At 69.0% G+C, this 113514-nt stretch carries 104 protein-coding genes (2 of these 104 cut by a window edge); 49 read left to right on the top strand and 55 right to left on the bottom strand.

The genetic code is table 11. The annotated features are described in order from the left end of the window. Nucleotides 1-926 carry the start of a hypothetical protein gene (locus QHF84_RS10180; protein WP_281313028.1) on the bottom strand. It extends 1258 nt beyond the left edge of the window, so 926 of the gene's 2184 nt are visible here — the first part of the coding sequence; its start codon is at nt 924-926; its stop codon lies beyond the left edge, outside the window. Between the two features lie 212 nt (nt 927-1138). Here QHF84_RS10180 and QHF84_RS10175 point away from each other — a divergent pair, with 212 nt between their 5' ends. Beyond that, complete coding sequence (locus tag QHF84_RS10175) at nt 1139-1696, top strand: protease complex subunit PrcB family protein (RefSeq protein WP_281313027.1); 558 nt, start codon at nt 1139-1141, stop codon at nt 1694-1696. 93 nt (nt 1697-1789) lie between these two features. On the opposite strand, the gene QHF84_RS10170 is transcribed toward QHF84_RS10175, so the two are convergent. The 3 genes from QHF84_RS10170 to QHF84_RS10160 all read right to left on the bottom strand — a co-directional run bounded on the left by QHF84_RS10170 (nt 1790) and on the right by QHF84_RS10160 (nt 5631). Further along, nucleotides 1790-4021 carry a MopE-related protein gene (locus tag QHF84_RS10170; protein ID WP_281313026.1) on the bottom strand — a complete coding sequence of 744 codons (2232 nt, stop codon included), beginning with the start codon at nt 4019-4021 and terminating at the stop codon, nt 1790-1792. 131 nt (nt 4022-4152) lie between these two features. Then, nucleotides 4153-5115 (bottom strand): hypothetical protein, encoded by a 963-nt coding sequence (locus QHF84_RS10165; RefSeq protein WP_281313025.1) that lies wholly within the window; start codon nt 5113-5115, stop codon nt 4153-4155. 60 nt (nt 5116-5175) lie between these two features. Next, nucleotides 5176-5631, bottom strand: coding sequence for a hypothetical protein (locus QHF84_RS10160; protein WP_281313024.1), 456 nt, complete (start codon nt 5629-5631; stop codon nt 5176-5178). 230 nt (nt 5632-5861) lie between these two features. Between QHF84_RS10160 and QHF84_RS10155 the strand changes: the two genes are divergently transcribed. From QHF84_RS10155 to QHF84_RS10145, 3 genes are read left to right on the top strand one after another with little or no spacing between them, the layout of a single operon-like run. Then, nucleotides 5862-6947 (top strand): MaoC family dehydratase, encoded by a 1086-nt coding sequence (locus tag QHF84_RS10155; RefSeq protein WP_281313023.1) that lies wholly within the window; start codon nt 5862-5864, stop codon nt 6945-6947. Between the two features lie 32 nt (nt 6948-6979). After that, nucleotides 6980-7393: a methylmalonyl-CoA epimerase gene (mce, locus tag QHF84_RS10150; protein WP_281313022.1), complete on the top strand. Its 414-nt coding sequence runs from the start codon at nt 6980-6982 to the stop codon at nt 7391-7393. Nucleotides 7394-7403: 10 nt separating this feature from the next. Then, nucleotides 7404-7718, top strand: a complete 315-nt coding sequence (locus QHF84_RS10145; protein WP_281313021.1) for a hypothetical protein — start codon at nt 7404-7406, stop codon at nt 7716-7718. Nucleotides 7719-7785: 67 nt separating this feature from the next. Here the strand turns inward: QHF84_RS10145 and QHF84_RS10140 are convergent, their stop codons facing one another. Further along, nucleotides 7786-8211: a hypothetical protein gene (locus QHF84_RS10140; protein ID WP_281313020.1), complete on the bottom strand. Its 426-nt coding sequence runs from the start codon at nt 8209-8211 to the stop codon at nt 7786-7788. Between the two features lie 106 nt (nt 8212-8317). Between QHF84_RS10140 and QHF84_RS10135 the strand changes: the two genes are divergently transcribed. The 8 genes from QHF84_RS10135 (at nt 8318) to QHF84_RS10100 (ending at nt 21528) form a co-directional block, all read left to right on the top strand. Further along, the gene (locus tag QHF84_RS10135) at nt 8318-9286 is read left to right on the top strand and encodes a quinone oxidoreductase (RefSeq protein ID WP_281313019.1); all 969 of its coding nucleotides are present in this window, start codon (nt 8318-8320) and stop codon (nt 9284-9286) included. A 26-nt stretch (nt 9287-9312) separates the two neighbouring features. Next, nucleotides 9313-10992, top strand: a complete 1680-nt coding sequence (gene hutU / locus QHF84_RS10130) for a urocanate hydratase (RefSeq protein WP_281313018.1) — start codon at nt 9313-9315, stop codon at nt 10990-10992. Nucleotides 10993-10999: 7 nt separating this feature from the next. Next, the gene (locus QHF84_RS10125) at nt 11000-11425 is read left to right on the top strand and encodes a hypothetical protein (protein WP_281313017.1); all 426 of its coding nucleotides are present in this window, start codon (nt 11000-11002) and stop codon (nt 11423-11425) included. A gap of 14 nt (nt 11426-11439) precedes the next feature. After that, nucleotides 11440-13650, top strand: coding sequence for a prolyl oligopeptidase family serine peptidase (locus QHF84_RS10120; protein ID WP_281313016.1), 2211 nt, complete (start codon nt 11440-11442; stop codon nt 13648-13650). Between the two features lie 99 nt (nt 13651-13749). After that, nucleotides 13750-18540 carry an AMP-binding protein gene (locus QHF84_RS10115; protein ID WP_281313015.1) on the top strand — a complete coding sequence of 1597 codons (4791 nt, stop codon included), beginning with the start codon at nt 13750-13752 and terminating at the stop codon, nt 18538-18540. Beyond that, nucleotides 18537-19538, top strand: a complete 1002-nt coding sequence (locus QHF84_RS10110) for an NAD-dependent epimerase/dehydratase family protein (RefSeq protein ID WP_281313014.1) — start codon at nt 18537-18539, stop codon at nt 19536-19538. Before QHF84_RS10115 ends, QHF84_RS10110 begins: the two co-directional genes overlap by 4 nt. A 55-nt stretch (nt 19539-19593) precedes the next feature. After that, nucleotides 19594-20649 carry a hypothetical protein gene (locus QHF84_RS10105; RefSeq protein ID WP_281313013.1) on the top strand — a complete coding sequence of 352 codons (1056 nt, stop codon included), beginning with the start codon at nt 19594-19596 and terminating at the stop codon, nt 20647-20649. Between the two features lie 21 nt (nt 20650-20670). Beyond that, complete coding sequence (locus tag QHF84_RS10100; protein ID WP_281313012.1) at nt 20671-21528, top strand: S1-like domain-containing RNA-binding protein; 858 nt, start codon at nt 20671-20673, stop codon at nt 21526-21528. Nucleotides 21529-21535: 7 nt separating this feature from the next. Here QHF84_RS10100 and QHF84_RS10095 read toward each other — a convergent pair whose 3' ends face one another. From QHF84_RS10095 to QHF84_RS10075, 5 genes are all read right to left on the bottom strand, one after another. Further along, nucleotides 21536-22414, bottom strand: coding sequence for a hypothetical protein (locus tag QHF84_RS10095; protein WP_281313011.1), 879 nt, complete (start codon nt 22412-22414; stop codon nt 21536-21538). Between the two features lie 40 nt (nt 22415-22454). Beyond that, on the bottom strand, nt 22455-23468 hold the full coding sequence (locus QHF84_RS10090; protein WP_281313010.1) for an energy transducer TonB: 1014 nt from the start codon (nt 23466-23468) through the stop codon (nt 22455-22457). Further along, nucleotides 23465-24091, bottom strand: a complete 627-nt coding sequence (locus tag QHF84_RS10085) for an RNA polymerase sigma factor (protein WP_281313009.1) — start codon at nt 24089-24091, stop codon at nt 23465-23467. The genes QHF84_RS10090 and QHF84_RS10085 overlap by 4 nt, the downstream gene beginning before the upstream one ends. Nucleotides 24092-24201: 110 nt before the next feature. Then, nucleotides 24202-26247: a DNA mismatch repair endonuclease MutL gene (mutL, locus tag QHF84_RS10080; protein ID WP_281313008.1), complete on the bottom strand. Its 2046-nt coding sequence runs from the start codon at nt 26245-26247 to the stop codon at nt 24202-24204. Then, entirely contained in the window at nt 26244-26936 is a 693-nt protein-coding gene (locus tag QHF84_RS10075; RefSeq protein WP_281313007.1) for a hypothetical protein, read from the bottom strand. The genes mutL and QHF84_RS10075 overlap by 4 nt, the downstream gene beginning before the upstream one ends. A 96-nt stretch (nt 26937-27032) precedes the next feature. Here QHF84_RS10075 and QHF84_RS10070 point away from each other — a divergent pair, with 96 nt between their 5' ends. From QHF84_RS10070 to QHF84_RS10060, 3 genes are read left to right on the top strand one after another with little or no spacing between them, the layout of a single operon-like run. Next, the gene (locus QHF84_RS10070; RefSeq protein ID WP_281313006.1) at nt 27033-28205 is read left to right on the top strand and encodes an RNA polymerase factor sigma-32; all 1173 of its coding nucleotides are present in this window, start codon (nt 27033-27035) and stop codon (nt 28203-28205) included. A 3-nt stretch (nt 28206-28208) separates the two neighbouring features. Continuing rightward, on the top strand, nt 28209-29069 hold the full coding sequence (gene rsmI / locus QHF84_RS10065) for a 16S rRNA (cytidine(1402)-2'-O)-methyltransferase (protein ID WP_281313005.1): 861 nt from the start codon (nt 28209-28211) through the stop codon (nt 29067-29069). Further along, nucleotides 29066-29950 (top strand): alpha/beta fold hydrolase, encoded by an 885-nt coding sequence (locus tag QHF84_RS10060; RefSeq protein WP_281313004.1) that lies wholly within the window; start codon nt 29066-29068, stop codon nt 29948-29950. The genes rsmI and QHF84_RS10060 overlap by 4 nt, the downstream gene beginning before the upstream one ends. 6 nt (nt 29951-29956) lie before the next feature. Here QHF84_RS10060 and QHF84_RS10055 read toward each other — a convergent pair whose 3' ends face one another. From QHF84_RS10055 to QHF84_RS10040, 4 genes are read right to left on the bottom strand one after another with little or no spacing between them, the layout of a single operon-like run. Then, nucleotides 29957-30226 (bottom strand): hypothetical protein, encoded by a 270-nt coding sequence (locus QHF84_RS10055; protein WP_281313003.1) that lies wholly within the window; start codon nt 30224-30226, stop codon nt 29957-29959. A 54-nt stretch (nt 30227-30280) separates the two neighbouring features. Further along, entirely contained in the window at nt 30281-31366 is a 1086-nt protein-coding gene (rsgA, locus tag QHF84_RS10050) for a ribosome small subunit-dependent GTPase A (RefSeq protein ID WP_281313002.1), read from the bottom strand. Nucleotides 31367-31418: 52 nt separating this feature from the next. Beyond that, the gene (gene glyS / locus QHF84_RS10045) at nt 31419-33503 is read right to left on the bottom strand and encodes a glycine--tRNA ligase subunit beta (protein WP_281313001.1); all 2085 of its coding nucleotides are present in this window, start codon (nt 33501-33503) and stop codon (nt 31419-31421) included. A 52-nt stretch (nt 33504-33555) separates the two neighbouring features. Beyond that, nucleotides 33556-33996, bottom strand: a complete 441-nt coding sequence (locus tag QHF84_RS10040) for a hypothetical protein (RefSeq protein WP_281313000.1) — start codon at nt 33994-33996, stop codon at nt 33556-33558. Nucleotides 33997-34442: 446 nt separating this feature from the next. On the opposite strand from QHF84_RS10040, the gene QHF84_RS10035 reads away from it, so the two are divergent. Further along, nucleotides 34443-35276, top strand: a complete 834-nt coding sequence (locus QHF84_RS10035; protein ID WP_281312999.1) for a hypothetical protein — start codon at nt 34443-34445, stop codon at nt 35274-35276. Between the two features lie 8 nt (nt 35277-35284). Here QHF84_RS10035 and QHF84_RS10030 read toward each other — a convergent pair whose 3' ends face one another. The 4 genes from QHF84_RS10030 to QHF84_RS10015 all read right to left on the bottom strand — a co-directional run bounded on the left by QHF84_RS10030 (nt 35285) and on the right by QHF84_RS10015 (nt 39586). Next, complete coding sequence (locus QHF84_RS10030; protein WP_281312998.1) at nt 35285-35962, bottom strand: ankyrin repeat domain-containing protein; 678 nt, start codon at nt 35960-35962, stop codon at nt 35285-35287. Between the two features lie 89 nt (nt 35963-36051). Continuing rightward, entirely contained in the window at nt 36052-36786 is a 735-nt protein-coding gene (locus QHF84_RS10025) for a hypothetical protein (protein WP_281312997.1), read from the bottom strand. A 197-nt stretch (nt 36787-36983) separates the two neighbouring features. Then, nucleotides 36984-38114: a hypothetical protein gene (locus QHF84_RS10020; RefSeq protein ID WP_281312996.1), complete on the bottom strand. Its 1131-nt coding sequence runs from the start codon at nt 38112-38114 to the stop codon at nt 36984-36986. A 206-nt stretch (nt 38115-38320) separates the two neighbouring features. After that, nucleotides 38321-39586, bottom strand: coding sequence for an oxygenase MpaB family protein (locus QHF84_RS10015; protein WP_281312995.1), 1266 nt, complete (start codon nt 39584-39586; stop codon nt 38321-38323). A 45-nt stretch (nt 39587-39631) separates the two neighbouring features. Between QHF84_RS10015 and QHF84_RS10010 the strand changes: the two genes are divergently transcribed. After that, nucleotides 39632-40276 (top strand): TetR/AcrR family transcriptional regulator, encoded by a 645-nt coding sequence (locus QHF84_RS10010; protein ID WP_281312994.1) that lies wholly within the window; start codon nt 39632-39634, stop codon nt 40274-40276. Here the strand turns inward: QHF84_RS10010 and dapB are convergent, their stop codons facing one another. Together dapB and dapA are read right to left on the bottom strand one after the other, a co-directional pair. After that, complete coding sequence (gene dapB, locus QHF84_RS10005) at nt 40277-41059, bottom strand: 4-hydroxy-tetrahydrodipicolinate reductase (protein WP_281312993.1); 783 nt, start codon at nt 41057-41059, stop codon at nt 40277-40279. It lies immediately after the preceding gene. After that, the gene (gene dapA / locus QHF84_RS10000) at nt 41056-41967 is read right to left on the bottom strand and encodes a 4-hydroxy-tetrahydrodipicolinate synthase (RefSeq protein ID WP_281312992.1); all 912 of its coding nucleotides are present in this window, start codon (nt 41965-41967) and stop codon (nt 41056-41058) included. Before dapA ends, dapB begins: the two co-directional genes overlap by 4 nt. A 257-nt stretch (nt 41968-42224) precedes the next feature. Here dapA and QHF84_RS09995 point away from each other — a divergent pair, with 257 nt between their 5' ends. The 3 genes from QHF84_RS09995 (at nt 42225) to QHF84_RS09985 (ending at nt 44203) form a co-directional block, all read left to right on the top strand. Further along, entirely contained in the window at nt 42225-42473 is a 249-nt protein-coding gene (locus QHF84_RS09995) for a hypothetical protein (protein WP_281312991.1), read from the top strand. Between the two features lie 227 nt (nt 42474-42700). After that, nucleotides 42701-43312, top strand: a complete 612-nt coding sequence (locus QHF84_RS09990; RefSeq protein ID WP_281312990.1) for a hypothetical protein — start codon at nt 42701-42703, stop codon at nt 43310-43312. Nucleotides 43313-43417: 105 nt separating this feature from the next. Continuing rightward, the gene (locus QHF84_RS09985) at nt 43418-44203 is read left to right on the top strand and encodes an RMD1 family protein (RefSeq protein WP_281312989.1); all 786 of its coding nucleotides are present in this window, start codon (nt 43418-43420) and stop codon (nt 44201-44203) included. Here QHF84_RS09985 and QHF84_RS09980 read toward each other — a convergent pair whose 3' ends face one another. The 8 genes from QHF84_RS09980 to efp form a co-directional block, all read right to left on the bottom strand. Continuing rightward, nucleotides 44204-44671 carry a hypothetical protein gene (locus QHF84_RS09980; RefSeq protein WP_281312988.1) on the bottom strand — a complete coding sequence of 156 codons (468 nt, stop codon included), beginning with the start codon at nt 44669-44671 and terminating at the stop codon, nt 44204-44206. It abuts the gene before it with no gap. Next, nucleotides 44668-44976, bottom strand: coding sequence for a hypothetical protein (locus QHF84_RS09975; RefSeq protein WP_281312987.1), 309 nt, complete (start codon nt 44974-44976; stop codon nt 44668-44670). The genes QHF84_RS09980 and QHF84_RS09975 overlap by 4 nt, the downstream gene beginning before the upstream one ends. Next, on the bottom strand, nt 44960-46147 hold the full coding sequence (locus QHF84_RS09970) for a radical SAM protein (RefSeq protein WP_281312986.1): 1188 nt from the start codon (nt 46145-46147) through the stop codon (nt 44960-44962). The genes QHF84_RS09975 and QHF84_RS09970 overlap by 17 nt, the downstream gene beginning before the upstream one ends. Further along, the gene (locus QHF84_RS09965; protein WP_281312985.1) at nt 46131-46427 is read right to left on the bottom strand and encodes a hypothetical protein; all 297 of its coding nucleotides are present in this window, start codon (nt 46425-46427) and stop codon (nt 46131-46133) included. The genes QHF84_RS09970 and QHF84_RS09965 overlap by 17 nt, the downstream gene beginning before the upstream one ends. Next, on the bottom strand, nt 46424-47437 hold the full coding sequence (locus QHF84_RS09960) for a hypothetical protein (protein WP_281312984.1): 1014 nt from the start codon (nt 47435-47437) through the stop codon (nt 46424-46426). The genes QHF84_RS09965 and QHF84_RS09960 overlap by 4 nt, the downstream gene beginning before the upstream one ends. Nucleotides 47438-47543: 106 nt before the next feature. Next, nucleotides 47544-48527, bottom strand: coding sequence for a hypothetical protein (locus tag QHF84_RS09955; RefSeq protein WP_281312983.1), 984 nt, complete (start codon nt 48525-48527; stop codon nt 47544-47546). A 262-nt stretch (nt 48528-48789) separates the two neighbouring features. Beyond that, nucleotides 48790-49032, bottom strand: coding sequence for a DUF5522 domain-containing protein (locus QHF84_RS09950; protein ID WP_281312982.1), 243 nt, complete (start codon nt 49030-49032; stop codon nt 48790-48792). A gap of 105 nt (nt 49033-49137) precedes the next feature. Then, complete coding sequence (gene efp, locus QHF84_RS09945) at nt 49138-49704, bottom strand: elongation factor P (protein ID WP_281312981.1); 567 nt, start codon at nt 49702-49704, stop codon at nt 49138-49140. 103 nt (nt 49705-49807) lie between these two features. On the opposite strand from efp, the gene QHF84_RS09940 reads away from it, so the two are divergent. Continuing rightward, nucleotides 49808-50668, top strand: coding sequence for a tetratricopeptide repeat protein (locus QHF84_RS09940; protein WP_281312980.1), 861 nt, complete (start codon nt 49808-49810; stop codon nt 50666-50668). A 52-nt stretch (nt 50669-50720) separates the two neighbouring features. On the opposite strand, the gene QHF84_RS09935 is transcribed toward QHF84_RS09940, so the two are convergent. After that, nucleotides 50721-52085 (bottom strand): alpha/beta hydrolase-fold protein, encoded by a 1365-nt coding sequence (locus tag QHF84_RS09935; RefSeq protein WP_281312979.1) that lies wholly within the window; start codon nt 52083-52085, stop codon nt 50721-50723. Nucleotides 52086-52164: 79 nt separating this feature from the next. Continuing rightward, nucleotides 52165-53547, bottom strand: a complete 1383-nt coding sequence (locus QHF84_RS09930) for a serine/threonine-protein kinase (RefSeq protein ID WP_281312978.1) — start codon at nt 53545-53547, stop codon at nt 52165-52167. Between the two features lie 405 nt (nt 53548-53952). Between QHF84_RS09930 and QHF84_RS09925 the strand changes: the two genes are divergently transcribed. Together QHF84_RS09925 and QHF84_RS09920 are read left to right on the top strand one after the other, a co-directional pair. Then, a complete protein-coding gene (locus QHF84_RS09925; RefSeq protein ID WP_281312977.1) occupies nt 53953-54303 on the top strand; it encodes a hypothetical protein in 351 nt (116 codons plus the stop codon). A gap of 90 nt (nt 54304-54393) precedes the next feature. Further along, nucleotides 54394-55629: a vWA domain-containing protein gene (locus QHF84_RS09920; RefSeq protein ID WP_281312976.1), complete on the top strand. Its 1236-nt coding sequence runs from the start codon at nt 54394-54396 to the stop codon at nt 55627-55629. Between the two features lie 6 nt (nt 55630-55635). On the opposite strand, the gene QHF84_RS09915 is transcribed toward QHF84_RS09920, so the two are convergent. Genes QHF84_RS09915 through QHF84_RS09900 form a run of 4 tightly spaced genes read right to left on the bottom strand, consistent with a single transcriptional unit; the run spans nt 55636 to nt 59820 of the window. Further along, nucleotides 55636-56481, bottom strand: a complete 846-nt coding sequence (locus QHF84_RS09915) for a hypothetical protein (RefSeq protein ID WP_281312975.1) — start codon at nt 56479-56481, stop codon at nt 55636-55638. A 50-nt stretch (nt 56482-56531) separates the two neighbouring features. Continuing rightward, the gene (pxpB, locus tag QHF84_RS09910) at nt 56532-58034 is read right to left on the bottom strand and encodes a 5-oxoprolinase subunit PxpB (protein WP_281312974.1); all 1503 of its coding nucleotides are present in this window, start codon (nt 58032-58034) and stop codon (nt 56532-56534) included. After that, on the bottom strand, nt 58031-58741 hold the full coding sequence (locus QHF84_RS09905) for a LamB/YcsF family protein (RefSeq protein ID WP_281312973.1): 711 nt from the start codon (nt 58739-58741) through the stop codon (nt 58031-58033). The genes pxpB and QHF84_RS09905 overlap by 4 nt, the downstream gene beginning before the upstream one ends. A gap of 20 nt (nt 58742-58761) precedes the next feature. Beyond that, complete coding sequence (locus QHF84_RS09900) at nt 58762-59820, bottom strand: hypothetical protein (RefSeq protein ID WP_281312972.1); 1059 nt, start codon at nt 59818-59820, stop codon at nt 58762-58764. 173 nt (nt 59821-59993) lie between these two features. Between QHF84_RS09900 and QHF84_RS09895 the strand changes: the two genes are divergently transcribed. Beyond that, on the top strand, nt 59994-60341 hold the full coding sequence (locus tag QHF84_RS09895; RefSeq protein WP_281312971.1) for a hypothetical protein: 348 nt from the start codon (nt 59994-59996) through the stop codon (nt 60339-60341). Nucleotides 60342-60353: 12 nt separating this feature from the next. Here QHF84_RS09895 and QHF84_RS09890 read toward each other — a convergent pair whose 3' ends face one another. Further along, on the bottom strand, nt 60354-62390 hold the full coding sequence (locus QHF84_RS09890; protein WP_281312970.1) for a hypothetical protein: 2037 nt from the start codon (nt 62388-62390) through the stop codon (nt 60354-60356). A gap of 47 nt (nt 62391-62437) precedes the next feature. On the opposite strand from QHF84_RS09890, the gene QHF84_RS09885 reads away from it, so the two are divergent. Beyond that, nucleotides 62438-63619, top strand: a complete 1182-nt coding sequence (locus tag QHF84_RS09885) for a class I SAM-dependent rRNA methyltransferase (protein WP_281312969.1) — start codon at nt 62438-62440, stop codon at nt 63617-63619. A 49-nt stretch (nt 63620-63668) separates the two neighbouring features. Here QHF84_RS09885 and QHF84_RS09880 read toward each other — a convergent pair whose 3' ends face one another. The 7 genes from QHF84_RS09880 to QHF84_RS09850 all read right to left on the bottom strand — a co-directional run bounded on the left by QHF84_RS09880 (nt 63669) and on the right by QHF84_RS09850 (nt 72369). Continuing rightward, on the bottom strand, nt 63669-65318 hold the full coding sequence (locus QHF84_RS09880) for a serine/threonine-protein kinase (RefSeq protein WP_281312968.1): 1650 nt from the start codon (nt 65316-65318) through the stop codon (nt 63669-63671). Nucleotides 65319-65449: 131 nt separating this feature from the next. After that, a complete protein-coding gene (locus QHF84_RS09875) occupies nt 65450-66640 on the bottom strand; it encodes a M20 family metallopeptidase (protein WP_281312967.1) in 1191 nt (396 codons plus the stop codon). A 544-nt stretch (nt 66641-67184) separates the two neighbouring features. Beyond that, nucleotides 67185-68072, bottom strand: coding sequence for an acyl-ACP--UDP-N-acetylglucosamine O-acyltransferase (lpxA, locus tag QHF84_RS09870; protein WP_281312966.1), 888 nt, complete (start codon nt 68070-68072; stop codon nt 67185-67187). After that, nucleotides 68069-68896, bottom strand: a complete 828-nt coding sequence (locus QHF84_RS09865) for an SIMPL domain-containing protein (RefSeq protein WP_281312965.1) — start codon at nt 68894-68896, stop codon at nt 68069-68071. Before QHF84_RS09865 ends, lpxA begins: the two co-directional genes overlap by 4 nt. A gap of 207 nt (nt 68897-69103) precedes the next feature. Further along, entirely contained in the window at nt 69104-70855 is a 1752-nt protein-coding gene (locus tag QHF84_RS09860) for a protein kinase (protein WP_281312964.1), read from the bottom strand. Nucleotides 70856-70858: 3 nt separating this feature from the next. After that, nucleotides 70859-71548 (bottom strand): hypothetical protein, encoded by a 690-nt coding sequence (locus tag QHF84_RS09855; RefSeq protein ID WP_281312963.1) that lies wholly within the window; start codon nt 71546-71548, stop codon nt 70859-70861. Nucleotides 71549-71661: 113 nt separating this feature from the next. Next, nucleotides 71662-72369 (bottom strand): hypothetical protein, encoded by a 708-nt coding sequence (locus tag QHF84_RS09850; RefSeq protein WP_281312962.1) that lies wholly within the window; start codon nt 72367-72369, stop codon nt 71662-71664. A 244-nt stretch (nt 72370-72613) separates the two neighbouring features. Between QHF84_RS09850 and glgC the strand changes: the two genes are divergently transcribed. The 7 genes from glgC to QHF84_RS09815 all read left to right on the top strand — a co-directional run bounded on the left by glgC (nt 72614) and on the right by QHF84_RS09815 (nt 79768). Then, complete coding sequence (glgC, locus tag QHF84_RS09845; protein ID WP_281312961.1) at nt 72614-73879, top strand: glucose-1-phosphate adenylyltransferase; 1266 nt, start codon at nt 72614-72616, stop codon at nt 73877-73879. 9 nt (nt 73880-73888) lie between these two features. Then, the gene (locus QHF84_RS09840) at nt 73889-74578 is read left to right on the top strand and encodes a metallophosphoesterase (RefSeq protein ID WP_281312960.1); all 690 of its coding nucleotides are present in this window, start codon (nt 73889-73891) and stop codon (nt 74576-74578) included. A gap of 56 nt (nt 74579-74634) precedes the next feature. Further along, nucleotides 74635-75537, top strand: coding sequence for a hypothetical protein (locus QHF84_RS09835; protein ID WP_281312959.1), 903 nt, complete (start codon nt 74635-74637; stop codon nt 75535-75537). A 51-nt stretch (nt 75538-75588) separates the two neighbouring features. Continuing rightward, complete coding sequence (locus tag QHF84_RS09830) at nt 75589-76485, top strand: 50S ribosomal protein L11 methyltransferase (RefSeq protein WP_281312958.1); 897 nt, start codon at nt 75589-75591, stop codon at nt 76483-76485. After that, nucleotides 76482-77210, top strand: a complete 729-nt coding sequence (locus tag QHF84_RS09825) for a 16S rRNA (uracil(1498)-N(3))-methyltransferase (protein WP_281312957.1) — start codon at nt 76482-76484, stop codon at nt 77208-77210. The genes QHF84_RS09830 and QHF84_RS09825 overlap by 4 nt, the downstream gene beginning before the upstream one ends. 96 nt (nt 77211-77306) lie before the next feature. Further along, nucleotides 77307-78839 (top strand): sensor histidine kinase, encoded by a 1533-nt coding sequence (locus QHF84_RS09820; RefSeq protein WP_281312956.1) that lies wholly within the window; start codon nt 77307-77309, stop codon nt 78837-78839. Between the two features lie 5 nt (nt 78840-78844). After that, nucleotides 78845-79768 (top strand): response regulator, encoded by a 924-nt coding sequence (locus QHF84_RS09815; protein WP_281313281.1) that lies wholly within the window; start codon nt 78845-78847, stop codon nt 79766-79768. Nucleotides 79769-79771: 3 nt separating this feature from the next. Here QHF84_RS09815 and QHF84_RS09810 read toward each other — a convergent pair whose 3' ends face one another. From QHF84_RS09810 to QHF84_RS09795, 4 genes are all read right to left on the bottom strand, one after another. After that, nucleotides 79772-80464, bottom strand: coding sequence for a hypothetical protein (locus QHF84_RS09810; RefSeq protein ID WP_281312955.1), 693 nt, complete (start codon nt 80462-80464; stop codon nt 79772-79774). Beyond that, nucleotides 80464-83193, bottom strand: a complete 2730-nt coding sequence (locus QHF84_RS09805; protein WP_281312954.1) for a serine/threonine-protein kinase — start codon at nt 83191-83193, stop codon at nt 80464-80466. The genes QHF84_RS09810 and QHF84_RS09805 overlap by 1 nt, the downstream gene beginning before the upstream one ends. A 134-nt stretch (nt 83194-83327) precedes the next feature. Then, nucleotides 83328-84125 carry a hypothetical protein gene (locus QHF84_RS09800; protein ID WP_281312953.1) on the bottom strand — a complete coding sequence of 266 codons (798 nt, stop codon included), beginning with the start codon at nt 84123-84125 and terminating at the stop codon, nt 83328-83330. Nucleotides 84126-84182: 57 nt separating this feature from the next. After that, complete coding sequence (locus QHF84_RS09795) at nt 84183-85667, bottom strand: STAS domain-containing protein (RefSeq protein WP_281312952.1); 1485 nt, start codon at nt 85665-85667, stop codon at nt 84183-84185. 238 nt (nt 85668-85905) lie between these two features. Between QHF84_RS09795 and QHF84_RS09790 the strand changes: the two genes are divergently transcribed. From QHF84_RS09790 to QHF84_RS09780, 3 genes are all read left to right on the top strand, one after another. Next, entirely contained in the window at nt 85906-87234 is a 1329-nt protein-coding gene (locus tag QHF84_RS09790) for an amidohydrolase family protein (RefSeq protein WP_281312951.1), read from the top strand. A 63-nt stretch (nt 87235-87297) separates the two neighbouring features. Beyond that, entirely contained in the window at nt 87298-88419 is a 1122-nt protein-coding gene (locus QHF84_RS09785; RefSeq protein ID WP_281312950.1) for a Type 1 glutamine amidotransferase-like domain-containing protein, read from the top strand. 5 nt (nt 88420-88424) lie between these two features. Further along, a complete protein-coding gene (locus QHF84_RS09780; protein ID WP_281313280.1) occupies nt 88425-89396 on the top strand; it encodes an alpha/beta fold hydrolase in 972 nt (323 codons plus the stop codon). A 19-nt stretch (nt 89397-89415) separates the two neighbouring features. Here QHF84_RS09780 and QHF84_RS09775 read toward each other — a convergent pair whose 3' ends face one another. The 6 genes from QHF84_RS09775 to QHF84_RS09750 form a co-directional block, all read right to left on the bottom strand. Continuing rightward, nucleotides 89416-90045, bottom strand: coding sequence for a hypothetical protein (locus QHF84_RS09775; protein WP_281312949.1), 630 nt, complete (start codon nt 90043-90045; stop codon nt 89416-89418). Nucleotides 90046-90124: 79 nt separating this feature from the next. Beyond that, nucleotides 90125-90733, bottom strand: a complete 609-nt coding sequence (locus tag QHF84_RS09770; protein WP_281312948.1) for a hypothetical protein — start codon at nt 90731-90733, stop codon at nt 90125-90127. Between the two features lie 13 nt (nt 90734-90746). Further along, a complete protein-coding gene (locus QHF84_RS09765; protein ID WP_281312947.1) occupies nt 90747-93824 on the bottom strand; it encodes a serine/threonine-protein kinase in 3078 nt (1025 codons plus the stop codon). A gap of 63 nt (nt 93825-93887) precedes the next feature. Further along, on the bottom strand, nt 93888-94238 hold the full coding sequence (locus QHF84_RS09760; protein WP_281312946.1) for a hypothetical protein: 351 nt from the start codon (nt 94236-94238) through the stop codon (nt 93888-93890). A gap of 22 nt (nt 94239-94260) precedes the next feature. Further along, nucleotides 94261-95412, bottom strand: a complete 1152-nt coding sequence (locus QHF84_RS09755; RefSeq protein ID WP_281312945.1) for a zinc-dependent alcohol dehydrogenase — start codon at nt 95410-95412, stop codon at nt 94261-94263. Between the two features lie 106 nt (nt 95413-95518). Further along, nucleotides 95519-96988: a hypothetical protein gene (locus tag QHF84_RS09750; protein ID WP_281312944.1), complete on the bottom strand. Its 1470-nt coding sequence runs from the start codon at nt 96986-96988 to the stop codon at nt 95519-95521. Nucleotides 96989-97183: 195 nt separating this feature from the next. Between QHF84_RS09750 and QHF84_RS09745 the strand changes: the two genes are divergently transcribed. The 5 genes from QHF84_RS09745 (at nt 97184) to QHF84_RS09725 (ending at nt 102343) form a co-directional block, all read left to right on the top strand. Beyond that, the gene (locus QHF84_RS09745; RefSeq protein WP_281312943.1) at nt 97184-98578 is read left to right on the top strand and encodes a serine/threonine-protein kinase; all 1395 of its coding nucleotides are present in this window, start codon (nt 97184-97186) and stop codon (nt 98576-98578) included. Continuing rightward, nucleotides 98565-99620 carry a hypothetical protein gene (locus QHF84_RS09740; RefSeq protein WP_281312942.1) on the top strand — a complete coding sequence of 352 codons (1056 nt, stop codon included), beginning with the start codon at nt 98565-98567 and terminating at the stop codon, nt 99618-99620. Before QHF84_RS09745 ends, QHF84_RS09740 begins: the two co-directional genes overlap by 14 nt. Before the next feature lie 5 nt (nt 99621-99625). Beyond that, nucleotides 99626-100084 carry a hypothetical protein gene (locus QHF84_RS09735; RefSeq protein ID WP_281312941.1) on the top strand — a complete coding sequence of 153 codons (459 nt, stop codon included), beginning with the start codon at nt 99626-99628 and terminating at the stop codon, nt 100082-100084. 49 nt (nt 100085-100133) lie between these two features. After that, nucleotides 100134-101807, top strand: a complete 1674-nt coding sequence (locus tag QHF84_RS09730; RefSeq protein ID WP_281312940.1) for a sigma 54-interacting transcriptional regulator — start codon at nt 100134-100136, stop codon at nt 101805-101807. Nucleotides 101808-101977: 170 nt separating this feature from the next. Beyond that, nucleotides 101978-102343, top strand: a complete 366-nt coding sequence (locus QHF84_RS09725; RefSeq protein WP_281312939.1) for a hypothetical protein — start codon at nt 101978-101980, stop codon at nt 102341-102343. A gap of 11 nt (nt 102344-102354) precedes the next feature. Here QHF84_RS09725 and QHF84_RS09720 read toward each other — a convergent pair whose 3' ends face one another. After that, nucleotides 102355-103029 carry a DUF2490 domain-containing protein gene (locus tag QHF84_RS09720; protein WP_281312938.1) on the bottom strand — a complete coding sequence of 225 codons (675 nt, stop codon included), beginning with the start codon at nt 103027-103029 and terminating at the stop codon, nt 102355-102357. Between the two features lie 53 nt (nt 103030-103082). Then, nucleotides 103083-105209, bottom strand: coding sequence for a protein kinase (locus QHF84_RS09715; RefSeq protein ID WP_281312937.1), 2127 nt, complete (start codon nt 105207-105209; stop codon nt 103083-103085). A 214-nt stretch (nt 105210-105423) separates the two neighbouring features. Between QHF84_RS09715 and QHF84_RS09710 the strand changes: the two genes are divergently transcribed. The 4 genes from QHF84_RS09710 to QHF84_RS09695 all read left to right on the top strand — a co-directional run bounded on the left by QHF84_RS09710 (nt 105424) and on the right by QHF84_RS09695 (nt 108886). Then, nucleotides 105424-106077, top strand: coding sequence for a hypothetical protein (locus QHF84_RS09710; protein ID WP_281312936.1), 654 nt, complete (start codon nt 105424-105426; stop codon nt 106075-106077). A 3-nt stretch (nt 106078-106080) separates the two neighbouring features. Next, the gene (locus QHF84_RS09705; protein WP_281312935.1) at nt 106081-106692 is read left to right on the top strand and encodes a hypothetical protein; all 612 of its coding nucleotides are present in this window, start codon (nt 106081-106083) and stop codon (nt 106690-106692) included. 115 nt (nt 106693-106807) lie between these two features. Beyond that, nucleotides 106808-107833 (top strand): hypothetical protein, encoded by a 1026-nt coding sequence (locus QHF84_RS09700; RefSeq protein WP_281312934.1) that lies wholly within the window; start codon nt 106808-106810, stop codon nt 107831-107833. 174 nt (nt 107834-108007) lie between these two features. After that, on the top strand, nt 108008-108886 hold the full coding sequence (locus QHF84_RS09695; RefSeq protein ID WP_281312933.1) for a hypothetical protein: 879 nt from the start codon (nt 108008-108010) through the stop codon (nt 108884-108886). Nucleotides 108887-108936: 50 nt separating this feature from the next. On the opposite strand, the gene QHF84_RS09690 is transcribed toward QHF84_RS09695, so the two are convergent. Beyond that, nucleotides 108937-109377: a hypothetical protein gene (locus QHF84_RS09690; protein WP_281312932.1), complete on the bottom strand. Its 441-nt coding sequence runs from the start codon at nt 109375-109377 to the stop codon at nt 108937-108939. 425 nt (nt 109378-109802) lie between these two features. Here QHF84_RS09690 and QHF84_RS09685 point away from each other — a divergent pair, with 425 nt between their 5' ends. The 5 genes from QHF84_RS09685 to QHF84_RS09665 all read left to right on the top strand — a co-directional run. After that, a complete protein-coding gene (locus QHF84_RS09685; protein ID WP_281312931.1) occupies nt 109803-110930 on the top strand; it encodes an extracellular solute-binding protein in 1128 nt (375 codons plus the stop codon). A 162-nt stretch (nt 110931-111092) separates the two neighbouring features. After that, nucleotides 111093-111503, top strand: a complete 411-nt coding sequence (locus QHF84_RS09680; protein ID WP_281312930.1) for an alpha/beta hydrolase — start codon at nt 111093-111095, stop codon at nt 111501-111503. A 210-nt stretch (nt 111504-111713) separates the two neighbouring features. Continuing rightward, entirely contained in the window at nt 111714-112829 is a 1116-nt protein-coding gene (locus QHF84_RS09675; RefSeq protein ID WP_281312929.1) for a hypothetical protein, read from the top strand. Nucleotides 112830-112957: 128 nt separating this feature from the next. Further along, nucleotides 112958-113257: a hypothetical protein gene (locus QHF84_RS09670; RefSeq protein ID WP_281312928.1), complete on the top strand. Its 300-nt coding sequence runs from the start codon at nt 112958-112960 to the stop codon at nt 113255-113257. A gap of 157 nt (nt 113258-113414) precedes the next feature. Further along, nucleotides 113415-113514: the 5' portion of a DUF6210 family protein gene (locus tag QHF84_RS09665; protein WP_281312927.1), read on the top strand. Its footprint extends 131 nt past the window's final position; the window shows 100 of its 231 coding nt (coding positions 1-100); it begins with the start codon at nt 113415-113417; the stop codon falls past the right edge of the window.

Here is a 113514-nt window from a genome sequence, read left to right as displayed (position 1 = left end):
ATCGCGAGCCATATTTTGCGGTCCTGATCCCAGGCGACGGCGAGGCCCGCGGGCGTGGGCAAGAGGAAAGGATTGAGCCCGCCCGGGAGCGAAGCGCCCACGCCCGTGAGCCCTTCCCCCGCGAGGCGCCGGATCTCGATGGTGCCGCGCGTCTCGCGCGTATGCCATCCGACCCAGTACGCCTCGCCGTCCCACACGATCGAGGGAACGCCGGGGTTTTCGCCCGCGGAGAGCTCGAAGGTGCGCTTCGCCTTGCCCGTCTTCGCGTCGACGAGCGCGACGCGCACCGATTCGTGCATCGGGTAGGGGCCACGCGTCCAGGCGACGGCGATGTCGTCCCTGCCCCACGCAACCGCGGGCGTCCCGTCGAGCAGCGGCGAGGGATCGATCCGGGCCGACCAAACGGGGCGATCCTGCGCGTCGAGCCGCACGAGCTCGATGTCGGCCTCCTGCTGCGCGTGATACACGACCGACGCGACCACGACGTCGCTCCCCCGGAACGCCCCCACGACGTGCGAGCGCTCGTGTTTGTCGGGGAACGTGATCTCGTGGATGCTCTTCGCCGCGCCCGAGAATTCGAGCCGCGCCACGAAGGCCTTCTGCGTGTCGTGATCGAGGTACACGTACCCCGCGCCGGAATCGAGCCTGCCGAGCGAGGGCCGATCCTCGTAGAAATACGCCGCGGCGCCGCCCGCGATATCGACGGAGGCGCGCTCCTCGAGCCCGTTCGCGCACGAGGCTGGCGGCGGCGCCTCGGGGATCGGGGCCGACTGCGCGGGGCCCTGGCCGTGTTCGGGCGTCGTGGGCGCGGGGGCCGGTTCGGTCTTCGTGGGCACGGCGCTCGGGGTGCTACATCCGAGCCAGAGACCCACGAGCGTGGCCGGGAGGCCGAGGAGAAGGGGCTTGCCTCGCGAGATCGTCATCATCGTGCCCTCCAGACCAGGCGACGAGCAGGCTGAGCCTAACGCGCGGCCCAGAGCCCGTCCACAGCTCTGCGCGGCGCCTCCCGCCCCCCGAACCTGGGGTTTCTTCGAATTCGGAATGCCGAATGATTCCACCTTCGGACGCTGGAAAAGCGGAATGCGTGGCCCCGTCTGGTCGGCCCGGGTCTTGCCGGGCACCTCGCCCCGGGGGAATCATGAAGACGTTTTCCCGGAAGAACATGCTCGGCTGGGCCCTCGTGGCGATCGTTTCGTGCACGGCCCTCGGGGACGCCACGGCAAGGGAAGGGGCGGGACGTCCACCGCGCGCTCCGAACCCGGGTGAGATCGCCGTGCCTTTCTCGGAGCTGGAAGTCCGCGCCTCCGGGCGGCCGCGGGGCGAGCTCCGGACCCTCTTGACGTCGCCGCGGATGTACCAGGCTTTCGTCGGAAGCCCGCCGCCGGAAGACCTCGATTTCCAGCGAGAATGGGTGATCCTGTACGCGCCCGGTACGATGTCGACCGGCGGCTACGTGGCGGATATCTCGTACATCGGGCGATCGGTGGACGGTCGCTCGCTCACGATCGAGACCCGCCTTTACGAGCCGGGCCCTCATTGCTTCGTGACGCAGGCGCTCACGAATCCGTACGTGCTCGTGCGCTTCCAGCGGCCGGGCGACGCGCGGCGCGTGACCTTCACCCACGTCACGGAGGTGCGGGATTGCGCGACGGAGCCGGCACACGCGAGCCCGGACGTCGAGGCCGGGGCGGAGTGAACGCGTGACGAGGTGAGCGAAGCGCGCACGCCCGCGGACCTTTGCGTGTTCGCGGGCGTGCGGAGAATGGTGTGTTTGTCCGTTACGATTCGATCACTGCGCCAGCTTCATGACGACCGCGTCCTCGCCGCCCGCATTCGCCGTGAAGTTGCCGTCGCCGAAGAGCACGTTGTTGCTCCGGTAGCTGCCGCCGAGCCACACGTTGGCGTTCGAGTCCGCGGCGACGGTCTCGCCCGATTCGGTCAGGCCGCCGCCGAACTTCTTCGTCCAGGCCGCCGTGCCGGCGGGGTTGTACTTCGCGACGAAGATGTCGTGTTCGCCGTTCGACGAGACGATGCCCTTGCCGAAATCGGTGCTCGCCCAGAATTGACCCGTGACGAGCACGTTGTTGAACGCGTCGACCGCGATGTCCTTGCCGCGCTGCGTGCTCACGCCGCCCATGCTCTTGCTCCACATGTGGAAGCCGGAGGGGCTGTACTTCGCGATGAACACGTCCTCTGCGCCGCCGCTCGTGATCGTGCCATTGCCGATGTCCATCGAGCCGTTGTATTCGCCGGTCACGAGCACGTTGCCCGCGCTGTCGATCGTCACGGCGTTCGCGCGCTGGAGCTCGCCGTCGCCCGCGCCGAGCGCGAAGATGGGGTTGCCCATCGCGTCGAGCTTCGCGACGAAGATGTCGTAACCGCCGGCGCTCGTGAGCGTCTTGCCGCCGCCGAAATCGATGCTGGTCTGGAACGCGCCGGCGAGCGCGATATCGCCCGCGGGCGAGACCGCGAGGTCGTAGGCATATTGCGTCCCCGGGCCGGTGATCGCCTTCGCCCAGAGCGGCGTGCCAGCCTTGTTGAACTTCGCGACGAACACCTCGAGCCCGCCGCCCGCGATCGGCGAGATGACGTTCGCGCCGATCGTGAGGTTGCTCGAGAACGTGCCGGAGACGTACACGTTGTCCGCCGCGTCCACCGCGACGCTCGCCTCCTCCTGCGTGTACGCGTTCGCGATCGCCTGGGCCCAGATCTGATTGCCCGTGGCGGCTTCGAGCTTCGCCACGAAGATGTCGCGCGACCCATTGTTGCTCGTGAGCGCCGTTCCGCCGAAATTGATGGTGCCGAGGAACTCGCCCGCGACGAGCACGTCGCCCGCGCTGTCGACCGCGACGCTGGTGATGTCCTGGCCGGCCGCGTCGCCGTACTTCTTCGCCCACACGACGGTGCCCGTCGCGTTGTACTTGATGACGAAGAGGTTGTCGTTGCCCGTGGCGGTCAGCGTGCCGATCGGCGCGGGGAGGGTGATCGCGCCCGAGAACCTGCCGACGACGACGCCATTGCCCTGCGCGTCGGTCGCCACGGCCAGCACGATCTGGTTCAGGTTGTTGCCGAAGGTCCGCACCCAGCTCGTGTCGCCGGTGCACGCGGGCGCCTGGCCATTGCAATCGTCATCGCCCGCGGTCGCGCAGTTCTCCGGCGTCGGAAGGACCTGGTTCATGCAGGCCCCGTATCCGGAGCCGTCCGGCGCGCACGTCTCGACGCCCATCTTGCAGAGGCCCACGCCCGCCGTGCCCATCGGGCCCGTGTAGCAGGGCTGCGTCGCGTTCGGCATGCACACGCAGCCCGCGCCGTCGTCGGCGAAGCTGTCGCAATCGTCGTCCATGGCATTGCAGGTCTCGGCCTGCGGCAAGACCTGGCCCTGGCAGGCGCCGTACGAGAGGCCGTCGGGCGCGCACGTCGCGGTGCCTTCCTTGCAAATGCCGACGTTCTTCGTGCCCGCCGGGCCCGTGTAGCAGGGCATCGTGTGGCCCGGCGTGCACAGGCAGCCCGAGCCGTCGGCGACCACGCCATTGCAGTCCTCGTCGGTCAGGTTGCACGTCTGGACCCCGGGGACGACCTCGCCCACACACGTGCCGTATCCGAGGCCGTCGGGGTTGCACGTCTGGACGCCGGCCTTGCAGGCGCCGACGCCCATCGTGCCGTCGGGGCCCGTGTAACAGGCCTGCGTGCTGCCCGGCATGCAGCAGCCCTCGTCCGTCTCGCCGTTGCAATCGTTGTCGATGTTATCGCCGCAGACCTCGGGCACGGGCTCGCACATCATGCCGCCTTCGCCGCCGGTGCCGCCCATGCCGCCGCCGCCCACGCCGCCGGTGCCGCCTTCGCCGCCCACGCCGCCGGTGCCGCCGCCGCCCTGTCCACCCGTGCCGCTCGACGAGCTGCTCGACCCCGAACCCGAGGTGATCGGGGGGAGCGGGTCGTCGCCGCAGCCCGCGAGGCCCGCGCCGACGAGCAGCGCGAGGGACGAAAAAGTGACCGAAGCAAGGTGACGCCGATGCAACATGGAACGAACCTCCGGAATGGAAGGGGCTGCGAAGCCAAATGCAGCGCATCATCCACGAAATAGGGCCCCCCGCACAATAGGCCAGGCAAGAAATGCGCGCCCGCGCGGAGGGTTTGGGGGTGTGATCGGCGTTACTGCTCCGTCTTCGGGAAGATCAGCACGAACGAGTTCTTTGCGGGCCGAAAGACCGTGGTCTTCGTGGGATGGGCGTCCCGTTTGAAATGCGGCATCCAGGGCAGCGCCTTCCATGCGTCGTTGTCCTGAATGAACTCGGGCACCACGAGATCGAGCTCGACGTACCGATCCGCGGTGGCGGCCGCGAGGTCCGGCCCGAACGTCCACTTCTCGCGTCCGGGGCGCGCCGTGAGGTCGTTGTGAATGGCGCCGCCGTACGTGAGGACCATCTTCCCCGCGCCCGCGTTCGCGTTGCGCGAGGCGAGGGACTTGGCCTTTTCATCCATGAGCCGCGCGATCATCTCCAGCATCACGATGACCGAATCGGGCCCGGCCTTCACGATCGCATCGTAATCGGCGCAGCTCGCGCGAAGGATATGGGGCTTCACGCCGAGCGCGTACGCCGCGTCGCCGAGCGTGACGAACTCGTTCTGGTTCGTCTTGGCCTGGCTCTGCGTGACGGGCTTCTGCTGCTCCGCGACCTGCGCCTCTTTTTCCTTCCCGCATTTCCCCTCGGACACCCAGATCTCGAGCACGATGTCGCTCGCCTTGCCCGTGAGCATGGGCAAAAACGTCTCGGTGAAGCGCTTCGTGGCCGTGGGGATGCCCTCCTTGCCCTTCTGCGCGTGTGACTCGCCGATGCCGAGGATGAGCGGGTTTTCCGCGAGGATCGCGGCAAACGCGTCTTTGGGCGTGTCGTAGAGCATGCAGCCCATCTCGCCGCACGGCTCGGGCGGCGCGGCGGGGGCGGGTGCGGCGGCGTTCGCGGAAGGGGCGGGCGCGGCGCTCGCGACCGGTGCGGCGCTCGGGGGCGGCGCTGCGGAGGCCGTCGCGGGCGGCGGAGGCGCGGCGCTGTCGGGCGTGCGGCACGCGGCGACGGTGGCGAGGCAAAGGAGCGGAAGGAGGCGAGCGCTCAGCATGGCGGGAGGAGTGACGCGAGGACACGGAAGTTCCTCGGCCCTGTCAAGCGCTTCGGCGTGTCAGCGGAGCCCGGTGATTCGCTCGAGCTGCATCTGGTACGATTTCGAGAGCTTCGACTCGTCGACGCGCGGCCGGAGCGCTTTCAGCGCCGATCGCGTGGGCACATCGACGTCGGCGCCGAGCCGCGCCGCTTCGAGGTGCAGCTCCAGGGCGCGTTTGTAGCCCGCTTGCGCCTTCCACACGTCGCCGCGCAAATCATCGAGCTCGGCCCCGTGCTGGGTGAGCATTGCGCACGCCGAGACTTTCTCGCGGCTGCCGAGCATCATGGCCGCGCTCGAAGCGTCGTGCCGCGACAGCGTCTCCCACATCGGGCCGAACAGATGCAGCGCCGTCGTTTGGACGAGCTCCACCGCCTCGTCGAGCCGTCCGGACCGCTTCAAGCCGACGACGCGGCCGAAGACGTCGGCGAGCTGTTGGACCATGCGGACCTTGAGGTCCTTGTGCGTGCTCGACATGCGCTTCCCCGCATCCCCTGGCGGAATGTGCACCCTACCAGGCAGCACTTCCCCCGTCGAAATTTCAGTGTCCTTCGGCTGTATGCGCACCAGGCAGCCCGTATGTGTAAAAAGTCACCCGAAGCGGCCTACATCTTGGGTCCGAGGAGGGGAAACGCCCTTCGCTTCGCCCCCCGTCCCAACTCGTGCCATGCTCGCCCCGTCCGTCCACGGCGCCCCGACCTTTCCGAATGCTCCACACGATCCGCTACGGTAGGCTCTTCGACGATTTCGTTCCCGGGGCGATCTACGCCCATCCCTGGGAAGTGACGGTCGACGAGGGCATGCTCGCGTTCTTCGCCGCCTCGTTCCAGGACGTGATCCCGACCTACGCGAGCCGGCGCGCCGCGCGGGAGCTCGGCCTTCGCGACAGGCCCGTCCACCCGCTCTTGCTCCTGAACCTCGGCCTGTCCTTCAGCGTGCACGATGTGAGCGAGCAGGCGATCGCCCACCTCGCGTACATGGACGTGCGCTTCCCGAACGCGTGTTATCCAGGCGATACCGTGGTCGCCGCGTCGCGCGTCATCGGCACGCGGCCCGTCTCGACCGGCGACAAGGGCGTGGTCCACGTGCGCACCGAGGTCTCGAACCAGGACGGCGAAGTCGTCTGCTCGTTCGAACGCAAAGTGCTCGTCCGCGTCGGCAAGGTCGCGGGGCGCGCCGCGATCACGCCACAAAGCCCGGTCGACGAGCGGCCCGCCGCGCCCTCGTCCCGCGCGCCCGTATCGCTCCTCGGGGACCTCGCGCCGCCGCGCCGCGCGGTGTTTCCTACGTTCTGGGACGATTTCGAGGTCGGCGACGTATACGCGCACGAGGCCGGGCGCACCGTGAGCGAAGCCGAGCACATGCAGCTCACGACGCTCTTCCGGAACTCGCATCCGATGCACGTCGACGAGCGGTATTGCCAGAAGAGCTCGTTTGCGAAGACGCGTGTGGTCTTCGGCGGCCTCGTGCTCGCCTGGGTGCTTTCGCTGTCGAGCCGCGATACCGCGGGCAACGCCGTCTGGGACCTCGGCCTCGACGACGGCGCGCACCCGAGCGGCGTGCTCGCCGGCGACACGCTTTACGCCGCGTCGTCGGTCGTCGCCAAGGAAGAGCGCGGCAAGGACGCGGGTATCGTGGTCCTGCGCGTGATCGGGCTCAAGAACACGCCGGCGCGGGTCCTGCTCGAAAAGGGGGCGGACCTGTTCACGCCCGAGCTCGGCAAGACGGCGGGCCGCGTGCCCGAGAAGGCCGTCGAGATCACCCGCACGCTCCTCGTGCGGCGTCGCACGTGAATTGCATTCATCCCACCGGCCCGGAGAGCATCATGATCAAGATCAAGCGCATCGATCACGTCGCCATCGCCGTCGACAACATCGATCACGCGCTCGTGAAGTGGCAGCAGGCGCTCGGCCTCGAGCCCGGCGTGCGGGAGCTCGTCTCCTCGCAGAAGACCGAAGTCGTGCTCGTGCCCGTGGGCGAAAGCAACATCGAGCTCATCGAGCCCAAGGGCAACGAGGGGCTGCAAAAGTTCCTCGAGAAACGAGGCCCCGGCCTGCACCACATCGCCGTGGAGGTCGAGGGCATCGAGGCCGCGCTCGAGCTTTTGAAATCGCTCCACGTCCCGCTCATCGACGAGACCCCGCGCATCGGCGCGCGTGGCCACAAGGTGGCGTTCGTGCATCCGCGCGCGACGGGCGGTGTGCTCGTCGAGCTGGTCGAGCCCGAGCCGTCGCATTGACGAGCGTGTGATGACGACGACGCCGATCCAGCTTCGAGAAGCGCTCCGCGGCGAGGGCGACCGCGAGGTGCGCACCGTCCTCGCCGACGAGCGCCGCAAGCTCGTGCTCATCGCGCTGCGCAAGGGCGCGGTGCTCGCGGCGCACCACGCGATCCACCCGATCACCATCCATTGCCTCGAAGGCCAGGGCGAGCTCCGCGTGGGCGAGGAGGTCGTTTTGATGTCGCCGGGCGTCGTCGTCCCGCTCGACGCCCACGTCGTGCACGAGGTCGAGGGAAAACCCGAGATCGTGCTGCTCGTGACGATGTTCCGCGACAAGAAATGACGCGTGCGTCGGGGCGATCGTATTGTCCTGACGAACTCGTTTGTCTCTCCGTACGATTGTCTCTCTGCTACTCGCGCCCCTCGGCGGCGGCGACGGCGGCGACGACCTCGGAGAAATCCCACTTGTCGGTCGCCGCGTCCGCGCTGCTCGGCGGCGGCGGGAACACGCTCTTTCGGGTGACGGCGGCGATGAGCTGCCCGAGCGTGACCTCGCACTCGCGCGGGCTGCCGGCGATCCCGAGCTTCGCGCCCACGTCCTTCGCCACCATGTCGAATGCCTCGGGGTCGAAGTCGTAGAGCTCGGCGTCCACGAGGAGCACGAGCGGCCGATACTGCGCCGAGTCGCTGCGCAGATCGAGCAGGTTCGTCTCCCGGAGGGCCACGCCGGAGGGCCCGAGCACCACGCCCGCCCGCGAAAGGGTGTCGGGGGGCAGGCCCACAGCGAGGACCATCGGGGCATGGAAGCTCACGGGGGTCGGGCGATCGAGGGCCATGGCTCACCCGCAATACCAGAATCCGATCGGCTTTGGAATGCAGCCGCTCGTTCCCGTCCACCCATGGGCCCTTGACGCTCGGGGCCACCTCGGCGAATTGCCATGTATGCGCGCCATCGCCGTTTCCACGCCGGGCGGCCGGGAGGTTCTCTCCCTCGCCGAGATCGACACCCCCGCACCAGGCCCAGGTCAGGCCCGCGTTCGCGTCGAAGCCGCGGGCGTGAACTACATCGACGTCTATCAGCGCACCGGTCTCTACAAGATGCCCCTTCCCGGGCGGCTCGGCCTCGAAGGCGCCGGCGTGGTCGAGGCCGTGGGCCCCGAGGTCACGTCGATCGCGCCCGGTCAGCGCGTCGCCTGGGCCTCCGTGCCCGGCTCGTATGCGAGCCATGTGATCGCGCCGGTCGACAAGCTCGTGGTCGTGCCCGACGGCGTCGATACGAAGACGGCCGCGGCCGTGATGCTGCAAGGCATGACCGCGCAATACCTCGCGACCTCGACGTTCGCGCTCGGCCCGGGCGATACGTGCATCGTGCACGCGGCCGCGGGCGGCGTGGGCCTGATCCTGTGCCAGCTCGCCGATCACGCGGGCGCATTCGTGTTCGGCACGGTCTCGACGGCCGAGAAGGCGGCCCTCGCGCGCGCGGCGGGCGCCGACGAGGTGATCCTTTACCGCGAGGTCGATTTCGCCGCCGAGGCGCGGCGTCACACGAACGGCGCGGGCGTCGACGTCGTGTACGACTCCGTCGGCAAAGACACCTTCGATCGCAGCCTCGGAGCCCTCAAGCGGCGCGGCATGCTCGTGCTCTACGGCCAATCGAGCGGCCCCGTCGGGCCCTTCGATCCGCAGCGCCTCTCGGCGGCGGGCTCGGTCTTCCTGACGCGGCCGAGCCTCGGCGACTACACGGCCACGCGCGAGGAGCTCGCCGCCCGCGCTGCGCAGCTCTTCGCGCGGATCGCCGAGGGCACGCTGTCCGTCCGCATCCATGCCGAGCTCCCGCTCGCGGATGCCGGCGAGGCCCATCGCCGCCTCGAAGGCCGCGAGACCACGGGCAAGCTCCTCCTGATCCCGTAGCGCCGTCGTCGTGGTAAAGCGGGGGCATGTCGACCCGCCAATCAGGTCCCCGTCCTGTCCGCGCGCCCCGCGGTGCCACCCTTTCTTGCAAGGGCTGGGTGCAGGAGGCCGCGCTGCGCATGCTCCACAACAACCTCGACGCCGAGGTCGCCGAGCGGCCGGACGATCTCGTCGTGTACGGCGGCACGGGCAAGGCCGCGCGCTCGTGGGAGGCGTTCGACGTCATCGTCCGTGAGCTCCAGGATCTCGCGGACGACGAGACCTTGCTCGTGCAGTCGGGCAAGGCCGTGGGTCGGTTCCGCACGCACCCGGACGCGCCGCGTGTGCTCATCGCGAACAGCAATCTCGTTGGCCGCTGGGCGAACTGGGACGAGTTCCGCAAGCTCGAGCAGCTCGGCCTGACGATGTACGGCCAGATGACGGCGGGCTCGTGGATCTACATCGGCACGCAGGGCATCTTGCAGGGCACGTACGAGACGTTCGTCGCGGCGCGCAAGGCGCACGAGGCGCGCTCGGGCCGCGAGGGCGGGCGCTGGGTGCTCACGGCCGGGCTCGGCGGCATGGGCGGCGCGCAGCCGCTCGCCGCGACGATGGCCGGCATGTCCTGCCTCGCGGTCGAGATCGATCCGCAGCGCATCGAGCGCCGCCTGGAGACGCGTTACGTCGATCAGCGCATCGACGACCTCGACAAGGCGCTCGCCGCGATCGAGGCGGCCGTCGAGAAGAACCAGCCCACGTCCATCGCGATCTGCGCGAACGCGGCCGACATCTTCCCCGAGCTCGTGCGTCGTGGCGTGGTGCCGGACCTCGTCACCGAGCAGACGGCCGCGCACGATCCCTTGATCGGCTACATCCCCGAGGGCCTCTCGCTCGCCGAGGCGGCCGCGCTGCGGGCCTCGAACCCGAAGGAGTACGTGGCGCGGGCGAAGCGCTCCATGCGGCGCGAGATCGAGGCCATGCTGGAGATGGCGCAATGCGGCTCGGAGGTCTTCGACTACGGCAACAACATCCGGACGTGTGCGCAGGAGGCCGGTTGCGAGCGCGCCTTCGACATCCCGGGCTTCGTGCCCGCGTACATTCGCGAGCTCTTTTGCCAGGGCAAGGGCCCGTTCCGCTGGGTCGCGCTCTCGGGCGATCCGGAGGACATCCTGGTCACGGACCGCGCGGTGCTCGAAGCCGTGCCGAACGACCCGGACCTCGCGCGGTGGATCAAGCTCGCCGAGGAGCGCGTGAAGTTCCAGGGTTTGCCCTCGCGCATCTGCTGGCTCGGTTATGGCGATCGGGCCAAGGTCGGCCTCGTGTTCAACGAGCTGGTTCGTCAGGGCAAAGTGAAGGCGCCGATCGTGATCGGCCGCGACCACCTCGATTGCGGGTCGGTGGCGAGCCCGTTCCGCGAGACGGAGGGCATGAAGGACGGCTCGGACGCGATTGCAGACTGGGCGATCCTGAACGCGCTCGCGAACACGGCGGGCGGCGCGTCCTGGGTGAGCTTCCATCACGGCGGCGGCGTGGGCATCGGCAATTCGCTGCACGCGGGGATGGTCATCGTCGCGGATGGCACGGACGCGGCGGCGCGGCGGCTCGAGCGGGTGTTGACGATCGATCCCGGAATGGGCGTGATTCGCCACGCGGACGCGGGCTACGAGACGGCGCAACATGTCGCCGAGGAAAAGGGCGTCCGGGTGCCACACCGGATGAAAGGCTGAGGTCGTCGTGAGGGCGGGGGCGCACGACATCGAAGTAGAAACGCCGGATCTCGTGGTCCTTCGTATCCGCGGTGAGATTTTTCCCCCGGATGCGGAGGCCTTTGGCACGGCCATGGTGGAGCAGGCCCGGGGCGGGACCGGCTTCATTCTCAGCATCGTCGAGAGCGAGATCGCGATGAGCGCGACGAGCCGGAAGGCGTTCATCGCGGCGATGCGCGGCGTGCCTCGCCTCGCCAACGCCGTCGTCGGCGCGAGCTTCGGCGCGCGCGTGATCGCGAAGCTCGTCGTGACGGCCGCGCGTGTGCTCGCGAGGGCCCGGTTCGACCTTGCCTTTTTCGACGACGAGCCGAGCGCCCGCGCGTGGCTCCGCGACCAGGGTTGTGTCGCTTGCGGCGCGACATCCGGACCTGACAGATCGTCCGGATCGTCGTAACCTCCGCCCCCGACATGACCTTGGTCCGTTCGTCTGCGGCGCTCGCGCCTCTCGCGCTCCTCCTCCTCGCCTGCCCCGGCACCTCGACGGTCACCGGCCCAAAGGACAAGGCTGGCCCTTCCGGGTCGGCCTCCGCGTCCGTCGAGGCGCCCGGCCCGGAGCTCGATCCGCCCCCGCCCACGCCCAAAAAGCCCGTGTTCAAGGAATATCACGGGGAGAGCGTCGCCGACGATTACCAGTGGCTCGAAGACGGCGCGAGCTCCGACGTCAAGAGCTGGGTCGGCGACCACAACCGGCGGACCCGGGCCTTCCTGGACATCTTGCCCGGCCGTCAGGCGCTCTACACGAGCGTGCGCAAGTTCGTCGAATACGGCACGCCTGCGTTTTACGCGTTCCAGCACAAGGGCGGCGTCCTCTTTTCGATGCGCTGGCGGCCGCCGAAGCAGCAGCCGTTCCTGGTCACGCTCACGCCCGTCGACAAGCCGAACGCCGAGAAGGTCCTCGTCGACCCGACCACGATCGACGCCTCGGGCAATACCTCGATCGATTATTACGTCGCCTCGCCCGACGGCGGGAAGGTCGCGGTCTCGCTCTCGAAGGGCGACCGTGAAGGCGGCTCGATCCGCGTCTTCGACGTGGGCTCGGGCCGCGAGATCGCCGAGGTCGTGCCGCAGGGCGCCGGCCGTTACAAGGGCAAGAGCATTGCCTGGAACGCGGGCGGCAACGGATTTTTCTACACGCGTTATCCCGCCGAGGGCGAGGGCAAACCCGAGGACCGAGGGTTTTACCAGAAGGTTTATTTCCACAAACTCTACACGCCCGTGAAGGACGACGCGCCGGCGATCGACAAACTCCCGCGCCTCGCGCAGATCGACCTCGAGACGAGCGGCGACGGCAAATTCGTCACGGCGCGGGTCGAGAGCGGCTACGGCGGGCCGAAAGAGCACCACGTCTTCCGCCAGGGCGGGGGTTTTACCAAGGTCGCGGATGGGCCCGACGAGGTCGAGCGCATGGTCGCGGGGCCCGACGGCGACCTCTACATCATCTCGAAGAAAGACGCGCCGCGCGGCAAGCTCCTGCGCACCTCGGCGTGGAAGCCTCAGCTCGCGAAGGCCACGGCCGTCGTGCCCGAGAGCGAGTCGGTTTTGCTCGACGTGCTCCCCACGCTGCAGCGCATCTACGTGCGTTCGAGCGCGGGCGGGCCCTCGGAGATGCGCTGGTTCGACCTCAAGGGCAAGCCCGGCGGCATCGTGCCGATCCTGCCCGTCTCCGGGGTGCACGAGGTCGTCTTGCTCCAGGAGGACGACCTCTACTTCGAGAACGAGAGCTTCACCGAGGCCTCGGCCTGGTATCGCTTCCGCGCGTCGAGCGGCAAGGTCGAGAAGACCGCGATGGCGCAGCCCGCGACGGCCGATTTCAGCGACGCGACCGTGGTGCGCGAGACGTGCACGTCGAAGGACGGCACGAAGATCCCGCTCAGCATCCTGCGCAAGAAGGACGCCAAGCTCGACGGGCAGAACCCCACGATCCTCACGGGGCAAGGCGGCTTCGGCGTGGTCGTCGCGCCGGACTACGACCCCACGCGGCGCGCCTGGCTCGACGTCGGGGGCATCGTCGCGGTGGCGAACCTGCGCGGCGGCGGCGAGGGCGGAGACGCCTGGCACAAGGCGGGCATGCTCACGCAGAAGCAGAACGTGTTCGACGATTTCTTCGCCTGCGCCGAGCGATTGTTCGAGCTCAAAGTGACGAAGAGCGACAAGCTCGCGCTGCTCGGCGCTCCGCAGTCGCCCTTGCTCATGGGCGCGGCGCTCACGCAGCGGCCCGACATGTTCCGCGCCGTCGTGGCGCGCGGCGGCATCTACGACATGCTCCGGCTCGAAGGCACGCCGAACGGCGCCTACGACGTCCCCGAGTACGGCTCGATCGCCGACGAGAAGCAGTTCAAGGCGCTCTTCGGCTACTCGCCGTACCACCGCGTCGAGGACGGCAAGCCCTACCCGGCGACGCTCCTGCTCACCGGTGAAAACGACCCGCGCGGCGATCCCTCGCACGCCCGCAAGATGGCGGCGCGCCTGCTCGCGGCGACGAGCGCGAAGGCGCCGATCCTCCTGCGTTCGAGCGGCGACACGGGCCGCGGCGTCGGCACGCCGCTCGACCACGCGGTGCTCGAAGCCGTGGACGTCTACACATTTCTGTTTCACGTGCTCGGCATCAAGAAGCCGTGAATCCGCTGCGAATCCATCTTCGCGCCACGTCGAGCTTGACTTGATCGGCCAAGGACCCGAAATCCTCTCCCTCTCACGGGGGGATACGAGGCGAATTCCATGAGCGAGACGGAGATGAACGGGGGTTTGGGGGCGCAGCCCGGCACCGCCGGGCGTGGTCCCCAAGCGATGACGGACGCAAAAATCACCCCGCTGCTCCCTTCGCGCGTCCTCTCCGGCAAGCGGCTGGTGGTCGTCGGCGGGACGGGCTTTCTCGGCAAGGTCTGGGTCTCGATGCTCCTGCATCGGTTCCCCGAGATCGGCCATCTCTACCTGCTCGTCCGGCCCAAGGCGGGCCAGTCCGCCGAGGAGCGGTTCTGGTCGCAGATCGCCACCTCCGCCGCGTTCGACCCGATCCGCGAGGCGCACCCGGGCGCCGAGTTCGAGACGTGGATCGCCTCGAAGGTCACGGCGATCGCCGGCGACATCGTCCACCACGAGTGTGGCCTCGACAAGGACCTGCTCGCGCGCATCGACGGCACGATCGACGCGGTCGTCAACGTCGCGGGTGTCGTCGACTTCAACCCGCCGCTCGACGAGGCGCTCGAGGTCAACGCGTTCGGCGTGACGAACCTCGTCTCGCTCGCGAGGCGCCTCGGGGCGCCGGTCCTGCACACGAGCACGTGTTACGTCGCCGGGTATCGCTCCGGCCTCATCGAGGAGGTCGACCCGCGCGAGGTGCCGTTCCCGCGCGCCGAGGGCGAGACCTGGTTCGGCGCGGGCATCGCCGAGCGCACGCTCGATCGTTCGCACTGGGATCCGCAGCGCGAGATCGACGAGTGCCTCGACCTCGTCAAGCAAGCGCGGCACCGCTGCGAGGACGCGTTCCGGCAGAGCGCGTTCCTCGACGAGGCCAAGGAGAACCTCCAGGCGCGTGGCGAGCCTTGCCGCGGCACGGCGCTCGAAGCCGAGCTCGCCAAGGTCAAGCGCCGCTTCATCGAGAACCAGCTCATCGAGGCCGGCACCGAGCGCGCGCATTTCTGGGGCTGGACGAACATCTACACGTACACGAAGAGCATCGGCGAGCAGGTCCTCGCGGCGAGCGGCGTGCCCTACACGATCGTTCGTCCGGCCGTCATCGAGTCCTCGTGCGTCTATCCGTTCCCCGGCTGGAACGAGGGCATCAACACGAGCGCGCCGTTCATCTACATGGCCATGCAGGGCCAGGTGCAGATCCCCGGCGACCACCGGGTCCACCTCGACATCATCCCCTGCGACATGGTCACGAGCGGCATGATCGCCTCGCTCTGCGAGCTGCTCGAGGGCAAGGCGGCCACCGTGTACCAGTACGGCACGACGGACACGAACGCCTGCCGCATGACGCGCTACTACGAGCTCATCGGCCTCTACAAGCGCAAGCTCGCGTACGAGGGCAAGCGCAGCGCGCTCTTCGACTGGGTCAAGGCGTACTTCGAGCCCGTCGGCCTCACGAAGAAGCAGTACGAGCAGCACGGCGCGCACCAGATCGCGAAGGCGATGGGCACGCTCGGCAGCGTGCTCGGCAAGATCGCGGGCGGGCCGGTGCGTCCGCTGCTCAAGCCGGCGTCGGACATGCTGCTCGGCGCGGCGAAGGCCGAGGAGAAGATGGCCGGCGTGATGGACATCTTCCTCCCGTTCGTCGCGGAGGCGGACTGGGTGTTCTCCTGCGCGAACACGCGCGCGGCGATGGAGCGGATGCCCCCGGACGAGCGCGCGAAGTTCTACTGGGAACCCGCGACGCTCGATTGGCGCTGGTACATGTGGGACGTCCACATCCCGGGCCTCGAAAAGTGGGTCTTCCCGCTCATCGACGAGAAGCAGAACAAGGAGCTCAAGGCCCTCCGCAAGTACGACCAGCTCATCGACCTCATCGAGGAGATGGCCGAGCGGCACGATCACGCCGTCGCGTTGCAGCTCCTCACGGACGAGGGTCTCACGCGCACCACGTTCCGCGAGCTTCGGGACGGCATGCTCGCCACGGCCGCGCGCCTCGCGGCGGTGGGGGTTCGTCCGGGCGATCGCGTGCTCCTCGCGGGCGAGAACCAGCCTGCGTGGCCCGTCGCGTACTTCGGCATCCTGCGGGCCGGCGCGATCGCGGTGCCCGTCGATCCTGCGCTGGAGGAGCGCCAGCTCGTGAACATCCTCCGCTCGTCGGGGGCGCGTATCGCGCTCTGGGATTCGTTCGTCGAGGAGAAGGGCGGCAAGGGCGCGCGCGCCTCGATTCCCGAGCTCCGCGTCTACGATCTCGCGAGCTTCGCGGACCCCGATGCGCACGAACAACTCCCGGCGCCCGAGGTCACGGTCAAGGGCGAGGACATCGCGAGCATCATCTACACGAGCGGCACGACGGGCGATCCGAAGGGCGTCATGCTCTCGCACGACAACTTCACCGCGCTGCTCGCCTCGCTCGCGCCGATCTTCCCGCTCGCGCAGCACGACCGCATCCTGAGCGTCTTGCCGCTGCACCACACGTTCGAGTTCACGTGTGGGCTGCTCCTTCCGATCTCGCGCGGCACGCGCATCATCTACATCGGCGAGCTCAGCGGCGAGCGTGTCTCGAAGGGCCTCAAGGAGGGTCGCATCACCGCGATGGTCGGCGTGCCCGCGCTCTGGCAGATGCTCGAGCGTCGCGTGACCTCGCGCGTGAAGGAGCAGGGGCCCGCGGCCGCGGCGGCCTTCGATTGGGCCCTCGAGCTCAATCGTTTGCTCGGCGAGAAGGCCGGCTTGAACCTCGGCCGCCTCTTCTTCGGCACCGTGCACAAGGCGCTCGGCGGCAACGTTCGTTTCCTGATCTCGGGCGGCGCCGCGCTGCCCAAGGACACGGCGAACGTCTTCCGCGGCCTCGGTTTGCCGCTCAGCGAGGGCTACGGTTTGACCGAGGCGGCGCCCGTGCTCACCGTGGCCAAGGCCTCGCCGAGCCTGAAGCCGGGCACCGTGGGCAAGCCCATCCCGAACGTCGAGATCAAGATCGACAAACCCGACGCGGGCGGCGTCGGCGAGGTCCTCGCGCGCGGGCCGAACGTGATGCTCGGCTACGCCGGCAACGAGGAGGCCACGAGCGCCGCGATCGACGCGGACGGGTGGCTGCACACGGGCGATCTCGGCAAGCTCGACAAGAAGGGTCGGCTCGTCATCGTCGGCCGCAAGAAGGACGTCATCGTCACGGCGAGCGGCGAGAACGTGTATCCGGACGACGTCGAGAACCTCCTCGGCGGCACGCCGCACGTCCGTGAGATCGCGATCGTGGGCATCGACGACGGGCAGGGCGGCGAGCGTGTCGCGTGCCTCGCCGTGCCCGAGCGCGACGAAGGCGAGCCCGAGGAGGGCGAGAAGCGTCCTTCCCGCGCCGAGCGCCACGAGCGCGCGATGAAGGCGCTGCGCGAGGCGTTCCAGAAGCTGCCCAAGGTCGCGCAGCCCTCGGTCGTGCACCTCTGGGATCACGACCTGCCGCGCACCGCGACCCGCAAGGTCAAGCGCAGCGAGGTGAAGAGCGTGCTCGCGAAGCTCGCGAGCGCGTCGGCCATGCCCGCGGGCGAGGGCGGGGGGCAAGCGACGAGCGCGTCGGCGCGCCATGCGATTGCTACGATCGCCAACAAAAAGTCGGCCGATCTCACGCCGGGGATGTCGCTCCGCGGGGACCTGCGGTTCGACTCGCTCATGGCGATGGAGCTCGCGGCCGCGCTCGAATCGCAGACGGGCCGGGCGATCGACACCGATCGGCTCTCGCGTTGCGACACCGTGGGTGACGTGGAGGCGCTCGTCGTCGAGATCGGCGGCGAGGCGGCGCACGAGGTCGAGCTCGCGAAGGTCGAGGACGGCGAGGACGAGCCGATCAAGCTCCCGAGGCCGCTCGCCGACATGGCCAAGCAGCTCCTCGGCAAGGCCCAGATGAACTTCTACGACCGGGTGATGCACCCCAAGGTCTACGGAAGGGCCTACATCCCGCACAACCGGAACACGATCGTCGCCTCGAACCACGCGAGCCACCTCGACATGGGGTTCGTCAAGTACGCCCTCGGCGCGTACGGCGACGAGCTCGTCTCGCTCGCGGCGCAGGACTATTTCTTCGAGTCGGGGAAATGGCGCCGCGCGTATTTCGAGAACCTGACGAACCTCGCGCCCTTCGATCGCAAGGGTGGCCTCCGGCAGGCGCTCCGCCAGGCGGGTGATCTGCTCGATCAGGGCAACACGATCCTGATCTTCCCGGAGGGCACGCGCAGCACCGACGGCCAGATTCACGAGTTTGGCGCGGCGATCGGTCACCTCGCGCTGCACCACGAGGTCGACATCCTCCCGGTTTGGCTCGGCGGAACCTACGAGGCGTTGCCCAAGGGCGCGAACTTCCCGAAGAAGCGCAATCTCGTGGCGCGGATCGGCCCGCCGCTCGAGGTGCGCGAGCTCAAGCGTCTGACGGCGGGCATGAAGATGACCGTCGCGTGCCGCAAGGTCGCGGAGTTGACGCGGCAGGCGGTGGTCCTCCTCAAGGAGGGCAAGGTGCTCGACATCCGGCAGATCGACCGGATCGAGGAGGCGGCGCCGAAGCAGGAGCACCCGCTCGTGCTCCTCTTCCGCGACCTCGAGACGAAGTTCGTCCCGAACCGCGTGACCGCGCCGGTCACGTATTACTTTACGCTCGGCAACGAAAACGAGGCGAAGTGGACGCTGCGCGTCGAGCCGAACAAGTGCGAGGCGAAGATGGGCAAGCCCGAGGGCGCCGCGGCCGATTGCGTGCTGAAGACGTCGCCCGAGATCTTCCTCAAGATCGTGCGTGAGGCCTACACGCCGAGCCCGATGGAGTTCATGTCGGGCGCCGTGAAATCGAACGACATCTCGCTGCTCTTGACCTTCCAGAAGGTGTTCGATCTCGTATGAGCCGCTATCTCGTCACGGGTGCCACGGGGTTTCTCGGACGTCACCTCGTCTCGGTGCTGCTCTCGGGCGGTCACCAGGTGGTGGCGCTTTGCCGCAAGGAGCCCTCGGGCTTCGCCGGAAAAGAGGGTTTTTCGGTGGCGCGCGGCGACGTGCTCGACGCCGAGAGCGTCAAGCGCGCGGCCGAGGGCTGCGAAGGCCTCTTCCATTGCGCGGGCCGGGTCTCGCGGCGGCCGGAGGACGCGGAGGCGCTCTTCCGGGTGCACGTCGAGGGCACGAAGATCACGCTCGACGCGGCGCGGGCCGCGGGCGTGCGGCGTGTCGTCCTGGCGAGCACGAGCGGCACGATCGCCGTGAGCCGCGAGGCCAAGGTCATCGACGAGACGGCCTTGCCGCCGCAGGACGTGATCGCGCGCTGGCCGTATTACCGGTCGAAGCTTTATGCCGAGCGCGCGGGGCTCGATCGCAGCGGACCCGGGTTCGAGGTCGTGTCGGTCAATCCCTCGCTCCTGCTCGGCCCCGGGGACGTGCTCGGCTCGTCGACGGGCGACATCGTCAAGTTCATGGAGAAGCGCGTGCCGATGATCCCGAGCGGCGGCCTTTCCTTCGTGGACGCGCGGGACGCGGCCGTGACGATGGTGGCGGCGATGGAGAAGGGCCGGGCGGGCGAAAAATATCTGCTTGGCGCGAAAAACCTGACGTTCGAGGTGTTCTTCGGGATGCTCGAGCGCGTGACGGGCGTGAAGGGCCCGAGCATGAAGGCGCCGAAGAGCCTGCTCCTGGCGCAGGCGGGCGCCGAGATCATGGAGCGCATCGCCAAGCGGATGAATACGGAGACCCCGATCGACCGGGTGAGCGCGGAGATGAGCCAGCATTACTGGTACCTCGACGCGAAGAAGGCGGCGCGGGAGCTCGGTTTTGCGCCGCGTGACGCGATCGAGACGCTCTCCGATACGGTGAAGGATCTGCGCGAGCGTGGGGTCGTCTGGCCGAAGGACTGACGGCCCTCGGGGCCATTGCGATGCGCGCCCCCCTCGACTAGGGTCCGCGGGCGAGATGTCCTACGCCAAGCTCGTTTCGCCCACGTTTGTCGCGACCCTCGCCCTCACGGTCGCCGCCTGCGGCGGCCCCGCCGCGGAAAACCCGCCCCCGGCGGACCCGGCGAACGCCACTTCGACCACGCCGACCGCCGCTCCCTCGGCCGCTCCGACGGCGACCCCGACCGCGGCTCCCGAGGCCAAACCCGAGGCCAAGTCCGCCGCCCCGGCCGAGCCCGCGAAGCCCAAGGGGCTCGTCCACGACGTGGATGGCCCCGATGGGATTCGCCGCTGGGCGCTCTGGGATGGGCCGAAGACGGGCGCGGCCATCACCACGCCGAAGGCGTGGGTCGTCGCGCCCAACATGGGCAGCATGAACGACCCGAAGGACTCGTTCGCCGCGGTTCGGCTCAAGCTCGTCACGGTCCTCAAGGCTGACGCGAACGAGGTCGTCTACGAGGAGCGGGGGAACAAGTACGCGGTGCCGGCGGCGCTCGCGCGGCCCGCGGTGGCGCCGAAGGGGCTCAAGAAGGGCGCGTACGCGATTTGCAATTTCGGGCAAAGCCACTGGGTCGGGCGTATCGAGGCCGTGGACGCGAAATCGGCGACGTGCGCGCTCTGGTTCATGAAGAAGCTGCGGAAGGAAAAGCTCCCGCTGGAGGAGGTGCTCGCGTTCGAGGGGCCGCTCGGCATGGGGAGTTATGCGATGGTGCACTTCGAGGGCGGCCCGGATACCGAGTCGTGGTATCCCGCGCAGGTCTTCGCCGTGAGCGGCGAGGACGTCTGGGTCGAGATCGATACGCAGTTTGGCAATGGATACGGGGAGCGCGAGGGGCGGCGGGTGCACAAGGTCAAGACGTCGAACGCGAGGCCGATCGACGTCTCGAAGCCGCTCGCGGTGGGCGCGCCTTGCCTCACCGAGGACAACCCGCGTCTCGGGGATTGCAAGGTCAAAAAGGTGATCGAGGGAGGCCTCGCGTATGAGCTGACCTTCAAGGACGGTCAGCCGTTCAAAGAGGAATGGGACATCGGCACGGTGGCGCCGCTCCCCAAGGAGGCGAAGCCGGCCAAGTAAAGGCCGTTCGCGACGAACCACATGTCCTACGACGATCTGCTCGGCCGATTCGTGAACCTGCCCGTGCGGCGCCTGGGTCCGCCGGGCGCGTTCCTCGCCGTCGATTCGAGGGACCTGCGCCCGAATGCGCCGGTCGTGCTGCTGCCGCGGAGCGAGGTCCCCGAGGGCACGAAAGACGGGGACGATCTCGACGTCTTCGTCTACCTCGATTCCGAGGGTCGGCCCGTCGCGACGTTACGCACGCCGAAGGTCACGCTCGACGAGGTCGCCTTTCTGAAGGTGATGGACGTCAATCGGTACGGCGCGTTCTTCGATTGGGGTTTGCCGAAGGAGCTGCTCGTGCCGTATGCCGAGCAGACGCGCGACGTGCACGTGGGCGAGCGGCATCCGATTGGCCTCTTCCTCGACGATCGGGGGCGGCTCGCCGGGACGATGCGCGTGAGCGAGCTTTTGCGGGATGAGGGCGATTACGAGCTCGATGCGTGGATCGACGGGGAGGCGTGGCGGAACGATCCCGACATCGGCTTGTTCGTCATTCTGGAGCGGCGGGTCGTCGGGTTGGTCCCGGCGTACGAGCCGCACCAGCTCTCGCGCGGGGAGGCGGCGCGTTTCCGCGTGGCGAACATCCTGCCCGACGGCAAGGTCGAGCTCTCGCTCCGCGGACACGCGCACGAGGAAATCGAAAACGACGCGGCGCGCGTGCTCGCGGTGATCGGGCGTCCGGGCGCGCCGCGCGTGGGCGATCGGTCGAGCCCGGACCAGATCCGATCGATGTTCCAGCTCAGCAAGAAGGCATTCAAGCGGGCCGTGGGGCACCTCTTGAAGCAACGTGTGGTCTCGGTGGACCCGCAAGGGTTCGTCGTGCCGAACCGGCGCTAGCGCGGCTTCAGAAGGGCGGGGTCACGGCGCAGACGTCGGCGAGCTTGGTCGCGCCGTCCGGCGTTTTGATCTCGTACTGGAGGCCGTCACCTTCGACCTTCGTCACGGTCGCGGCCACGAATGCATCCGACTCCGCGGGGACGGCGAACACCTTGTCCCCGGCCTTGTAGGCGCGGACGACGTCGAGCGGTTTTACCTGCGCCGCGGGCACGCGCGTCGCGCCCTGGAGCCAGGCCGTCGTGCCGTCGGTGTAGACGAGCGTGCCGAGCGTCCAGCCCTTGGAATCGGGCTGCTGCTTGTAGGCAACGGGCGCGGCGAATGCGAGCTTTCCGTCGAGGGGCAAGACCTGGTCGGGCTGGAATGCTTGTTCGGTCCGCTTCGTGTCGAAGAGGAAGGCGACCTTGATCTCGGCCTCGGATGCGGCGAGCACGCGGCCGCACGTGGTCGATCCCTCGACGGGCACGAGCACCAGGGCGCCCTTCGCGAGGCCCCGCGCCGGCGTCGCGGGGAAGGTATACGCGCCGGGGATCGCGAAATCGGGCTCGCCCGCGGGACCTTTGAAGACGTTTTTCGTGCCGTCGGCGCGCACGAATTCGTAGAGGCTGATCGTCCAGGATTCACCCGGGCCCACGGTCCAGGCGCGTTTTCCCGGAATGGCCACGGTCTTTCCGGGATCGTCGCCCGCGAACGCGCGGACCGTGCCGAACCGCTCGTCCTTGCCCGCGAGCGGGCTATTCGCGGCGACCCGGGCCCCCGCGGGCGCGTCGGTCGTCGTGTCCTTGCCCGTGCCGGCCTCGGGCGTCTTCACGGGCTCGGAAGAGCTGCCGCCCGTGCATGCGGTGACGAGGGGAATCGTGGCGAGGGCGAGGAGGAGGCGGACGCGCATGGCGCCCATCGTATCGCGCTTCGGGCGCGGGTGGGGAGCTTCAGAGACCGGTCTTCCAGCGCACGATGGGCACGTTGCGGGAGTTGGTCGGTGCGTCGGGCGTATCCCGGAGGACGATCGAGATGAGCCAGATGTGATCGCTGTTGTCGACGGGCCTGCCGTCGACCGTGATCGGATCGGACCGGCTCGCACGCAAGGCCTGGAGGATCGGCTCGTCCAGGAAAGGCAATCCCCGCAGGATCCTGCAGTTCGTGTTCCTCCCGTCCGAGCGGATCGTGCACTGCACGCTGACCTCCCCCTGGACGCGCGCCAGCGAGGCCATTCGCGGGTATTTCAGATCGAACCCGTAGAGCTTGGCAGGACGAACGATCTTCGGGACGTAGGTGCGCGCAGGGCTCGGCGCTGGGGCCGGCGCGACGTTCGGCGCGGGCACCGGGGAAGGCGTTTTCGCCTCGCTGCGCGCCTCGGGCTCGGTGCGTGCCTCGGGCGCGGGCGTCGGGGCGGGCTCTTCTTGCCGCGATGGCGCGACGTTCGGCGCGGGCGCGACGGGCTTCGGCGCGCGCGGGGGCTCCGCGTTTTCATTCCCGTCCCCCGTCGGCACGGCGAGCGCGCGGGATTCGGGCGTGGAGAGGTCGGGCGTGGGCAGAATGGTGTCCGGCTCGTTTTCGAGGACCGTGACCCTCGGCTCAAGGGCGGGCTCGCCCGTCACGTCGACGGCCACGTCGCCGCGGCCCACCCCGAGGCCGCCCGCGATGACGAGCGCCGCGACGCCGAACGAAAGGGCGATCTCCGGCGCGATCGGACGCGACGCGGGCGCCTTTCGCCGGGCCGGCTGCTCGCTCGCCTCGCTCGCGCGGAGCACGCGCGCCTGCCAGCCGATCGGCGGATGCACCTCGGGCTCGGCGTGGGGCATTGCCGCGAGGATGCACTCGTATTTGTGTCGCGCGGTCGTGCAGGACGCGCAATCGTCGAAATGCGGGTCGAGCGGCTGTCCGCGCTCGATCTGGAGGATGCCGTCACGCTCGAAGCGGTCGCAGAGAGCCATGGTGTTCATCGCGGATCGATCCCTTTGTTTTCGAGGCATTGACGGAGCAGGGGCATGGCGCGGGCGACACGCGCCTGGAGCGTGGCGGGCCTCTCGTGGCAGATGCGCGACATCTCCTCGTAGGAAAAACCCTCCTGATGGCGGAGCACGACGGCGATGCGCACGTGTGGCTTGAGCTTGCCGAGGCAAGCTTCGAGGGCCTCGGGCAGGTCACGCGCGGCGACCTGGGTTTCGGCCGACGGGGCCTTGTCCATTTCTTCGGGCGGCTCCTCGCCGAAGACGAAGCGGGAAAACCACCTGCGGTTCGCCTTCAAGGCGTCGAGGCATCGATGGTTCGCGATTGCATAAAGCCACGGCCGGAATCCGTTCGAGCCGGAGAAGGTGTCGAGGTCCTCGAAGGCCTGGATGAAGACGAGCTGGTGCACGTCGTCCGCGAGGGGGCGGCTGCGGAGCACCTTGTGGCAATACCGGTGGATAGCGGCGCCATACTCCTGCATGAGGATGACGAGCGCGGCGCGGCGATCCCCGCACGAGAGCGCCTCCAGGGCGCGTTCGTCCGGGGCGAGCTTCCGAGGCGCGTCAGAGACCGCCCCCCACCCGTGGACCCGTCCTGCAGCGATCACGTGTGTCATCGGTTGCCCTCCCCTCCATGGGCGACGGTGGAGACCCGGGGACAACAGAAAAAAAGTGGGCGGGCGCTAAATGCGCGGAAGCGCTCGGATCTTCGTTCGGCCGGTCGCGGTCAGCGCCGCCCGACCTTCTGTTCGAGCTCCGACCATCGGATCCGCATGACGACGGGGCGGCCGTGCGGGCAATGGCCGGCGAAATCGACCTCGTCGAGCGCGCGGAAGAGCGCCTCGGCTTCTTCCTTGGAGACGGCGTCGCCCGCCCGGATCGAGCCGTGGCAGGCCATCGTGGCGAGGGCGAGGTCGATCGCGCCGGAGAAGGCGCGCTCGCCGACACGCGAGAGCTCGGCGAGCAAGTCGCGCAGGAGCACCACGGGCGTTGCGCGGGCGGAGAGGATCTGCGGGACGGCCGTGATCGCGGCGTCACGCATGCCCCGCATGGAGACGTCGAGGCCCGTGCGGCTGATCGCGTCCTGGGCTTCCTCGATGATCGCCGCCTCTTCGGCGGTGACCGTGACCATTTCGGGGATCAGGAGCCGTTGCGAGGCGACGGCGCGGGTCTCGTAGGCGCGGCGGAGTCGTTCGAAGGTGACGCGTTCGGCGGCCGCGTGCTGGTCGAGGACGAAGAGGCCGTCTTGCCCCTCGCAGACGAGGAAGGTGCGCCGGACCTGGGCGACGAAGGTGAGCGAGCCGAATGCGCCGGGCCGATCGGCCGTGTACGCGCGCTCCTCCGCCGTGGGATACGGCATCGGGCGTGGTGGCGCGGCGAGCGGCGGCGCCGGCGTCGGCATCGGAATCGGCAGCGGAGGCACCGGCGGCGGGGTGTCCGCGGCGAGCCCCCACGGGTCCGGCTCCGGCTCCCGCTCCGGCGCGGAAGGAATGGTTTGGCCGGAAGCACCATTGCGAAGCTCCGGCAAAGGCAGCTCGCCCGATCCGTTCCACGTCGTGAGCGGCGGAGCGGCCTCGTCGACCGGCTTTTGCTTTCGCTGGCCGAACGGAGCCGGGGCCGACGAATCGGCGGATGCGGGCGCGGGTCCTTTGCCGAAGAGGCCTGGCAAATAGGGCGTCGGCGGCGGCTCCGGCGCCGCGGGCTCGGCCGGGAGGCTCCGCTCTTCGGCGCGATTCTTGTGGTAATGCGCCCACGGCGAGGCGCCGGGCGCGGGCAAACCGAAGGCGCGGGCCAGAGGCGTCGCGATGATCTTGTAGAGCGCGTCCTGGATCGCGCGGCCGTCGGCGAAGCGGACCTCGGCCTTCTGCGGGTGCACGTTCACGTCGACGAGCTCGGGCGGCAGGTCGAGGTGGACGACGCCGACGGGATACCGGCCCGGTTCGAGCACGCTGCCGTACGCATTCGCGACCATGCGCGCGAGCGTGCGGTCCTTGACGGGACGGCCGTTCACGAAAAACAAAAGCCGCGTCGCGCCCGCGCGCGCTCGCTCGGGTCGCGACAGGAAGGCCTCGACGATCATGGGGCCGCGCTCGCCCCGGCACGCGGCAAGGGGCTCGTCGTCGAACACGTCGCGCGCGCGTTCCTCGCGGCTCTGCGTGCGCAGCCACTCGCGCGCGACGCGACCATCACGCGCGAGCACGAGCGTGACGTCGGGACGGCAGAGCGCCGCGGACTCGACGACCTCGGTGACGTGCGCGCTCTCCGTGCTCACGGCGCGCAGGAACTTGCGCCGCGCCGGGACGTTGAAGAAGAGGTCGCGCACCTCGATGCTCGTGCCCGCCGCGACGCCGCACGGGCCGACGTCAGCGGGGCTTCCGCCGTCGATGCGGACGAGCGTGCCCTCGTCGTCCTCGTGCTTGCGCGTGCGCATCGCGAAGCGGCTGACGCTGGCGATGGAGGGAAGCGCCTCGCCGCGGAAGCCGAAGCTCTGGATGCGGCGCAGGTCGTCGATCGATCCGATCTTGCTCGTGGCGTGGCGGAGGACGGCGAGCGTCGCGTCCTTGCGATCCATGCCGCTGCCGTCGTCGGTGACGCGCACGAGCGTGACGCCGCCGCCCTCGATGTCGACGCGGATTCTTCGCGCGCGCGCGTCGAGCGCGTTCTCGACGAGCTCCTTCACCACGCTCGCGGGACGCTCGACGACCTCGCCGGCGGCGATCTGGTTGGCGAGGTCGTCCGGAAGAACGTGGACACGCCCGGGCGGCTGCGTCACGAGTCCTCGGTCTGCTCTTGGGCGGCCGCGACCGCTTCGAAAAACGCCTTCGTGCGTGGGCTCGTGAGCGTGATCGTCGCGAGCACGAGCGCACCCACGTCGAACATGATCAGCCGCGCGCGCGGCAGCCAGAGCCAGAGGCGCCGGTCGAGGAGGAGCGGCCACGCCTCGCGTTGATCCGCGGGCGCGGTGGAGGGCAGCGCCGGCAGGACGTCCCCGACGCGCACGACGGTGTCGACCCAGGCATACCGCGCGTCACGCAAGAGCCAGAAGGTCAAGGTCGCGAGCGCGGCGTTCGCGAGCAGGGCCTGGATGGCGAGCACGCGCGCTCCGGGCCTGCCGCTCATGGCCATGCCGCTCGAGATGACGAGCAGCACCGAGAGCAAGAAGCGGCCCGCGGAGAGCGGGAAGGCGAGGTGGCTCATCTCGCCGAGCGTGCGCAGGCGCGCGGCCTCCTGGAGGGCCATGAGCGACTCGATCGGCTCGGCGGCGTCTTTCAGGGACGAGGTCAAGGCCGCGACGTCGGGCAGGTTCCCGTCGCGCAGGTACACGAGCGTCGCGAACGCCTCGGAGAGGCCCTGAACACCGATGAGCCACGCGAGGATCATCGCTGCGACGAGGTACCAGGGCCGAAGCGTGCGCCTGCGCGCGGACGAGGGTGGAGGCGGAGGCGGCGCGGAAGTGCTCACGCAAGGGGGGCTCTAGCACGTTCCGGCGGGGCCGCGAACCACAGGTGGCGCGAGGCAGGCCACGTGTACTAAGAAATTGCCCGCAAGAGGTACCGGGTGGCCACCAAGAAGACCGAGCCGGGTAAAAAGACGACGAAAGCCTCGGCGGGCGGGGCGACCAAGCGAGGCAAGCGGGGCGATGCCTCCGCCGCGGCGAAAGCCGAGCGGCAGGCTTCTGCGACGAACGACGAGCAGGCCGAGGGCGCGGACGGCGCCGGGGAGGACGACGATCGCGCGGCCGAGCCCGAGGGCGCGGACGGCGAGGTGGTCGAGGCCGACTTCGAGATCGTCGACGAGGACGCGGACGCGGGATCCCTGGACAAACTCCCGCTCGTGGAGCGAAAGGGCTCGACGAAGGGCAGCGGCGACGCCGCGCTCTCGCGCACCGATCCGCTGCAAGCCTACCTGCGCGAGGTGCAGCGCCATCCGCTGCTCACGCCCGAGGAGGAGCAGAAGCTCACGCGGCACTACGCCGAGACGCAGGACGTGAAGACGGCCGCGCGCCTCGTGACGGCGAACCTCAGGCTCGTGGTGAAGCTCGCGTACGAGTATCGCCGCGCCTACAAGAACATCATGGACCTCATCCAGGAGGGCAACATCGGCCTGATGCAGGCCGTGAAGCGCTACGATCCGTATCGCGGCGTGAAGCTCTCCTCGTACGCGGCGTGGTGGATCCGCGCGTACATCCTCCGGTTCATCCTGAACAACTGGCGGCTCGTGAAGCTCGGCACGACGCAGGCCCAGCGCAAGCTCTTCTTCAACCTGAACAAGGAGAAGGCGCGGCTCTCGGCGATGGGCATCGAGCCCACGGCCGGCGAGATCGCGCGGCGGCTGTCCGTCGACGAGAGCGAGGTCGTCGACATGGATCGCAGGCTGTCGAGCGGCGAGGCGTCGCTCGATGCGCCGGTCGGCGACAGCGAAGGTCGATCGGTGTCGCGGATCGATCTCATGCCCTCGTACACGACCGGCCCGGACGCGGCGTTCGAGTCGCACGAGATGGACGAGATGGTGCGCGAGCGGCTCGCGAAGTTCCGCGAGACGCTGAAGGGCAAGGACGTCATCATCTTCGACAAACGCATGGCGGCCGAGGATCCGCTCACGCTCCAGGAGCTCGGCGACGAGTTCGGCATCTCGCGCGAACGCGTGCGGCAGCTCGAAGCACGGCTGACCACGAAGCTGCGCGAGTACCTGCGTGAAGAGCTCGGCGACGCCGTCGGCGGCGCGAGCTGAGCCGTGAGCGGCGCGCCCGAGCGAGGGGTGCTCTACGTGGTGGCGACGCCGATCGGCCATCTCGGCGATCTGTCGCCGCGCGCAGCGGAGACGCTCCGGAACGCGGCGCGCGTCGCCGCCGAGGATACGCGGCGGTCACGCGGGCTGCTCACGCACCTCGGGATCACGGGGAAACCTGTCGACAGGCTCGATGCGCATGCGTCGGCACACGACGTCGCGCGTGTGGTCGATCGGCTCCTGGCCGGAGAAGACGTCGCGCTCGTGACCGACGCGGGCACGCCCGTCGTGAGTGATCCGGGCACGGATCTCGTGCGCGCGGCGGCCGAGGCCGGCGTGCGCGTCGTGCCGATCCCGGGGCCGAGCGCGGTGATGGCGGCGCTCTCGGCGTCGGGGCTCTGCACGGGGGCGTTTCGGTTTCTCGGCTTCTTGCCGCGGAAAGGCCCCGAGCGGCGCGACGCGCTCGAGCTCGTGCGCGCGACGCCCGAGTCGGTGGTGCTGTTCGAGTCGCCGGAGCGCACGGCCGAGACGCTCGCCGATCTCGCGACGAGCATGCCGAATCGATCCGCCGCGGTCGCGCGCGAGCTGACGAAGGTGCACGAGGAGATCCTTCGCGGGACGTTGCCCGAGCTCGCGCGTGTCGCGGCCGAGCGCGAGACGCTCGGCGAGGTGACGATCGTGATCGGGCCGGGCGAGGCGCCGAAGGGGCCGCTCGTCGGCGAGGAGGAGCTCGATCGGCTCATCGACGAGCACCTCGCGCGCGGGCGACGGCCGAAAGACATCGCCGACGAGCTCGCGCTCGTGTCGGGCCGGCCGCGGCGCGAGCTCTACGCGCGTGTGCTCGCGCGGAAGAGGGACGAGCGGTGACGGACATCCACGCGGTGGTGTCGCGGCCGGGGCCGGTGGAGTCGGAGGTCCTCGCGGCGCTCGGCGATTCGTTCGAGGTCGAGCGAAAGGCGCTGCCGCCGGTGACGTTGCGGACGCTGAAAGGCGGGCAAGGCGCGCCGGTGCTCTTCCTGCACGGGCGAGGGCACGCGGCGACGATCTGGGCGCCTTTGCTCGCGGAGGTCGCGCGGTCACGTCGCGTGATCGCGGTGGATCTGCCGGGGTTCGGTCACTCGTCGTCGCCGCCGTTTCGGGGTGACGATCGTGGTGCGGCCGTTCGTTTTTTCGTCGAGCCGATCGCCGCGCTCGTGCGTGAGCTCGACCTCGCGGAAGCTTCGCTCGTGGGGCACTCGCTCGGCGGGCTCGTGGCGCTCGAGCTCGTGCTCGGAGGCCAAGTGCGACCGCCGAAGCTCGCGCTCGTTTCTTCGATGGGGCTCGGTCCCTGGGCGAGCTTGCGATCACGCGCGCTGTTTCGGCTCGGGCCGGAGCGGATCGCGCGGACGCTCGGGGCCCTCGGTTTGCCCAGGGTCGCGCGTGGAGATGCGTGGAGCGAGCGCCTCGCGCGCCTCGAAGTCGAGCTCTTCTCCGTGCTCGGAGGAAAGGCGCCGCCGGTGCGGGCGTTCGACGCGCTCTTGCCGATCGTTGGCCCCGCGTACGATCGATCGTTGGACCTGAAACGGATCGACGCCGAGACGCTCCTCGTCTGGGGCGAGCGTGATCCCGTGTTGCCCGGGCCGATCGCGATCGGGGCCGCGGCGGTGATGCCGCGCGCGCGGCTCGTGATGCTGCCGGGGCTCGGACACACGCCGCACATCGAGGGCGCGGCGCGTGTCACCGAGCTGCTTTCGTCGTTCCTCGTGTAGTGCGGCTCAGGCGAGGTTGACGTCGACCTCGTGGAAGCCCGCGACCTGCTCGTGGGCCTCGATCTGACGGCGGATCCAGGGCGCGTCGCGGCGGGCGACCACGATGATGTTCACCTCCTGGCCGGGCTTCGTCGTGATCCCGGACGTGGAGAAGCCCATCTTGCCGGCGTCCTCGAGCGACATCACGACGGCCTGCGTCTCGCGCTTGGTCTCGTCCGAGAGGAGCGTGTCGGCGTCTGCGCCCTTCACCATGTGCACCACGAAGGCAACGTGCATGGGCGGTATGGTCGCCTCGATCGTGGGGCGAGCGCAAGGGGCAGCGAATGAGGCTCAGCCGCGCTTTTTCTGAAGGTGCGCCCGCAATGCGCGCGCTTGCACGCGGTTTTTGCGAATCTCCTCGGAGCGCGCCCGCGGGTCGCTCGCCATTTCGAGCCGATCACCCTCTTTTTGGAGATTTTTGTAACTCGCGAGCCGCTCCGCCGAGAGCTCACCCTCGGCGACGGCCTTCTGCACGGCGCATCCAGGCTCTTTTTCGTGCCGGCAATCGGAGAAACGGCACATGGCCGCGAGCGCCGCGACGTCGTCGAAGGCCTCGTCGAGGCCCGAGCCCGTGTCCCAGAGGCCGATTTCACGCATGCCCGGCGTGTCGATCACGATGCCGCCCGTCGGCAGCACCACAAGCTCGCGACGCACGGTGGTGTGGCGGCCCTTGTCGTCCTCGTCGCGGACGGGCGAAGTGGCGAGGCGGTCCTCGCCGAGCAAGCGATTGATCAGCGTGGATTTGCCGACCCCGGAGGAGCCGAGCAAGACGCCGGTCGAGTTGTCGCGCAGGTACTCCCGCACGATCTCGATGCCCTCGCCCGTCGCGGAGCTCGACGCATGAATGGGCACGCCGCGCGCAATGGCCGTGGCCGCTTCGATGGCGGGGCCGGGATCGGCGAGGTCGGCTTTGCTGAGGAGGATGACGGGGTCGGCGCCGCTCTCGCGGGCGAGCGCGAGGTAACGTTCGAGCCGGCGCGGGCTGAAATCACGGTTGAGCGAGCTCACGAGGAAGACGTGATCGACGTTCGCCGCGACGACCTGCGGCTTCTTGTCGAGGCCCGCCGCGCGGCGAACGAAGGCCGTGCGGCGCGGGAGGATCGCCTGAATGATGGCGCGTCCTTCGGTATCTGGCGTCTCGTCGAGGACGACCCAGTCGCCGACGGCGGGCATGTCGAGCGGGCTATGGGCCTCATGGCGGAGGCGGCCGGCGATCACGGCCCAGCGCTCGACCGTTCCGTCATGCACGCGATAGGCGCCCCGGTGCTCGGTGATGACCCGGGCAGGCAGCCGCGAGCCTGGATGCTCGGCGGCATGCGCGGCGAAATGGCCGGCGAAATGAGGGGTGAATCCGAGGCGGACGAGGTCGGGGTTCATGCGGGAGGTTTGGCCTCCCCGAGACCTTAGCAGAGGAAAGGACGGCCTTCCGTCAGGCTTCTTTCCGTTCGCCGAGCAGCTCCAGCCGGGCGATCGTCGCGCACGTCTCGCTGATCGCCCGCATGAGGCGCAGGCGATTCTCGCGGACGGGGATGTCGTCCGTCATGACGTACACGTCGAGGAAGTAGCGGTGAAGCAGCGGCGCGAAGCTCGCGACCTCGCGCAGCGCGCCCGCGTAGTCGCCCGCGCGGCGCAGATCGACGAGCTTCGACGCGAGCGCGAGGTAGCCGTCGTGGACGGCCTTCTCGCTCGCATGATCCTCGGCCCGCGGCGGGGTCGGCTCGCCCGCAGGCGCGCCGCTCGCGATGTTCGTGGCGCGCTTGAAGACTTCGCCGACCCGCGCGCGCGTGTCCGCGTCGAGGCCCGCGAGCGCCGTCGCCCGCGCCCGCGCGTCGATCGGGCGATCGGCCGCGACAGGCAGGGCGGCCGCGACCGCGTCGCTCGGCAGCTTCGCTTCGAGCAGGCCGCGCAGGCGCTCGGTGAAGAAGTCGCCGAGTTTGTCCGTGAGCTCGCCCGGCCCGAGGTCGAGCGAGACGCCGCCGTAGCCGTCGTACGCCGCGCGGAACGCGTCCGAGAGGCGCAGGTCGAACCCACGATCGAGCACGGTGCGAAGGATGCCGAGGCACGCGCGGCGCAGGCCGTACGGATCGGCCGCGCCCGTCGGCGTGAGGCCGATGGCGAAGCAGCCGACGATGGTGTCGAGCCGATCCGCGATCGACACGAGCGCGCCCGCGTCCGAGGGCGGCGTCGCGTCCTGCGCGCCCTTCGGCTGGTAATGCTCGCGGATCACGTCGGCGACCTCGGGGCTCGTGCCTTGCGCGAGCGCGTAGGCGCGACCCATCTCGCCTTCGAGCTCGGGGAACTCGCCGACCATGAGCGAGACGAGGTCACACTTCGCGATGTGCGCGCCGCTCGCCGCGGCCATGATCGTGGGCTCGGGGAGCTGGAGCAGGAGGCCGAGCTCGCGCGCGAGCCGCTCGACGCGCTCGGCCTTGCCGAGCATGGTGCCGAGGCGCTTCTGGAAGACGATGCCGGCGAGCTTCGTGCGCCGCTCGGCGAGGGGCACCTTGACGTCCTCGCGGTAGAAGAAGCGCCCGTCCGAGAGGCGCGCCCGCATGACGTTGTCGTTGCCGCGCCGGATGTTCGCGGGGTTCTCGGCGGTGTTCACGACCGAGAGGTATTTCGGCAGGAGCTTGCCATCGGGCGCGCGCATGCCGAAGTAGCGCTGGTGGCCCTTGGCGACGGCGAGGATCACGCGCTCGGGGAGCTCCAGGAACTCGTCGCCGAAGCCGCCCACGATCACGTGCGGCTCCTCGACGAGCGAGAGGTTCTCCTCGATGAGGAAGTCGTCCTCGATGAGCGTGCCGCCCGCGGACGCGGCGGCCTCGAGCAGGCGCTCGCGCATCACACGCGCGCGCTCCTCGGGATCGACGAGCACGTGCGCGGCGCGGAGCGCGTCGACGTACATCGCGGCCGAGGTGATGGTGATCGCGCCGGGCGCGAGGAAACGATGACCGTACGTGGTGCGGCCGCTCTTCGCGCCGGCGATCTCGAGGTCGAGCACGTCCTCGCCGAAGAGCGCGATGACCCAGTGGATCGGCCTGCCGAACGCGAAATCGCCCGCGCCCCAGCGCATCGATTTGCGGAAGGGGATCGCGGTCGCGATCTGAGCGAGCGCCTCGGGCAGGAGCGCGGAGGTGAGCTTGCCGGCTTCGCGCCGCGTGCCGACGAGGTACTCGCCTTTCGGCGTCTCGACGCGGCGCAGATCGGCCACGGAGCCGCCGATCTTCGACGCGAACGCCTCGGCCGCCTTCGTGGGCACGCCGTCCTTGAACGCGGCTTTGACGGGCGGACCCGTGACCTCTTCTTCGAGATCCGGCTGGCGCTCGGCGACGCCGGAGACGAGCACGGCGAGCCTGCGCGGCGTACCGAGCGCGCGGATGGCGCCGTGCGCGATGCGCAGATCCGAAAGGCGTTTCTTCAGGAGATCGGGGAGCGCGCGGAGCGCGGCGTCGACGAACGAAGCGGGCAGCTCCTCGCAGCCGATTTCGAGCAGGAGGTCGCGGGTCTGGGACATGGGGCGCGCAAGGTAGCGCAAACGGGGGGGGTGTGGGAGGGGCGTGTCTCGCCTATTCCAGATCCACATCCGGCTCCGCCATGCGCGTGAGCTCCCCCTCGATGGTCATGTCGCAGCTCCCGACGAGCCCTTCGCGCGAGAGGGTTCCATTCAGCTTCACGAGCAGCGAGGTCGCGCCCAGCGTGAGGGTGCCGCCTTTCACGGTGACGCTCTGGAGCGTCCCGTCGATCGTCTCGGACGGGCAGTTGAAGGGACGCACCGTCGCGACGTCGCCGTCCGCATCGGCGATCGACGTGGTGTCGCAGACGTCGCTCCACGTCAGGGTATCGCCGTCGTCGTGCAGCGTCCATTCGGCCACCGTCTTCTTCTCCGGGAGAGCGGAACCGTCCGGGCAGGTCCCGTTCTGCGAGAGCGCTCCGACATAGGTGCCGCTCCAATCGGCAGAGCAAGCGACGAGACTCAGGGCGATCGCCGCGGTCGCGAACCGATTCATTTCTACTTTCCACCTTTCTTCTTCCGCGGCCTTGCGAAGCGGCGGAGATAGACTCCACCCGCGCGCCGGGTCATTCGGAAATGTCCTCGTCAGGTCCGCGTGCAGCTTGATTCGCTCCTCACACCCTCACGAGGATTGTCCATCCTCGCAAGGTACGTCCGTATACCCAAATTTTGCAAGCCTCCACACGATGAGGGCGACGGGAGGAGCGCAGACGACGTTTGGAGGTCGTCCCGTCGTGCCGGGGCGTGCGCCGAGGGCGCTGGGCGCCGTCCGCGTCGTGCAGGGGCGCGCACGAAGGGGGGGCGGTGCACGTCGTCGGATGCAGCGATCGGCTCGGAGGGCGGTTCGTGCCGTTCTCCGCATGCAGAGGAAGCGTCCGAATGCCCAAAGCGCACGTCCCCGCATGCCTTGACACCACCGGACCGCGTTCGCAGCGTTCCCCGGTGCGCTTCGGCCTCTCCTTCCTCCTCGCCTTGCTCGCCACGGCTTGCCATACGGCGGCGGCTCCCGCTCCTTCCAAACCGGAGCCCCCGCCCGCGGTCTGCCCATCCCTCGCGGAAAACCCCGAGCGCATCGCCGTCCCGGAGCCCATTGCCGGCGAGGTGCACGAGATCTTCGATCTTCCGGACGAACCTATCCTCTGGGCGCCCGCCCCGAGCGACCCCGATCGCGACCAGTATCGCGCGGCCCTCCTGGCCAAGGTCGGCAGCGAGGCGGGGCTCTCGCAACACGCCTTGCTCGAACGTGCGCGAGACGTGATGACCGGCTCCTCCGGATACCGCGAGATCGACAACGTCAACGTCATCCTCGACGGCAAAGCAGGCGCCGTGCGCCCCATCGATTGCCTGGAATGGCGCCTCTTCCAGCGCCAGGCGCGCAGGTATCCGATGGTCGAACATCCCACCGAGTTCGGCGCTTACATTCTCCGGGGAAACGGCCGCGTAAAGGTCTATTTCTCCGGGGCCGATCGGGTCGGCGGCAAGTTACGCGGCGAGGTCAAGGAGCGCGTCCTCGCGGATCTCGGGCGCGGCTTTCAGCCGGTCGCGCATTTGCACAACCACCCGTTCCTGTTCGACCGCGTGCCCGGTGATCGCATGTGGACGACCGAGGAGACGAAGAACAACTACGAGGGCGGCGTCGCCCCGAGCCTCACGGACGTGCAAGCGTACCGCGCCATGCACGAACATTTCGGATTGCAGGGGGCGTGGGTGACGAATGGGCTCGATACGGCCCATTTCACGGCTGCGGAGTTCGACGTGCTTTCTGCGAGGGAATGACGCGGCCCTCACGGCGTCGCGGCGCCGTGGCGACGCAAGAGCTCGACCCCGTCGACGCATCCCGCCTTCGAGGCGATGTGCAGCAGGGAATCGTAGCCGGCGGGCGGCTGCATGTCGGCGCCGAACGCAGCGAGGAGGAGGTCGAGGACGGCGAGGGACTTTTTCCCCGTCCGCGTGACGAATTCGGCCGTCAGAAAGAAGCAGGCCTCATGTGCGGGCGGCCGGGCGAGCAGCGCCTTGACCGCCTGGGTGCGGCCGAGCTCGCAGGCGGCTTGGAGCGGCGTGAAACGCGTGGGGGGGCTCTCGCGGACGGCGTTCGGGTCGGCACCGGCGTCGAGGAGCGCCTTGATGACGGGCGGCCCCGCGTTCGCCGCCGCGAGGAAAAGCGGCGTGCCGCTCGGCGAAGGGAGGTTCACGTCGCCGCCCGCGCGTACGAGCGTGCGGACCATTTTCGCGTCCCGCACGAGGTGGAGCCCCGCCAAACCATCGACGCGGGTCTCGTTGGCCGAAGAGCCTCGCGAGAGGAGCAGATCGAGCGACCGGTGGGCCTTCACCGACACCGCCATCGGCACGAGCGCCGGACTGTCGAGAGGAGCCGCCGCGAGGAGCGCGGCGAGCGCGCTCGTATCATCGTGACGAAGGGCGGTGGCAATGGCCTGGGTGAAGCCGGCGGGCGTGATCGTCATGGGTCATCGAAACACCGGCGGCTCAGGGCGTCATGATGCACTTGTGCGAACAGCCATCGCAAAAATGCGAACGCTTTCGATTCTGCCCCTCAGTCGAACGTGAAGCACGTGCCCGCGACCTCGGCGATCAACGTCACGCCGGCCCCGATGACGGTGCCTCGTGCAAAGTAGGTGGCCTCCGACTGGCACGGCAGGACGGCATAATTTTGCCTCCACTGCGTCGTTTGATCCGGGGAAAGTCCGCCATCGATCGGGCCATACGAACATTGGCCGCCGACGCATACGACCGCGCCGGCGCCGAAGCCCTGGGCCGCCGGACAGGTGCCCCTGCCCAGCGCGTCGACCATTCCGGTATGGTAATGGTACGCATACGCTCGCATGGTGCAGGGCCCGGCCATGACGTCGTACGTATCGGCTTGCTTGTAGATCGCCGGGGCGCCCTCGATTCCTTGCGTCAAGCTCGAGGCCGCGACCTGCGCCTCCGCCTGGGCGAGGAGGTCATCGTTTTCCTGGAGGCGCACGCGCAGGCCGTCAATCTCGTCGGGCGCCGCTCGTTCCACGTGCGCGGACAGGTCTTCACGCTCCCGCCCGAGCTTTTCGACGAGCCAGCGATGGCCCTCGAGGCCCCGCACCTCCGTCTGCATTCCTCCTCGATCCGAGGCGCGTTGCGAGATCCCCGGCGCCACCTCCGCCCAATCCGACCAGTGCGCCGCGTCCATTTCCTCGGTTTCATGCTCGCCGCCGGGCCCCACCGCTTCTGCGGCGCACCCGGCCAGCACGAATACCCCACAGACAAGACCCACCAAAGCCATCCGATCGATCATCGTGACACCTCGTCCTCGATGGCGAAGTCCCGCGCCATCGAGGACGACGAACAGCAATGGTCGTGCCGCCGGTCGAACCCCGCATTCCCGTCGGATATCCGGGCGATGTTGCGCAAATCCTTGCCCGACATGCGCACGCGGGCCGGGCGCCTTGCGCATGCCGATGCGCGAGCGCCCGGCCTCGTCGGGTGCAGGCCTCAGAGGAGATTCGCCGCCGCGAGCGAGAACATCGGTCCGTCCGCGCCGGTCGCTCCGCTCGTGCTCTCCAGCCCTTTGACGAAGAGCGTCCCAGTGCCGACCGCCACGGGGTACTTGTAGACGACGCTGTTGTCACGCGCGTCGAGCAGGAGCGGCGTCACGGTCTCGCTTTCGAGGTCGTAGGCGAAAATCCCGAAGTTGCCCTCGTAGACGATCTTGTTCTTGAATTTGCACCACGTCATGTCGTGGCCGGGGTGATGCGCCTCGGCGAACGTCTTGTTCATCGAGTAGCTGGATTTGATCTTGTCCGTGATGTTCTCGCGCGTGTCCGTGGCCTTGTCGTAGCGGAAGAACTCGCGGTCCTGCGAGTAGACGGCCCCGCCGGGATAAAAGTCCGCGCCGCCGGCGCGCCTGTCGTTCTGCACCCATTTCGCCTTCGTATCGGTGAGCTCCGCGAGCCAGAGGCGGCCCCCTTCGGCGAACATGAGCGTCGTGCCATTGACGGCAAAATTGGTGAATTCGCCCATCACGTTCGGCGCGATGAGGTCGTCGAGCACGAGCACGTCCGTCGGGTTCGCCTGACCGGGCGTCCACTTTTGAAGGACGTACTTGTTGGTGTCGCCGTTGATCACGGTGACGTAGAGATCGTCGCCCGTCACCGAGTAGGCCCACCATTTCTGGCCGAAGGGCGGGGCGGGCAGGACGAGCTTTCCGCGGGGTGTTTCGGGCGAGCCGGCCGCGTACGTGTTCGCGCCGTCGAGCTGGTTCATCGAGGCGACCATGGTGCTCGACGCCGCGAAATTGATGTTGTCGACCGGGTTCGGGTTCGAGACGCCCGTGAGGTAGACCTTGAAGGTGTAATCGGTGCGCTGCTTCTGGCCGTCGTCGAAGCTGCGGAGGAGCGGGTTTCCGCTCCCGACCTCGACCCAGTAGAGGGTATTGCCGGCGGCGACGAAGTCCTGCGCGGGCGTCTCGATGAAGACCGCGCGTTTTCCTTCGAGCTCTTCGCGCATGGCCTCGAACTCGGCGAGGTCCTCCTCCTGCGTCTGCTCGTGGGCGCCGTCGGCTCCGCAGCCGGTGAGAAGGAAAAAAGCCGTGAAGCAGGCGGCGACCATTCGAACATCGTTCATCAGAGACTCCTTGCTCTGCGCTCTCTCGCGCGGCTCGACGCACGAGCCTCGACGCCGATTCTCGAAGGAAGAAGGAACCAGGCGAGGGACAGCTCTTTCGTCGCGTCGGGAGGATAGGAAATCCACCCTCGGGGTCAAGGCACTTTCATCTCATGATGGGACGAACAATGTCCCGTGCTGTCGTGCCAAACCCATCGTCGGCGCGTCTACGCCTCGGTGCGAGGCGGGTAAGGTCGGTATGCGGGGGGCTTGCCTTCGAGCGCGCGTTCGACGTTGCGCCGGACTTTGGCCCGGCGGATGCGTACGAGGAGCGCCTCGCCTCCGGGGAGCCATCGGACGATCTCGGTCGCGAGGTTCCAGGCCGCGCTCACGAAGACCAACCATTTCCAGGGGTTGTTCGGTAAGCCTAGCTCGTCCGCCTCGTCGTTGCCGAGCACGAGGCGCGAGAAGCCCGCGCGCCATTGCGCGTCGATGTAGACGAGCGGACGCGGCAAGTCCGGGGTCACCGGCACGGCGAGCAGAGCGGCGGCGAGCTTTTTGCTGTCCTCGTCCCCCGGTGGTTGCGTGGCGCCCGATAGGTACACGAGCGAGCACGCCTCCTTGAAATCGCGCGGGAGCAGGTCGAGGCGGATCCCCATGAGATACCCGACGTAACGCCAGAAGTGCACGAGCGCGTCGGCCTCGCGCCGCGTGACGATGTGCCCGAGGGCGCGGAGGCCAATGACGAACACCGTCGAAAAGAGGAGGTTCGTGGCGAGCATGTCGGCCTGGTTGATCGGCAGGCCCCACGAATCCATTCGCCAGCGCGGATCGTCCGCGAGCCGCACGCGGACCATGGCGTGCATGAGACGGACCATGACCGCGCCGCGAAATCCGGCCGAGTCGCGCGCGAGCGTTCGCGAATCGTAGAGGTCGAAGACGAACTTCGAGGTCTCGGCGAGCCGCCGGTACGCCATCGTTTCCAGGGCACCCGTGAGCGCGATCGGCTTGTTCGCGGCCGACGAGCGATAACCGCCGGTCAAGCAGACGCAGCTCAGCACGCGCTCGCCGCTCATCCCCACGCGATCCGCCGTGCGCGCCGCGAGCTCGAGCTTGTCGTCGTCGACCCATTCCGGCCGAAGGTCGAGCTCGGCAAAGAGGGCGACGAGCGGCGCGGGCGCCTGCGGGATGGAGTCGATGCCATGATCGACGGCGCGCACCAGCCATCGATGACCCTCGCCGCGCGGGAGCGTGGCGAAGTGCCGAACCACGTCGTCCGCGAGCGGATCGCCGTCGAGGAGGGTGTCCCGGAAGCGCGCGATGTGCTCCTCGCTCGGCGGCGGGAGCCGGAACGCCTTGCGGAAGAGCGCGAAGCGCATGCTCTCCTTCACGCGAGGGTCCTGGAATCGGGTCGGAACGGCGCGGGCGTTCGCGGTCGTCATGCGGATCTTCTCCAGCTCGTCGTTGCCGAAGATCATGATCCGAGTGATCATTCGGATCCGCTCGGATTTGTTTTCACGCGTCCGCGGCGCGCCCGAATGTCCACGAAAGTCTTCGATCCCAAGCCCCGGAAGTGGCCCCAGCAGGGGCGGTCACGGGCCACGTTCGACGCGCTGCTCGATGCGACCGCTCGGATTCTCGAAGACCACGGCTACGAGGAGCTGACGACGAACGCGGTCGCCGAGCGCGCCGGCGCGAGCATCGGGACGCTCTACGAGTATTTCCCCGACCGCGAGACGCTGGTCGCCCTCCTCGTCGACCGCGAAGCGCGTCGGGTGCTCGCGGCGCTGGAGGCGAGCATGGCCTCCCTCCATGCGCTGCCGCTCGACGTGGCCATGCGGATCTGGCTCGAAGCGATGTTCGCGGAGCTCGAGTCACGCCGGGCCCTCGTGGCCGTGCTGCTGAAGAGCGTCCCGTTCGTGGGCCGATTGCCGATCGCGACGGAGTTCCCGGCGCGCCTCGTCCTCATCGCCGCCGCGGGGGGCAGCCATCGGTGTGAGGAGATTGCGCTCGACGAGCTGCCTTCGGCCTTTTTCCTGCTCGCGAACATGCTCCGCGGCGCGTACCTCGCGATGCTGCTCGAACCACCGGAGGGCCTCTCCCGCGCCACCCTGCTCGACGATCTGACGGCGTTCGTGATGCGGATGCTCCGCCCCCCGCACGCCGTCGCCGCGCGGGATTGATCAGCCGAGCACGTCCGCCATCGAATACCGCCCCGCCGGCTTTCCGAACAGATAACGAGCCGCGCGCAAGGCGCCCCGGGCAAACAGGTCTCGGTTCGTCGCTCGGTGCGTCAGTTCGAGCCGCTCGCCAGGGCCGAGGAGGTGCACCGTGTGATCTCCGATCACGTCGCCACCCCGCATTGCGAAGATGCCGATCTCGTCCGCCGCACGTGGCCCCACGTTGCCCTCGCGCCCGGTCACGGTCCGCAATCCTTTTCGAGCGTCGCGCGCCGCGTCCGCGAGCCGCGTCGCGGTCCCGCTCGGCGAATCCACCTTCGCCTTGTGGTGCGTCTCGACGATTTCCACATCGAACCCGGGCCCGAGCCGGCGCACCGCCTCCGCCACGATCTCGGCGAGCACCTGCACGCCGAGGCTCGTATTCGGAGCCCAGAGCACGGGGATCGTCGCGGATACCTCGTCGAGCTTCTTTTCGGTGTCCGCGTCGAGCCGCGTCGTGCCGCTGACGACGGCGATCTTCTGTCGTCGCGCGGCCGTGAGCACCCGGTTCAGCGCCTCGGGGCGGGAAAAATCGATCACCACATCCGCGCCGAGAAGCCCCGCCGAGACGTCGTCGCTGATCGCCACGCCGAGGTTGCCCGCGCCGGCCATCTCGCCCACGTCACGCCCGAGGTGGCGTGATTGCGGCGAGGCAATGGCACCGACAATGGAAAATCCCTCCAGCGCCGCGAGGCGCACGATGCTTTGCCCCATGCGCCCCGTGGCGCCCGCGATCGCGAGCTTCACGACGCGGCCTTCGGGAAGTGCGCGTCGAGGTGCGCGAGCGCCTCGGCCACCTTGCGTTGCGTCGCATCACTCGCCGAGAGGAGCGGCTGCCGCACCGCGGGCGTCATGCGCCCCATCGCCGCGAGCGCCGCCTTCGCCGGCGCCGGGTTCGGCTCGATGAACATCGCGTTGTGCAGCTCGACGAGCGCGAAATGGCAGGCCTGCGCCCGCGCGAAATCGTTCGCCAGAAGCGCGCGCGTCACCTCGCTGACCTCCCGTGGCCGCACGTTCGAGCTCACGCTGATGACCCCGCTCGCGCCGACGGCGCCGAACGCCAGCGTGAGCGCGTCGTCGCCCGAGAGCACCGTGAGCCTGTCGCCGAGCTTGCGCTTGAGCTCCTGGCAGCGGAGCACGTTGCCCGTCGCGTCCTTCAGCGCGACCACGTTCGGCGCGCGCTCGCAGATCTGCGCCGTCGTCTCCGCCGAGAGATCGACCACGCAGCGGCCCGGGATGTTGTAGAGCACGACGGGGCAGGGGACCGCGCGCGCGACGGAGAGCACGTGCTCGCGCATGCCGTCCTGCGAGGGCTTGTTGTAGTACGGCATCACGATCATCACGGCATCGGCGCCCGCGGCGAGCGCGGCCTTCGACGCGCTGATCGTCTTCTTCGTCGAGAACGATCCGGTCCCGGCCACGACGGGCACGCGTCCCTTCGCGACCTCGACGACGCGCTTGATCACGAGGACCTGCTCTTCGTCCGAGAGCGTGGGCGACTCCCCCGTGGTGCCGCAAGGCACGAGGCCCGAGACGCCCCCCTCGATCTGCGCCTCGACGAGCGCGTCGAGCGCGGTGAGATCGACGGCGTCGCCATCGGCGGTGAACGGCGTAACGAGCGCTGTGAACGTGCCTGAGAACGTGAGGGCTTGCATCAGCGCGCGACCTTGGATGGCTTCGCGAGGCACGTCAAGTTTCCGCGGCCCGGGCCGCACGTCGCGACGAGGACGGACGGAGGAACGAGGAGAAAGCGCGGACAGAGAAGCGGATTCGGCGCAGGATCGAGCCTCGGATCGAGCACGCGAGGAGCGAAGGTTCCTGGGCCTCGCGAGCCGATGCGCTGGATCGGTCCTGCGCTCGGGGCGCGGACGCGCGCCTTGCCAAGCGCGGGGCATGGACGCACGTTCCGGCCATGCAGTCGTTGATGGACAAAGAGCTCATGGGATACGTCGAGCTCCAGGTGGGCTCGCTCAAGGTCGAGGTCCCGATCCGCGCGGCTGGGGAGGCGTCTTCGGCCGAGCCTGCCGCGAGGTTCGAGATGGAGGGCGATTCCTGCGCGATCGTCGTGCGAGGGGACGCGACGTCGAAGCAGGTCGAGCGCGCGATGCACAGGGCGGCGCGGGAGGCCGTGCGCCAGCTCTCGCGAAAGCTGCTCAACTAACGAGAGCATCGAACGATGCTCGGAAGATCGCGAAGCGAGCTTCCCTCGGGGGGTGAATCGGCCGGGCTCCGCCTGGCCGAGAGGGGGACGCGAGGCGTCCCCCTCGTGACGGGAGCACGAGCGTTTCGAATACCATGCTAGGCTCGCGCACCGGATGAGCTAGCTGCCCGGCCTCCGGCGGACGGGCGCGGGAGAGCATGGCTTTGGGTCGAACGGCACGAAGGGGTGTGGGGCCTCTGCCCCACGGTCGGACCAGGATCGGTGCGTGGGCCTGCGCGGCGGCGCTGGGGGCCGCGGCGCTCACGGGGCAACCGAGCGAAGCCGCAGCCGAGCCGGTCGTCGGCACGGGGAAGGGGATCGTGGGCGGCGCCTTGCTCGGCGGCGAGGTCGTCGCGATCGGGATGGGCGCGTTCGGCGTGAGCAAGGGCTGGCCGTACCTCGTGTTCCCCCCGCTTGCCGCGGTCGGCGGCGGGATCGGCGGATACTTCATCGAACAGGCGGCCCCGCCGGCCGAGGTGCCGCTCTACATGCTGGCCGGTGGCATGGCGCTCGTGATCCCGACGATCATCGTCACGCTGAACGCCACGCTCTACAAAGCGCCGGAGACCTATCCGAACGAGCCGGTGCAGAACCAGCCCGCAGGTGAGCCGGCCCTGCCGCGGACGAGCAGGCGGCCGGTTCATGTGCCGATGTCGTTCGTGGACGTGCACGAAGGACGGCTCGCGCTCGGTGTGCCCGCGGTGGAGATCCGCCCGCTGTACACGCAAGAGGAGATCGCGAAGTTCGGGGTCGCGCAGGCGCGCGAGGTCAGAATTCCAGTCTTTCAGGCGAGCTTCTGAGAACGTCGGAGCGCCTCGGACGTGCTTCGACGGCACGTTGCGCGGGAGCGTCGGGGCGGGGACACTGAGGCAGGCGGGCGCGCGCGGCGCGGGCCCGAAACCGCCATGTCCCGCATCTATCCGGTCGAAGCCTACTCGTACGCGTCGCGCTTCAACCTGCGCGAAGTCGAGGCCTGGTTGCCACCCGACCGCGGCATGCGCTCGACGAAGACGCAGCTCGTCGTGTCGCTCGACGGCGATCGGCTCGCCTACCTCTTCGACTTCGGCGCGATCGTGTTCGTGAACGTCCCCGACGCCGAGCGCGAGGGCATCGTCGACACGTTCAACAAGAAGCTGCCGCAGGAGCCGCATCCGCCGCTGCGCGAGAGCTTCCTCATCGAGGTTCGAGCGGGCTCCGCGGTCGAGGTGCGCTTCGATCGCGTCGTCGTGCCGGACGTCGACTCGACCACGCTCGACGTCATCGCCACGGTGCTCGCGCAGTCGGTGGCGATCGACTACTACGACGAGGACGTGCAGGCGATCCTGGATCGCGTGGGCGCGGTGGCCGGTGAGGTCGGGCGGCAAGGGCGTCCGCTCGGCAGGACGCGGGATTTCGTGCGGTTCGTGGGCACGGCGATGGCCTCGCAGGTCGAGATCATCACGGCGATCTCGCTCCTCGACAAACCCGACCTCACCTGGGAGAACGAGGCCGCCGATCGGCTGCACGACAAGCTGCGGAGCAACCTCGAGATCCAGGAGCGGCACAAGGCGCTGGAGATCAAGCTGTCGACGATCCGCGAGACGCTCGGGACGCTGATCGAGTTCAGCCAGACGCGGCGCATGTTGTTCCTCGAAGGCTCGATCGTGGCGCTCATCGTGTTCGAGATCGTGCTCAGTTTGCTCAAGCTCTGATCAGAACCGAGCACGCGTGGCCACGAGGGTGCCGATCACGCAAGCGGCGAGCGCGAAGAAGGCCGAGGCGACGTAGCCCGTGCGCGAGGCGCGGCGCAGGGTGCGCGAAGGTTCGTCGGGGCCGCCCGTGCCGGCGGCGAAGAGCGCCGCGAGCGCGAGGCCGGCGAGGACGAGCGCGCCGAAGGAGAGGTGCAGCTTGCGTTCGAAGAGCCAGCCGAGAGCGCGCGAGGCGAGGAAGAGGCGCTGGCGGAGGTGCGTGCGGTAGGGGAGGTCGAGCCAGACGCCCGTCGCGAAGGAGGCTGCGACGAAGGAGGTTGCCGCTGCGGACGCGAGGCGGATCCAGCGGGAGATGCGCGCGTCCTTGCGGAGGCGTACGAGGGCGATGGCGAGCGCGACGAGGGCGACGGCCGCGATCCAGGCGAGGACGCCGTGCACGAGCGCGACGCGGCGGAGGAGGTCGGGCGTCACGGGACGAGCGCTCCTTGAAGGGCGAGCGCGAGCGCGGCGGCGACGGTGGCGCGGCCGAGCCAGGTGGCGGCGGCTTCGATCGAGCGCGCCGCGAGCGCGTGTCCGCCGAAGATCGCCGCGCCGCCGGCATACGCCGCGATCAGCGCTCGCCACACGAAGCGGCTGCGATCCGACCAGACGACGATCGTCGGGTCGGGCTCGGGGAACCACACGGACTCGATCAGCCGAAGCGCGACGTACGCGAGCGCGGCCCCCGCGAAGCCGAATGCGAGCGCGATGAGCAGTCGCCTAGGCGCCGTCGGCACGTGGCTCCTCTGCGTTCTGCTCCCGCGCGTGGTGAGCGCGGACGCGTGGGCACTCCGGATCCGGGCCGAGCGCGCCGCCGAGGTGCGTCGCGACGACGCGGCATCCGCCCCGGCACACCGAGCGGATCTCGCAGGATCGACAGGGCTCGGCGTCGTGCGGCGCCCGCCACGCTTCGAGCGTCGCGTCCGTCGCCCAGGGCGAGCCCGCGCCGCTTCGCCACGCGTCCTCGGCCTGGGCATTCGCGGCCGGCGCGAAGCTGCACGGTGCAAGCGCTCCATCGATCCGCACGGCCGCGAGGTAACGCCCCGCCTCGCAGCCGAGCACGCCGAACCGCGCGAGCGCCGCCGCGTCGCGCACGTGGCCCGAGAGGAGCGGCACGAGCGAGCAGTCGACGCGGATCGCGAGGTTCGTCGCGGCGAAGAGCGCTTCGAGCGTGGGCCCGAGGGCATCCACCTGCGCGGGCGAGAGCCGCGTCGCGAGGTACGAGACGTCCGCCGCGCGCCCTGCCGGTTTGTACCGGAGGAGCTGAAGCTCGCGCGCGCCGAGCGACGCGGCCCGCCGCGCCGTCTCGGGCAGCGCATCGAACGTCTTTCGCGTCAGCACCACGTTGATCCCGAACGGCACGCCCGCCTCCGCGAGCAGCCGCATCGCCCGCTCCGCGACCCGCGCGCCTTCCCAGCCGCGCACCTCGCCGTAGGCCGCGCCCTCGCCGTCGTAGCTCACGTTCACCTGCGCGAAGCTCGCGAGCTCCCGCGCCCGCTCATCCGTCATGCCGATGCCGCTCGTCGTCAGCACCGGGACGAGCCCGAGGCTCCGTGCCGCGCGGCCGAGCTCGCCGAGGTCGGGCCGCGCGAGTGGTTCGCCGCCCCCGAACGCCACCGTGAACACGCCCGCCGCCGCGAGCGCCGAGAGCCGCGCCGTGATCACCTCGAACGGCGGGCTCTCGCCGTCGGGCCGCGCGTCGAGGTAACACCCTTTGCACCCGGCCCCGCACCGCGACGTCACGGCCACGTGCGCTTCGAGCGGCCTCGCCCGGCGCGTCGCCTCCGCGTCTTGCCAGACCACGCCGCCCGCGAGGCCGAGACGCTCTGCCGCGCCACGACCGATCGCCACGAGCGTGCCGTCGTCGAGCCGCACCCACGCGCCGAACGGTTCAACGCGTGCCCGCATCGCCCCCCTCGTCGCGTTTTCCGTCGCGTTCGCCGCGTCCCTTCTCCTTGCCCGTCTCGGCGCCGCTCCCGAACGCCGCCGCGATCCCCGCCATCACCACGCCCGCGGCCACGGCCGAGAGGAACAACAGATCGAGCGCGCTCCCCACCGACGAGCAGTTCGCCCCCGGGCCTCGCCGCACCACGAGGATCTCGTCTGCCGAGATCGGCCCCGGCCCGATCTCCACCGCGCCTTCCGGATCACGCGGCGCCTCGCTTCCGTCGTCACGCTCGTCCCTCACAACCCAAAACTCTCCAGGTAGCCCGCGTTTGCGCCTTCGAGCGACAGGAACGCCGCGGCGAGCACGCCGATCATGCACACGATCGCACGACCCACCCGCACGGCAGCGCGCCCGTCGCGTGATCCGAGCCGCCACGCCCGCGCCACGATGTCCACGCCGAGCACGCCGAACCCGAGCCACAAAAACGGCCGCACGTCGCCCTCGCCGTGATACCGGACCAGGATCGCCGCCGCGCCCCCGAGGTAGAGCGCGAAGGCCACGGACGACGGGCGGATCACGGTGCGCACGATCGCCTCGGGATCACGGCCCGGCTTCCGGAAGAGCCGCACGATCGACACGGCGCCGACGAGCCCGAGCGCGCCGAGAACGCCCGCCGCGACCCGCGCGAGGAAGGCGCGACGCATGAGCCGTCCGAGCTCGGCATACAGACTCGGAACGAGATCCGGATACCGCGAGACCACGCGGTAAGCGGCCGCGAGATCCCCCCGCTCCCGTTCGAGCGCGGCGATCTCGTTCAGCGCGAGCGCGCGCGTGAGCTTGTCCGCCGAAGGATCCTCGATCGCCTGGCCGAGCGCGGTCGCGGCGCGGCTCGGATCGTCGAAGCGATGCCAGAACGCTTCGGCCACGATGATCCGCGCCTCGGCGCGCACGCGGCCGGGCGGGAAGGTCGCGGCGTCACGCTCGAGCGCCTCGATCGTGGCGCGGTCCGGGGTCGGGGTCTGGCGTACGGCTTCGAGGCGCGCGAGGGGCGCGAAGTCTCCCTCGGCGTGGGCGCGAAGGTCGGCGGCGCGCGTGCGGGCCGTCTTGGCGAACGGCGCGGAAGGGTCGAGCGAGAGGACGGCTTCGTACCCTGCGAGCGCCTCGCCGAACCGGAGCTCGGCGGCGGCTCGTTCGGCTTTTTCGTACGTGGCCTTGGCCTCGGCGCGCTTGTCCGGTGCGGCCGGCTCGGCGGAGGCCACGGAGGCGAGCCCGAGCACGAAGGCGAGCACCCCCGCGCGGAGCGTCATCACGCAGGCAGCCTAGCGCGGTTCGTGCTGCCGGAAAAACGCATCGGCCTCCGGATGCACGAGGCGCCCGGAGGCCGACGAGTCAATCAACGCGGTTTTTTCCGGCGAATCAGGGCATGCCGCCCATGCCGCCCGTGCCCGCGCCGCCCGTGCCACCGGCGCCGCCGGTGCCCATCATGCCGCCGGCGCCGCCGGCGCCACCCATGCCACCCATGCCACCGGCACCGCCCGAGCCGCCCATGCCGCCCGTGCCGCCCGTGCCGCCGGAGCCGCCCATGCCGCCCGAGCCGCCCATGCCGCCGGCGCCGCCCTGGCCGCTGCTACCGACCTGGCCGAGGCACAGGCCTGCGCCGCCGGGCATGTTGGCCGACGTGTCGCACTTCGCGCCGTCGCCGCCGCAGTCCGCGTCGGTGCAGCAGTAACGCGCGCACTTGTCGCCGCTGCAGGTGTGGCCGGCTTTGCAGAAGGGACCGTTCGAGGCGTCGCAGTCACCGCAGGCCGCGACGGTGTTGCCATCCGGCCAGCACTGGTAGCCCTCGCCGTTGTAGTCGCACGCCTCGCCGGCTGCCGTGTTGCAGGGCTCGTTCGTGATCGGGTTGCACTTGAGCGTCGCGTCGATCTTGATGCAGGACCCGCCCGACGGAGGCGCGGCCGGCGCGTTGCACGTCCAGTCCGGCGGCGGCGGGAAGCACTGCGTCTCGCACGAGCCCTGGAGGCACATGATCAGGTTGTTGTAGTACTGCGGGTCCATCTCCTCGCAGGAGGCGTTGTCGCCCGTGAGGCAGTCGAAGCAGCCGAAGGCGCACTCGCTGTTCGCGCACTCGGCGAGCTGCTCACAGCAGTTCGCCTCGATGCACGTGCCGCACTCGTTCGGGTTGAGCAGGCCCGTGCAGGTCGGGTCGAACGTCGGGTCGCACATCCCGCCCGACGACGAGCTTTGCGCGACGGAGCTCGAGCTCGACGACACCGAGGAGCCCGCGCCGCCGGCGCCCCCGCTGCCGCCGGTGTTCCCCCCGGGGTTCGTCTCGACGGTACAGGCCCACATCGACAGGGCGCCGAAGCCCGCCATCACGAGGAATCCGATCGTTCGCATCCGAAAAGCTCCTACTTCACCGACAACGGACGTCGCCGGGTCATGAGAGACCTGGGGTTGGCCCCGAGTGCGGGCCTGGCAAACGCGTGGTCGGCAGACGACCGGAGCGTGAGCCACTCGTTCGCCCTATATCCGAACTCGTCGCAGGAGCGAAGCGGATGTCGTCGTTTCGGGCCTTTCCTTGCCGAACGAAGCGTTGCAACGGGGGCAAACCGCGCTACGCCGCGCTGCGTTCGTACGGTGAAACCCGAAAAACGCGTCGTTAAGGTTTGGTCTCACCCGTGTCCGAGGAGCCCTCGGGCATGCACGCGATGCAGTCGAGGCCCTGGATCTCGATGGAGATCTTCTGCGCCACGCCGAGCCCGTACGGGCAGTGCCGGCACTTCGAGTGGCAGCAGTAACCGCGCTTCAGGTGGTAGACCGACGTGAAGACGACCTTGTGGTCTTCCTTGTAGAAGTCCACGCCTTCGAGGAGCTGGCTGAACTTGGGAAGCGCTTTCGACAAAGCTACCGCCTCACGGGTCCACGTCGCTCGTTCGATCAAAGCACGAACGAGGACGGCACGGTAGCTCTGTCGAAAGGCTGGTCGTTTCCGCGGGGAGGGGCGTCCTCAGCGGTTGACGCGCTCGAGGTACTTGCCCTCGGTCGTGTCGACCTTGACCCACTCGCCTTCCTTGACGAAGAGCGGGACGTTGATCACCGCGCCGGTCGAGAGCGTCGCGGGCTTGGTGGCGCCGCTCGCGGTGTCGCCCTTCACGCCCGGCTCGCAGGTCGTGATCTGCAGGACGACGCTCGGCGGGATGTCGACGCCGATCGGCTGCTCGTTGAAGAGCGTCACGTCGACGTTCATGCCGTCGGACAGCCACTTGGCGTCGTCGCCGACCTTGTCGCCGGGCACGGTGATCTGCTCGCCCGTGTTCTGGTCCATGAACACGAAGTCGGAGCCTTCCGGGTAGATGTACTGGAACGTGCGCGTCTCGACGTTCGCCGGCTCGAGCTTCTCGCCCGACTTGAACGTCCGCTCGAGGACGTTGCCGTTTGCCATGTTCTTCAGCTTCACCCGGGTGAAGGCCTGACCTTTGCCAGGCTTGACGAACTGGAACTCGATGACGGAGAAGGGGTCCTTGCTCCCATCGAGCATCATCTTGAGGCCTTTACGGATGTCGCTCGTGTCCATGCGGGGCGCTTCCTGGTAGCTTGACTTGGGCGCCCCCCTTAGCACAGGCAAGGGGGTGGCGCACAAGGGGCGAGGCGACTACCCCACCCTGCCGACGAAGATCATGGATCAATTCGACGACGAGTTGCGGGAGATCAAGCGTGAGATCGTCGAGTCTCGCGGGCTCATCATCAAGACGAACAACCTGACGAACGCCCTGGCGGCCGACCTCAAGACGATCTCCAAGCGCCAGCTCGGCTTCGAACGGCGGGCCTTCTGGAACAGCGCCAGCGCCAACCTGCTCTTTGTCCTGGTCGTGATCGGCGTGGTCAAGCTCGCCTGGGACGCGCGGATCGACTCCGTTCAGGCCGAAACCAAGCAGGCGAAGGACAAGATCACGAAGCTCGAGTCCGACGTGAAGGAGATGCAGCGGCGCGCGGACGACCGGACGCGGGCGGAGTCGGCGGCGGCGGCATTCTACGAGCTCGTACGAGCGGGCCGGCGGCAGGAGATCATCGACGGGTTCGAGGCGCTGCGAAAGGAGCCGCTCTCGCGGGCCGAGCTCGCCTTCTTCACGGACGCGGTGGACACGGCGCGGGCCGAGCTCGGCATCAAGAGCTACCAGCTCGGGCTCGACCACCTGCGCACGGGCCGCTGGCACGAGGCGGCCGTGGCGTTCGAGGACGCGATCCGGATGAAGGAGAACGCGGCGCACACGCCGTCGGCGCGGCTCAACCTGGCGCGCGCCTACCGCAAGCTGAACCGGCAGCGCGACGCGATCCCGATGCTGATGCAGCTCTCGGAGGCCTCGCCGGACAAGGAGATCACCGACGACGCGATGTTCCTGCTCTGCGAGTGCCTCGTCGACATCCAGGCCTGGAACGACGCGAAGACCACGCTGCGCGCCTTCATCCGCCGCTTCCCCGACAGCCCGTTCCTGAACGACGCGCGGATGGAGCTCGCGGACATTTCGCTGAAGCACTGAGGGCGGAGGGGCGTTCGAGCAGCAATGGTTGTCCCGACGAACCATTGCGTGATCAAAGCCCCTCGAACAGCTCCATCGGCCGAAATACCCGCGCCCGCCACGCCGCCTCGTTGTGCGGCGCCCCCGCTTCCCACCAATGGTACACGTCCGTGCCCAGCGTGTACCCCACGGAAACCAGCACGTCCCGCATCTGCGCGTTCTCGCAGGCGTTATCGCCGATCTCGACGTCGTCCTCGATCCCGTCGCCGTCCGTGTCCTTGCATTTCGCCTCGTTTTCGGCCTGGCCGAGCGCAGAGTCCCCGCCGCCCGCGTCGAGGTAGAGCACCGTCGTGCGATGACCGTGCATTGCATACCGCTCGATCATCGTCTCGTTCTTCGACGTCTCGCCGATCTTGCCCCAGCCCATCGTCCCCGAGAGGCTCGCCGCGTACTCGTATTCGCCCGGGAAACGATCCGCGATGTGGAATGCAATGAGCCCCCCGAGCGACGAGCCCATCGTGCCCACCTTCGGCGGCTCGCCGTATCGATCCGCGACGAGCTTGCGCACCGCGCCGTTCACGAAGTCCGCATAAGCGTCGCCCTTGCCGCCCCAGGGCTCGACGATACCGTTTTCGTCGAGATCGATGACGTCGGGCACGTGCGTGTACTCGTCCATTCGACCGAGGCCCGTGTTGTCGATTCCCACGAGCATCATCCCCGCCGGCACGCTGCTTTGCAGCATCCAGCCGCCCCACGCCGCCGCCGGATCGAACAGGTTCTGCCCGTCGTGCACGTAAAGCACGTGCGTCGCCGCGCCCTCCGGCACCCACACGTTCACCGTGCGCTCCGGCATCTGCGCGTCGCCGATCCGGAAGAATCGATCGAGGTGCGCCGTCACGGGCGCGACGAGGCTGATTTCCCCGTTGTCGTCGTACGTGTACGAGCGCGCCCACGGGTCGGCCTCCCAGATCGTTTTGTTCGTGAACTTGTAACGACTGCCCGCCGCGACGTCCTTCAGGTGGAGCCAGCGAAAGCCCGCGTTGTCGATCTTCATCGGGCTGCCCGCCCAGCCGTCGTGATCCCCTGCGACGAGGTCCAGGCTCGGGTTCGTCGAGACGAACAGATGCCCGCCCTCCACCCACACGGGCCATCCGTCGCTCGCGGCGTACTTGTCCATCGTGCCTTCGAGGTCCGCGCGCAGCTCGGCGAGCAGGCCGTCGAGGCTCGTCGCGGACGAACCACCTTGCCCGCCCGTTCCTCCGGTGCCGCCCGTGCCGCCCGCGCCTCCGAGGCCGCCGCCGCCTTGCCCGTTGCCTCCCGTGCCTCCGCCGCTCCCTCCATCCCCGCAGCCGACGATCACCGCCGCGAGCGCGAAAAGCGCAGGAAACAGCCTCCACGACCCGCAAACACGAGCACCCGAGGAACGAGGGTTCGTCATGACGTACCGCCTCCCGAAGTAGCGATCGAAGCGGCGAATTGTGGGCGTTTGGCTCCGCGAAGGCAACGGGGCGGCGGCGTCAGCGGCGCCGCACTTTGCGCCCCTCGCGCTCCGCCTCCGCGGCCTCTTCCTCGGCGAGCCGCTCGTCTTCGGACACGTCCGCCTCGTCCTTCACGTCGACGCGAACGCGTTTTTCTCCGCTCGGACCTTCGACTTCCTGCACCTCGATCCGTGGACCTTCGTTCTTCAGGTCCTGGGCGCGGCGGCGGATGACGTCCTTTGCGCGTTCGAGTGATCCGTGCGCGAGCTTGCCCGCCTCGTTCACCGCGAAGGCCGCCTCACGGAGCGCCTTGCCGAAGATCAGCGACAGCATGTTCAGCACGAACGGCGCGATCACGCGCACGCCGAGCAGGACCGCGAGCTGGGCGACCGTGAGACCGAACAGCAAAAAGCCCGCGATCGGACCGGGGATCAGCTCCGAACCCGCGTGCGTCTCGTACTCGCGCGCCCAGCGCTCTTGTTGCTTCTCCCAGCGCTCGCGCCGTCTCTCCCAGCGCTCGGCTCTGCGCTCTGCTTTTCGCTCTGCCTTGTCCGCCTTGCGCTCCGCTTCGTGCTCGTGGCGCGTGGCCTTCGCCTCGTGCTTCGCCGCGTGTTTGTCCGCCTTCTTCGACGGCGCTTCACCGAGCTTTTCGAGCAGCGGCGCGAGCCGGCCCGCGCGTTTGTCCGGGTCGGGTTCGAGCATGGCCACGAGCGCGGCCACGAGCGCGGGGTGCGCGGATCGACCGAGCGCGGATTCGACGTCGATCGCGAGGCCCTTGTGCGGCAAATCCTCGGGCTGCATGCCCGTGAGCATCGTGACGGCCGTCGCGCCGATCGCGTAGACGTCGGAGGCGGGCATCGCGCGGCCCTGGAACTGCTCGGGCGCCATGAACCCGAACGTGCCGACCACGGTGCTGCCGCCTTCGGGCTTCATCTTGTCGCGCACGGCGCCGAAATCGATCAGGGCAAACGATCCATCGGGCCTGCGGAGCACGTTGCTCGGCTTGATGTCGCGGTGCACGACGGGCGGCGCGCGGCCGTGCAGGTAGTCGAGGATCGCCGAGGCATCATGCAGGAAGCGGAGCACGTCGGCCTCGCTGAGCGTCGCGCCGCGCTTCTGCATCGCGGCGAGGCTCTCGCCCTCGATTTTTTGCGTCACGAGGAAGAGCTCGCCGCCCTCCTCGAAGTGCTCGACGTAGCGGGGCAGACCCGGATGCGAAAGGCTCGCGAGCACACGCGCCTCGCGCTCGGCGAGCTCCACCTCTTTCCAGCTCTTCGCGCCGCGCACGCGGAATCGCTTGATCGCGACGGGCTGGCCTTCCTTCTTGTCGACGGCCTCGAACGTCGCGCCTTGCCCGCCCTCGCCGAGGAGGCGCACGATCGCGTATCGACCCTCGCGCAGGTTCTCCGGTGCGTCGCTCATGAAGTCTGCGCGCGGACGATAGCGCGGAACCGCGGCCCCGGTCGAAGGAGATTCGGTGGCCTCCTCCACGATTCGCCCGGTTGTCAGGAAACCCCCCGACCACGAAAAGACGCCCCCGGCCGTGTTCACGTTCTCGCGGCCGCATTCGAGGCTCGGGGGGCCGTCCGTGACATCCACGGGGGAAATGGCTGCGGCAGCGCGGACGAGCGAACGAGCGCTCTCCTGGAGGTTGGAGGTTCGAGCCTCCAACGATGGAGGTGTACGCCTCCATCTCACGCCGCCGGGGCGGAGCGCCTCTCTGCCGCAAATCCCTCGGAAACGAGCTTCTTCCGTCATGGCATGGCCATTGCTGAAGCCCGGTCACACGCAGTCAACGACACGACCGACCGTAGGGAGGATGCCCCCATGATGACCAGCACGCTGCGCGAGACCCTTGTCGTCCTTCTGTTCAGTGGAGCCGCTGCCGCCGCCGGCTGCTTGCCCGATTCCGCGGAACCCGCCACGCCGGCCCAGCCGCTCGTCGAGACCCGCGCGATTGAGGGCGCGGTGGCCGCCGAGGACTTCCACGCGCTTGCGGACTCCGACAAACCTGCGCTCGAGAGCGTCGACGCGTGCCTTCAAGATTCGGCCTGCGCCGCGAGGCTCGGCAAGCTCCTCCAGGGCTTGCTCGTCGCCGAGGGGACGCGCGCGCACGACGCCGTGGAAAAAGGCGACCACCACCGCGTGGTGGCGGCCCGGGGCTCGCGTGCGCATTGAATCCGGCGACAATAAAACCTTCTGTATCGACGAGCCTTCCGTGTTCGTGACCCGCTTCACCACCGTTCCGACTCGTGATAGGAAGGATCCATGCGAGTACGGAAAACGAATTGGCTTGGGATGGTGGTAGGCGGTTTGTCGCTGGGGCTTGCGCTCGTGGGCGCATGTTCGGCGTCGGGCGGGAACGGGACCGGGAGCGGCGCGAGTGACGGCGCGGGCGCTTCCGGCGCTTCGGGGCAAGGCGGCGCGGGCGCGTCGGGGGGCAATGGGGTCGGCGCGAGCGGCAGCGGCGGCGATATTTTCGCCGGGTCGAGCAGCGGCATCGGCGGCGGGCTCCCGGACGCGGATACGTGCGCGAGCGTCTCGTCCGAGGCGACGGCGGGTAAGCAGCCGGCGGATATCATCATCGCCGTCGACACCTCGGGCAGCATGGACGAGGAGATCGCGGAGGTGCAGGCGAACCTGAACAAGTTCGCGCAGCTCATCACGGCGAGCGGGATCGACGTGCACGTCGTGATGATCGCGGACGCGACGATGTGCATCCCGGCGCCGCTCGGCAGCGGGAGCTGCAATGGAATGGACGAGAAGCTGCCGAACTACCGGCACGTCGTGCAGACCGTCGCCAGCACCGACGCGTTCCAGCAGATCCTGAACACGTATCCGCAATGGAAGGACGTGCTGCGGCCGAACGCGGTGAAGACGATCGCCGTCGTGTCGGACGACAACTCCGACATGGCCGCGAACACGTTCGTGAACCAGCTCCTCGCGCTCGACCCGACGTTTTCGGGCTTCAAGTTCGACGCGATCGTCTCCTTCGAATCGGGCGAGCAATGCATCTTCCAGTGCGCGTTCAACTGCGCGGCCTGCCCGTTCACCTGCTGCAACAAGCAGTCGTTCGCGTGTGAGCCGATCTCGGCGGACGAGGGCACGGTCTACAAGCAGCTCGTGCAGCAGACGGGCGGCGTCCTCGGCAACCTCTGCGTGCAGGACTTCGACCCGGTCTTCAACGACATGGCGACCGCCGTCGTCTCGGAGGCGAAGATCTCCTGCGATTACCCGATCCCGGTGCCGCCCGACGGCACGATGATCGACCCGACGAAGGTCAACGTCGTGTACACGAACAGCAATGGCACGAAGACCACCATTTACAACGTGCCTGCGGGTCAGGGCGGTTGCGGGAACACGGGCGGCTGGTATTACGACGTGCCCGGGGCTCCCACGAAGATCACGATGTGCCAGAACACCTGCGCTGCATTGCAAGGCGACGCGGGCGGGAAGGTCGAGGTCCTGTTCGGCTGCGAGACGCAGATCAAGCCGCCGGAATGATCGCATTCAATCGTCGGGCGGCGCCCATGCGTGGCGCCGGACCCACGTGCCGACGAGCGTCGCTTGCACGACCGCCGCGGTCGTGAACACGACGCCCACGACATACGGCCCGAAAAACGGGATGAGCCCCACCGTGTAGGCCGCGAGCAGGATGGCCGCCATGCCTGCCGCGGTCGACGCGACGAAGAGCCCCACGAGTTTTCCGTAAGCCTCCGGCGAATGCGAGACGATCGCATACCAAGCGAGCGGCCAGAGCCCATTGATCGTGTGCCCGGTCATCGCGATTGCGAGGATCACGGCGGGCGTCACGGCGATCCCCACGAGGGCGAGGGCGAGCGTGAGGTACACGTTTCCGGGCAGGAGGATCGCCGAGAGGATCGCCGGCCAGAAGCCGCCGAGCACGCAGACGATGCCCCGCAAAAACGAGAGGAAAAGATCCCAGCGCGAGGTGAAACTCGCCGAGAATGGGAGGCCCGGCGCGTCGCGGCCCACGTGCTCCACGATCTGGAAATACACGGTGCAGAGCGTGCCGAGGTAAATGATGTTGAAAAATGTGGCGACGGAGGACACCGGGATCGCGGTGAGCCAGTAAGGCACGGCGAGCGCGGCGACGAGGATCAGGCCCTCTTCGTCGAACGGACGGCGCAAGGCGAGGGCGAAATCATCTCGTTCGGGGCGCTCGGGCTCGGGCAGGGGCCGCGCGAGGGCGCCGCAGCGCGGGCACATCGTCAAGGGCCTCGCGTTTTGCTCCGTGACGAGGCGTTTGAGGCACGGCGTGCAATGGAGCGCGCCGCATTGCGTGCATTCGTGCGTCGCGTTCGTCCCGGGGTGTGCCTGGCAGGGGCCCGCCATCGAAGGAGGAGCGTTTACCGGAATCGGCAAGGAAAGACAATGGCGAGCCGTCAGCCGCCGCGCACGAAACGCAAAGGCTCCCCAGGGCGCCGCCGCGCGAGCGCGCCGAGCGACGAGCGCCGCACCACGGCGAGGACCGGATATCCGCCCGTCGTCGGATGATCCGGCCCGAGCACGATGGGCGTGCCGTCGGTCGTGACTTGCACCGCGCCGCGGAGCATCGGGACGGGAAGCGCGAGATCGGGCCGATCCCGCGGGATTTTTGGGCCTTCGAGCCGTTGCCCCACCCGGTCGCCGAGCCGCGAGATGGTGAACGTGGACGAGAGGAGCACGTCGAGCGCGTCCGCGGGAAAACGGTTCCTGTGCGGGCCTTCGTCAATCACGATCGTTGCGATTTCATTCTCTGCGGGCAGCGTGGAAGGGCGCGATGGTTGCGTGGCGGTGTCCGGATCGCCCACGGGCACGACATCTCGTCGCCGCAGCGCGCGCCCCGCCGCGCCGCCGAGGCGCGCGACGAGCAAGGTCGCCCGCGCGCCGAGCGCCATCGGAACGTCGATCCCGCCGCGCACCGCGAGATACCGCACGGCACGTGGGCCTTCCTCGACGCGGAACGATTCTCCATCCGCGAGACGAACGGGCGCCGCGCCGTCCACCGAAATGCAGACATCTCCCCGGGCCCGCACCACAAGCGCGCCGAGCGGCACCTCGATCGCCGCTGCATTGGGCGTATTGCCCACGGCCTCGTTCGCGGCCGCATGCGTCTGCGGATCGAGCGGCCCCGACGGCGGAAGCCCCCGCGCGAGCTGCCCCGCGCGTCCACCATCCTGCACCGTCGCGCACGCGGGCGCGGCCTCCACGACGAGGGCGCGCGTGGATTGTTCATTTGGGACAATCTCCTTCCGCGCCGGCGCCGCCTCCGCCTCGCTCACTGGTTCGAACCGCACCCGATCCCCCGGCGAGAACAAGATCGGCGGATCGCGGCCCGGATCAAAAAGCGAGACCCCGGGCGCGCGGCCGAGCAGGTTCCAGCCCCCGGGCGAGTCGAAAGGATAAATTCCGGTGAACGTCCCCGCGATGCCCACGCTGCCCGCCGGCACGCGCGGGCGCGGCGAGCCACGGCGCGGCAAAACCAGCCTGGGATCGATCGGCCCGCAATAGCCGAATCCCGGCAAAAAACCGACCAATTCGACCGTGACCTCACGCTCGGCATGCAGGCGCACGACCGCCTCCGTCGAACCACCGAGCGCGCCCGCGACCGATTCCAGATCCGGACCATCGTACACTACGGGGATCACGTGCGTTCGTCCGGACACATCCGACCCCGCCGCGCCGGAAACCGCGGCCGTGATCGTCCGGACAACCTCGTCCGAACACGCGAGGTTCGCCACGACGACCACGCCGCCGCCGACCACCACGTCGCTCCCCGGAAACACCTCGCGCAAGGCTCGGGCCGCCGCATGCGTCCGCGTGGCCCGATCCGGTGCATTCTCCACGCCGAGATCGACGTACACCGCCGATTCCCCGTACGAAAGGACGCTCGTCCCGCCGCTCACGCTCGCCCCCGCATTTCCAAAAGCCCCGCCGATTCGAGCCCCTCGCGCACGGCCCGCGCAATCGTGAGCGCGCCGGGCGTATCCCCGTGTACGCAAAGCGTCTCGAACGTGCCCGCGCCCGCGAGCCGCAACGCCTGCGCCCGCGCCGCCGCCGGATCCGTGATGAGCGCGCCTGCCTGCGTGCGTGGCACGAGTTTTCCCTCGGGACCGTACGCCCGATCGGCAAACGCCTCCCGCAAATACACGCGCCCCTCCGCCGCCGCGAGCCGGGCGAGCGCGCCCTCGGGCGGACCCACGAGCGCCGCCGGAATACCGAGCCCCGCGTCGATTCCCTCGACGACCGCCGCCGCGATCGCCGGATCCCGCGCCGCATCGTGATAGAGCGCGCCGTGCGGCTTCACGGCCTCGATCGGAATGCCCACCCGCCGCGCCGCCCGTGCGAGCGCCTCGACCTGCGACCGCACGGACGCCGCGAGCGCCGCGCTCGTCATCCCCATGCTCGTCCGGCCAAACCCGGCCCGATCCGGGTACGAGGGATGCGCGGCGAGCCGGGCGCCCGCGCCGCGCGCGAGCTCGCACGCCCGCTCCATCGTGGCAAGGTCGCCCGCGTGCCCGCCGCACGCGACGTTGACCATCGTCGCGATCGAATAAAGCTCCTCCGGTTCGTCCGGTAGCTCGCCGAGGTCCACGTTCAGCGATACGGCCATGATTCCCTCACCCTTTCATTCTAGGGATCCGAGCGCACCACGGTCCACGTGAGCGCGTGCCAGAACGCGCCCGCCGCAATGCCCGGCTGCGCGCCCACCGCGACGAACGTGAACGCCCGCCCGTCCTCGAAATCCGCCTGCGTGAGCCCACCGCGCGCAAGGGCCGCGTCGAGCGGCGACGCCGACGTCTTCACGAGTTGCCCCGGCACGAACGTGAGGATCTCCGCCTGCGCGATCGATCCCATTTCGAACCGCGCGAGCTGCCGGAACGGCGGAAACGGCCCGACCGCGCCCGCCGTGAGCGAGGGCGCGACCTGCTGCGGCATTCCGCCCTCGGTCCCGGGCACGAGCCGCACGTCGACCGAAGGCATCGGCTGCGCCGCGTGCGCGGCCTGGAGCGAGAGGTTTCCCTCGTCCGTCACGCGCGACATGGCCGCGGCGAGCAGCCCCGGATTGGGCGTGTCCGCCGAATACGTCGGGCCACACCCCTCTTTTTCGAGCGGATCGGTATGACCGGGCCCGCCGACGCAGCCCGTCGGCACGAGCAAGAGGCTCCTCTTCGCGACGAATGCCGAGGCCGGGATCACCGCGACGGGCGCCGCCACGACGCCCGCCGGCCCATTGCCCTCGGTGAGCGCCGCGCAGCCGAGGTCCTTGGTTTTCGTGAGGTCACCGGCGATGACGTGCAGATACACGTCTTTGTCCGCGGGCAAGAGCGTCGCCGGATCGACCCGCGAGGCCGCGGCGAATGCGAGCCCCGACGGATCGGCCGGATACGGCGCGGGATCGCCGCCGTCGGGGTAGGGGACGAAGCAGAGCCGGATCGCCTCGTGATCGTTCACGCCATTGACGATCGTGAGCACGGGCGGCCCGTCGGGCTCGGGCACGACCTCGCCGCCGCCCGCGCCGCCGCTGCCGCCGCCGCCGCCCGATCCGCTCGACGACGAAGAGCTCGACGACGCGCTCGTCGAAGGCTCCTGCGGGGCGTCCGTGCCTTCCGCGCAGCCGGAAGCGAGGCCAAACGCGAGCGGAGCGAGGGCGGCGAGGAGGAGGGTCGTCGGGCGGGCAAGGGCGGTCATGCGCCGAGTTTAGCGCGCGCCGGGGGAGGGGCGTCATGCGGGAGCAGGAAGAGACGCGGCGCTTTTGCTTTGCGGGGAAAGGGACGGGCAGAAAGGGTGCGGCAGAGGCGTGGCACGCCCATTGCGGAAAGCGTGTTCAGCCTCGATGAGCGGGGAAACGGGAGGGATTCGTCATGACGAAGCGCAACCGCGGGCGATGGTGCACGGTGTTGTCGGCGTTCGGCCTGAGCGCGGGGATCGGCGCTTGCGGAGTGAGCTCCGAGGAGGTCCCTACGGGGAGCGAAGTCGAGATCGAGCACCAGGAGAACCTGACGGCTGCTGCGTGTACGCCGTACCTGGGGCAGCAGTGTTACTGGATGGAAAATACGTCGGGCAGCTACTGCTGGGTGCCGGCGACGTGGGTCAGCTCATTCTACGATTGCTACGCGCAGGATTCGTGCGACGGCGGGCTGAGTCGGTCGGGGGGCGGATGTTACAAGTGGGCGGATTGTTCGGGCTGCACACGGTATCCGTGGCAGTGAGGGAGCGCCCCCTCAGCGTCGGATCGAGTAGACGAAGCTCGCCTTGGGCTGCCGGAGCCATCGATCGGTGATCGTCTTCTTCAGATCCGCGTACGCGCCGGGCGCGTCCACGTATTTCGCGACGAGCGCCTCGGCGCCGGGTTTGTCGCCGCTGCCCTTGATCTTCGCCACGATTCCCATGAGCTTCTTGCTCGCCGCCGGGAACGCGTCGAGCTTCACCGAGAAGCAGCCCGCATCCGTGCCATTCTGCGCTTTTTCGTTCGCGTTCCACACGAGCACGCCCTCGTCGAGCAAAAAGCCCATCTGGATCGCCGCGAGCTGGCTGTAGTTCAGCGGGTGCTTGGCCTCGTCGTACATCCCGCGCGAGATGTGGCCGAAGGCCCAGGCGATGTCCCGCACGTGCGCGAGGTTCGCCTTTTCCTTGTCGATCACGCCGCGCTCGGCGAGCCAATCCGTGAAATAAAGCGCCGCCGACTGGGCCTTGAGCTCCTCCAGCGTGCTCGCGAGCGGCCCGCCGAACACCTCGCTGTCGATCTTGCCGTTCACCGCATATTGATGCGAAGGCCCGAGGTTGTGCGCCGCCTCGTGCAGGACCGTGCTCATGAGCTGCGGCCCCGGATCGTCCGTGTACGACGCCATCGTCTGCGCGCAGAACAAGGACGCGGCGAGCCCGTGCTGCGAGGCGATGCTGTCCGGGTCGGTATAAAAATTCGTCATCGCGACCGTACGGCCGCGCCCCTCGTTGCCCACGGGCCCGAAGTTCGGCAGGCTCTGCCCGATCGTCGCGCCAAACGCGTCTCGCGAGTCGCCAGCGTTCACGATGACCTTGATGAAATCGGGCAGCTTGAAGGAGACCTTCTGCGCCGCGTACGGCGGGCCGGCGAGCGTCGCGAGCGCCTGCTCCATGTCCTGCTTGAGCGGATCGAGCTTCTCCTTCCATTCGATCGAGCTCTGGTCGATCCGCGCGAAGCTCACGTGGAAGCCCGCCTTCTCGCTGCACGGCTCGAAATACGTCTCGTCCGGGCCGATGCGCAGATACCATTTCGAGTTGAACGTGCTCATCCGCGCCCAGGCCTCGTCCGCCTCGAACCAGCTCCCGTCCCGGAACGCCTTCGCGGCCGCCCGCAGATACGCCTGGAACGAGGCCTCGTCCGGATTCGTGATCGCCTCGGCCGCCGCGTCGAGCTCGCGCGCCACGGCCTGCATGTCGTTCTCGTAGGCGCGGTGGTACGGCACGGCCTTGAGCGCGTCGCCCTCGCCCGTCACCACGACGAACGGATTCATGAGCGCGCGGCCGTCCGGGCGCGCCGCGAGCACCTTGCAGAAATCGGGATTCGATTGCAATTCGGCGGGATAGAGCCCCGACGGGACGCGCTTCTCCTCGCCCGGCGCCCGCGGGATCGCATAACAATTGACGTCGCCCTTCGTCGCCGGCGCCTCGCATTGCGGGCCCTGGTTTCTGTAGAAGAGCCGCCGGCTCGCCGGATCGTCCGCGGGGACCTTCGACGCGAGCGAGAGCGTGCCGGTCTGCTTCTGGTAGATCTTCTCGACGAGCCGCGCCGCCGCGAGGATGTGGCCGACGATCGCCCGATCCTCGTCGGTCGCGGCGCCCGCGAAGAAGTCCGAGGCGACGAGCGTCGGGCGGCCCGCTTCGAGCTCACGGAGGACGGCCTTGCGGCGCAGCACCTCGCCCGGCGCGAGGCCCTCGAACTTCGGTCCGTTCTTCACGAAGTCCACGATCGAGGCGTACGCCTGGCCGAACGTCGGGTTGAAGGCGCCGGACGAGACCCAGTAAGTCTCCTCCGTCTGCGTTGGGCCCCAGAGCACCGCGAGCTCGTTCGGGTCGAGGGTCTTGTCCTGATCCGCGTCCTCGCTCCAGAAGAGCGGCAGATCGAGGTCGACCGCGGCGCGATTGAAGTCCGCGCGAGGGACCGCATCGAACGTGGCCAGCCAGACCCCGTCCGGCGAGACGGCCGGCGGCGCGCCGCCGCACGAGGCAGAGAGCGCAAAGACCAACGGAAACGCGAGGCGAGGCCAGGAAAAACGCATGCGCCCTTCTATCACGAGGGGCCCGGAAGTAGGCTTGCCAAAGCCCCGTGACCGCACGCGATTCGAAGACGCTCCGCCTCACCCGATCCGCCGCCGCCTCCGTTCGTCGTGGTCATCCCTGGGTGTACCGCGAAGGCCTCGCACGGCCGTCCAAGCTCGACTCGGGCACGCCCGTCTCCCTCGCGAGCGAGGAAGGCGAGCCGATCGGCGTGGGCCTCTGGGACGCAGAATCCCCCATCGCCGTGCGCGTCTTCGGCCAGAGCGGGCGCATCGACGAGCGCGCGCTGCTCGAGCGGATCGAGCGCGCCTTCGCCCGGCGCGAAGCGTTCATCGGGCCCGACACCGACGCGTATCGGCTCTGCAACGGCGAAGGCGACCACGTGCCCGGCCTCGTGATCGACAGGTACGCGCACGTCGCGATCGTCCGCCTCGACGGCGATCACCTCGATCCGTGGATCGAAAAACTCGCGCCGAAGCTCGCGCGTTCGCTCGCCGGGCGTGGCGTCCGCAGCGTCGCGCTCCGCCGCGCCCGCGACGAGGCCGGCGATCGTCGCATCCGCCCGCTCGCCGGCGACGAGCCCGAGGACCGCGTGATCGTGCGCGAGAACGGCATGGCGATGGAGGTCGACCTCGCGCACGGGCAGAAGACGGGCGCGTTCCTCGATCAGCGCGACAACCGCGCCCGCGTCCGCGCGTTCGGCGCCCGCCGCGCCCGCGCGCTGAACCTCTACAGCTACGCAGGCGGCTTCTCGGTCGCGGCCGCGCTCGGCGGTGCCGCGCACGTGACCTCGGTCGACGTCGCCGCCGCCGCGCACGCGACCGCGCAACGCTCGTTCCGCGCGAACGGGCTCGACCCGGCGAAGCACGCGTTCGTCACGGCCGACGCCTTCGCGTTCCTCGAAGCCGCAGCGCGTCGTGGCGACAAGTTCGACCTCATCGTCTCGGATCCGCCGAGCTTCGCGCCGAACGAGCGGACGAAGCCGCGCGCGCTCGCCGCGTACCGCAAGCTCCACGGCGCGCTCGCCAAGGTCCTCGCGCCGCGGGGGCTGCTCTGCGCGGCGTCCTGTTCGAGCCACGTCTCGGCCGAGGAGTTCCTCGGGACGCTCGACGACGCGGCGCTCGGTCGGGACGATCTCTCGCTCGTGGCCATGCACGGCCAGCCGCCCGATCACCCCACGCTGCCCGCGTGGTTCGAAGGCCGGTACCTCAAGTTCGCGGTCCTCGCCTGACGGTTCGTCCAGGCGAACCCGTTGGGCGTCGAACGATCAGGCGCGCGGCTCAGAAGCCGGGATCACGCACCCTCGGCAGGTTGTCCTGGCTGCCCGACTTCGTGGCGCCGGTGCTCTTCGTGCTCGGCGTCTTCGTGGCGCCGGCCCCGCTCGGCGCCGTGGCCTTCGTCCCCGCGCCCTGGTTGTGCGTCGCGGGCTGCGTCGTCGCGCTCGTCGTGGGCGCGGCGCTCGTGACGGGCGGGGGGAGGGTGGTCGGCGTGGGCGCGGGCGTGGGCGCCGCGGGCGCCTGCGTGGCCGCGGGCTGCGTCGCGGCGTCCGGCTGCGTCGAGCCTTCCGAGAACGCGAGGACCGCGCCGCCGATCGCGAGCACGCCGATCGCGCCGAACACCACGGCGAGCTTCTTCTTCCCGCCTCCGGTGAAGGCCGCGGCGTCGACGTCGGCGACGATCGCGGCCGCCGTCGGCTGCGAGGGCGCGCCTTGCGTCGCGGTGAGCGCGCCGGGCATGAGGCTCGCGCGGCCGTGCGCGATCGTGGCGATGTCCGTCGTTCCAGGCGGCGGCGGGATCGACTGCAGCCCCGGCGGGATCGAGGGCATGTGGCTCGCGAGCAGCCCCGGCGGGATCGTCCCGCCGTTCGCCCGCGCCTGCGCGAGGAGCGCGGCGCGTTGCGCCTTGAGCTGCTCGCGTTGCTCGGCGCGCTCGTCGGCGAGCTTGAGTCCCTCGCGGATCGCCGTGCGGCGCTTCTCGGCGCGCTCGCCGAGCATCGACTTCACGAACGCGACCACGTCCTCGTCGGGCTGTCCTGCGAGCTTGAGCTCCGCGATCCCACGATCGATCGAGCGCGCGAACTCCGCCATCGACGGGTAACGCTTGTCGGCGTCCTTCTCGAGCGCCTTCATGACGATGTCGTTCAGGAGCTGCGGGCAGTTCGGCATCGCCGAGGCGAGCGACGGCGCCGGATCTTTGTCGCAGATCCGGCGCAGCGTGATCATGTCGTTGTCGCCGCGGAACGGGTGCTTCGAGGCGAGGAGCTGGTAGAGCACGATGCCGAGCGCGAAGACGTCCGTGCGGCGATCCACGGCCTTTCCGAGCGCCTGCTCGGGCGACATGAACGGCACCTTGCCCTTGAGCTGGCCGTCCTTCGTCGCGCCCGTGTCCGAGACGGCCGTGGCCTTGGCGACGCCGAAGTCCACGATCTTCACGACGCCGTCGTACGTGACGAGGATGTTCTGCGGCGAGACGTCGCGATGCACGAGCCCCACGAGCGTGCCGAGCTCGTCCTGCAGCTCGTGCGCGGCGTGGAGCCCGAGCGCCGCGTTGAGGCAGATGCGGAGCGCGATGAGCATCGGGACGCCGCCCTTTTGACGCGCCGCGCGCGCGAGCTGGCTGAGCGGCTCGCCGTCGATCCACTCCATCACGATGTAGATCAGCCCGTCCTGCTCGCCGAGATCGAGGATCTCGCAGACGTGCGGATGCCGGATGCGCGAGGCGAGGCCCGCCTCCGCGAGGAACATGTCCTCGAACTGCGGATCTTGCGACAGCTCGGGCAGCATCGTCTTGACCGCGACGATCTTCTGGAAGCCGCGCGTGCCCTTCATGCGCGCGGCCCAGACGACGGCCATGCCGCCCTGCGCGATCGGCACGAGCAGCTCGTACCGTCCCAGCGTGTGTCCCGCCCCCACGTCCCCGAGCGAGCTCATGCGTCCCCCCTCCAAGCCCCGCACGCGCACAAAACGCGGCCGCCCGAGCTCCTCGCCCGGTCTCGCAGCTCGTACCTCGCCGGACCCTGCACGGTTGTCGTCCGTCAGGATCGCAGAAGGACGGCCGCGCCTCAAGAAGATCGCAACAAGCCGTCCGTGTCGAACTTCTGCATGTAGCCCAGCAAAAACCGCACGATCGCCTCTGCCTTCGGCACGAGCGTGGCCACCTCGATGCGCTCCTCGTGCGTGTGAAAGCCCGATCCGCGCGGCCCGAGTCCGTCGATCGACGGAATGCCGAGCGCGGCCGTCGTCGCCGCATCCGAGCCTCCACCCACGAGCGGCGCCTCGCCGTCCCCGAGCCCCGCGGCCCGCGCGCACGCGGCGTACGCCTCGTAAAGCGCCACGGAAGCCGCGGTACGCTCGAGCGACGATCGCGCGATGCCGCCCGTCACGGTCACCGTCGTCCCCGGCAGCGCCGCTTCCTTCGCGACTTCGGCGAGCGACACAAGGAGCGCGTCTCCGTCGGCGCGCCGCTCGTAGCGGAAATCGAGCTCGGCCTCGGCCCGATCCGGCACCGTGTTTTTCGACTGCCCGCCGCGGATCGTCCCCACGTTCACGGTCACGCCGCGCGTGTAGTCCGTGAGCTTCTGCGCGTGATCGATGAACCGCGCGAGCGCCCAGATCGCATTCGCGCCGTCCGCATGCGCGTTGCCCGCGTGCGCCGCTTTGCCCGTCGCGATGACACGCGCGCTGCCCGTGCCCTTGCGCGACGTGATCACGAGATCCTTCACGCGTCCCGCCTCGAACACGAGCGCCGCGCCCGCGCCTTTCACCTCCTCGGCGATCACGTGCTGTCCCTCGGGCGAACCGACCTCTTCGTCCGACACGATCACCACGCGGATCGGCACGCGCGCGAGCACGCCCACGTGCGCGAGCGCGCGCAATGCTTCGAGCACCACGACGAGCCCGCCCTTCATGTCGAGCACGCCGGGGCCTCGCGCGATCGGCCCCTCGCGCCGGAATCCCTCGAAGGTCCCGGGCGGAAACACGGTATCGAGGTGCCCCACGATCGCCACGCATCCCGCGGCCGATGCCTCCGCCGCCGCCGTCCTCGCGACCCAGTGCGGCGCATACCGCGCGCTCGCATGAGACCGTACCGAGCTCACGCCTTCGATCGCGCGCAGCTCCGCCGCGAGCATCTCGCCCACGCGCGTCCCGCCCGGCACGTTGTCCGTGAACGAGTTCTCCCCGACGAGCGCTTCGAGCAGCACGAGGGCCGCTTCTTCCCGCGCATGGAGGTGCGCTTTCGCCGCCTCGATCATGCGCGGAGCTTCGTCCAAAACGCTCGGATTGACGAGCCCTCCGCGCGCCTTGCCCGCATGACGGCGTGCGCTACATGACAGGGAATCTCGGCGAGGCGCGGTTGTTCGTCGGTGCGGGGGGCGCGGCTGGATGAATTTGCTCCACACGCTGGAAATCCACGCATCGCAGATCTTCGTGGGCGTGGGTGTCTTCGGATTGAGCCTCGTGCTCAGCCTGGCCGTGGTGGCGTTCGTGATCGTCCGGCTTCCTCCGGATCATTTCGAGGAGACGCGCGGCCCAGGTAGCTTCCTCGCCGATCGTCCGGCCTGGCAGCGCGCCCTCGGGATCGCAGGCAAGAACCTGCTCGGGTTTTTCCTGGTCATTCTGGGGATCGTGCTCTCCCTGCCTGGCGTACCGGGACAAGGGCTGCTTACGCTCTTCATCGGTCTCGTGCTGCTGGACGTTCCGGGCAAACGCGCGATCGAGCGGCGGATCATCGCGGTGCCCGCGGTGCTGCACGCGTGCAACCGCCTGCGCGCCCGCTTCGACAAACCGCCGTTCACGCTACCGGCGAGGCGGCGCGCGAAGAAACGCGACGAGCTCGCGGACGAACGGATCCGGGTCGGATTCGAATCGCGCGAGGGCCTCGGCGCGCGGAAGATCCCCCACGAAGATCGCCCGAAAGGCCCGCTTCAGGGCGACGCGTGATTCGAGCGGGACGCCCGTTCGTTCGAGCCCGACGCGGTTCAGGGCACGCACGCGCGCCCGGTTTCCTTCGGCGATGACGAACGGCGGCACGTCGCGCTCGACCATCGATCCGCCCGCGAGGAACGAGCGCGCGCCCACGCGGACGAACGGCGCGACGGCGACGTGACCACCGGTCACCACGTGATCTTCGAGCACGACGTGCCCGGCGAGCAGGGTCCCGTTCGCGAGCGTCACGCGATCTCCCACGATCGCGTCGTGCGCGACGTGCACGCCCACCATGAAGAGGCCCGCATTCCCGATGCGCGTAACGCCGCCGCCATACCCGGTGCCGCGGTGCGCCGTCACGTGCTCGCGGAACACGTTGTCGTCGCCCACGACGAGCGTGGTCGGTTCACCCGCGTACCTTCGATCCTGCGGCGCGCCGCCGAGCACCGCGAACGAATGGACCACGTTGCGACGCCCGATGCGGCTGCCCGCCGCGATCACCGCGTGCGCGTCGATGCGGCAGCCGTCGCTGATCTCCGCGTCGTCCTCGATCACGGCGAACGGGCCCACGACGACGTCCGCGCCGAGCTTCGCCCCGGGATCGACGTGCGCGAGGGGATGGATCGAGACGGCCACGGGCGGCGCATTCTCGTGACGGGCGCCGCGCTTGGCAAGGCGAACGCCCGCAAAGTTCTGCCGCGCGAGGGCCGGCCGGCCGAAGCCTGCGCGGCGCCTCGCGCGGCGGACGCGATCCGTCACGGGTTCGCGAAGTGATACCGGGCCGCCACGGTCGCCGTGATCGTGAGCTCCCCCGGCTCGACCGTCGTCGAAAGCTCGAGCGACGCCTTCGCGATGTCCACGTCGAGGAAGATCGGCGACAGCCGGCCCTGCGAGCCATCCAGGCTGTGCAGCCCGAGCAGACGAACGCCCGACGAGGCCGCGAGGATCTTCGCGTTCCGCTCCGCGTCCACGGTCGCGAGGTGCAGCGCCTTGGCCTGCGCCTCTTCCGGGCGCGCGAGGAAGAACGAGATCCCCTGCACCACGTTCGCGCCCGCGCCGACGCCCGCGTCGATGAGCTTCGCCGCCTGCGAGCCGAGCTCACCGGCCTTCGCGAGACGCAACGTGATCGACAGCGTGTTCTGCGCGCGATAACCGACGATCTTCGGCGCGCGGCCGGCCTCGGGCTTGCCCTGGACCGGCTGGATTTGCAGCGTCGCCGTCTGGAGCGTGAGGCCGTCGAGGCCGAGCTTCTCGATCGCGCTCGTCACGTTCGCCATCTTGCGCGCGAGCTCGCTCTGCGCCTGATCCAGCGTCTTCGCCTGGACCTCGACCCCGAGCTCGGCGCGCATCGCGTCCGGCTTCGCCACGATCTCGCCCCGGCCGCTCGAGGTGATGAGCTCCGTGAGCTGCTCTTGCAGGACGATGTTCGTCTGCGCCTTGCCGCCCTCCTGCGCCGCAGCGCCGCTGCCCTTCTCCTCGGCCTTCACCGCCGAGGAGGCGCTCGGGAAAACGAACGACAGGATTCCCAGCGCCGCGCCCGCGAGCCGCCGCGAGCCGGTCCGGAGACGTTTCGCCATTGCCATGATGCCCCCCTTTCAAGACGCGGAGAGGTCCTCTCCGTGCGCAATTCCCCCATGGCGGACGAGCCGCCGCGTGCATCCAGGACGAGCGTGGGGCCCGAGCCGCGTTTTGACCAGGTGGGGACGGACGGATGGTGATTCGAAATGGAAACGGCCCGCTACGAAGGGAAAACGTAGCGGGCCGCCTCGGGAGAAATCAGCGTCGAACGATTACTTGCACTTCTTGAAGAGACCGACCCCCGTGCATTTCGTGCCGGTCTTCGCCGTGCTCGTCGGCTTCGTCGTCGGCGTGGGGTTCGTCTTCGTCGTGCTGCCGCCGCCGCTGCCGCTCGACTTCGCGGTGCTCGCGGCCTGCGCCGTCTCTTTCGGGACCTCGGCGAGCTTGTATTCCTTCTCGAACTTCTTGCCGGCCTCGATCGTGATGTCGTCGTTCTGCGTGACGTATCCGGCCTTCGAGAGCTCGACCTTGTGCGCGCCCGGCGCGAGCTTGAGCTTCGACGGATCCTCGATCGCCTTGTCGTCGACCTTGATCGCGTCGCAGCCCGGGCTGCACTTGATCGCGACCTCGACCTCCTCGGCCGCGGGCGGCGGCGTGGGCGGCGGCGCTTCGCCCGTGCTCGGGGGCGCCGCGGTGCTTTCACCGCTCGTGGTTGGCGCGCCCGTCGGCGTGATGGCGATCGGCGCGTTCGGGTCCTCGCCGTCTTTCTTGTCCTTGCCGCCCGCGATGATGAACGCGCCCACCGCGCCGCCGATCAAGAGGACCGCCGCGACGCCGATGATGATCGGCAGCTTCTTCGAGCCGCCGCTCGCATCCATCGGAAGGCGCGGCGCCGCCGTCGTCGGCGCCATCGGGCCGGGGCCCGGGCCCATGCCCATGCCCATGTCCGGGTTCGACGGCGCGCCCGGACCCATGCCGGGACTACCCATGCCAGGGCCGCCCATGCCGGGACCACCCATGCCGCCTCCGGGCGGAGGCGGCGGCGGGTAGCCCGAGCCATCATTCTGGCCGCCGGGCTGGTACACCGGCACCGCGGCCGTCGGTCCCATCGGATCGGCGCCGCCGATCGCGGGGAACGCGATGGTCGCGCTCGTGGCCATCTCGGGCATGTTCGCCGCGGCGGAGAACGCCACCGCGAGCTCGCTGGCCTGGCGGAAGCGCTCGTTCGGATCGAGCGCGAGCGCGCGGTTGAAGACCGCGTCGAGCACGGGCGAGACCATCGCGCCGAGCTCCTGCGCGCGCTGCGATGCGGGCTGACGAGGGCCGACGAGCTCGTGTTGCCACGAGGCGAGGTCGGGCTGCGGGCCCTGGCAGGAACGCCAGTACGGCCGGCCCGTGAGCGCGTAGAAGAGCACGAGGCCCATCGCGAACACGTCGGCCGCGGGGCCTGCGGGCGCGCCGCCTTGCATCTGCTCGGGCGCGACCCAGGGCGCGGCGATCGCGTAGCCCTCGTTCGTCTGGACGTAGCTCCGCGCGAGGCCCGCGCCGAAGTCCATGATGCGCACGGCGAAGCCTTGCGGCGCGACGAACACGTTCGTCGGCTTGAGCGCGTGGTGCATGAGCTGCCGCACGTGGGCGTTGTCCAGCGTGCGCGCCATGTTCTGCGCGATCTGGGCGACCTCCTGCGGCGAGAGCGGGCGCTGCGAGACGAGCTGCGCGAGCGAAGGCGTCGGCGAGAGCTCCGTCACCGTGAAGGGCGCGGCGGTCTGCGGATCGTAGCCAGCATCGAGGACCGGCAGCACGACGTCGGGCGGAAGCCCGTTCGTCGCCGTGTAGATCTGCTCGATCATCGTCATCACTTCGGGGCGCTGCGCGATGCTCGGCGAGTAGATACGCACCGCCATCGCGCGCCCCGTCGCGTCGACGACGCGATACGTGGCCGAGGAGCCGCCGTTGCCCAGGAGAGCCTGGACCGAGTACTTGCCGGCGATGACGTAACCGGGGGAGAGCTGGGGCGCGGTCACGGGTTACTTCTTCTCGCCGTCGGACTTCTTGTCGTCGGCTTTCTTGTCGTCGGCCTTCCCGGCCTTGATCGACTCGATCGCCTTGCTCACCGCGCCCATGCCGGCCTCGTCGTCGTCGGCCGCGAAGCCGAGCGCGAGCAGCGCCTTGTCATCGGCGAGCGGGGCCTGGAGCACGAGCAGCGTGCCCTTCTTCTTGGCGCGCTCGGCGCCCGGCAAGTTCCAGACGTTGAGCTTGATGCCGTTGACCTCTTGGTTGTCCGGCTTCTGCTTCCAGTTGATCTTCGCGCCCTTGGGCAGCGTGATCGCGGCCGCCTTGATGAGCTCCGCGAGCGCCGCGTCGCGCGCGGCCGTGTCCTTCTTCGCGTCCTTGTCCGGCGCGTACGAGCCGAACACCACGACCGCGCCCTCGTCCGAGGCCTGCGCGATCGTCTGGGCTTCGCCCTGCGCGTAGATCCACTTCTCCGCGGGCGTGAACGAGAGGTCCGCGCTCTTGACCTTCGCGACGGTCTTGTCGCCCTTCGAAGCGCACTTCTCGTCGAGCGACTCGCACTTCGGCGGCGGCGGCGGCGTTTCGACGGCCGGTGTGCCGGTGTCGCCTTCCGGCTCTTTGACTTCCGTTTGGCTCCCGCCGCAGGCCGCGGCCACGAGGAGAAGTGCGAGGGAGGCGATTGCTTTGAAGGTGCGGTAGACCATGCGCAAATCCGAGCGTGTCAGATGCCGGCCGGCGTCCGCAAGTATTTCGGGTCTCGCCCCCCCCACCTTCGCCGCCGGATCCTGGGGCGCGGGGAGCGCTCGGGAGACTTGGCTCAGGGCTTCTTCTTCATCCCGGGCAGATAGGCCTTCTCGGGCGCCTGCTCGAGGAACTCGATCTTCTCGGCCGTCATGATCCCGTACTTCGGGTTCGCGGCGGCGCCCGAGCTCGCCTTCGTGAACGTCACCGAGTAGGTGCCCGTCACCTTGACCTTCGCCCCGATGTTGGGGATCGGGTTCGGCAGGTCCGCGCCCCAGAACTCGTCGGCGAGCTTCGCCTCGCTCTCCTTGCCCTTCGGCTGCTTGTCGATCGCCTCGATCAGCGTGAAGACCTGGGCGAAGTTCGAGGCCCAGCCCATGACGTCGATCATGTCCTTCGTCTCGCCCTTCTCGTCGGCGATCGCGAAGGTCGGGATCGGCGCCTTGCAGTCCGGCGGATCGCCCTTGCCCGTCTTGTGGATCGAGCACGCCGGCGCGTCGGCGTAGTTCGTCTTGACGATGTAGCCGACGATCGAGACCTGCTTGCCGTTGACGTCCTCGAAGTGCACGCGGCTGCGGAGATCGTGCGTGATGCCCCAGATCGTGAAGGCGCCGTCCGGCGTCTTCTTCTGCTTCTGCGGGAGCGTCGGCACGGCGGGCAGCGCGGCCTTCTTGCCGCTCACGGCGGGCTTGGCCTTGTACGGCTCCTCAGACGGCCCGCAGCCGAGCACGGCCGAGCCTGTCACGGAGGCGAGGGCGAAAACGAGTGCATGTCGGACGTTCATGAGTCTCTCCGGGCCGCTCGAGGGTACGCCCTCGGGCACAGGCTGCCGCCCTGGGCAGGGGGATTGGGCTGGAAAGGGCTAACACGATGGCGCACGGCGCGTAAAGAGATTCGCCGAAGGAGGGGGGCTCTGGCGCCTCGGTCCCTCATAACGAGGCCTCGAGCGAACTGACAGGCCCGTCCAAACTCGCCCCTCGTCGTCGAGCGTCGCCTGGGACACGAAGGTAGGGTAGTCTCCACGAACCATGCGCGAGACGAAGCTGCGCGCCCCGTTCGAGACTTCACGTGTGCTCGTCATGATCCTGGCGGGTGGAGAGGGCCGGAGGCTCGGTCCTCTCACCTCGGACCGCGCCAAGCCGGCCGTTCCTTTCGGCGGGCGCTACCGGATCATCGACATCGTGCTCTCGAACTTCGTCAACTCGGGGCTGCACAAGATCAAGATCCTCACGCAGTACAAGAGTGCATCGCTCGACGAGCACATCGCGCGGGCCTGGCGCCTGTCGCCGATGCTCGACAACTTCATCGAGACGATCCCGGCGCAGCAGCGCACCGGCAAGAGCTGGTTCAAGGGCTCGGCCGACGCCGTCTACCAGACCCAGCACGTCATCACGGACGAGTCGCCCACGCACGTCTGCATCTTCGGCGGCGACCACGTCTACAAGATGGACATGCGCCAGATGCTCGACGAGCACCTCGAGCGCAACGCCGAGGTCACGGTCGCGGCGATCCCCGTCCCGCGCAAGGAAGCCCGGGAGTTCGGCGTGATCGAGGCCGACGCGAGCGGACGCATCATCGCTTTCCACGAGAAGGTCGCCGACCCGCCGCCGATGCCCGGCCACCCCGATCTCGCCCTCGCTTCGATGGGCAACTACATCTTCAACACGGGCCAGCTCCTCGACGCGCTCGAGCAGGACGCGAAGAACGAGCAGAGCGCGCACGACTTCGGCCGCGACATCATCCCGTACCTGGTCAAGAACGGGAAACGCGCGTTCGTCTACGATTTCCAGACGAACCGCGTGCCCGGCGAGGACGAAGGTTCGAACGCCTACTGGCGCGACATCGGCACGATCGACGCCTACTGGGCCGCGCAGATGGACCTCATCAGCGTGCAGCCCGCCTTCAACCTCTACAACCAGCGCTGGCCGATCCGCACCGCGATGAGCCACGATCCGCCGGCGAAGTTCGTCTTCCGCGACGAGTGGAACGCGCGCGTCGGCATCGCGACCGAGAGCCTCGTCTCGCTCGGCTGCATCATCTCCGGCGGTCGCATCCATCGAAGTGTTCTCTCGAACCGCTGCCGCGTGAACTCCTTCAGCCATGTCGAGGAGAGCGTGCTTTTCGAGAATGTCGTGATTGGCAGGCACGCCAAGATCCGCCGCGCGATCATCGACAAGGACGTCGAGGTCCCGTCGGGGGCCGAGATCGGCTACAACCTCGAGGAAGACAGGAAGCGCTGGTACGTGAGCGAGGGAGGCATCGTCGTCATCCCCAAGCGCGCCAAGATCGGCTGAGCGGGAGCGATGGGTCGAACGGTCGTGGTCGGCGACCTGCACGGATGCAGGGACGAACTCGAAGATTTGCTCGGCCACGTCGGGTTCGGCGCGGGCGACCAGCTGGTCTCCGTCGGCGACCTCGTCGTGCGTGGTCCCGATCCCGCGGGCACGATCGATCTGCTCCGCAAGCTCGACGCGCGCGTCGTGCGCGGCAACCACGAGGACCGGCTCCTGCGCTACCGGCAGATGCCTCCGAGCATCGCGCCGCATCTCGGCAGCCTGCAGCGCGAGGTCGTGCGCGTGCTGCGTCGCCGGCACTGGGAGTTCCTCGCCTCGCTGCCGCTCTGGCTCGACCTGCCGGAGCATGACCTGCGCATCGTGCACGCCGGCGTCGATCCCACGCTGCCGATCGAGCGCCAGAGCCCACGGACGCTCATGTACGTGCGTTCGCTCAACTGGAGCGGCGCGCCCGAGGAGCGGCGCGGCTCGATCTTGTGGGGCGAGCGGTACGTGGGGCCGCCGCACCTCGTCTTCGGGCACAACGCCCTCGAGCGCCCGCAGATCCACCGTCACGCGACGGGCATCGACACGGGCTGCGTGTACGGCGGCCGCCTCACCGCGATGGTGCTGCGCGCGGGCGAACACCCGCCTCCGCCCGAGGATCGCTCCAGCGTGCTCGTGAGCGTGCCGGCGCGAAGGACCTACTACCCGCGCTGAAAGAGCGCGCGCACGGCTCTCGCCAACGGCGCGCGTTTCCGGCTACGTTAAGGCCCATGCGCTCCGTCTGGCCTCGCCTCGCCGCGACGCTCGCCCTCACGGCTGCTTGCCATTCTGCGTTCGTCGTCGCGACGCCTTCCCTCGCGTTCGCGCAAGCTGCTGCCAAAGGCGACAAGGCCAGCGTCACCTCGCTCATCCAGCGCGGCAGCGCGCTCTTCGACGACGCCGAGTACGAAGAGTCGATCCAGACGCTCTCCGCCGCGCTCCTCCGCCCCGGCACGAGCAAGCAGGAGAAGATCGAGATCTACCGCCTGCTCGCCTACAACTACATCGTGCTCAAGCGCGCGGACGAGGCGGACGCCGCCGTGCGTGGCCTCCTCGTGCTCGACGAGACGTACACCCTGCCGCCGACCGAATCTCCGCGCTTCAAGGACTTCTTCAAGGCGACGCGCGAGAAGTGGGAGGCCGAGGGCAAACCGGGACGCGAGAGCACCGACTCGCCCGCGGCCGAAAAACCGATCCGCATCATGCACAGCTCGCCGGCGCAGGTGCCGCCGGGGACCTTGATCAAGCTCACGGGCCGCGTCGAAGATCCCGACGGCCGCGTGCGCGCGATGCAGCTCGCGTATCGCACGGGCGCCGACGGCAAGTTCGTCCTCGTGCCCGCGAGCTACACGCTCGGCGAGTTCCGCGCGCAGATCCCGAGCGACGCGGTCAAACCCCCGCTCGTCGAGTACTACCTGCAAGCGATCGACAAGGGCGGCCTGCCGCTCACCTCGCGTGGTGATGCTGCGACGCCGCTGCGCATCGCCGTGCCTGCGGCGCAGAAGGGCGGCGTCTTGTCGAGCCCGTGGTTCTGGGTGCCCGTCGGCCTCGCGGTCGTGGGCGGCGGCGTGACCGCGACGTACTTCCTCCTCAACCAGCGGACCTCGACCGTGACGATTCGCGTGACGGAGTAGACGATCTCGGGTGGCCCCGAGCGCCGATCCGCGCCAAAACCTCGACCCGAAATGACCGAGCCCGTTTATCCGTTCGTCGCCGTCGACGTCCCCCGCGACCGAGCCGAAGAGCTCGGCGCACACCTCTTCGATCTCGGCGCCATGGGCGTCGAGGAGCGCGACGAGCAGACGCTCGCGAAAGGCGCGGGCTCCGGCAAGGTGACCCTCGTCGCGAGTTTTTCCACGCGCGAAGAAGCCGACCAGGCGATCGCGGCGCTCGTCGAGGAAGACCCCTCGCTCGCGCCGCGCATCGAGGAGATCGTGGGTGACGCCTGGCGCGACGCCTGGAAGCAGCACTTCGAGCCGTTCCCGTTCACGGCCGACATCGTCGTCGTGCCGCCGTGGGTCGCTTACGAGAAGAAGCGCGCGGACGAACACGTGCTCGAGCTCGAACCCGGCCGCGCCTTCGGCACGGGCCTGCATGCGACGACCGCGCTCGTCGCCGAGATGCTTCACGATCGTAAGAATTCTCTGCCGGGCGCGCGCCTGCTCGACGTCGGCACGGGCAGCGGGATCCTCGCGCTCGTCGCGCTGATCTACGGCGCCGCGAGCGCGCTCGCGATCGACAACGACCCCGAGGTCATCGACGTCGTGCGTGAGAACGCCGAGCGCAACGGCCTCGCCGATCGCATCGTCGTCCGTGAGCAGACGATCGAGCACGTGACCGAGACGTTCCCCGTGGTGCTCGCGAACATCGAGACCCGCGTGCTGCGCCCGATCGCGGAGGATCTCGCCCGTGTCGTCGCTCCGTCGGGCCTCTTGATCCTCTCGGGCATCCTCGCGGCCGAGCACGACGAGATCGTCGCGCGGTACACCTCGCTCGCGCGCCCGCTGCGTCACCTCGAGACGCGACGCCGCGGCGACGGCACGGGCGACGACTGGGTCGCGATCGCGTTCGCTGCGTCATGAGGGGCCCGCTGCGTGTCCCCGTCGCCCGCGTCGAGGCGGGCGCATCGATCCTTGACGAGGACGCCTCCCGTTACGTCGCGCGCGTGCATCGCAAGCGCCTCGGCGATCGCGTGGTGCTCTTCGATCCCGACCGCGCGATCGAGGCCGACGCCGAGATCACCGCGATCGATCGCGCGAGCGTCTCCGTCCTCGTCGAGGAGCCTCGCGCGGCCACGTTCCTGCCTGCGCGCCGCGTGACGATCCTCCAGGCCACGTGCAAGAGCGACAAGTTCGACGCCATCGTCCGCGACGCGACCGAGCTCGGCGCGAGCCGCGTGGTCCCGATCGTCGCCGAGCGATCCGTGGGCCGCCCCGCAGACGGCCGCGCGGCGCGATGGCGCCGCATCGCGGTCGAGGCCGCCCGGCAATGCGGCCGCGGCGACGCCCCGGCGATCTCGTCGCCGATGGAGCTCGTCGAGGCCGTGCAGCTCTTCGCCTCGGGCGAGGGCGTTCATGGCTTCTGCCTGGATCCCGTGGCCGACGCGCCGCTCGGCCCGGCGCTCCGGCGCCTCGGCCCGGAGGTCGAGCTCGCGTTCGTCGTGGGCCCCGAGGGGGGTTTGTCGCCGGCCGAGATCGAGGCGTGCACCTCGGCCGGCCTCTCGCGTGTCTCGTTTGGTCCGCTCACGCTCCGCGCCGAGACGGTATGCGCGGCGGTGCTCGGCGGCGTGGTGCTCCTCGCGCGATAACCCTCGCGCCGCGGACAAACGCGGCCCGCGGACAAACCCGGACTTGACAAACCCGGGCACCCGGCATCACCTTCCGGCGTGTCTTTCCTCGACGATGTGCGCCGCTCTCTCGACCGCCCGGAGGGCGCTTCGTGGGCGCTTTCGGGCCTCGGCGCGCATCGAAAGACGCTGCTCGACGCGCTCGAAGCCCTCGAAGCGCGCGGCGAGCCCGAGGAGAAAATCGAGCGCCTGCACGACGTCTGGTCCGACAAGCTCGGGGCGTTCGTCCAGGAAATGCAGCGACTCCTGGAAGGAGGCCTCGCGTTCGGCGCGAGCGCCGCGGAGCTGCATGCGCTCGTCGACATCGCCCTGCGCCGCCGGATTGGTTTGTCCGATTCGGCCGGCTCGCGCATTCGTGATCGCGAGCTCGATCGACTCTCCAGCGAGGTCCTCTTCTCCATCCAGCGCCCCGAGCGCACCCCGAGCCTCTGGCCCGATCGGTATGCGCTCGAAGTGCGGGCCTTGCGACGCGCCGAGGGCGAGACGCTCCTCACGCCGATTGGCCGCCTCGTCCTCGGCCTGCCCGAGCGTGACGCCGTCCGCTGGCTGCTCGCCGTCGAGGTCGCGCAATCGCGCGGGCCCTCGGATCCCTGGCGAATCTCGCGTGCGGCCGCGGCGCGCCTCGTCGCGGCCCGCAGGCTCCGCGTCTTCTGGTATGGGAGCGAGACCTGGCCCGCGCATCCGCAATCGCTCGATCGCCTCGCCGCGCTTGGCCTCCTTTCATTCGAGGACGAGGCCGAGGAGGCGCTCACCACGTATGAGCTCACCGAGAATGGCGCCGAGCTCCTCGCCGAGGTCGCCTCGGGTGATACGCCGATGGTCCTCCTCGCCGGCGCGCTCATTCAAGACGAGACCGCCGCCGTCCTCGGCCGCATTCGCGCCGCCACCGCATTGATCCAGCGCGAGAGCGCCGCATTCGCCATGACCCGGCACGCGCGCATGGTCGCGCATGAAATCCGCAATGCCCTCGTCCCCGTGCGCGAGGCCATCGACGACCTCTTCGCCGCGCTCCAGCGTGACGGCCGCGGCCCGCTCGTCGACCGGCACGGCGCCACCATCACGGGCGGCGTGGATCGCATCTTCCGATTCATGACCGAAATGGCGCAGGTCGTCGAGCGCGCGGGCCCTCCGCCCGAGCCTTTCGACGTCGCGGCGGCCATCGAGGACGCGCTCGCCGCGCTCGCCGAGGAGCTCGGGCGTGTGGCCTCCTTCGAAAGGCCCCGCTTCCTCCCGCCTGTCCGCGGCCGTCGGGATCGGTTCGTCCTGGCCATCGTCGATTTGCTCCGCAATGCGGCGCGCGCCCGCGACGATCGACCGGCCGAGATTCGGGTCGCCGCCGCGCTCGATCCCGACGGCGCCATCGTCGTCACCGTCGACGACGACGGCCCGGGGGTCCCGCCCGAGTATCGAAAAGCGATTTTTGCCCCGGGGTTTTCCTTGCGACCGGGCGGGACGGGGCAGGGGCTCGCGCTCGTGCGCGAGGTCGCGCGGGCGGAGCTCGGCGGCGAGGCGCATTGCGAGGAGAGCCCGCTCGGCGGCGCTCGCTTCGTCCTCCGCCTGCCCGTGGATGCCGGAAGGAGCGCCGCGTGAGACCGATGGGCCGCATCTTGATCATCGACGACGACCCGAGCTTCTTGCAGCTCTATCGCGCGCGGCTCGGCAGCGAGGGGTACCTCGTCGAGACCGCGGACGAAATCGAAAAGGCGCTCGCGCGGCTCGACCAGGGCGGCTGGGACGTCGTGCTCGTCGATCAGAAGCTCGACGGCAAGACGGGCCCGGACACCGGCCTCGACCTCGTCTCCGAGGTCTCCCGCCGCGCGCCGCTCGCGAAGACCATCCTCGTCACGGGCTATGCCACCGAGGCCGCGGTCACGCGGGCTTTCCAGGACGGCGCCTACGATTACCTCGAAAAAGGCCCGATCTTCCGGGTCCTCCTGCTGGCGAAACTTCGCAATGCGCTCGAGGCCGTGCGCGCGCACCATTTCGGCGAGCTCTCCTCGGACGAGGCCGAGGCGGCGATTCGCGACACCTGGGCCGCGGCCGAGAGCGAGACGGATCCGAACCGCAAGGGCAAGCTGCTCGAAGACCTCATGGTCCTCGTTTTCAAGACGATCCCCGGCTTTCGCCACGCCTCGGCCCGGCGTCGCAACGAGGACGAGGAGATCGACCTCGTCATTCGCAACGAGTCCACCGATCCCTTCTGGGTGAACGAACGCACCTCGTACATCCTCGCCGAATGCAAGAACTGGACGCGGCCCGCGGGCGCCACGGAGATTCGGAGCTTCTTGTGGAAGCTCTCGCGCAAATTCAATCGCTCGCGCCTCGGCCTTTTCATTGCGCCGGGCGGTTTTTCCGCGCCCCTTCGCAGCGATCTGCACGGCGAGCGCCGGGATGATTATCTCGTGCTGCTCATCGGAAAGGCCGACCTCCGGGAACTCGTCCTCGCGCCGGATCGCAATGCTTTCATGAAGAAGTTGCATGAAAGAGCCGTGCTGGAGATGCACGGCGAGGTCCGCTGACCACTAGTCGGCGAACCGCCGCGCCGTGAGGAACTCCTCAATGTAGTGCACGGTCAGCTCGACCTCGCGACGCGATACCCCGAGCTGCTCGGCGACCTCGGGATAGGAGTGCCCGGCGAGCACGGCTTCGAGCACGCGCAGGTACTGCGCGCCACGCTGCACGAGCCGGCGCACGTGGATACGCGCGATCGCCCACTCCGCCGCGAGCCGCGCGAATGCGTCCTCGCCGTGCGCCGCGAACTCCCCGTCCGCTCGCGCGACCGCGGCCTGCAAGAAGGCGAGCAGCATCGCCCGCTTCTCGACGAGCGAGCCAGGACCACGATCCGGCGACGACGACGTCAACGTCGCAAGCGAGATCCAGCGATGATCACGGCGCGCGGTCGCGCGCTCGTACTCGGGACAGTCGCGCATGTAATCGATCGCGGCGCGGCGCACGAGCACGCGCAGCCACGCCCCGAGCTCGGGCGGCGGATCCATCGCGCACAGCTTGATCACCGTCGCGAACGCGCGCGCGTGCAGGTTCTCGAGGACACGCGTGACGATCTCGTGCGGCGTGTCCTCGTACGCGCGCAGCCGGCCGATCGGTTGGCGCGCCGCGATCGGCAGCAGCACTGGAAAGAGCGCGGCGGCGAGCGCGGGCCACGCGGCCTCGCCCCGATCGGCGACCGCCCGGAACAGCGGCCAGAGCGTGTCCATCACACGCCTCCGTGCGCGACCAGCCACGCGTTCGCGTCGGCGAGCTCGCGCTGCGTGAGCGGCAACGTCGACGTCGCGAAGCCGGCGGCGGCTGCCTTGACGAGCTCGCGTGCACGTGGTCCCGACGACGCCTTGCCGAGCGCGAGCTGGATGCGCGCGCGGATGAAGGGCGGCAATCCCTTGCCGAGATCGAGCGCAGTTTCGAGGTCCGCGACGCTCGCCGGCTTGCCGAGCGCCTCGTGCGCGAGGTAGCGCCCGCAGAGCACCTCGGCGAGCGCCGGGTGCTTCGCGTTGACGTCTTTCCACGCCGCCTCGGCGCGCGCGAACGTCGCGAGCGCGGCTTCGGGCTGCCCGGCGTGAAGCTGCGCCGTGCCGAGGTTCGTCAGCGCCATCGCGATGTCGCGATGCTTGGAGCCGTACGCTCCCTCGGCGATCGCAAGGCTTCGTTCGAACTGCGCGACCGCCTCCGCGCCTCTCTGCGCGTACGTGTAGTCGCTGCCGAGGTTGCCGATCATGATCCCGACGTTCGGGTGCGCGGCGCCGAGCGCGGCCTCGGCGATCTCCGCCGCTTCACGATGGGCGGTGATGCCACGGTCGAGGTCGCCCTTCATCGCGAGCGCGTTGCCGAGGCTCGACAGCGCCGCGGCGACCCGTCGATCGTGATCACCGAACGCGGCGCGACGCATCTTCACCGCCCGCTCGAACTGCGCCTCAGCCTCGGCGTTTTTGCCGAGCTGCCCGTAGGCGCCGCCGAGGAACAACATGATCTCGGTCTGCAGGTAGACGTCGTCGATGCGCTCCGCCGCGCCGAGCGCCGGCGCCTCCATCAGGGCCGCCTGCTCGTGCTTGCCGCGGAGGTACGCGATGCGGACGAGGTTCACCCAGGCCTGCGCGCGCGTGCGATCGTCGCGCGCCGCCTCCGCGAGCCGGAGCGCCTCTTCGAGCGTCGGGGTCGCGTGGTCGTAGTCCGACGTCGCGAGCTGCGCCGCGCCCAGCGACACGCGCGCCGCGGCGCGCAGGCCGACATCCCCGATCGCGTCTGCGCCTTTCACCGCTTCCTGCGTGAGCGGCAGCGCGTCGCGCGCCTTGCCGAGCTCGATCAGCGCGTGCGAGCGCGCGAACAGATCACGCACGGCCGAGACCGGCGGCGAATCGGGCACCGGCGCGCGGGCCGTCGGCGCCTCTGCCGTGCAGCGCGCGATCGGCGGAAGGCTCTCCGTCGCGGCGACCGCGTTCAGCACCGTCGCGCGGTCGGCGTCGTGAAACTGCGCGATGAGCGCGCGCGCCCCGCGTGTTCGCTCGGTGAGGCACGCGAGCTCGAGCGCGATCTGCTCGCGCCGCTCGGCTCCACACACGAGCTCGCGCGCGGCGTCGAGGTCCGCGGTCCATCGATCGAACGCGCGATCGATCCGCTCGAGTGTCTGCGGCGCGAAGCCGACATCCAGCGCGGCGAATCGACGATGGACGAGCGCCTTGGCCTCCGCCGTCCATGGGCTCGTGAGCTCCGGGCTCGACGCCGCGCAGAGCTTGCGCTGGCCGCGCAGCTCACCGGCCTCGAACGCGGTCTCCGCTTCGCGTTCGGCCTCTCGCGCGCGCACGGCGTTCCGGATCGCGACGACGCCCACGGCGATCAGCACGACGAGCGCCGCGCCGCCGTAAGCGACGAGCTTGCGGTGCCTGCGGATCCAGTGCCCCACCCGATCACGGAGCCGATACTCGCGTGACAACAAGAGTTGCCCGGCCTGAAACCGTCGCAGCTCGGCCGCGACCTGGCCCGCGTCGGCATAACGCTCCGCGAGATCACGCGCCATCGCGCGCTCGACGATCACGCGCAGATCTGCGGGCACGCCCGGCGAGATCGCGCCGATCGGCGTCGGTGGGCGCGCGAGCACCTCGGCGACCAGCTCCTTGCTGTCGTTCGAGCGATCCCAGTACGGCGGTGCGCCCGCGATCAGGTTGTAGAGCAACGCGCCGAGCGCGAAGACGTCCGTGCGCTCGTCGAGCTCCTCGCCGCGCGCCTGCTCGGGCGACATGAAGCACGGGGTACCGAGGACCGCTCCCGCGTGGGTGAACGCGGCGTTCGCGAGCGGGCCCTCGGCTGCGCGCTCGTCGTCGAAGCCGCCGCGTTGCTTCGCGAGGCCCCAGTCGATCACGACGGTCTCGCCGAACGCGCCGATCAGGACGTTTTGCGGCTTGAGGTCGCGATGGATCACGCCGCGCGCGTGCGCGTAGGCGAGCGCCTCCGACACCGCGATCACGTGCGGCAGCAGCGAAAGCCGCGCGGCGAGTGTCCCCCGCGCGTCGATCGCCTGCGCGAGCGTCTCTCCCGGGACGAGCCGCATCGTGTAAAACGCCGTGCCGTCGGGCCACGTCGCGGCTTCGTAGATCGGCACGATCGCCGGGTGCTGCAGGCGCGCGGTGATCAACGCCTCGCGCTCGAACCGCGCGCGCATCTCGGGCGACAGCACCTCCTTGAGCGCGACCTCGCGACCGAGCCGGCGATCGTACGCGCGCGAGATCCGGCCCATGCCACCGATCGCGATCGTCTCGCCGATCTCGAAGCTCGCCGGATCGACGATCGGGGGGAGCACGCGCGGCGCGCCCCGCTCGCGCAGGAGCTGAAAGCACGTCTCGCAACCCGAGACGTGCTCGTCGAGCGCATCCGACTCGGCATCGGACAGACTGCCGACGTCGCGCGCGAGCAGCAAGGTGACGTCGTCGCAGTCCATCCGAGCGACAAGGTGCCTAGGGCAGATGACTCGTGCTTGTCTCCTCCTCGACGCCTAGCACGCTTCGCGTGAGGCGATCAATTGTGGGCTTTTTGCGGTTTTGGCAGGCGCGGCACGGCAGCGAGCGTGCAGCGCTAGGGGTTGATCGGCACGGTGACCGGCACGTTCGTGATCTCGTAAGGCGCGTACCCCGGCGGCTGCACCGTGAACGACGTGTCGGTCTGCCCGCGGACGGCGCCACTCGCGTCGAGGGCGATGACCTGCCCCTCGTACGTCTGGAGGGCGGCGAGGGGGCTGCTCACGCCGAAGCCGGTGATGTCCTCGCCCGGTGCCGTCAGCGGCGGGTGCGTGCTCGCGCATGCGAAGCGGTCCGTCGTGAGCGCGTCCGAGGTGCCGGCGATCCGGTAGCGGATCTCGACATCGCTCACGCCGAGCGCCTCGCAGCTCGGGTGTTCGCCGGCCGCGTTCTCGAGCCGCCACCCGAGCAGGAAGTAGTTGCCGCCAGGCGAGATCGGGGCCGTGACCGTCGTCTTCCCCTCGGCGATGTCGACGACGTAGGGTAGCGACTCGCCGTGCACGGTCTCGCCGAGCTCGCCGGTGTTTTGCACCGTGATCACGTAGCGCCCGGTCGTTTCTTCGGACTTCGATTCGCCGTCGACCTCGCGTTCGACCGTGCCTTCGCCGTACAGCGTCAACGTCGCGCTGCCTGCCGCGCAGTCGAAGGTCTCGACGAACGGCCTGCCCGTCTCGAAGCCGTTCTCGTCGAGGCCCTGTGCGACCACGCGGATTTTCGGGAACGCGTCCGGGCAGCCGACCGTGCCGGTCTCGAAGTCCTTGATCGACCACGTTACTTTGGCGTCGAACGGCTCGGCGCTGCTGCCGGTGCATCCCATCGCGAACAAACTGATCAAGACGCTCTTGCGCAACATCATTCCTCCGGGTTCGGAGGAGCACGTCGGCAGGGGAGGCGACGGCACCACAAAAAATCTTCAGCGCTTGCGCGCGCCGATGAGCCTCCGCAGCGCCTCGGCCAGGGTCGGGTAGGTGCGGCGCGATTGCATGTCGACGCCGAGGTCGACCATCGTCTTCGCCACGCTCGGCCCGATGCCCGAGAGCAGCCCCGTCGCCCCGACGAGCTCCACACTGCGCATCACGTTCGAGAGGTGCTGCGCCGCCTCCGCGTCGACCGTGTCCACGCCCGTCAGGTCCAGAATCACCGCGCTCGATTGCCGGCCCACGACCTCCGTGAGCAGCCGTTCGAGCAGCACGCTCGCGCGGGCCTGATCGATCGAGCCGATGAGCGGCACGACGAGCACGCCCTGCCAGACCTCGATGACCGGGCTCGACAAACCGATGATGGCCTGCTGCTGCGACTGGATCAGCGTGAGCTGCTCTTCGAGCCGCCGCTGGGCCTCGACGCGATCGGTCACGTTTTCGGCCACGGAGTAAATACGCACGACGCGGTCGCCGAACGTGTCCCGCACGGGGATGACCGTGTTGCGCCAGTGTGACGTGACAAACGATGTTTCGGAGGTGAACTGCTCCCCGGCGAACGCCCGCTTCATATCCGCGCGGAAATCCTCGCGGTCGCCGTAGAGCTCGTAAAGGTTTGTCCCGACGAGCTGGCCTGGCATGAGGCCGAGGTCCTTGAGACCATTTCCCAGGGACATCTTGCACGTCCCGTCCGCGTCCATCGCCCAAATTGCGAGGGGCAGCTCCGACAGCGCGCGGATCAAGGCCTTGGCCTGGAGGGTCTCTTCCGAGTTCTCATTGGCGCGGAGCGAGAACCCGACGATCGCGGTGACGCTACCGGCCGCGTCTCGCACGGGCGTGAGACGACGTACCCAGTAGGACATTCCCTCGATGCTGTCCCCGTAAAGCTCCTCCCCTGCGAGGGCGCGCTCGGTCTCCTGCCGGGCAACCGATCCGGGTGGATAGAGCTGGAGCGCATTCATGCCGACGACCTCGCCCGGCGAAAGCCCGAAATGCGCGAGGCCTTTGCCCTCCGAAACCAGGATCGTGCCGTCCTTCGCGATGGACCAGACGATTCCGTCGAATCGCTCGAAGAGCTCCCCGAGGAGCAACGTGCGAAGCGCGACGGGCGCATCTTTCGCGGCGAAAAGAGGAGCGAGCGGCGCGGGGATCTCCGGGCGCGCCTCGACCGGGCCGTCGATCCGTAGACAAACCGCCCCGCTGCCTGCCGGCCATGCGGTCCAGCGGTTCGTCGATGTGCCGGCCGCAGGGCGCGCGGAAAACGTCGATTTCTTCGAATGCCCGCCCGCCACGGCGGCGCAAGCCGATGACACGGCGCTCCGGTCCGCCGCGTCGAAAAAGGCGAGGAGCGACGAAACCTCGCCGAGCGCTGCGCGCGCCGATTCATTTTGCGCCACCACCACGTCGCCCTCGACGAGCAGCAGTGGGTCCGGGCACCCGTCGAACATCCCGCCAAGATGACGGTAATTGTCCCCTAGCATGGGCTCGGATTTAACAGAGATGTCTGGCGAGCACAACGAAAGGCGTCAACCTCGGATCCTGCAATGAGCGACACGGAGGTCCCGTACCCGGCCGGCGAGCGGCTCGCCCGGCATTTCAAGGACGCCGTGCTCGCGCTCGCGGCGTGAAGCGCGGACGGTGGGCTCGCGGGTCCGCCGCGCGGGATTAGATTTCCTGGGCGGGCGCGCTATCGTGGCGCGTTTGCCCAGGAGATTCACGATGCGCCGAATTGCCAGGATGTTGTGCATCACCGCCGTCGGGGGCGGTTGCGTCGGGACTCCGGCGATCGCGCAGCACGATATCGGTGGACGGATGGATTTCCTGCCGCCCGCGCGGGAAGTGAATCGTGTCGCCGAGGCGTCTGCTTTCCGGACCCTGGCCATCACGGGCGCGACGCTCTTCGACGGGCGCGGCGCGCCGCCCGTGCCCGACGCGGTCGTCGTCGTTCGCGAAGGACGAATCCTCGCCGTCGGTCCGCGCCACGTCGTGGAAATCCCCGCGGGCGCGGAGATCGTCGATGCGACGGGACAATCCGTTTTGCCCGGCCTCATCGACGTCCATTTCCACCTCGACGGCGACATTCCCTTGCCGTCCCTCTTCCTCCAGCGCGGCGTGACCTCCCTGCGCGACCCGGGCGCATGGATCGAGTCATACGACCCCGTGCGCTCTTTCGCCGAGCCGATTCCGCGCCTCTTTTTGACCGGGCCGCACCTCGACGCGCCGCCGCCCGCGCACCCCAAGGACGCGCTCCTCGTCCTCGATCCGGCCGAGGCGCGCGCCGCCGTCGGGCGCCTCGCGGACCAGGGCGCGTCGGCCATCAAAATTTATTATCGATTGCCCCTCGGCACCATCCGCGCCGTCAACGAGGCCGCCCACGAGCGGGGCCTCATCACCACGGCGCACCTCGAAATCGTGGACGCAGGCGACGCCGTGCGCGCCGGGCTCGACGGCGTCGAGCACGTCACCTCGTTCGGCACCGCGATCGTGCCGCTGCGCGAGGCCGAGGACTTCCGGCAGGCCGTCCTCGCGGACAACGCCGCCCGCGGCCCGGGTCGTTATGCGCTCTGGAGCAACGTCGACCTGAATTCGCCGCGTGTCCGGGCGATTCTCGACCTGCTCGCCTCCGAGGGCACCTTCTTCACGCCCACGCTCGCCATTTACGAGCGCCGCCCGGGTGACCCCGGGAGCAACGACGTCGAGGCCCGCGCCTTCACGAACATGCTCGGCTTCGTCCGCCGCGCGCACGGCGCCGGCGTGCGTATCGTGGTCGGCTCCCATTCCGCGGTGCCCCATGCCAGGCGCGGAGACGCATACGTCCGCGAATTGGAGCTCCTCTACGAAGCCGGCCTCTCGCGGGGCGAGATCCTCTCGGCCGCCACGCTGGAGAACGCGAGATTCCTTCGTATCCAGGACCGGCTGGGGAGCCTCGAACCCGGCAAAATCGCCGATTTGATCCTCGTCGGCGGCAACCCCGGCGAGGACCTCTCCGCCATGCGCGACGTCCGCCGGGTCATGCTGAACGGGGTGTGGGTCGCTCCTTCCCGTTGACCCGGGTCGCCCGCGCTCTCGGCCCTTCGCCTCGCCGCCGCCTTCGTGTACAATGCGCCCCGCATGCGCGGCGCCATCCTCTTCAACGGCAATGCCGAGTCCGACGAATGGCTCGTCCGGGCCGCGGCCCCATTCCTCGCGACGTCGCGGCACAGGGATCCGGCCGTCGCCGCCGCGCGCCGCAACCTGCTCGTCACGGCCGGCTGGGCCGATCACGAGTACGACGAGGCGCACGTCAAGCGCGCCCTCAACGCCGCGGGATTCCCCTCGGTCTTCGAGGACGGCTTCGACCGCTCCCACGAGAACCTCTCCTTGCTGACCGAGCTCGACGGCGTCCTCGCCGAGGCGCCCGAGCTCGCCGAGGCGTTCCGCGAGCTGCGCCGCGCCGAGGCCACGGCGCGCCGGTTTTACCTCGAGCACAACGCCCACACGATCGACCTCTTCCGCCGCACGCTGCGCGAGGCGAAATCCGAGGCGCCCGATACCGATCTCCAGAGCCTGCTCGCCGACATGACGCACCCCACGGGCCCGCGCGCGCTCGCCCGCCACGCCCTCGCGCGCGAGCTCCGGCGCGCCTTTCACACGCTCGAATCGAACGACGACCACCTCTTCGAGCTCTTCGGCGATATCGAGCGCCGCGCCTTCGACGCCGCCGGCGCCCTCTACCACCCGGCGTTCCGCGCCGCGAAAGAGCGGCTCGAAGCGCGCATCCTCTCCGCGAGCAACATCTTCCTCTTCGGCGGCCGCCTCGACCTGTTGCTCGGCGCGCTCCGCTTCTTCCGCCTGCGCGACGTCTTCGTCGAGGCCTTGCGCCGCGGCGCGCAGATCGTCGCCGTCTCCGCGGGCGCCATGGTCCTCTGCGAGCGTGTCATCGTCTACGACGATTTCGCCGAGACCCCGCGCGATTTCCAGCTTTACGACCGCGGCCTCGGCATCGTGCAGGACATCCAGATCTTCCCGCATTGCATGGAGCGCATTCAAACGGACGACCCGGACAACCTCGCCTACCTCGCGCGGAGGTTCCGCCATCACGCCTGCGTCGGCTTGAACCAGCGCTCGTTGCTCCTGCTCGACCTTTCGCCGCGCCGGGCCGTGAGCGTCGGCGCGGGCGACGGCGTCTACGTCTTCGGCCCCGACGGGAGGAAACGCTGCCATCGCGCCGGCGAGGAGGTCGCGATCTCGTGAAGGGCATGGTCGACGGGAAAAACCGGGTTTTTTCGTTCCTCGGTCACTGGTTCACCATCGCGCCGGTCGCGCGGCACACGATCGCGCCGCGCCGCGTTTCGACGTCCGTTCCTTTTCGGCTGACGGTCCCGGACGCGAAATATGGAGACGTCCGCCTCTCGGGCCGTTTGCACCACGCGCCGTCGGACACGCTGCTCGTCGTCGTCCACGGCCTCGGGGGCGACATCGGCAGCCATTACGTGCTCTCCGCCGCGCGAGCCGCCGAGGCCGCCGGAATCGCCAGCCTGCGATTGAACCTGCGTGGCTCCGACCGCACGGGCGAGGACATCTACCACGCGGCCATCACCCAGGATCTCCACGCGACCCTCGCGAGCGCGGAGCTCTCCCGCTATTCGAGCATTCTCCTCCTCGGATATTCGCTCGGCGGGCACATCGTCCTCCGCGCCGCCACCGAATCGGCCCTCGATGCCCGCGTCCGCGCCGTCGCCGCGGTATGCCCCCCGCTCGATCTTTTCGTCGGCGCCCGCGCCATCGACGAGCCCGCGCGGCTCGTGTATCGACGCCACGTCCTCTCGGCCATCAAGGAAATCTACGCCGAGGTCGCCGGCCGCCGCCCCGTGCCTTTGCCGCTCGCGGAGGCGCGCCGCATTGCCACCATCCGCGACTGGGACGAGCACATCGTGGCCCCGCGCTTCGGCTTCCGCGGCGCGGACCATTATTACGGGGAGTCGAGCGTCGCGCCGCGCCTCGCGACGCTCTCCGTCCCCTCGCTCGTCGTCGCCGCCGAGCATGACCCCATGGTCCCGGCCCATACGCTCCTGCCTGTTCTCTCCGGCGCCCGCCCGCCGCTCGAGGTGCGGTGGATCGATCGCGGCGGGCACGTCGGTTTTCCGGCCCGCGTCGACCTCGGTTTTCCCGGGTCGGGCGGGCTCGAAGATCAGGTCGTCGGCTGGCTCCGGGACCGCGCGGGGGTTTGACGCGCGGCCCTTCCTTTCGTCAGGGGAGCACGCACGTCCCCGGCGTATCCGGGTTGAAGCAGGTTTGCCCGCACGGGCAGACGCTCGCGCCGTCGCATTTGCCCCCCACGCAATCCGCGTCGGACCAGCACTTCGGCAGCACCAACTTTTCTTTGCAGCGGCCCATGGCGCACGTGGTCGCGAGAGGACAATCCGAGTTGGTCGTGCAGCAGCCGTCCACGCTCGGGCATGTCGCCTTGTCGATCGTCCCCTCGGGACATTCCCACTTCCCGCTCACGCAGTCGGGACTTTCGAGCTCGACGGATTGGCAGGTCGGCGCGCACTTCGGCCCATCGCCGCTGCACGCGGGCGGCGGGGGGCCGCCCGTGCCGCCATTGCCGCCGTTGCCGCCCCCGACGCCGCCCGTGCCGCCGCCACCGGTGTTGCTACCGCCGCCGGTGTTGCTGCCGCCGCCGGTGTTGCTGCCGCCGCCGGTGTTGCTACCGCCGCCGGTGTTGCTGCCGCCGCTGCCGGCGCTTCCGCCTTCCCCTCCGTTGTCCTCACCCCCTTCGCCCCCGTTCCCCGAGGGAGGCTCATAACTTCCGAGCCCGCAAGCCGTGAACATCAACGAAACGAACGCGATCGAAACGAAGCCAAGTCGATGGGTCATGGCCTCGATTGTATCATGGGATCGCGGGCGAGTCCGCCTCGCGAGAGGGCAGGGGACCTCGAACGGCCCGGCGGGCTCGTCAAAGCCCACACTCCCCTGGGTGGTCCGGCAAGAGGCAGTCCTGCCCGCACGCGCAGACCGTGGCCCCCTTGCAATGGGGCATCATGGTCGGGCAATCGTCGTCGATGAAGCAGAAGGGCAGCGACAGCTTCTCCTTGCAGCGCTCGTTGATGCACCTCGTCCCGGCCGGGCACTGCATCCGCGGCACATCCGAACAGCATCCGCCCGCGGATTTGCAGATGTTGCGATCGATCGTACCCACGGGGCAAACCCACGTGGAGCCCTCGCAGGCCGGCACGAGGACCTCATCGGATTCGCAGTGCGTCACGCAGCCCGGCTTGTTCTCGTCGCACGTCGGCAGCCCTCCCCCGGAGCCACCATTGCCGCCCGGACCGCCCCCGGTGCCCGGGACGCCGCCGCTGCCGGCGTTGCCGCCATTCCCACCATTTCCACCACTCCCGCTCGCGGTGATGGCCCCGCCGCCTCCGTCGCCCCCGGCGCCCCCCACGCTCGCGCCCTCACCCCCTTCGCCCCCGTTCCCTGTGGGGGGCTGATAACTCCCGAGACCACATGCGGCGAACACCAGGGAAACGGTCGCGATCGAAACAAAAGCAAGTCGATGGTTCATGCCATCGATCGTATCACGGAATGGCGAACGACCAGATCACGGTGAGCGGCTTTCCCTCGAACGGCTGCACGTTCACCTGCCGGAACGCGCGGTCCACGCACGCCCCGACCTTCGTTCCCACGAAACGCTCGTCGAGCGAGACGGCCGAGACCGTGCCGTTCGGATCGAGGACGAGCGCGACTTTGCCGTTGCCCTTCGGCTGCTCGTCGTCGTCACGCTTGCACGAGGCCGCGACCACCTTCGCTTGCGAGAGCTTCGAGTACGCCTCGCCGAGCACCACCGACCGCGCCACGGGCCCGCCGCGCGGCTGCGGCAATGCCGTCACCGGCCCCGTGAGCCCGGGCTCGACGACGGGCGGCGGGATGTTCTCGGTCTCGCGCAGGAGGTCTTCGAGCGGCTCGGGCAGCTTCGCGTTGTCGCGCTCCTGCTTGACGAGGTACTCGTCGAGCTGACGAACGACGCTCGAATCGAGCGCCGTGGGCTCCTTCGGCTCGGAGGGCGACGCCTTCGCCTGGAGCGCGAGCGAGCCCTGCACGAGCTTCAGCGCCGTGAGCGCCGCCTTCGCCTCGGCCTCGCGCTTCTCGGCCTCCTTTTGCCCCGAGACGGCCCGCTCCCTGTCGGCCTGCGCCTTCGCCTCGCGCGCGAGCGCGAGCGCCGCCTCGGCCTTCGCCATCGCCGTATCCGCCTCGGCCTGCGCGCGCTTGGCTTCGAGGTCGACGTACACCGTCCCTGCGCCGAGCGCGATGGCCCCGACGAGGATGCCGAGCACGCCCACGATGATGCGGCTCCGCTGCGCGGCCGCGACGCTTGCCGCGTAAAACCGTTTTGCCGCGCCTTCGAGGCGAATCTGCCGCACCCGCAGGATCTCTTCGAGCAGGAGCAGGCGGCGCCGGCGCCAGAGGAGCTCGGGGTCGGGTTTTTCCTCCCAAACCTTCGCGGCCTCCTCGAAATCCTCGATGACGAGCCGCTCCTCCCGTTCGCTCGCGACCCAGTCCCGGAGCCTGCCCCAGTGCACGAGCAGCGCCTCGTGCGCGAGCGTCACGAGCTCGACCTCGCCGTCCTTGCGGCGCTCGGTCTCGCGCAGGACGAGCCGCGCCTCCGAGAAGACCTGCACGACCGCGCGCGCCTCGGGGCCGATCTCCCGCACGAGCTCGCTGATCGGACGTGTCATGCGCGCCCCCGCGGGCGTCGTCAGAGAGAGCAGGACGCGCTGCACCATGCGCTCGGTGCCCGCCTCTTTTACCGCGCGATCCATGGTCTCGTTCGCGTGCTGCGAGAGCGCCCCGGAGAACTCGATCGCGCGGAGCGACGAGCGCGTGATGAGCCTCTTTTCGCGATCCCGGCTGCGCCAGAGCTCGCGCAGCGCGAACTCGACGAGCGGCATCGATCCGGCCGTCGTCTCCAGCGCTTCGAGCAGCTCCTTGCGCAGCCGCGGATCCTCGAACGCGTAGCCGTAGCTCTCGAACGCCGCGTCGATGACCTCGCCCCACGCGGCCGATCCGAGCGGCGAGACGAGCACCGCGCCGCGCGTGAGCACGCGGCCCACCTGCTCGTGCGCGAGGATCGGATCGAGCAAATCGCGCCGCGCCGTCACCACGACGCGAAGCCCCGGCCAGGGCCGCTCGCCGAGGCGCGCGAGCAGGTCGAGCGTCCACGTCTGGCTTTTGCCGGCGGGGCCCTGCGCGAGCGTGGCGATCTCTTCGAGCTGATCGACGAGCAACACGAGCCCGCGCTTGCTCTGCGAAAGCCACGCCTCGACGCGCGCGGCCGCCTCCTCGGGCGAGCGCTTCGGATCGAGGCCCATGTGAAAGAGCGCCGTCGTGAGGACCTGCCGTGGATCGGTGCCGGGCGAGATCAGGACGGTTTCCCATTGCCGCGGACCGCCGAGCGCGCCGTCGGCGATCGCGGGCAGGATGCCGGCGCGCGCGAGGCTCGATTTGCCGCTCCCGCTCGGGCCGAGCAGCGCCGCGAGGCCACGCGTGCGCAAGACTTCGAGCGCCGCCGCGACCTCGACCCTGCGGCCGAAGAACACGTCGCGGTGCTCCTTCTCGAACCTTTCGAGGCCACGGAAAGGCCCGTCCTCCTCCGGCGGCAGCGCGCGCTTTCGCCCGACGAGCGCGCTGCGAATACGTTCGAGCTCGATGGCCACGATCTCGGCCGATCGAGGCCGCTCTTCCGGCTCGGGAGCGAGCAGCGCGTCGACGAGATCACCGAGCGAGGCCGGGATCTCCGACACGACCTCGGCGAGGCGCGGCGGCCGCTTTCGCCCGTGGAGGACGTCCTCGTCGAGCGAACCCCGGCCCGCCGCGGGCGTCCGACCGACGAGGCAAACGAAGAGCACCGCGCCGAGCGCATAGAGGTCACTCGCGCTCGTCGCCGGCGAGAGATCACGCCAGCAGACTGGATCGACGAACCCGCGTTTTCCCCCGATCGCTTCGAGCGGCGAGCGAAAACCTCCACCACTCGGGCGATCCCGCGGCGTCACGGGCGAACTCGGGATCTTCGATCGCACCGAGGGAATGGTTTGTCCCGGTGTGGTGGTCGGCGAGGCGGCCGAGATGCCGAAATCGATCAGCTTGTACGCCGCGGGCGTGCCGAGCAGGGCGGCGTCGACGACCACGTTCGCGGGCGAGATGTCGCGGTGCACGAGCCCGGCGCCGTGGACCGCGACGAGCGCGGAGGCGATCGCGATGCCGGCGTCGATCGTCTCGCGCACCGAGAGCGTCTGCTTGTCGCGCAGCCGCTCGCCGAGCGACTCGCCCGCGACGTACTCCATCGCGAGGCCGATGACGCCGCGCGCCGCGTCGACGGGGAGCTGGTAGAAGCGCACGACGTTCGGGTGCTCGACGCGACAGAGCCGCGCGGCCTCGTCGATGATCGCTTGCCTTCCGGCCTCGCCGCCCGCGTCGAGCGAAAAGAGCTTCACGGCCGAGAGCCGTAGCTTCGTCGTACCGGCCGTCTCTTCGGCGAGCCAAACCGGCGCGAAGCCGCCACGACCGAGCTGCCGCACGAGCCAGAACGCCCCGATGCGCCGCTCGGCATCGGGGAGATCGGTCAGCCGACGGACGGCTTCGGGCAGGGCGCTCGACATGCCAGGGCGGACATTGTCACGAGGCCAGGGCGGCGTGTCAAATGGAGCCGACGCGAGATCGAGCTAGGCGCGAGCGCGGCGGAAGAGGCCCTCCACCACGTCCACCCGATCGGCGGTGATGCAGAGGATCCAGTGGCCGACGTGATGGTCGGGAATCGTATACGCAATGAGGCGCAGCTTGCCGGAGAGCCCACGCGGCGGCAGCGCCGTGCTGAAGACGGGCGTCTTCCGTGTGATCGTCATCTCGGGCATCACCGGCGCCTCCTCGTCGAAGGGCTGCTGCTCGGGCTTGATCCAGTGCGCGTGGCCCATCGGATGCGGCGCCGTCTCGCGCGGCACGCCGGGCCTGTTCGTCACGCTTCGATCGGCGCCCCAGAAGGGCAGGTCATTCGGTCGTTCTTCCTTCTTGTGCATGTTTCCCCTCCCTCCTGGAAAATCACTTGGCTCCTGGCGGAATGAGGGCCACCTTGAGGACCCCGTCCGTGCGGGCATTGAAGATGCGATACATCTCGGCCGTCTCCTCGAGCGGCATGCGGTGGGTGATGAGCGCCTTCGGGTCGATGCGCCCCTCTCGGATGTGCTCCACGAGGCGTGGCATGTAGCGCTTGACGTCGCATTGCCCTGCTTTGATCGTCAGGCCTTTGTTCATCGCGGAGCCCACGTCCACGAGGTTCCAGGGCGGCCCGTAGACGCCGATGATGGAGACCCTCCCGCCGCGCCGCGCCGCCTGGATCGCCCAGTTCAGCGCCACGGGCGATCCGGCCTGGACGCGGAGCGTTTTGCCCAGGACGCCGTGCAAAAGCGACCCTTTGGCTTCGAGGCCGACAGCCTCGATGCACACGTCCGGGCCACGCCCGTCCGTCATTTCGAGCAGCCGCGCGACGACGTCGGGGTGCTCCTTGAAATGGATGGTTTCTACCGCGTTGTACTCTCGGGCGAACGCGAGGCGGTATTCGACGGAGTCGATGGCGATGACCCTACGCGCGCCCTGGATCCACGCGCTCCGCTGCGTGAAGAGGCCGACGGGCCCGCAGCCGAAGACGGCGACGGTGTCCTCGGGCGTGATGTCGCCCATCTCCGCCGCCTGATATCCCGTGGGGAGGATATCCGATAGAAACAGCGCATCCTCGTCGGAAAGGTCGTCCGGGATTTTCATCGGGCCGATGTCGGCGAAGGGGACACGCACGAGCTCGGCCTGTCCGCCCTGGTAGCCGCCGGTCGTGTGCGAATACCCGAACACGCCGCCCACGATCTTCGTCAGGGGATTCGTGTTCTCGCAGAGCGAGGTCCGCTCGCGCTGGCAGAAGAAGCACGTGCCGCAGGCGATGTTGAAGGGCACGACGACACGATCGCCTCGCTTCAAGCTCGCGACCGAGGGGCCGACCTCCTCGACAACGCCGGTGAACTCGTGGCCGAAGATCGTGCCGACGCGCGTGTCGGGAATGTAGCCGTTGTACAGATGCAGGTCGGATCCGCAGATCGTCGCGCGCGTCACGCGTAGAACGACGTCGTTCGGATGTTCGATCCGTGGTTCGGGATTTTCCTCGACACGGACCCGCTTCGGGCCATGGTATGTGAGTGCCAGCATTCGTGATCCCCTCCCGAGGCGCACGAATGCAAGAGGTAGACCGGCGGTCAGCGGGCCCGAAACATTCCGAGAGAATCGCGTCTGTCTGGAAAGATCGGGGGAGCGATCACGGCTTCGTCAGCGCGCCCTCGATACGTACGGTGACGGGGACCCCGAACACGCCGGAGGCGCCGCCGCTCGTGTAGGCGTAATGGCGCATGACGAAGGCGCCCTCGGCGTCGGTGCGCGTGACGAAGCGGGTCGTGACCTTGCCATTCTGGTTGAGCTCCGCGGTCATCCAATCGGGCCCTTCGAGGCCGCCGCCAAGGGCGCCCGGGAAGGTATCCGCCGTGGCTCCGACCATGACGTGAAACCACCGATATCCCTGGGGAGTCTCGAACGGCGGCAAATCGAAAACGAGCGTGCCGACGACGCCCACCGCCTCCGGCAGGCCGGTGGTGAAGCGCTGATCCTCGTCGTTGTGGGTGATCACGGGTTCGGGCGTCTCGAGCGGTTTTTCGAGGGGTCGATACACGAGGCCGTCCGCTGCGGAGGGCGAGAGGAAGCCGACCGCGTCGATCCACGGCTCGATGCCGCTCTCGGTCCCCGGCTCGGTCTCCGAGCTGCTGCGGAGCTCGACCTCGCCGCCCTCGGCCCCGACCATGAAGAGGCTCGTGTACCGCCAGGGAAAATGCGAATCCGCGGGGGCGCTCGCCCAGCGCGTGAGGTCGTTCCCGGCCCCCGCCGGCTGCACAGGCCCCATGTGGAACGTGACCGGTGCGTCTCGCCAAACACCCGGGCCGAGGTGCACCGCGCCGAACATGCCCGTGGCCCCCTGATCGGCGCCGAGCACCGGATAACGATGCACGGTACCGAGCGTCGGCCACGGGTCTTTCCAGCCGTCGTCGTTCGGGTTCGCCGCGTAAAACCGCACGGGCTGGTCGAGCAGGTGCACGTAATGCCCGCCGGCCGCCTTCGGGACGAGGAAGGCGCCGAGCTCGACGAGCACGTCCGCGCTCGCCGTACCGGGCACCTCGACCACGAACGCGCCGTCCGCGCCGCGCATCACGACGAAGCCGTGTGTCGCCGAGACGAGCGGACCGACCGTGTGCGGCGCGCCGGAGATCGCCGCGTCGCTCGGCTCGACGCGCACGTCGATGTCGTCCAGGGACGTCGTCCGCACCGTGACCGAGCCGATCACGCCCACGACGTCGGCCGTCGCCGCGCCGAGATCACAATCGGCGAGGTTCACCACGATGCGCCGGGAATTGCCCTGAATGGGCGGGAACACGCCGCATTTTGCGCCCGCGGGGTTCATCGTATCGACCAGGACCGCGGGCGCCGTTTCGCGAAAGACGAGCGGCGCGCCGAGTTCGGGGGGCGTCGAGGGGCCGCCGCCCGCGCCGCCGCCGCCATTTCCACCCCCCGTGCCGCCGACGCCCGCGCCGCCGGTGCCGCCGGTATCACCGGATCCGCCGTCGCCGTCGCTGGACGGCCCGCCTTTGGGGTCCACGCCGGCGGCGCACGCCGCGAGGGCGAGGCCGAGCGCAATCGAGAGGAGCGAGGGTGCAAAAGGAGAAAGCCGGTCGTTTTTCATGGCAATCGACCATTGCAACGCCGATGCCACGCCCTCCGAGGGCCCGCCGCCTCGCGCTACGCTCGGCGCGCCTCGGCCCGCGTGTGCAACCTTTGGCCCGGGGATGAGCAACTCCTTGCACACGTGCTCGCGCGGTTGACCGCGGCGCACGAGGACGGCTACCTTCGCGGAGAGCCGAAACCCGAAGCGAAATGCATGCTTGGAGGTTGTCTGGGCCACGAGTTTCTCCCCGGCGACCGTTTGGGGCGATACGAGCTCCTCAAGGTCATCGGCCGCGGCGGCTTCGCGGCCGTTTGGCGCGCTCGCACCGTGGGGCCGGGCGGATTCGAGCGCCTCGCGGCCATCAAGGTGATGCAGCCCGCGCGCGCCAGCCTGAAGCGCTTCCAGGACATGCTGCTCGACGAGGCGCGGCTCGTCGCGCGGATCCAGCACCCGAACGTCGCTCAGATCTGGGAGGTCGGCGAGGACCCGCGTTCGCTTTACTTCGTGATGGAGCTCGTCGACGGCGCCTCGCTCGACGAGCTGCGTTACCGGGCCGAGGCCGAGGGCAAGACGCTGCCGATCCGCGCGGTGTTCCGGGTGCTCGCCGATGTCTGCGGCGGCCTGCACGCGGCCCACGAGCTCGCGCAGGAGGGCGCGCCGCTCGGGCTCGTGCACCGGGACGTCTCGCCGCAGAACATCCTCGTGTCGCGCCTCGGCATCGGCAAGCTCATCGACTTCGGCATCGCCAAGGCCAAGGAGCGGCTCGCCGCCGACACGACGACAGGGTTCATCAAGGGGAAAATCAACTACATGGCGCCGGAGCAAGCCCGCTCCGAGGACCTCGATCGGCGCGCGGACGTGTGGGCGATCGGCGCCGTCGCGTTCGACCTCGTGGAGGGACACCCGCCCTTCGAAGGACAAACCGAGGTCGGGCGGCTCGCCGCGCTCGTCGGCCCGTCGCCTGCGCCCGCTTTGCATGAACGCGTGCCCGCGCCGCTGCGCGCTGTCGTGGATCGCGCGCTGCAAAAGGATCCGAACGAGCGATTTCCCACGGCGCTGGCGCTCAAGGAGGCCATCGAGGAGGCCCTCATCGAGGCCGAAATGGAGACGTCCACCGATGAAGCCGCGGCCCTGCTCGCGCCCTATTTTTCTCCCGCGGAAGGCGAGGCCGCGGCCGAGGTGACCGTCGCGGAGCGACCCATCAGCTCGACGATCGCAGCGCCGAGCCCCGTGACCGAGGTGGTGCAGCTCCCGATGAACCGCGGGAGGTCCTGGCCTCTGCTTCTCGTCGGGCTCCTCGGGCTCGGCGGTGCCCTCGCGGCGCTCCGCGCGTTCCTGTCGCCCACGTCGCTCCCCGCGGTCGAGGCTCCCTCCGAGGCCGCGGCCGCGCCTCCGCCGGCCTCGCCGCCGCTCCAGACGGTCGCCCTCGCCCCCGTTTCTTCCGCGTCCGCGAGCGCGCCCGCTTCTGCTGCGTCCGCTCCGCGCGCGCCTTCGCCGCCTGCGCGCACGGCTTCACCGACGACCTCGCGTCCGGCGGCACCACCCGTGCATGGGCCTTCGGCTCGACCCCGCACGAGCCATGCAGACGATGACGATGCGATCGAATGACCGAATCCGCTGGGCAGGGTGTTTCCTTTTCGTGGCGAGCGTCGTCGCGGCACCCGCGAGCGTATACGCCGGTGATCCCGCGGCGGACCGCGACGAGGCCAAGCGCCTCTACGTCGAGGCGAAGCGGCTCCGCACGCAGGGCAAGCGCGCCGAGGCCCTCGAGCGCTTCCGCCGGGCCCACGAGCTCGCCCCGACGCCCGTGCTCCGCCTGGAGCTCGCGCGCATGCTCGAAGGCGAACACAAGCTCGTCGAGGCGCACCGGCTGCTCGCCTCCATCGAAGCAATGCCCGTCTCGCCCACCGAGACGCAAAAAGGCAAGGACGCGCGGGCCGAGGCCCGAGCCCTCGCGGCGGCCATCGGCGCGCGCATCCCGAAGGTGACGATCACCGCCCTGCCGAGCGCCCCGGGCGCGCAGATCCTCCTCGACGGCGCGCCGCTCCCGAGCGACACGCTCGGCGCCGAGATCCCGCTCGATCCCGGCGAGCACCGGGTCTCCCTCGTCCGCGGCGACGCGACCGTGGAGAAAACGATCACGCTCGCCGAGGGTGAGCGCCTCCCCGTCGAGCTTCGAGCGCCCGAACCCGAACCCGAACCCGCGCCCGCGCCGTCCGCCTCCACGCCCCCGGCATCCGCGCTGCCCCCGTTCACCACGACGCCGACGGCCGCCGCTCCGCCGCTCGCTCCCCGTCCCGCGCCGGCCGAGCCCCCGCCTCGACGTGCCCTCACCCCGTGGGTCCCCGTGTCCTTCGCCGCAGGAGGGCTCGCGCTCGCGGCGGGGCTCGTGACCGGCGGGCTCGCCATGTCCCAGGTCGACAGGCTGGAGCGCGGATGCCCGGGCAGCGAGTGCCCGCCCCCGTACCACGACCTGCTCGCCGCCCATCAGGCGCTGACGACCACCTCCTCCGTCACCATCCCCGTCGGCGCCGCGCTCCTCGCGGCCGGTGCGGTGACGTGGGTCGTCACGAAAAACCGGAGCGCCTCTCCCATCACCGCCACGTTGCGATGGACCGGCGCGGGTCTTGCTGTGGACGGCGCCTGGTGAGCCCCATGAAAACCTTCGCGACGACCGTGACGATCCTCTCCCTCGGCGCCCTCGCCAACTGCGCCCAGATCCTCGGCACCGACGACCTCGAGCCCTGCGAAGCGGATCGCTGCGGCGAGGACCCAAGCTCCGGCGGATCGAGCAGCTCCGGCAGCGGCGGCGACGACGACGGCGGCGCCCCTTGCGGCGCGGCCGACGTCGAGCTGACCGTACACGTCACCGGGTCGATCAAGATCGAGCTCGACGGCACCGACATCGACTTCGAGTACGGCCATCCCGGCCTCGCCTGCGTCCCCAAGGGCACGACCACGCTGCGCGCCTTCTGCGATCAGAGCGGCGGCTCGGACCCGGAGATCGTCGTCGCGTGGGGCCACGACGATTGCCCCACGGATGCCACGACTTGCGCGCTCGATCTCCAGGACGACACGACGCTCACGGTCGTCGCGAAAGACCCCTGCCTCTGAGCGCCGCGCGGGTGCGCGCCCTCGAACGGCGGTAGGATGACCGGCCGCCATGGACCGCAAGCCGCCGCAGCAGACCGAAGACCACGCCTACGCCGCGCGACCGCGGGAGACGCGCCTGTGCCTCACGGTCGCGCTCGGCCCGCAAAAGCCGTTCGTGGTCGCGCTGCCCCCGGACGGCGTCGTGAGCGTCGGCCGCGACCCGCAGGCGTCCCTCGGCCTCGCGAATCCCACCCTTTCCCGCCTGCATTTCGCCCTCGATGGGCTCGCCGGCGACGTCACCGTCCGCGATCTCGGCTCCCGCAACGGCACCTTGCTCGAAGGCGCGCGCCTCGGCGAGGCGCCCGTCCCGCTCCCGCTCGGCGCGGAGATCGTCGCCGGCGAGGGGCGCTTCTCCCTCATCCGCAGGACCAGCTTGCCGCACGGCGCGCGCGCCTTCGAGCTCGTCTCGGGCTTCGAGGTCGGGCTCGTCGCCCTGCGCGCCGCGGCGAAGAGCCCCGTCGCCATCGCTGCCATCGAGCTCTCCGCGCCGTTCCACGAGTCGCCGGACGCGCTCACCGTCCTCGCGCAGCTCCCGCCCGAGGCGCTCCTCGGGCTCGTCTCCGACACCACGCTCCTCCTCGCCGCGCCCACGGCGACCACCGCTGCGTGGCTCGTGGACGCTCTCGCGCAGCGCGCCTCCCGCCACGCCACGCTCCTGCTCACGGACGACCGCACCGACGCCGTCCCGCGTATCCTCCGGCAGCTCCTCGCCGCGCCGTCGTCGTCCGCGACCGAGGACGATCACGACGTCCCGCCGGCGTTTCGCTACCCGTCGTTGCGAAAGATCCACGCCGACCTGCGCCGCATCGCGCCGCGCCCGATCAGCGTGCTCGTCACGGGCGAGACGGGGACGGGCAAGGAGGTCGTCGCGCGGGAGATTCACCGCCTCAGCCGGCGGAAAGGGCCTCTCGTCGCCGTCAACACCGCGGCGCTGCCCGAGGCGCTCATCGAGAGCGAGCTTTTCGGGCACGAGCGCGGCGCGTTTTCCGGCGCGGTGGGAGCGAAGGCGGGCCTGCTCGAAACGGCCGACAAGGGCACGCTTTTCCTCGACGAGATCGGCGAATTGCCCCTCGCGCTCCAGGCGAAGCTCTTGCGTGTCCTCGAAGAGCAATCGGTCCGCCGTGTCGGCGCGAACGTGGAGCGGAAGGTCGACCTTCGGATCGTCGCCGCGACCCACCAGGACCTCGAAGGCCTCGTCCGGGAGCGTCGTTTTCGCCAGGACCTCCTTTTCCGCTTGAATGGCGCGCTCCTCCTCTTGCCGCCGCTCCGCGAGCGCCGGGACGAGATCCCCGCCCTCGCGCGGCACCTTTTGGAGGAGCTTTCGAACGGATCTCCGCCGCTCCTCTCGGCCTCCGCGCAGAGCGCGCTCGCGGGGTATGCCTTTCCGGGCAACGTGCGCGAGCTCAAGCAAATGCTCTCCCGTGCGCTCGCGTTCGCCGATCACGGCGTCATCGAGGTCGAGCACCTCCCGCACACCGTAAAACCCTCGGCGCGCGCCCCGGCGACCGAGCGGCCCGTCGCAGCGCCCGACGTCCGCGCCTCCGTTCGTGATTTCGAGCGTGAGCGTATCGTCGAGGCGCTGGCGCAGGCGGGCGGCAATCGCACGCGCGCCGCGGAAATCCTGGGCCTGCCGCGCCGAACATTGCTCTACAAACTATCCAAGATGCGCCTCTCGCAGGAGTGAGGTCGCTCTCGGACCGCCGGCCGGTGTGCAACCCCTGGCGCACCGCCCTGCGCAAGTCATTGCATGCCGCGGCCGATTTCCCCGGCAAACCCGCCCGCGGCCCGTTGGTATGGATCGTGTTCATGGGAAGGAGAGCGCCTCGAACGGCGCTCGCACCGAAAGGAAAACCCATGAGCCTGTATTCGAAGACACTCGCGCTGGTGTTCGCCTCCACGATCCTCGCCGCGGTCACGCCGGCGCGCGCGGACCAAGCGGACAAGGCAGCCTGCGTCGGCCTCGCGGAGGGGGACGATTGCACGGACGGCGACGGCAGGGCCGGATATTGTATCCCCGACGAAAGTGATCCGGGGGTGCTCACCTGCGAGGACCTGCGCTCCGGCGGCTCGGGTGGCTCCGGTGGCTCGGGCGGCGACGACAGCTCGAAGCAGCCCATCATCGCCTGCTCGACGACCCCGGGGTTTCCGGCGCCGCTGCCCCTTTCCCTCCTCGCCGCGGCGGCGCTCGCGTGGGGACGCCGGAGGGCGCGCCCGCGCTGAGGGAGCCCGGGTCACTTCGCCGGCGGCGGCACGTCGAAGAAAAGGGCCATGAAAAAGACCCGATCGTGGGTCCACCCCGAAGCATCCTCGCGGCTCCGGAGCATGAAGCCTGCGTCGAGGCGCGTCTGGGGCGAGAGCATCCGCGCGAGGCCGATCAGCGCGCGGTTCTGGTTCAGGCCGAGCCCCGAGAGGTCCACGAGCACCTCGTCCCAGACGAACGGCAGCCATTTCGCGCCCTTCGGCGCATAGTTGATCCGGAGCTGATTGCGATACCGGTACCTCGTCTCCGTCTCGCGGAACCTCGCCTCGAACCGGTTCCGATCGTTCCACGTGAAATCGCCGATACGACCAAAAAAGTTCGGCTCGAGCTCGAAGCGCGCCTCCTGCGCGAACGCGCCCGTGGGCAGCCGATCGGCGTAGATCGTCCCGTGCACGCCGACGAACAGGAAGTCCGTCAGGTAAAACAGAGGGCCCAGCCGGAGGAACGACTGGTGCAGGCCGCCGCTTCGACCGTTCAGGCGCGACTCGGCGTACACGCGGAGGTCGATGCGCGGGAACGTCGGCTTGTCCGCCCGGACGATCGGGACGCGGTTCTCGGACCAGAGCCAGACTTCGTAATCGGCATGCGCCTCGGACGCGAGGCAGAGCGCGAGGAGGGCGGCTGGGACGGCGAGGGCGCGCTTCATGATCCCGCAGTCGAGCCACAGGAATCGTTGGTGGTCAAGCGATCGGGCGTACCCTAGCCGTGATCGAGCACCGCGGACGTGCTTTGCCAGCTCCCGATGTCCCGCGGCACGAGGTTCGCTCCACCACCACGCGCGTCCATGACACGCGCCCCCTCGTGCGTGAACGTGATGCCGACGAGCGGCGGCGCCCCCGGGTCCTTTTCGTAATACGTCCGCCACTCCGGCGACGTCGAGCCGGCTTGCCGGCGCATCACCGAGGACAACGTCACGATCCACGGCAGCCCCACCGGATCGAGCGCCATCGCCACCGGCCGATCCTTGGCCTCGACCTCCTCGGGGATCACCGCGCCTCGATCCAGGCCGAGCACGAAGCCCTCGCCCGCGGCCCACGAGAGCCGCTCGCCGCTGCAGAGCGCCGTGTACAGCGCGGGTTTGTCCTGCACGCCCTTCGCGTACACCGTCGTCTGTCCGTCGTAACTCGCGAAGAGCGCGCGCCCGCGCGTGCCCTTCGCGTTCGCGCCCACGACGAGCATCCCGTAAGGACCCGAGGACAGGGCGAGCACGTGGCCCGACAGGGGCAACGCGACGGGCGCCGACCAGCCCTCGTCGTTCCAGAGCCAGAGCTCGGGCAAGCTGTCCTCGTCGCCCTCGACGGCCGCCGTGACGACGGCGAACGTCTGCCCATCCCCGAGCGCGGCTTCGATCGGGGTCTCACGCGGAGGCAGCACGAGCGGCACGATCTGACCCGGCCGCACGAGCCGCACGTGCGAGGGTCCGACGAGCGCGAAGCCCGCGTGTGGTCCGCGCACCACGGACGTCGTCGCGGCGACGACGGGCGCGTCCTTGGGCCCGACGGGGATGGGCAAAGCGCGCGGGCCCCAGAGGTACATCAGCCGTCCGCCGAAGCGCGCGAGCGCGCGGCCGTCGGGCTGGAACGCGACGTTGCCGGGCCGGAGAGGCGGTAACATCACGCCCTTGATCTCGACGGGCTGGAGCTCGACGATCTCCGCGGTCGGCTCGAGCGTCACGGCGGGGGTCGCGAGCGCCTGCGTCGTGCGGAACGCGGTCGTCGCGCGGTCCTCGCGCGCGGCGCGGGCCTTCCAGCGCGAGGCAGCCGATTCGAGCAGCGGCAAGAGCGCGTCGGCGAAAGCGCGGGCCGAGTCGAAGCGTGAAGGCGCCTCACGCGGGGCGAGCGCGCACGCGGCCTCCTCGTTGCGCCAGGGCTCGGGCAGGGCGGGCGAGGCGCCTTTGCCGAGCACACGATCGAGCTCGACGAGCGTCGCGCGATCAGCGGCGAAGCCCGGATGCAGGCGCGGCGCGGTCACGAGGGATCGACGCTCGCCGGTCACGAGAAAGCCGTTGTCCCAAGGCCCGCGGCACCAGTGCTCGCCCCCGAGGACGAACCACACGACGGCGGCGAGCGCGTGCACGTCGGTCCACGGTCCGATGAGCGGGTTCTTCTCGCCGGGGCGCGAGAGCCACTGCTCGGTGCCCGCGTACTCGCGCGTGAGCGCGGCGATCGTGTACGTCGCGTCGGCGACGCGTGCGATGCCGCAGTCGGCGATCTTCGGCGTCTCGTCGCCGACGGGCCCGACGATGAGCACGTTGTCGGGCTTGAGATCACGATGGATGATGCCCTCGTCGTGGAGCGCGAGCACGCCCTCGACGATGCCGCGGCAGAGGCGCAGGGCGCGGATCGGATCACATCCATCGGGCGCGCGCGTGATGCGATCGGCGAGCGATGATCCATCGGGCCCGCCGTCGACGTATTCGAGCGCGAGCCAAGGCAACTTCACGGTCCGCCCGCGCACGTCGACGGGCGCTTCGCCCATGCCGTAGAAGCCCACGACGAACTCGGTGGGCGGCGTGCGGTCCATGATGCGGCTGAGCGCCGTGGCTTCACGTTGCGCGAGCTGCCCGGCGAAGATCCCTTCTTGCATGAGGTCCGACACCATGGCCGGCTTCATGACCTTCACGGCGATGCGGGGCGGACAGAGCGGCGAGAGCGCGCTCGAACGTTTCGTTGGATCGACCTCGGCGAGGAACACGCTCGACATGCCGCCGACGCCGAGCAGCCTGGCGAGGCGAGCGCCGGTGGGGCTGCCCCACGCATCCGAGAGCGGGGGCGCGCCGCGCGCGAGGTCGCGGAGATCGACGTCTTGGGAGCGCAGGAGCGGCATGCTCGGGGAGCGATGGTAGGCGGGGAGGGGGCCTGCCGTCAAAGTGCGCGACAGACGGGCGGGGGCGGGAGGCGGAGGGCGCGTACGTCGCAGGGCTTGAAAGGGGAAGTCGCGCCCGGGTTCCAAGATGAAGTACGGTTCGCAAGAACCGCCCAACAAGGGCCTGCACCGCGGGTGAGCCAAGCGTTAGACCGGGAGAGCAGAGGCCACAGGGATGAACGAGCTCGAGTGCCAATTTTTGTCTGCGGCGGTCGAGCTGGTGGCTCGTCAGCGAGAACTGATCCCACTCGTTGCTCAGGCCATCGGCATCGATCCGTTCGAGTACTGGATCCTCGGCCGGCGCCGGGACGATCCGGGGCTCGATGCCATCGACAGGACGGCGGATGGCGAATGGGGATTCCACTTCCACGGGCTCGAGTTCGACATCAAGAATCTCCGAGATGGTCGTCGTGTTCGGGTCGATTTTGGTCCGAGAGGCAGGCGCGCGTTCACCTCGTTTGGGGTTGGCGAATTCATCGTTGGCAGCCGACATCCATGGCAGGTCTTCCCGGAGCTCAAGGAATACCTCTGTGGCCCATATGAATGGGCGGATTCCCGGCGCTGCGTCCAACTCGCGGATGCATTGAGCGAGCAGGGCTATTTCGCGCTCGCAGAACCGTGCCTGATGAAGCTGATCACAACACATACACGTGAGGTTCCAGGCCGTGGACGAGTCGTCGACATCCCTGCGAACGAGATGCCGGATGAACAGAGCGACCTTCTATTGTGCGACAAGCTCGTGCTGACGGAGAAACCGCATGTCAAATGCGAGCCGAAGCCGGTCGAACAAGCCGGTGCTGCTGACCCTCGCGTTATGCCGAGAGGATGAGTGATGCGGATAACCTCGCAGGCAGACGCTGAGCGGTTCCTTCGCGCGACACAAGCCGGAGCCGAGTTCGGGTTCAAGCTCTCGGACGCATCGTCGTGGCTTGAATATCTGCAACTCCTGCTCGAGGAAGCTGCAACTTGGTGCGCCATGCGCATCGACCACTTGTCGCCGAAGGACTGCTTCCGCCAGGAAACCGTCCGCCCGCGAGTTTTACCCCGTGACCGCTGGGACTGCGTTCGAGATGTCGCCTACAATCGGCGCCGCGAGCTCGAAGGGCGCCGAATTGCGCTTCCTTCAGCGCACGAAGGAAGATTGCTCGTGTACTTCCCGGACCTGAACCTCGCTGACGGTGCAGCGGAAGTCGCTTCAAACGGCTTCTTCGATGTAAACAACGCGCCTCCGTATGGAAGCTGGGTCGCCTATTTTGAGGACAACGACGCTGAGGCGTCTTCTCGCTCGATTCTGCTGTCGTGGGTGCCCGATGCGTTCGTCCCGCTTGCAGACGAGGGCGTACAAGTAAATCCAGAAGGATGCATCGTGTGGCTTGATGAGCTTGCGTCACCTCTACGTCAGGCAGTCGTATATGTCGGGTTCAACGACCGATGTCCGGCATAACGAGCGGCTGGATCCGACGACGCACGCCGCGTGGAGGACAGAAGCCTTGCGAACAACAGCGGCGGGCTTCGCGGCTCACCCGCAGGCCGTTGGGCGGACTCCAGGAAACAGATCAATGCATCTCTTGACCTTCGCAGCCTTGATCTTTGTGCTCGTGGGCTGCGACCGACGCCCCACCGAACAAAGGCCGAGCGAGGCCGTCACGACGACGCTTAACTCCACAATCGTGCCTGCGCCCGCTCGGCCGGGAGGTGAGATCGTTCCGGTGGGCGATTCGAAAGCATTGTTCGATCAGGTGGTACGAGCGCTGGCGGCGCTCCGCAAAGACAGAGCGGCCGCGCGCAAGGAGTTCCTCAAGCTTGCAAACTTCTGCGTCGGGGAGGCTGGCCTCGCATACCTTGCGTGGGACGCGAACGAGATGGCTGCGGCGGCAGCACACCTTGCACGAGCGAAGGCTCTACCAGGGCTCTGTCACGTGTACGATTCGTCCCCTCTGGGGGCGTCGATTCTGATTGCGTTGAGGACCGGTCTTGACGAGGCTGGACACGATTACGACAGCGCCGACGCGACTCTCCCGTGTGAGGTTTTTGGTGCACATCCTGAGGAAGCGTTCGCGGCCTCGGCACCGTACTGGGGCTCGACGCGTGACCTTCCGGCGCTCGACGCCGAGTTCAAGTGCGCCGAGGCAGCTATCACGAGTGTCGTCCCGGTAGACCAGGTTCCACGGACACGAATGGCACTCAAGACAGCGGCCAATGCTCCATTGCAGGTCGTTCACGAACCGAGCGGGACGATGTGGATTTCCGCAGGCGCTTCAGTCTGTGGCGCCCTTGCAAGGGCTACGATCGCTCCCGAAGTCATCAAGATTTTTCCAGACGTCGACGCGCGCATTTCGAGAGGGGTCGCGAAGGCCGAGGCGCGCGTACGAGACATTCGCAAGCGCCTCGCCGCATTCGAGGTCGTGCGTGCGACTGAATCTCCGGTGCTCGGGGACCTCATCTGCGCTGTACATGCACGGCGCAACAATGACATTCCAGTACAGCAGTGTCGTCGGCTGGCCAGTGATGTGATGAAGCTAGCGCTCGCTCAGTGGCTGGAGGCGGAACCCTGGAGCGCCATCTACATCGAGGGCGAACCGTGACGAAACCGCCCAACAAGGGCTTGCTGGCCGATGCGTGGGTGCGCTACGCGTACCCACGCGCGGCAGAAGCTGGCGTTGGGCCGACAAACCTCATCCTGGCGCATCGACGCAGTCCCAAGGGACGGGCACCACGATGCACTGTTCCAGATCGCCGAGGCGTATGTATACTGCACCATGATCTCTCGATGGACCAAGGCTGCATTCACAACCTCGATCGGGGTGGTCGCGGCGTGTCGCGGCGCCGCGCCGTCGCCATCGAGCATCCCCTCGCCATCGAGCATCCCCTCGCCATCGAGCATCCCCTCGCCAAAAGCGAGCGTTCCCCCGAGCCCGCCCGACGGGGACGCTCATGCGGCGCCTTCGAGCGACGGAAAGTGTAACGCCGGAGCGCCGAAGGCCGATGCGGCGTTCACGCCGGTCACGCTCCGCTTCGATCTGCGCCCGGATGGAACGACCACGGTCGAACCCGAGGTCGCGAGGCGATTCCCGGCGATCAGCGACGATGGTCGAACCATCGCCATTCTCGACGAGCGATGGACCATCGAGGAAGGAGCCAGCCTGCACCTCGCCTTCCTCGACGTCCAAACGAACAACCAGGTTGTGTTCACGCTTTGGGCACACTCGGCACGGGCCACCCGTCGCCCGCAGGCGCAGCGAGCCTTGGACAAGGGCCGCTGGCAATCGCTGATCCCGGGAGAGATCGGCGGCCAAGACTGCGGCCCTTCCGGTCTCGCCGTCGATCCGCACGCGCTGCGTTTCAATGCGGTCGAGTTCCAGTTCGTGGGCGATGGCGACAAGGTCGAACTCTTGCGGCGCACGCGCTCCGGAGACGCCAAGCTGCCGCTCGTGGCGCACGGGCTCCCGGGGACGATGGGCGAAGCGGCTGTGCCGACTCGAGACGTCGGCGGGTCCTGTGGGGTCTGGGATCACCTGGAGGCGGGCTGGGTGTCTCAGGACGGCAGGGTCTACGTGTTCAAGCTCGGCGCGAACCTCGGTGGCCGATGCGGTCCAGCGCCCACGCCCGTCGAGTATTGCTCCTGGGTGTCGCAATGACGTGCGCGCTCCGCCCCACGCGTCGGCAAACGCAATGAGCATCAGGACCGTCATGCACGGCCCAACAAGCCGTTGCTGCCGACGGGCCGGGCATCTTCGCTGATACTCGCATGACGCGCCCTCGCTCGACGATGACGGGTTCCGGACAACTTCTGATTGAGGGGTTCCATCCCGGTGTGCTTCCTGAAGCGCTTGGTCCAGAGCTCGAAGAAGAGGTCGTGAGCGGTCTCCCGCTCGTGGTACGAATCGGGACAGCCGACGTGCTCCTCTCGCTCGCCACCGAGGGCAGTGTCCTTCGGACGGAGCTCGCCCATGTTGACGGCGGGGGTGAGGGCGTGCTGCCGGCTTTGATTCCGGCTGTCGTGCGGCTGGCCCAGCGCCGAGGCGCTGCTGAGATCGAGTGGCTCGTCTTCGCGACGAGTTGCGCGCGCCCGAATCCAAGAGTGCGCCCCATTCTCGAAAGGTGTGGCTTCGTGGTTCGGGAGATCCACGGGCGCGGCTTCTGCTACCATCGGCGAGATGCAGTGGAGTGCAGTCACGATGCCCGAACCACTTCCGAAGAAACCGAAAGGGCCGGCTAACAAGCGGCAGGTGCTGACGGTACGGCGAGCCTCGCTCCGCTCGGCACGGCGTCCCGCAGTACACCCGCAGGTCGTTGGCCAGATGCGGAGAGCTTTCTCGCCAGGTGTGGAAGGGCTTCGGAAATGACAGCAGGTGATCGTTCAATCGACGGAAACTGAGAGACGGGAGAGACGTCATGCCATCAACTATCATCCGTTGCACTGCCCTGACTGCCGCATTCGTGCTCCTTCTCGGATGTGCGCCCACGGTTACCCCCGCTCCCGGCGCCCCGGCGGCGACCGCAGCCGCCTCAACGAATGCGAAGGCAGACTGTGTCCCTGCTCCTCGACGTACGTTGACAGTCGCCCTCTACCCCTTCCTGCCTGATTACCAGAGCCTCTTTTCCGATATCGAACACAGCTTCGAGCGCGACCACCCCGACGTTGACCTGCAGATCGTCGATCTTTCTGCCAATTACTACAACGAGGACGAACCCCAGGCGATCACGAATACCAACGCGCAAGTCTACGAGCTCGACGGCGTCTTCTTGGCTGACTTCATAGACCAGAAGCGGATCCAGGCGCTTCCAAAGGAACTGGTGCCCCCCGCGAACACCATGGTTCAGGTGGCGGAAAACTCCGCGAAAGCCAAGAATGAGTGGTGGGGCTTGCCCCATTGGGCCTGTACGAACTACATATTCTATCGATCGGGTGACGAGCTCGGAAGCGCAGGCACGCTAAAAGATGTCGAGTCGCTGATAGGAGCCAAGCATTCGCCGGATCAAGGGCTTCTGGTCGACGCGAAGGGCAAGTCGACCCTAGGAGAACTGTACCTCGATGCCACGCTTGACGAGCTCGGGGACCTGTCCGCTGCAGAACCGTATCTGCTTGACACAAGCCTTCTCAGTGGCGCGACCGCAAATCTTCAGAGAGCCATAAATCTCTGCGACACAGGCATGTGCCGCGATCCCGATTATCACGAGGCAACCGGCTTTTACGCGCGACAATTTGCGAGAAAGCGTGGTCGAGCACTCGTGGGATACTCCGAGCGTCTGTACTACATCGCGTTGGAGCAACACGAATCCTGTCGAAAAGGTGAATGCCTCGACCTCAAGGACATCGAGATGAAGCCGCTTCCGCTTTCCGACAAGGGTTCGCATCCCTTTGCGTGGGTAGACATGCTGACCATCTCGACGACCTGCGACGAGAAGTGCTTGCCCGATGCCACCGCGTTCATCGCTCATGTCACGAGCTCCGCGGAAGTCAAACGCTCGCTGTTGCCGGCTCGCTACGGAGCGCCCCCGCGGTATCTGCTCCCTGCCCGAACCGATCTGTATACGGACAAGGATGTTCTTGCCGCAGCGCCGCTCTATAGCAAGCTACAGCCCGCACTTTCAGGCGCCATTCCCGTGCGAGGACGGAAGCTCAATGCACGCCTGCGCGCCATCGGAAAGAAACTCGACAAGGAAATCCTCAAGCCGTGAAGTCACTGGCCAACGCACCAATGAACCCGACAAGCACCAGGGCGCCCCTCCGCCGCTTGCGGGTTATTGGATCGCTCGGCGACTCACTCCCCAGAAACGTGTTGCCATGACCACCCCCGTCGATGCGACCACCTCGTGCTCGCATGCACCTACGCCTTCAACATGGCGACATTTCGCGAGAGAATCGAAGGCCACATCGTGCCGTTTCTCGTCCACGCCCTTGGCATGAGGCGGTTTGCGAAGCTCGTCGTCTCACAAGGGTTGAAGCAGCTTGCCAAGGAGCGTGCCGACTGGGTTGTCGGCCTCATGGCGAACCAGGCCGACACGTTGATGGTGTCCGCGTGGAGGGAGGCGATGGCATTCGACAGCAGGCGCCGTCTGGCCCAGATCAGATGTCCGACGCTCGTCGTCGCCGCCTCGAACGATGACGCGGTCCCGATCCACCACGCGAAGATGCTCCACGACGGAATCGCCGGATCTCGGCTCGTCATTATCGATGGCGCTGGCCACGCGCTCATCTGGACGCATCCCGACGAGTTTGTGCGGGTGACGGGCGAATTCCTCGGGGGCTGATCATGGAAGCCCTCTGCCAGTTGCATCAGCATGAACCGCCCAATGAGCGTTGGCCGGGCAGCCAGCCTCATAGACGGCCACGACAGCTTCGTTCCTGCTGGGGCTGAGCCGAGAGGCCGCGAGAGGGCCATCGGCAGAAGCGTCGCGCTCCCGTCGGCACGGCGTCCCGCCGGTCGCAAAGGGCGCAGAACCCTGTTAGGTATGCCCGCCGTGGCTCACCCGATCCTGCGTCGCCTGCGCTTCACCCTTTACACGCGTACGCCCGAGGCCTTCGCCTTCGAGCTCTCGGAGCGCTTCCGGCAGCTCCGGAGCGCCGGGATGGTGGACGGGCGCGTCTTGCCGGCCGGCGAGGTGAGCGCGCTCCTCCACGCGCTGACGTCGCTTGCAGGCGAAGCCATCCCCTCGCTCACCCGGCGCAATCCGCGCGTGGCGCTCGACGTCGTCGAGGTCGCAAGGCTCGACTCGTTACGGGCCGGCGTGGAGCAGGCGCTCGTGGCCCGGGCCCCCCACCTCGGCCCCTTGCTCGAGGTCTTCGGGGCGCGCCCGGCGGAGCGGCAGTATCGGCTTTCCACCTGGATCACCGACTTCGCGGCGGTGACGGGACGGCTCCGCAAGGTCTCCCGGGACGATTTCGTGGACGAGGTCGGCGAGGGCCTGAAATCCTGGGCCGAGTACGACACGAGAGAGGGCCGATGGCATTTCGACGAGAGCGGCTCCGCGGAGGTGTGGTTGCTGCTCTACGCCGTCAGTGGCTCCGACGACCTCGCCACGCACAAGGGGAAGCGATGGGTTCACAGCTTCGACCACCGGGACGTGGACGCCTGGGAAGAGCTGCCGAGGATGATCGGCGTGCCAGAGGACGAGCACTTCGACGCCGAGCTCCGCGCCTGGAGGGATAGCGAAGAGACCATGGATGTCATCGATTTCGTCGACCTCTGCAACGCCCGCGCCCACGCGCTGGGGTGCGAGCTGCGCCTGTTCTCCGTCGAAACCCACGGAGACGACCACCTATTCGTGGCGCTGCCGCCTCTGGCCTGCAAGTCCGCGGTGGAGCGCGGACTCCTCGAGGTCACGCCTTATCTGCCGCCTCTGCCGACGAGACGTATCCCGCGCTGGCCGCTGTGGCTCGCCGGCGTGGTGCTGCTCGCCGGCGTGCTCGCCTTCGCCTACGCTCTCTACCCGGCCGCACGCACGTCGATCGAAGCCGTTTGCCTCTTGGGTCCTGTGTTCCTCGCGATCACCCTGGCGAACGGATGGATCGAGCGCACCCTCGCCGCGCGCTTCCCAGCGGTGGCGCGCGCGCTTCAATCGTTGCGAGAGCGGTGAGGCTCTATCCGCATCGGAAGGCAGAACCGCCCAATGTACGCCCTGAGGCCGACGGAGCATGCCGCCTCGCTCTGCTCGGCAGGGTACCCCGCGGCTGAACAGTGCGTTGGGCGGATGAGGTGCGCGTCATGATCCCGGCTGAGTGGTTGCACGAGCGCCTGGACGAAACGGATCCGGAAAAGGAGGCTCGCCGCGAGCTGCAGCGACTGGAGGTCGACGGCTTGGAGGCGGAACAGGTCCTCGCCAGCGCCGCTTTTGCTCGATGGCGGCACAAGTGGGCTGATTTCTTGGGGCTGATGGCGCCTGGGGACGAGCTCTGGTTCTTCACGAGCCCGCCCGAGCTGTGGCAGAGTCTCGCGGGAGTCGCCGGCTATGCGATTGTGCGCGATGGGAAGCCAATCCATGTACTGACCTCTCGGAGAAGCTGATGCGGCGGTTCGGACCTCACAGGGAGACGTTGAATGCCGGCGCTCATCCGACTGTTCAAAGCAGGATTGGGAATCATCATCCAGCACCCGAGCGGGGTTCTGTACACAAACCAGACCTGCGGCACCTGCTGTGATCATCCATCCTGAGGTGGAGGGCGTGTTCGTCCCGTTCGACGCCGAGGAGAGTTGGCTGCGGCTCAGCGCCCACTTCGAGGGCCCCAAGTATTGGGGGAGCGGCGCTATGCGGGGCATCGATG

Source organism: Polyangium sp. y55x31, from assembly GCF_029946505.1.
Classification (GTDB): domain Bacteria; phylum Myxococcota_A; class Polyangia; order Polyangiales; family Polyangiaceae; genus Polyangium.
The sequence above is the reverse complement of the archived record's forward strand: the minus strand, read 5'-3'. Positions and strand labels throughout refer to the sequence as shown.

Coding starts and splice junctions, on each gene's coding strand:
- QHF84_RS10175 (WP_281313027.1), top strand. CDS start 1,139: ATGAAGACGTTTTCCCGGAAGAACATGCTCGGCTGGGCCCTCGTGGCG.
- QHF84_RS10170 (WP_281313026.1), bottom strand. CDS start 4,021: ATGTTGCATCGGCGTCACCTTGCTTCGGTCACTTTTTCGTCCCTCGCG.
- QHF84_RS10165 (WP_281313025.1), bottom strand. CDS start 5,115: ATGCTGAGCGCTCGCCTCCTTCCGCTCCTTTGCCTCGCCACCGTCGCC.
- QHF84_RS10160 (WP_281313024.1), bottom strand. CDS start 5,631: ATGTCGAGCACGCACAAGGACCTCAAGGTCCGCATGGTCCAACAGCTC.
- QHF84_RS10155 (WP_281313023.1), top strand. CDS start 5,862: ATGCTCCACACGATCCGCTACGGTAGGCTCTTCGACGATTTCGTTCCC.
- mce (WP_281313022.1), top strand. CDS start 6,980: ATGATCAAGATCAAGCGCATCGATCACGTCGCCATCGCCGTCGACAAC.
- QHF84_RS10145 (WP_281313021.1), top strand. CDS start 7,404: ATGACGACGACGCCGATCCAGCTTCGAGAAGCGCTCCGCGGCGAGGGC.
- QHF84_RS10140 (WP_281313020.1), bottom strand. CDS start 8,211: ATGGCCCTCGATCGCCCGACCCCCGTGAGCTTCCATGCCCCGATGGTC.
- QHF84_RS10135 (WP_281313019.1), top strand. CDS start 8,318: ATGCGCGCCATCGCCGTTTCCACGCCGGGCGGCCGGGAGGTTCTCTCC.
- hutU (WP_281313018.1), top strand. CDS start 9,313: ATGTCGACCCGCCAATCAGGTCCCCGTCCTGTCCGCGCGCCCCGCGGT.
- QHF84_RS10120 (WP_281313016.1), top strand. CDS start 11,440: ATGACCTTGGTCCGTTCGTCTGCGGCGCTCGCGCCTCTCGCGCTCCTC.
- QHF84_RS10115 (WP_281313015.1), top strand. CDS start 13,750: ATGAGCGAGACGGAGATGAACGGGGGTTTGGGGGCGCAGCCCGGCACC.
- QHF84_RS10110 (WP_281313014.1), top strand. CDS start 18,537: ATGAGCCGCTATCTCGTCACGGGTGCCACGGGGTTTCTCGGACGTCAC.
- QHF84_RS10105 (WP_281313013.1), top strand. CDS start 19,594: ATGTCCTACGCCAAGCTCGTTTCGCCCACGTTTGTCGCGACCCTCGCC.
- QHF84_RS10100 (WP_281313012.1), top strand. CDS start 20,671: ATGTCCTACGACGATCTGCTCGGCCGATTCGTGAACCTGCCCGTGCGG.
- QHF84_RS10095 (WP_281313011.1), bottom strand. CDS start 22,414: ATGCGCGTCCGCCTCCTCCTCGCCCTCGCCACGATTCCCCTCGTCACC.
- QHF84_RS10090 (WP_281313010.1), bottom strand. CDS start 23,468: ATGAACACCATGGCTCTCTGCGACCGCTTCGAGCGTGACGGCATCCTC.
- QHF84_RS10085 (WP_281313009.1), bottom strand. CDS start 24,091: ATGACACACGTGATCGCTGCAGGACGGGTCCACGGGTGGGGGGCGGTC.
- QHF84_RS10055 (WP_281313003.1), bottom strand. CDS start 30,226: ATGCACGTTGCCTTCGTGGTGCACATGGTGAAGGGCGCAGACGCCGAC.
- rsgA (WP_281313002.1), bottom strand. CDS start 31,366: ATGAACCCCGACCTCGTCCGCCTCGGATTCACCCCTCATTTCGCCGGC.
- glyS (WP_281313001.1), bottom strand. CDS start 33,503: ATGTCCCAGACCCGCGACCTCCTGCTCGAAATCGGCTGCGAGGAGCTG.
- QHF84_RS10040 (WP_281313000.1), bottom strand. CDS start 33,996: ATGAATCGGTTCGCGACCGCGGCGATCGCCCTGAGTCTCGTCGCTTGC.
- QHF84_RS10030 (WP_281312998.1), bottom strand. CDS start 35,962: ATGACGATCACGCCCGCCGGCTTCACCCAGGCCATTGCCACCGCCCTT.
- QHF84_RS10025 (WP_281312997.1), bottom strand. CDS start 36,786: ATGATCGATCGGATGGCTTTGGTGGGTCTTGTCTGTGGGGTATTCGTG.
- QHF84_RS10020 (WP_281312996.1), bottom strand. CDS start 38,114: ATGAACGATGTTCGAATGGTCGCCGCCTGCTTCACGGCTTTTTTCCTT.
- QHF84_RS10015 (WP_281312995.1), bottom strand. CDS start 39,586: ATGATCACTCGGATCATGATCTTCGGCAACGACGAGCTGGAGAAGATC.
- QHF84_RS10010 (WP_281312994.1), top strand. CDS start 39,632: ATGTCCACGAAAGTCTTCGATCCCAAGCCCCGGAAGTGGCCCCAGCAG.
- dapA (WP_281312992.1), bottom strand. CDS start 41,967: ATGCAAGCCCTCACGTTCTCAGGCACGTTCACAGCGCTCGTTACGCCG.
- QHF84_RS09995 (WP_281312991.1), top strand. CDS start 42,225: ATGCAGTCGTTGATGGACAAAGAGCTCATGGGATACGTCGAGCTCCAG.
- QHF84_RS09985 (WP_281312989.1), top strand. CDS start 43,418: ATGTCCCGCATCTATCCGGTCGAAGCCTACTCGTACGCGTCGCGCTTC.
- QHF84_RS09970 (WP_281312986.1), bottom strand. CDS start 46,147: ATGCGGGCACGCGTTGAACCGTTCGGCGCGTGGGTGCGGCTCGACGAC.
- QHF84_RS09955 (WP_281312983.1), bottom strand. CDS start 48,527: ATGCGAACGATCGGATTCCTCGTGATGGCGGGCTTCGGCGCCCTGTCG.
- efp (WP_281312981.1), bottom strand. CDS start 49,704: ATGGACACGAGCGACATCCGTAAAGGCCTCAAGATGATGCTCGATGGG.
- QHF84_RS09940 (WP_281312980.1), top strand. CDS start 49,808: ATGGATCAATTCGACGACGAGTTGCGGGAGATCAAGCGTGAGATCGTC.
- QHF84_RS09935 (WP_281312979.1), bottom strand. CDS start 52,085: ATGACGAACCCTCGTTCCTCGGGTGCTCGTGTTTGCGGGTCGTGGAGG.
- QHF84_RS09930 (WP_281312978.1), bottom strand. CDS start 53,547: ATGAGCGACGCACCGGAGAACCTGCGCGAGGGTCGATACGCGATCGTG.
- QHF84_RS09925 (WP_281312977.1), top strand. CDS start 53,953: ATGATGACCAGCACGCTGCGCGAGACCCTTGTCGTCCTTCTGTTCAGT.
- QHF84_RS09920 (WP_281312976.1), top strand. CDS start 54,394: ATGCGAGTACGGAAAACGAATTGGCTTGGGATGGTGGTAGGCGGTTTG.
- QHF84_RS09915 (WP_281312975.1), bottom strand. CDS start 56,481: ATGGCGGGCCCCTGCCAGGCACACCCCGGGACGAACGCGACGCACGAA.
- QHF84_RS09905 (WP_281312973.1), bottom strand. CDS start 58,741: ATGGCCGTATCGCTGAACGTGGACCTCGGCGAGCTACCGGACGAACCG.
- QHF84_RS09900 (WP_281312972.1), bottom strand. CDS start 59,820: ATGACCGCCCTTGCCCGCCCGACGACCCTCCTCCTCGCCGCCCTCGCT.
- QHF84_RS09895 (WP_281312971.1), top strand. CDS start 59,994: ATGACGAAGCGCAACCGCGGGCGATGGTGCACGGTGTTGTCGGCGTTC.
- QHF84_RS09890 (WP_281312970.1), bottom strand. CDS start 62,390: ATGCGTTTTTCCTGGCCTCGCCTCGCGTTTCCGTTGGTCTTTGCGCTC.
- QHF84_RS09880 (WP_281312968.1), bottom strand. CDS start 65,318: ATGAGCTCGCTCGGGGACGTGGGGGCGGGACACACGCTGGGACGGTAC.
- QHF84_RS09875 (WP_281312967.1), bottom strand. CDS start 66,640: ATGATCGAGGCGGCGAAAGCGCACCTCCATGCGCGGGAAGAAGCGGCC.
- QHF84_RS09865 (WP_281312965.1), bottom strand. CDS start 68,896: ATGGCAATGGCGAAACGTCTCCGGACCGGCTCGCGGCGGCTCGCGGGC.
- QHF84_RS09855 (WP_281312963.1), bottom strand. CDS start 71,548: ATGGTCTACCGCACCTTCAAAGCAATCGCCTCCCTCGCACTTCTCCTC.
- QHF84_RS09850 (WP_281312962.1), bottom strand. CDS start 72,369: ATGAACGTCCGACATGCACTCGTTTTCGCCCTCGCCTCCGTGACAGGC.
- glgC (WP_281312961.1), top strand. CDS start 72,614: ATGCGCGAGACGAAGCTGCGCGCCCCGTTCGAGACTTCACGTGTGCTC.
- QHF84_RS09840 (WP_281312960.1), top strand. CDS start 73,889: ATGGGTCGAACGGTCGTGGTCGGCGACCTGCACGGATGCAGGGACGAA.
- QHF84_RS09835 (WP_281312959.1), top strand. CDS start 74,635: ATGCGCTCCGTCTGGCCTCGCCTCGCCGCGACGCTCGCCCTCACGGCT.
- QHF84_RS09830 (WP_281312958.1), top strand. CDS start 75,589: ATGACCGAGCCCGTTTATCCGTTCGTCGCCGTCGACGTCCCCCGCGAC.
- QHF84_RS09825 (WP_281312957.1), top strand. CDS start 76,482: ATGAGGGGCCCGCTGCGTGTCCCCGTCGCCCGCGTCGAGGCGGGCGCA.
- QHF84_RS09815 (WP_281313281.1), top strand. CDS start 78,845: ATGGGCCGCATCTTGATCATCGACGACGACCCGAGCTTCTTGCAGCTC.
- QHF84_RS09810 (WP_281312955.1), bottom strand. CDS start 80,464: ATGGACACGCTCTGGCCGCTGTTCCGGGCGGTCGCCGATCGGGGCGAG.
- QHF84_RS09805 (WP_281312954.1), bottom strand. CDS start 83,193: ATGGACTGCGACGACGTCACCTTGCTGCTCGCGCGCGACGTCGGCAGT.
- QHF84_RS09800 (WP_281312953.1), bottom strand. CDS start 84,125: ATGATGTTGCGCAAGAGCGTCTTGATCAGTTTGTTCGCGATGGGATGC.
- QHF84_RS09795 (WP_281312952.1), bottom strand. CDS start 85,667: ATGCTAGGGGACAATTACCGTCATCTTGGCGGGATGTTCGACGGGTGC.
- QHF84_RS09790 (WP_281312951.1), top strand. CDS start 85,906: ATGCGCCGAATTGCCAGGATGTTGTGCATCACCGCCGTCGGGGGCGGT.
- QHF84_RS09785 (WP_281312950.1), top strand. CDS start 87,298: ATGCGCGGCGCCATCCTCTTCAACGGCAATGCCGAGTCCGACGAATGG.
- QHF84_RS09780 (WP_281313280.1), top strand. CDS start 88,425: ATGGTCGACGGGAAAAACCGGGTTTTTTCGTTCCTCGGTCACTGGTTC.
- QHF84_RS09775 (WP_281312949.1), bottom strand. CDS start 90,045: ATGACCCATCGACTTGGCTTCGTTTCGATCGCGTTCGTTTCGTTGATG.
- QHF84_RS09770 (WP_281312948.1), bottom strand. CDS start 90,733: ATGAACCATCGACTTGCTTTTGTTTCGATCGCGACCGTTTCCCTGGTG.
- QHF84_RS09765 (WP_281312947.1), bottom strand. CDS start 93,824: ATGTCGAGCGCCCTGCCCGAAGCCGTCCGTCGGCTGACCGATCTCCCC.
- QHF84_RS09760 (WP_281312946.1), bottom strand. CDS start 94,238: ATGCACAAGAAGGAAGAACGACCGAATGACCTGCCCTTCTGGGGCGCC.
- QHF84_RS09755 (WP_281312945.1), bottom strand. CDS start 95,412: ATGCTGGCACTCACATACCATGGCCCGAAGCGGGTCCGTGTCGAGGAA.
- QHF84_RS09750 (WP_281312944.1), bottom strand. CDS start 96,988: ATGAAAAACGACCGGCTTTCTCCTTTTGCACCCTCGCTCCTCTCGATT.
- QHF84_RS09745 (WP_281312943.1), top strand. CDS start 97,184: ATGCTTGGAGGTTGTCTGGGCCACGAGTTTCTCCCCGGCGACCGTTTG.
- QHF84_RS09740 (WP_281312942.1), top strand. CDS start 98,565: ATGCGATCGAATGACCGAATCCGCTGGGCAGGGTGTTTCCTTTTCGTG.
- QHF84_RS09735 (WP_281312941.1), top strand. CDS start 99,626: ATGAAAACCTTCGCGACGACCGTGACGATCCTCTCCCTCGGCGCCCTC.
- QHF84_RS09730 (WP_281312940.1), top strand. CDS start 100,134: ATGGACCGCAAGCCGCCGCAGCAGACCGAAGACCACGCCTACGCCGCG.
- QHF84_RS09725 (WP_281312939.1), top strand. CDS start 101,978: ATGAGCCTGTATTCGAAGACACTCGCGCTGGTGTTCGCCTCCACGATC.
- QHF84_RS09720 (WP_281312938.1), bottom strand. CDS start 103,029: ATGAAGCGCGCCCTCGCCGTCCCAGCCGCCCTCCTCGCGCTCTGCCTC.
- QHF84_RS09715 (WP_281312937.1), bottom strand. CDS start 105,209: ATGCCGCTCCTGCGCTCCCAAGACGTCGATCTCCGCGACCTCGCGCGC.
- QHF84_RS09710 (WP_281312936.1), top strand. CDS start 105,424: ATGAACGAGCTCGAGTGCCAATTTTTGTCTGCGGCGGTCGAGCTGGTG.
- QHF84_RS09705 (WP_281312935.1), top strand. CDS start 106,081: ATGCGGATAACCTCGCAGGCAGACGCTGAGCGGTTCCTTCGCGCGACA.
- QHF84_RS09700 (WP_281312934.1), top strand. CDS start 106,808: ATGCATCTCTTGACCTTCGCAGCCTTGATCTTTGTGCTCGTGGGCTGC.
- QHF84_RS09695 (WP_281312933.1), top strand. CDS start 108,008: ATGATCTCTCGATGGACCAAGGCTGCATTCACAACCTCGATCGGGGTG.
- QHF84_RS09680 (WP_281312930.1), top strand. CDS start 111,093: ATGGCGACATTTCGCGAGAGAATCGAAGGCCACATCGTGCCGTTTCTC.
- QHF84_RS09670 (WP_281312928.1), top strand. CDS start 112,958: ATGATCCCGGCTGAGTGGTTGCACGAGCGCCTGGACGAAACGGATCCG.